A 98,569-nucleotide genomic window follows, 5' to 3' on the forward strand; every position below is an offset into this window, starting at 1 on the left:
CCTCCCCACCGGCCTCCCCATCGGCAGTCCCGAGGACTGCCTTACCTGCGCCGGCACCCTCTACCTCGGCAGCCCGGCCTGACCGGCCCAACCCCCCTCCACGAACTTTCGCGGTGCAGCACTAGGCTGACCGCATGACTGTGCTCGTGTACGAAGACTTCGGCACCGGACGCCACCGCGAGGCCTCCCTGATCCGCCACGCCCTGGGCAGCGCCCACGACGAGGAACTGGTCGCGGGCCTGGCCGGCGGGATCGGCTTCATGTACTTCGTCTTCGAGTACGCCGGCCGGACGCCGATCGCGACGATCGTCGCCCAGTCCCACCCCGAGCCCTGGGTGCAGGTCGCCCTCGGCCGCCTGGGCGTCCCGTACGACGCCACCCGGGCGATGAAGCCCCGTTGGGGCCGGGTCCGCGCCGCGCTCGACGAGGGGCAGCCCGCCTTCTGCGTCGTCGACCGCTCCTCGCTGCCCTGGCACGAGCCGGACCCCGAGGCCGAGATGACCGGCGCCGATCCGTACACCGTCGTCATCGCCGGGTACGACGGTGACGACCTGTTGATCGAGGACGGCGCCGAGGCCCCGCACCGGATCGACCGCGAGGAGTTCGGGGCGGCCTGGACCGCTCACCGCAAGGGCCGCCACCAGCTGATCGTGCCCACCGGCCCGCCGGAGGGGGAACCGGACGTCGACGGCGCGATCGCCGCCACCGTCACCCACCTGACCGGCCCGGTGCTGGGGAACCAGTTCGACGTCAACTTCGGCTTCACCGGCATGGAGAAGTTCGCGGCGCAGTTGCGCGACACGACCACGAAGACGGGCTGGGAGCGTCGGTTCGGCGCTTCCCCCGAGGCCTTCGCGGCGGGCACCGCCCGGCTCCACACCTGCCTGGAGCAGGAGTGGACCGCGCCGGGCGCCACCCGCCCGCTCTACGCGGACTTCCTCGACCTCGTCGGCCGGCCGGAGGCGGCGGAACTCTTCCGGGAGTCCGCCGGGCACTGGTCCGCCCTCGCCGACCTCGCGCGGGCCTGCGACCCGCGCTCCGACGCCGACGGGCGCCGGGCCCTGTTCGACGCCTGCGCGGAGCACGTGGACTCCTGCCTGGAGCTGGAGGGCCGGGCGGTCGAGGCGCTCCGCAAGTAGCGACCGACCCCGGCGGGCCGCGTGCCGACCCCGGCCGGCCGCGCACCGACCCCGGCCGGCGCGCGGGCCGGCCGGGGTCGGTGCGACCGGGGGCCGCGGGTCCCTGCCGGGACCCTCAGGAGTCCTCCAGGGAGATGGCCGACACCGGGCAGGCCCGTGCGGCCTCCCGGACGAGCGGGCTGCCGGCGCCGTCCTCCCGCCCGGCCAGTACCTCGCTCAAACCGTCGTCGTCCTGCGTGAACACCGTCGGCGCGGTCAGCGCGCACTGGCCCGCACCGATGCAGACACCCTGGTCGATGGAGATCCGCACGCCGCTCACCAGGCCACGGGCAGTTCGATCATGCCCTGGATGGTGTCCCCGGGCTTGAAGGGGATCCGGTCCGGATCGGCCGCCAGCCGCAGTCCGGGCAGCCGCCGGAACAGCGTGCCCAGCGCGATCTCCATCTCGGCACGGGCCAGGTTCTGCCCCAGGCACTGGTGGATGCCGAAACCGAACGCCAGGTGGTGCCGGGCGGCCCGATGCCAGTCCAGGTCGTCGGGCTGGTCGAACACCGCCTCGTCGCGGTTGATGACCGAGGTCGAGAAGATCACCCCGTCGCCGGGGCCGATCGTGACCCCGCCGACCTCGATGTCCTCGGTGGCCACCCGCAGCATGCCGTCGGCGATCGACAGGAACCGCATCAGCTCCTCCACCGCCTCCGAGATCAACGACGGATCCGCGCGCAGCTCCGCCAGTTGCCCGGGGTGCCGCAGCAGGGTGAACGTGCCGAGGGAGATCATGTTCGCGGTGGTCTCGTGACCCGCGACGAGCAGGATCACGGCCAGGGCCACCAGCTCCTCGACGTCCGTCTCGCCGGTCTCCAGCCTCCGGGCGATGAGTTCGTCCAACAGGCCGTCGCCGGGGGCGGCGCGCTTGCGGGCGATCAGGTCCGTCAGATAGCCGTCGAGTTGTCGGCGGGCCTCCTCGACATCGGCGACGCCCGGGCCCCGCAGCAGCCGTCGGGACTGCCCCTCGAAGAACTCGTGGTCCTCATAGGGGACTCCGAGCAGCGCGCAGATCACCATGGACGGCACCGGGAGGGCGAAGGCGCCGACCAGCTCCGCCTGCGAACCGGCCGCCGTCATCTCGTCGAGCAGCCGGTCCACGGTCTGCTGGATCGCGGGCCGCAGGGCCGCGGTCCGCTTCAGGGTGAAGCTCGGGATCAACATCCGGCGCTGGGTGTTGTGCTCCGGGTCGTCGACCCCGAGCAGGGCGGTGCGACGCCCCGTCAGGCCCTTGAAGCGCTCGGTCGGGGCGGGAAAGTCCGAGTTCAACCGGTCGGAGGAGAGCCGGGGATCGGACAGCAGGGCACGCGCCTCGGCGTGGCCGGTGACCACCCACACGGAGCGGCCGTCGAAGAGGGTGACCCGGGAGAGGGGCCGCCCCGCCCGCAGCGGCTCGTAGGCGGTCGGCGGGTGGTAGGGACAGGTTCGGTCCTGGGGGAAGGCAACGGTCTCTGACATGCAGCACCTCGCGAGCGATGGTTCCGTCTTGCCGGACTCCATTACATGCCTGAGGCACCTATCTCACCCATACCACTTTCGGCCAGACCGCCCGACGTCACCCGAACGGGCCCGGACGCCCCCGTCGCCGCTCAGACGTGGGCGTCCAGGAAGGCCTTGAGCTCCTCGCGCGCCATCGGCCCGGAGTGACTCGCCACCGCCAGGCCGTCCCGCACGAGGACGACGGTGGGGGCGCCGGTGACCTCGTGGCGCTTCGTGGCCTCGGGGCAGCGGGTGATGTCGGTCCGCACGACGGTCAGCCGCGTCCCGTACTCCTGCGCCACCTCGCCGACCAGCACGTCCATCGCCCGGCAGGCCTCGACGGCCTTGGGCCAGGTGCCGACGAAGTAGCCGAGGACCGCTCCGGGGGCCATGCCCAGGATGAAGTCGAACTCCTGGTCCTCGCGTGGCTGATGTACCAGACGTGCCATGTGCTGCGCTCCTGCGTCGCGATGGGCGGACGACCCGACGGGCCGGCGGAAACCCTACGGGACTCGGTGGTTCCGCCAAGGTCCGGGCCCTGGACGCGGGACTGGCCGCACTCGCCGCGGGCGGCGCCGTGCTCACCACGGCCGCCCGCCGAGAGCACGAAGGACGCCGGACGGCCCGGACCCGAGACGCGGACACCGTTCGACGGCCCCCCCAGGGATGACCCGCGGAGACGCCGGTCGAGGGGGAATCCGACACCGGGATCGCCCTCGGCGCCGGTCCGGCCGGGCTCACGGTCACCTTCGGATTCGGGCCGGAACTCTTCGAACGCCTCGGAGGGGGACGGCCCTCACCCGCTGGGTGATGTCCGGGTTCACCCGTCCCCCCGGGGCCGGCACGTCCGGCGGGACGCACCGCAACCTCATGGGCCGGCTCGACGGCACCGCAAACCCGGCGCCGGCCGGCGGCTTCGTGCCCGTCCCACACCGGCTCGCCCGGGGGGACGCCCTCGCCCGGTACCTCGTCCACGAGGCGTCGGCGCTGTTCGTGGTGCCCGCCGGCGCGGCGCCGGGGAGTACGTGGGGCAGGCCCTCCTGGAAGGCTGACCGGGCCCGTTGTCAGTGGGGCCTGTCAACCTGGGCGAATGGACGACAGGATGCTGCGGCGCCGGGTCTACGGCGCCGACCACGACGACCCCGACCCGGGCCCGCGCCCGGGGCACGTCTACGGCGAGCTCGTGGGCGGCCCCCTCGACGGGCTCCTCCTCGACATCACCGGCTGGAGCGGCCCCCGACTGGCCGAAGAGGCCCGACTCCCCACCGAGATAGGCCGCTACGGGGCCGGCGGGCGCGCCCACTACCGTCGCCGGCCGGCCGACCCGGACCACTGGGACTGGTCGGGCGACAGCCCCTGACCGGGCGAGCCCCCGATCCGCCGACGTTGACCGGGGGCTCTGTCGGGCACTTCCGTCGCCGGGCCCCGTTCGGATGCGCGCGTTCCGGGTGCCTTGCGACGGCGGCGTGTACGCGGCGTCGGTGCCCGCGGCGCAGGGCCGTCGGGGCGTTCGGGTTCAGGGCTGTGTCCGGGCGCCCGGCGTCAGCCGGTCGTGGCTCCGCGACCCACCTTGCGGGCCCACAGCACCAACGGCACCTGGAGCGGCAGCCGGGCCAGCGCCGCGGCCTGTACGGCGGGGGACCGGCGCCGGGCGTCGACGGCCATCTTGACGTTCGCGGGGAAGACACCGACGAAGAACGCTGCCGTGGCCATCGCCGCCACGCGCCGGGTGCGCGGGTGCGCGACCCCGGCCGCCAGTGCCAGCTCGACGACGCCGGACGCGTACGTCCACTGGCGCGGGCTGCCGGGCAGGGAGCGCGGGACCGTCGCGTCGAACTGCTTCGGCGCGACCGCGTGCGCCACGGCGGCGCCCGCCAGCAGACCGGCGAGCAGCAGGGGTGAGGAGGGCGTGCGCGGCATCGGGGATCCTCTCGGAGAAGGTGGGGTCCGCGATCCTACTCATGGGTAGCCGCCCTGCGTCCAGGCCCGCGGCCGGCCCGACTCGGACGGGAGCGGCCCCGCCTGCCGGCCCCGACCCGACGCGCCGGCGAGAATGCGGGTCGGGGCCGATCCCGAAACTTCTTGAAGAAAGTTTCCCGGAACCGTCGATTCGGGCGTCTCCCGTTCGACGCAGGGGTGAGAGGCAGGGAAGGCCCCCGCCTCCCGACCGAGGAGTCACCATGCCGCGCTTCCTTTCGCTGATCCGCATCGACGAGCAGAACGTGCCCACCGACGGCTTCACCCCCGAGTTCGAGCAGCGGATGGGCGCCCTCCTGGAGGAGATCACCAAGGCCGGGGTCATGCTCGACACCGCGGGCCTGCTCCCCACCGCCGAGGGCACCCGCGTCACCTGGTCCGGCGGCAAGCTCGGCTACACCGACGGCCCCTTCACCGAGACCAAGGAGGTCATCGGCGGCTACGCCCTCATGCAGTGCAAGGACAAGGCCGAGGCCCTGGAGTGGACCAGGCGGTTCCTGGAGCTGCACCCCACCCACTGGACGGTCGGCTCCGAGCTCCGCGAGATCGCCGAGGGCTGATCCGGCCGCGTTCGCGGCGTCCTGTTTGCCCTGCCTCGTCACGGCTGCTCTGATGGGTGGCCGTGACGGCAGTGAGTACGACCCGAGCGGTCGAAACGGTGTTCAGGATCGAGTCCGCGCGGATCATCGCCGGCGTGACGCGCATCGTGCGCGACGTCGGCATCGCCGAGGAGATCGCCCAGGACGCCCTGGTCGCCGCGCTGGAGCAGTGGCCCGTGGAGGGCGTGCCGGAGCGGCCGGGCGCCTGGTTGACGACCACCGCCAGGAACCGCGCGATCGATCTCGTCCGCCGCAAGGAGGCCTACGCCCGCAAACTCGCCGAGGTGGGCCGCGCCCTGGAGGACGTACCGCCCCCCGAGGAGCCGGCCGAGCCGGAGGACATCGACGACGACCTGCTGCGGCTGATCTTCACCGCCTGTCATCCGGTGCTGCGGACGGAGGGCCGGGTCGCGCTCACACTCCGTCTGATGGGCGGGCTGACCACGCAGGAGATCGCCCGCGCCTTCCTCACCTCCGAGTCCACCGTCGCCCAACGCATCGTCCGGGCGAAGCAGTCACTGGCCACGGCCGGCGTGCCGTTCGAGGTTCCGTACGGCGCCGACCGCGAGCAGCGGCTCGCCTCCGTGCTGGAGGTGATCTACCTCGTCTTCAACGAGGGATACTCGGCCACCGCCGGGGACGACCTGGTCCGCCCGGCGCTGTGTGAGGACGCACTCCGGCTGGCCCGGCTGCTGGCCGGCCTGATGCCCGAGGAGACCGAGACGCACGGGCTGGTGGCGCTCCTGGAGTTCCAGGCCTCCCGGATGGCCACCCGCACCGGGCCCGACGGCGAGCCGGTGCTGCTCGCCGACCAGAACCGGACCCGGTGGAACCGCATGCTCATCGGGCGCGGCGTCGAGGCGTTGCACCGCGCGGGAACCGGGCCGTACTCCGTCCAGGCCGCGATCGCCGGCTGTCACGCCGCGGCCGTCCGGTACGAGGACACCGACTGGGCGACGATCGTCGCGCTGTACGGGCGACTCGTCGTGCTGATCCCGTCCCCCGTGGTGGAACTGAACCGGGCCGTCGCCGTGTCCATGGCCGAGGGCCCCGAGGCCGCCCTGCCGCTGGTCGAGGCCCTGGCGGCCGAACCGGCCCTCGCCTCCTACCACTTGCTGCCGAGCGTGCGGGGCGACCTGTTGGAGCGCCTCGGTCGCGGGGAGGAGGCCCGGGTCGAGTTCGAGCGGGCCGCCTCCCTGACGCGCAACGCCCGCGAGCGCTCCCTCCTGCTGCGTCGGGCACGGGCCGCCGCCGGCCGCTGAGCCGACACCGGGCACGGGCCGCCGCCGGGCCGGGGGAGCTCAGGCCTGGACGCGCGGGCGGACCGGCAGACGGGGCGCGGTCAGGGCGATCGGACGCCGGAACCCGCCGGTCAGGGCGATGTCCCGCACCGTCTGACGCAGGGCCGCCTGGAAGTCGCCCATGGTGGTGCGGGCGGCCGCCGTGTCCACGTAGATGGAATTCATGTGCAGCCCGTCCGCGTCCCGTTGGAACCAGGAGCACGCGCCGTTCGCCCGCGCCGACCACACGTGGGAGGTCGGCCGCCACTCGTCGTGCCGCTCGGAGCCCCGACACTTGCGCATGTCGATGTACGAGAAGAAGTTCACCGGGTACGGCCACGAGCGTGCCGCGAACTCCTCGGGTGCCAACAACTCCCAGGCCCGGACGAACGGCACGTCGATGTGGCGGATCATCTCCCCGAAACCGGCCCGAACCTGCGTCATGACCTGGGTGAAGTCCCGCCCGGGAGAGGCGTCGAACTCGATGGGCATGGTGTTCACGAACCAGCCCACCGAGTTGGTCCAGGCGTCCCGACCGCGCTCGCTGACCGGCATGAACCCGCGGTACACACCGGGCCCGCCGGCCTCCCGCAGGCAGACGGCGACCGACGCGAGCACCCCCATGAACGGCTTGCCGCCCACCGCCAGACAGGACTTCTCGAACACCTCCGCCTCGGAGGCGTCCAGGAGCGGCGACGCCTCGTTGACGATCGGGTACATCCGGTCCGGCCGCACGCCGAGATCGAGCGGGAACCGCGGGAAGAACTCGCCGTTGCGCTCGATGAACGACTTCCAGTAACCCAGGCGTTCGTCGTCCGCGCCGATGGAGAGGTAGCGGCGGCGCTGCTCCTCGGCGAAGTCCAGATAACTCGGCGCGGTGGCCGGCAGACCGGAACTCTCGCCCCGACGCAGCGCCTCGTACTCCGTCTCCACCTCGTGCACCACGATCGGCATCGACATGCCGTCACACACGATGTGATCGAAGGCGAGGTACACCGTCGCGGAATCCTCGCGCAGCACGGCGCCCATGGTGAACAACGGCCAGGACAGGGTGTCGATGCTGCGCTTGAACCGTTCGACGAGGAAACCGCGCAGCAGCTCGGACGTCTCGAAGACGCCCACCTCGGCGGTGTCGAGGGCGAGTTCGTCGGCGGCCAGCGGCGCGCAGGCCAGCTCGCCGGCCAGCCGGCGGAACTCGCAGCGCAACACCTCGTGCCGGCCCACGAACGCCAACAACGCCCGACTGAGCGCCGTCTCGTCGAGCGGTCCCTCGACCTCGAAGGTCACCGCGATCCAGGACGCGACCGGATCGTCGGCGGCGCGGCTCTCCTCGGCGACGGTGAAGTGCTTGTCCTGGTTGAAGGACGCCCTCCTGCCCGACGGATCGCCCCGGTCGGCGTCCTGCGCCGCCGCCGTGGACCTCAAACGCCACTCGACCACCCTTCCGGGCGCCAAGGTGTGCATCTCCAGAGGAAACTGCCGCATTCCGTCATCCCTTCGCCCCCCGAGTCAACCCCGAGCGCCTAACGACACCCGGCCCACGGAAGTGACGCACGCACCCGCGGCGGCGTTCGGCGCGGGGCGCTTCAGTCGGTGTGCGGTACGTCCTCCGAGTCGTCGCGGCGGACCTCGATGTGGTCGGCGGCGAGGTCGACCGCGACGCGGTGCTCCATGCCCAGCGCCTCCAGGAACTTGTACGGGAGTTGCACCCGCCCGGTGCGGTCCAGCATCACGTACTCGCGTTCGCTCACGGACTCCGCGCCGTGCTCGTCGGTGACGGTGCGGCGCAGCACCTCGCTGCTGGTGCGACCATCGCGGATGGCCACCGTGCGGCGGACCTCTCCCGCGACCATCGGGTCGTGCGTCACGATCACCACGGTCGCCCCCAGCTCCCGGTTCACGGTACGGAAGGCCTCGAAGATCGCGGCGCCGGTCTCGGAGTCCAGCTCGCCGGTCGGCTCGTCCGCCAACAGGACCGCCGGGTCGTTGGCCATGGCCACGGCGATGGCCACGCGCTGCTGCTGCCCGCCGGACAGGGCGCTCGGCCGCCGCCCGGCCAGGTCGCCGATCTCCAGGGCCGCCAACAGCTCGGTGACGCGCGCGGTCTGCCGCTTGCGGGCCGCGCGCCCGTTCCCGTCCTTCAGCTGCATCGGCAGTGCCACGTTCTGGGCGGCCGTGAGGAACGGCAGCAGGTTGCGGGCGGTCTGCTGCCAGACGAACCCCACGGTTTCGCGCCGGTAGCGCAGCCGCTCCCGCGCCGACATCTCCAGCAGGTCGTGGCCGCCCACGGTGGCCTTGCCCGCCGTCGGCACGTCCAGGCCCGCCAGGATGTTCAACAGCGTCGACTTCCCGCTGCCGGACGCGCCGACCAGCGCGATCAGGTCCCCGCGGGTCACGGTCAGCTCCAACCCCTGCAGGGCCTGCACCTCCACCCCGTCGGAGCTGAAGATGCGGACCAGCCGGTCGCAGACGATGGCGTGGGCCGGATCGTGACCGCGGGGCTCGGCGGCGGCCAGCGCCCTGCGGCGCAGCTCCTCGAAGGTGGGGGCTTCGGTGTTCAACGTCGGTCTCCCGCTCTCAACTCGGTGGTGATCTGGCGCCGGCCGGACAGCGCCGCCTCGGCGAGCACGGTCAGGGCCACCAGCGCGGCCAGGCCCAGCGACTGCGCCAGCACGGGCCGGACGAGGACGCCCAGCCCGGTGGGGACCGACGAGCCGACCAGCGTCGTCAGGTCCACCGCCGGACCCAGCAGGGCGACCGCGGCGACCGTGATCAGACCGCCGCCGAGCGCGGCGGTGACCGTCTGCGGCAGTGATTCGACGAGGATCAGCGCCACGCCCTGCCGGGGCCGCAGGCCCATGGTGCGCAGTCGGGCCAGCAGCGCGGCGCGTTCGGGCGTGGCCCGGGCCAGGGTGAGCAGCACGGCCAGCGACGCGAAGCCCGCCGCGCCGGCCAAGGAGGCCCAGAACATGCGGCTCGCGGACCGCTGGAGGGGGTCGTCGGCGAGCTTCGCGACGGTGGCGGCGCTCGTGCGGACGAGGTAGCGGTCGGCCGCCGGGCCGGCGTGGGTGCGGACCACCTCGCGCAGGGCCGCGTCGTCGATGCTTCCCACCGCGAGCCAGTGGGTGGGCGGGGCGCCCTTGGGGATCATGGCGGTGGCCGTGCCCGCGGGCAGCACGATGACGCCCTTGCCGGAGCCTTGGAGGAGGGGCGTGCCGTCGATCCGGGCGACGGGTTTCGCGCGCAGTTCCTCACCGTTGGCGAACCGCACGCGGTGGGCCTCGCCGGCGACCTTCCCCACCAGGTCCTCGCTGAACAGTGCGGGGATGGCGTCGGGGGAGCCGCCGGCGAGCAGGGCGGGGTCGAACCGTCCGCGTCCGACGGTCCGCGAGATCTCCGCGTAGGCCACCGGGTCGGCGACGATCACCGTGACCTTGACGGGCCCCCGGTCGGTGTCGAAGGCGAACGCGTCGATGTCCGCCCACAGGGTGAGGGAGGCCCGTACACCGGGCAGTTCGCCGGCCGCCTCCGTGAGGGCCTTCGGGACGGGCACTCCCGCGGGCGAGGCGACCTGGGCGTCGCCGCCCACGTCGAGCCGGGCCACCCGCGCCCGGGCGGCCTCCACGCCGGACAGCACGGTGGCCCCGAAGCCGCCGGTGGTGACGGCGAGCAGCAGCGCGATCAGCGGCAGTACCGAGGGCCGTGCGCGATCCCCGGGACCGCGGGCCGCGCGGGTCGCCCCGAGGAAGCCCACCACGCCGCGCCGGCGACCCACCGCCCGTGCGAGCGCCCCGACGAGCGGCGGCTGGAGCCGGGCCAGCAGCAGCCCGCCCGAGAGCGCCAGCAGCAGCGGGGCTGCGACGAGCAGCGGGTCGACCCCCTGTCCGGCCGGGGCGACGCCTCGGTCACGGACCTCGAACACCGCCGCGCCGGTCGCGGCGACCACCAGCAGTTCCGCGACCAGTCGGCGGCGCGGGGCGGGCGGCCGCGGCGGCGACAGCAGCACGAACGCCCGTACGGGAAAGGCGGTCAGCAGCACGAGGGTGACGGCCGCCGCGGCGAGGAGGGCGGGCAGCAGGCGGGGAGTGGGCAGCAGCAGCACGGCGGTGGTCGTCGCGAGCGCCGCCGCGGGGAGCACCGGGACGGCGCCTTCCGCGAGCACCCGGCGGACGAGGGAGGAGCGTGAGCCACCCCGGGCGAGCAGCAGCCGCAACTCGGCGAGCCGCCGGTCGCCGCTCAGTCCGGCGGCGAGGAAGAACACCACGAGGGCGACGCCGACGACTCCGGCGGGACCGATCGCGGCGAGCGGCGCGGCGGCCTGCCGCCGGGCCTCCGCCCTGGCGAGCAGCTCGGGCAGCCGCGAGGAGATCCGCAGGTCGGGCCGGCCCGATGCGAGGGTCAGATCGGTGGCGGTGGGTCCGGCCACGTACGAGGCGACGGCCTCCCGGACGGCGGGCAGCCGGTCGGCGCGCAGGATGTCGGTGTCCACCGGCAACCGCCAGAAGTGCTCGGCGCGTTCGCCCCAGGACGCCAGCCGGTCGGCGCCGTCGGCCCCGACCACGGCGGACGTCTGCCAGTACTGCTTGCGGGTGCCGTTGAGGCAGGCGCGGGCCGCGCACAGCAGGTCGGTCCAGAACGGGTCGGCCTGGTCGTTCACGCCGTACACGCCGACGATCTCGGCGCTGAGCGGCCCCGCGATACCGGGGTTGGGGTCAAGGACGGTGCCGACCTTCACGCCGAGGGTGTCGGCGACTCCCTGGGACACGGAGATCGGGATCGGCCCGTCCGGCGTGCCGCCGTCGGGCCAGCGGCCGGCGAGGAGTCGGGTGTGCGCGGAGAGGTCGCGCAGGTACAGCAGGTTCATCTGCGGCGGTACTTCGTAGGGGCTCGGCAGTCCCGGGTTCGTCAGGGTGCGCGGCTTGACCGCGCGGGTACCCGACACGGGGCCGTCGGGCGCCACCGCGAAGTCCCCGCCGGTGCGGGACAGCAGGAGGGACCGTACCGAGTCCGGCTCCTCGGGCGTGCGGGTACCGGGCCGGGCCTCCGCGGTGGCGAGCAGGCTCGTGAAGCCGGGCCCCTGGTCCCGCAGGAAGGACCGCAGGGCCTGGTCGGAGCCGCGGTCCAGGGCGCGCGGCAGACCGGCGGCGAGCAACACCGCGACGAACGCCAGGACGGCGCCCAGCAGGGTGGTCAGTGGCGCGGCCCGCAACCGGGTCCGCACCCACGGCGCGGGGCGGGTGTGCGGCGACGGCGCGGGGGCCGGGCTGGTCACATGTCCTCCACGTGCCGCAGCCGGGCGGCTGCGCTCAGGGCGTTGCGGCCGCGGTGGCCGCCGAGCACGGTCGAGAGCAGCGGCACGGCGGCGATGCCCGCGACCAGCAGCAGCGTCGTGGTGACGGGCAGGTCCACCAGGACCTCCGGTACCGGCCGGCGCGCCCCCGGCGTCAGCACCACCAACGGCACGGTCAGGTGCACGATGGCGGCCCCCAGCACGAGGCCGACCCCCGCTCCGAGGGCGACCAGGACCCCGCTCTCGGCGGCCGCCGTCCGGGCCGGCGCCCGACGCGGCGCGCCCAGCGCCAGCAGCACGGCGAACTCCCCGGACCGTTCCCGCGCGTTCGCCGCGGCGGAGGCCGCGAAGCCGATCGCCGCCAGGACCGCGCAGGCCAGCGCGAGGGCGGCGAGCGCGGCCTGCGGTCCGGCGCTCAGCGGATCGTCGAGCAGTCCGGCGACGACCTCCTCGCGCAACCGCACCTCCTGGGCCCCCGCGCCCGCCCGCAGCGCCGCGGCGGCCCGGGCCGGCGCGGGGTCGTCGTCGGAGACGGCCGGCAGCCACCACTCGTCGGTCGGGGGGACCTGCTTGCCGCCCTGCGCGGCGAACAGTCGGCCCAGCGTGGCCAGGTCCACGGCCACGGCCGTGTCGCCGACCACGGGCAACGTGTCCACCGCGGCGGTGATCCGGACCGGCAGCGAGTCGCTGCCCAGGGGCACGGGGACCAGGTCGCCGACATCGGCGCCGAGGGCACGGAGGTACGCGTGCGTGGCGATACCGGGGATCCCGGCGGCGGGCGGGCCGCCCGCGGTAGCGGAGATCTGGAGCGGGGCGGTCGTATCGCGCGGGTCCCGGTAGCGGATGCGTACCAACGCGTCGCCCCCGTACCGGAGTTCACCGGTCGCAGTCTCGTTCGTCGTGGTCGGGGCCGTCAGGTGCCAGGCCGGTGCGGCAGCCCGCACCGGGACGGCCGGGCCGTCCCGGGTGTCCGAGACGGCGACGCCGCGCACCGTCACCTCCCCGCCGACCTGCCGGGGCGTGCCGTAGCGCCGGGCGTCGGGGGAGAACGTGATGACGAAGCCGACGATGCTCAGCGGGCCGGCGGCGGATCCGATCGGGGCGTCGGCCAGGGCGTCGACGTTGACCGACACGGTGGTGTCGCCGTTCGAGGGGAGTTGCCGCATCGGCGCCCGGTACGTCAGCCCGTGCCGGTCGCGCAGCAGCACGCCGATCCCCGGGCTGCCGGGGTCGTCGGCGGCCTCCAGGGACACGTCGACGTCGATGCGCCTCGGCTGGCCGGGCAGGGTGATCCCGTGCGCGGCGGGGGCGGACGGCGAGAGCGGTCCGAACAGTTCGCGCATCCCGCGGCCGTCCCGCAGGTCCTCCCGCAGCGGGACCCGCTCGGCGACGGCGGGGGCGTCCAGCGCGACCAGGGTGCCGGCCCGCCCGCCGGGCAGGGAGTGTTCGCCGCGGATCACCGGGATCATCCGGTCGCCGCCCGGCAGCGCGGAGTACCGGCCGGCCCGCCCCATCGCGGACAGGTCGCTGCCGGAGATCCGCAGCCCTCCCGCGGTGACGAAGTCGGCCTGGTCGTGCTGGGAGTCGGTCCAGGCGGTGTGCTGCCCCAGCGCGAGGACCCCGCTGGAGACGGCGAGGACCAGCAGCAGCACGGGCCCCGTGGCCCGCCTGGGGCGGCGGGCCAACTGCCAGCCGACGAGCGCGGGGCCGAGGCCGCGGCCCCGCGCGGCGATCCGGCCGCCCAGCCGCGCGCCGAACGGCAGCAGCCGCAGGACCAGCACGGTGCCCGCGCACAGCGCGAGCGTCGGCGCCGCGACCAGCACCGGGTCCACGCCCAGGCCCCCGGCCCGCGCCGCGAGACCCTCGTCGCCGCTGTACCGGGCGAGTTGGAGGTAGGCGAGGACGGCGAGGACGACCAGCGCGAGGTCACCGCCGGCGCGGGCGGTGCCGGCCACGACGGCCTGCCGGGAACCGCTGCGGCGCAGCACGGCCGCGGCCGCCCCGCGGAGCACGACGGGCAGGCTGGTCAGCAGGACGCAGAACAGCGCGCAGCCCAGCGCCACCGGCCAGAGCATCCAGGTGCCGGCGGAGTCGAGGGACAGCCGGGACAGCGGCCCGAACCGGCCGGACAGGCGCAGCAGCGGCGGGGTGAGGAGCGGCGCGAGCACGGCGGCGGGAAGGGCGAGCAGCAGCGACTCGGCGACGGTGAGCATCCCGAGCCGGCGGCGGGAGGCGCCCCGGGCGGTCAACAGGACCCGCTCGGTCTCCTTGCGGTCCGTCATCAGATGGGCGACCAGCAGCAGGGCCGCGGTGGCGAGCACCGCGAGCTGGAGGGCCCCGACCAGCAGGGTGGAACGGGCGACCCGCTGCGCCGACGTCAACTCAACCAGAAGATCCGGCAGTTCGGTCTTGGCCTTGAGTCCGGCGGCGGCGAGAGGGGCACCGATCGAAGATCGTGGGTCGATGCGGGTCGCGGCGGCCCGGACCGCCTCGAGGTCCGAGGGTCCGGCCGCGGTGAAGTCCGCGGTCAGCAGGGCGGCCCGGCTGTCCTGCGGGAGCCCGCCCGCGGTGAAGGCGGAGTCGTCGCCGAGCAGGGGGCCGTACGTGGTGAACGCGCCGACCTGGAGTTCCCGGCCGCCGAGCGGGTCGAGCCGCCAGTACGGGGCGTCCGGCTCGGCCGCCCGGTAGACACCGGTCACCCGGACCCTGAGCGGGCTCCCGCCGTAGCGGTCGTCGAGCCCGACCTCGGCGGGCAGCGCGCCGGCGGTCAACCCGAGCCGGTTCAACGCCGCCTGGGGCACGGCCACCTCGACGCGGGCGGAGGCGTTCGCGAGCGGCCGGGGCCACGTGCCGGACAGGAGTCGTACGCGATCCCGGTCGAGGGCCGCGAGCAGGGTCAGGTCCGCCTCCTTGCCGGGCGCCCGGGGTCCGGGAAGCCCGTAGGCGTGGCTGCGCGCCACGCTCCGCACGTCGACCGGCAGCCGGCCGAACAGGGCGGTGGCGAAGGCGCGTACGGCCTTGTCGTCCTCGGCGCGGCCGCTCGTCGGATGCTCGCCCGTGACGGTCACCGCGGTGCGGGCCCGCCCCGGACCGTGGATCGCCTGTCGCAGGCCGGCCTCGTCCACCCCTCGGGAGAAGGCGAGCAGGGCGCTGAGCGCGGTCGTCGCGATGAGTACGGTCAGCAGCACGGCGGCAGCGAGCGGCAGTCGCCCGCGCAGCCGGCGCACGACGAAGCCGATCATGTGCCTGTTCCTCCCCCGTCCGGACCACTGGCCCCGGATAGCGGACGATGTTGTCAGATTCGATCGTGTATCGGAAGGTACTTGCGCGAGGGATGTGACGGATGAGCAAATTCGGAAGGTAGTCGAAACGCGGCCGCCGGAAGCAGTCGCGCGCAGCTGAACGGCCATGACCCGGGCGGCGCCCACGGGCGAGCCCGGCCGGCCGAACCGAGGGGGATCCCACCATGACGCAGGACCAGGTCGACACCGCGGCACCCATGGTGGTGGTGCGTGACCTCCGGCGGAGCTTCGGAAGCGGTCAACAGGCCGTACACGCCCTGCGCGGCGTCACGTTCGACATCCGCAGAGGCGAACTGACCGCGCTCAAAGGCCGATCCGGATCCGGCAAGACGACCCTGCTGAACCTCGTCGGCGGACTGGACGCCCCGAGCGGCGGCAGCGTCGTCATCGACGGAACCGACCTGGCCACACTGGACGAGCCCGGGCGGCTCGCCCTGCGCCGCGACCGGATCGGCTTCGTCTTCCAGTCCTTCGGACTGATCCCGGTCCTGACCGCCGCCGAGAACATCGGCATCCCGATGCGGATGCGAAAGGTCCCGGCCCGGCAGCGCGAGGAACGCGTCCGCACCCTGCTGGCCCTGGTCGGGCTCTCCGACCACGCGGCGCAGCGCCCCGGCGAACTCTCCGGCGGCCAGCAGCAGCGCGTGGCCGTGGCCCGGGCGCTGGCCAACGAGCCCGCCCTGATCATCGCGGACGAGCCCACCGGCCAGCTGGACTCCGAGACGGGCCGCTCGATCATGGAACTGCTGCGCGCGGTGGTGCGTGGCGAGGGCGTCACCGCCCTCGTCGCCACCCACGACCCGGCCCTGGTGGAACTCGCGGACCGGGTGGTGGAACTGCACGACGGCCGAGTCGCCGAGCCCGATCCCGATGCCGCGACCGCGCGCACGGCGCGGGCGTAGGGTCGGCCGCGCATCCGGCCCGCGCGGGTCACCACGCCTCGGCGGGCGCCCCGCGAAAGGAGGAGCGGTAGGCCTGCGGGGTGATCCCCGCGACCCGCTTGAACCGCTCCCGGAACGCGGTCGGTGAGCCGAACCCGGCCTGCGCGGCGATGCGCTCGACGCCGTACTCGGTGGTCTCCAGCAGGAACTGGGCCCGACGGACCCGGGCGCGCAGCAGCCACTGCAAGGGCGTGGTGCCCGTCTGCTCCCGGAACCGGCGACTGAAGGTGCGCTCGCTCATGCCGGTCCGGGCGGCCATGGCGGCCAGGGTGAGGTCCCCGCCCAGGTTGTCCTCGATCCAGGCGAGCGCCGGCTCCAACAGCGACCCGCGGGGCACGGGAGGCTGGGCGTGCACGATGAACTGGGCCTGCCCGCCCTCCCGTTCCAGCGGCATCACCGACAGCCGCGCGGCGTCCGCCGCGACCGCCGACCCGAAGTCCCGCCGGATCATGTGCAGGCACAGGTCCAGCCCGGCCGCCGCCCCCGCCGAGGTGAGCAACTGCCCGTTGTCGACGTAGAGCACGTCGGGGCGTACGTCGACCAGCGGGAACTCCTCGGCCAGTCGCGCGGCCGCGATCCAGTGGGTCGTCGCTCCCAGCCCGTCCAGCAGCCCGGTCGCGGCGAGGACGAACGCGCCCGCGCAGATCGAGGCGATCCGGGTCCCGGCCGCCGCGGCGGAGCGCAACGCCTCCAGTACCGCCGGGTCGGGCGGCGGGGCGTCCTCCGCGCAGCCGGGCACGACGATGGTGTCAGCGTCGGCCAGGGCGTCCAGTCCGTACGGGGCACGGATCGTGAACGCGTTGCTCGCGGTCACCTCGCCACCGGTTCCGCACACCCGGACGCGGTAGGGGAGCCGTCCGTCGGCCAGTCGGGCCCGCCCGAACGCCTCGACGGGGGTCGCGATGTCGAAGGCCACCACATGGTCCAGCGCGAGGACCGCCACGGTATGCATGCGCTTCAGAGTAGGTCAGTTCCCGCCATGCCCGAACAGGCAGGTCACAGGTGTGTGGCGGAGGGGAGAGCCGGTGGAGGCGCCGGCGGGAATCCGTTGCCCTTTGTCGTTCCAGCCCATGGGAGGCGGCGCCCGAGCCGCCTAGCGTGGGTCGCGCACCCACCCCCTGAAGCGAAAGAGGCACGCGGACATGCACGTTCAGTTCGTCCTGTTCGACGGATTCGACCCCCTTGACGTCATCGCCCCCTACGAGGTCGCGCACGCGGCCGGGACACTCGGTGGCGGCGCCGTGACCGTCGAGCTGGTGAGCGCCGAAGGGCCCAGGGAGGTGCCCGCCGGTCTCCCGAACGTGTCCCTGCGGGCCGTCGCCGTCCTGGACCCGGCGCGCGCCGACGTGATCGTGCTGCCCGGCGCGGTCGGCGACCTGCCCACCGAGAGGGAGATCACCGAGGAGGAGCGGGCGCGCACCATCCCCGCGATCCTGGCCCGCACCCTGGAGACCGAGCTGCCGCGGCTGGTCAAGGAGGCGCTCGACCGGGAGGACACCGTCGTCGCCACGGTCTGCGGCGGCTCGATGATCCTGGCCACGGCCGGGCTGATCGGGGGACGCCACGCCACCGGTCACCCCATGGGCCGCGTCGTCCTCGAGACCGCGGGTGTCCACGCCGTCGACGCCCGGGTCGTGGACGACGGGGACCTCGTCACGGGCGCCGGGGTGACCTCCGGTCTGGACCTCGCCCTGTACCTCGTCGAGCGGGAGGTCGGCTCCCGGGTCGCCCACGCCGTGGAGGAGCTCTTCGCCCACGAGCGCCGGGGCACCGTCTGGACCGCCACGGGCGCCGAGCCCACCGTCGCGCGGTGACCGCGTTCCTGCTGGCCGTGCACGTGGTGGCGGCCATCCTCGCCGTGGGGCCGGTGACCGTCGCGGCGAGCATGTTCCCGGCGGCCGCCCGGCGCGTCCGATCCGGTGAGTCCTGCGAGCCTCCCGCCGGGTCCGGTGCGTCCGACGCGTCCGACGTGGGCGCGGTGCGACTGTTGCACCGCGTCTGTCGGGTGTACGCCGTGGTGGGCGTGGCGGTACCGGTGTTCGGCCTCGCCACCGCGTCCTCCCTCGGGGTGCTGACCGATGCCTGGTTGATCACCTCGATGGTCCTCACCGCTGCCGCCGCCGCGATCCTCGCGTTGCGGATCCTGCCGGGCCAGGAGGCCGTGTTGGTCGGACTGGACGAGGGCGCGGCGCCCGTGGAGAGGGCCGCCACGGCCCGACTGGCCATGTTCACGGGCGTGTTCAACCTGCTGTGGGTCACGGTGACCGTCCTCATGATCATCCGCCCCGGCTCCACGACGGGAGCCTGAGGTGATCGTGTCCCACCCCGGCCGGCCGTTGCGGGTGGCCTCCGTCATCGAACTCGGCTCGTTCGTCCTTCTGTTGGCGAACCTCGCCACCGTGCACCTGCCGGCGATCTCCTCGCTCGCGGGTCCCGTGCACGGCTGCGCCTACCTGTTCACCGTGGTCGCGGCGGCCCGCGACCCGAGACGGACCCCGCCGACCACCGGACTGGCCCTGCTGCCCGGGATCGGCGGTGTCCTCGCCCTGCGCCGGCTCACCCGCTCCGACGCCACCGCCACCGCCGGCTGAACCTCAGGGGACCAGCCGCTCCATGTCCTCGCGCGGCAGCGAGGGATTGCGTGCCGCCGCCTCGGCCAGGCCCTCGTCGGGTCCGGTGAGCAGGGAAGCGAGGAGGGAGGGCGACCGCGCCGGATGCGCGGCGGCGGCCTCGGCGGCCCTCGGGTCCCCCAGGCAGGGCGTCAGCGCGGCGGCCGTCGCGTTCGGATGCCCGGCGATCTCTCGCGCAGGGCCCGTCGTACCGGCGCCTGGTGGTGGGCCAGTTGCTCCAGCAGGGCCCCGGACGCACCCGGGTTGGCGGCCGCCCGCGTGTGCACCCCTACGCCGTGCGTGGCGACCATGGCGCGCAACAGCTCTTCGGTGAGGCCCGGGTGCGGGGCTCCTTTGCCGTGTCCCGCAGGGCGGCGGTCAGGGTGTCGAGGTACGGCCGTGCGTCCCGCCGGCGCGCGGTGGCCAGCCCGAGGTGTCGTACGGGGCGGGGCGGTTCGATGCGTACGGCGACGGGCGCCCCGGACGGGGCCGCGGGGCCCGGCCGGGGCGCGTCGAGCGGGGAGAGCAGGGCGACCTGGGGAACGAGCGAGACGCCGACGCCCGCCGCCACCAGGGACTGGGCGAAGAAGTAGTCGGTGGTGGAGGCCGAGATCCGGATCTCGAAGCCGGACCGCTGAGCGTAGCGCCGCAGGTAGGCCTCGGTGCGGAGGCAGCCGAGCACCCAGCGGGCGTCGGTCAGTTCGGCCAGGGCGATCGAGTCGCGCCCCGCGTGCGGGTGGTCGGGCGGGAGCACCACCCACAGGGGGTCGTCCATCAGCGGTGACCAGTCCACCCCGGGCAGTACGGGCAGGGGTTCGTCGAAGTGGTAGCCGAGCGCGAGGTCGGCCGCACCGTCGCGCACCATCGGCAGCGCGGCCTCCGGTTCGGCCTCCCGTACCGTCAGTTCGACCTCGGGGTGCGCCGCCACGAACCGGGGCAACGCCGCCGGCAGCAGATGCCGGCCCCCGCTGGTGAACGTGGCGACGGTCAGGCGGGGGCGGGGCGCGCTCAGGCGCTCGATCGCGTTCCGCACCCGGTCCAGTTCGGCGAAGATCGACTCAGCGGCCTCCGTCAGCAGCCGGCCCGGCTCGGTGAGGGTGATCCCGCGGCTGCCGCGCACGACCACCGGGTGACCGAGCCCGCGTTCCAGCGTCGCGATGTGTTGGGAGACGGCGGAGGGGGTCAGGAGCAGGGCGCCGGCCGCCTTGTTGAAGCTGCCGTGTTCGGCCACGGCGCGCAGGACGCGCAGCCGTTGCACATCGATCAACAGTTTTCCTTACGACAGGTTCAGCAAGACATCAGTACCGCGGGGGACGCTACAGCGGCAGAGTCGAACCCATGCGAAATTTCTTGGTCATCGGCGGGAGCCGGTACTTCGGCAGGCGTCTGGTCACCTCACTCCGTGACGCCGGCGACCGGGTCACCGTCCTCAACCGGGGTTCCGCCGCCCCGCCGCCCGGTGTCGGCCACCTCGTCGCCGACCGCGACGACGAGGCCCGGTTGCGCACGGCCCTGGGGCGGCGGAGCTTCGACGTCGTCGTCGACCAGGTCTGCTACACGCCGCGGCAGGCCACCCTCGCCCGCCGCGTCTTCGCGGGCTCCGCGGGGCGCTATGTGATGACCTCCACCATGGAGGTGTACGACCCGGCGCCCCCCACCCCCGAAGCGGCCGCCTACGCGCGGGGCAAGCGAGAGGCCGAGGCGGAACTGACCGACGCGGAGTTCCCGTTCGTCGCCGTACGCAGCGCCCATGTCCTCGGCGGCGGGCCCGCCGAGTTCACGGGGAGGCTCGCGCACTACGTCGAGCGGATCGGCGCCGGCGCCCCGGTGGACGTCCACGAGGCCCCGCACCCCACGTCCTTCATCCACCACCACGAGATCGCGGACTTCCTGCGCTGGACGGCAGAAGGGAGCTTCGCCGGCCCTGTCGACGCGGCCTCCGACGGCGCCCTGACCGTCACCGAACTCTGCGAGCTGATCGGCGCACGACTGGGACGGCGGCCCCGCTACCGGACGGTCGGGGCGGGCGCTCCCGCGTCACCGTTCTCCTTCGACCGGGACTACGCGCTCGACAACTCCCGCGCCACCGAACTCGGTTACCGCTTCACCCGGACCGCGGACTGGCTGCCGGCGGCGGTCACGGAAGCCGCGCGCCCGCCCTCCCGCGCTCATGTCTGACGATCGCCCGGGTGCCTCTCCAGGGGTGTCGCCATCGCCGAGTTGCTCACGCCGAACGTGACGCTGCCCGCCCGGTAGCGGTCGTCGGACCACTCGATCGGGCGGCCGGTACGGGTCGCGGAGACATGCCGTTGGCGGAGCAGCGCCCCGCCGCGCCTGATCCCCAGCAGCCGGGCGTCCTCGCTGCCCGCCGGCAGCGCGTCGATCAGGTGCTCGCCGTACTGGGCGACGATCCCCGAGTCGCGCGCCAGACTGTCCATCACGGAACGACAGTCCTCGGGCAGCGCCTCGACGGCCGCCGCGACCCAGTCCGCGTACGCGGTGCGCTCCACCATGGTCGGCTCACCGTCCAGCAGGCGCAGCCGCAGCACGGCCAGGATCTCCGTGCCCGGCGGCACCGCGAGCCGCCGCGCCTCCTCGGCGTCGGCGGGACGTCGGGTCCGCGAGAGGAACCGGCCGGCGGCCTCGTGGCCCACGCCCTCGGCCCACTGGGCGAAGCTGTTCAGCTCGCCGAAACTGTGCTTGCGCTCGTGACGCAGGACGATCCTGCGCGCGCCCTGCCGGGAGCCGACGAGCCCCTCGGCCGCCAGGGTGGCCACCGCCTGGCGGACCGTGCCGCGCGAGGCCGACCACCGGGCGGCCAGGTCGCTCTCCGAGGGGAGCCGCGCACCCACCCGGTACTCGCCGGACAGGATCGCCTGCCGCAGCGCCTCGGCGATCTCCAGATACCTGACCGTGCCCATGCCGTGCGCCCCTCGTCGAACCGACCGACCTCTTGCCCGCTACTCATGATCATCGAACCGCCCCTGTCACGGCTTCTTTCGGTCAATCTCCGCTCTTCCACAAGCCGTGCTCCGCGGTCCAGCCGCCGTTCACCGTCCGTACAGCGGGCCCGGGCGAACTGGAGCCAACTTGTTCAGACAAGTGGTCGGACAAGTGGTCGGACAAGAAACCCCCCCTTCGTCTCCGGGAGAGACCGTGCTCAGTTCCTCCGCCCGTCGTGGTGCGGCCGTACTGCTCGGCGTCGCCGTCCTCACCACGCTCAGCGCGTGTGGCGCCGCCCCCGACCAGCAGAACGCCGGTTCGACCGGTGACGCCAAGAAGGGCGTACAGCCGGGTGCCGCGGCCTCCCTGGCCGACTTCGGCGACCTGAAGGGCCTCGTCGCCGCGGCCGAGAAGGAGGGCCGGCTCAATGTGATCGCGCTCCCCGCCGACTGGGCGAACTACGGCGAGATCCTCAAGGCCTTCCAGGCGAAGTACCCCAAGATCCAGATCAACAGCGAGAACCCGGACGCCGCCAGCGCCGACGAGATCGCCGCCGTCAAGTCCCGCAAGGGCCAAATGCGCGCCCCCGACGTCCTCGACCTCGGCATCGCCTTCGCGCGCAGCGGAGCCGGCGAGAACCTCTTCGCCCCGTACAAGGTCACCGCCTGGGACAACATCCCCGCCGGTCAGAAGGACGCCGACGGCCGCTGGTACAACGACTACGGCGGCTACATCTCCATCGGCTGCGACGCCGCCCGCGTCCCGAACTGCCCGAAGACCTTCGCGGACCTCCTGAAGCCCGAGTACAAGGGCAAGGTCGCCCTCAACGGCAACCCGACCAAGTCCGGTTCCGCCTTCGGCGGCGTCTACGCGGCGGCCCTCGCCAACAAGGGCTCCTTCGGGGACATCCAGCCCGGCATCGACTTCTTCGGGCAGCTGAAGAAGAACGGAAACTTCATCCCCGTCGAGTCCACCCCGGCCACCGTCGAGAAGGGCGAGACGCCCATCTCCATCGACTGGGACTACCTGAACGCCGGCTACGCCGACCAGTTCAAGGGCAAGGGCGTCGACTGGAAGGTCGCCGTCCCCACCGACGGCGTCTACGCCCAGTACTACTCGCAGGCCGTCAACAAGGACGCCCCCAACCCGGCGGCCGCCCGCCTGTGGATGGAGTTCCTGTACAGCGCCGAGGGCCAGAACCTCTGGCTCAAGGGCTACGCCCGGCCCGTCCTGCTGCCCGTCATGACGCAGGACGGCAGCGCCGACAAGGCTGCCGTCGAGAAGCTGCCCAAGGTCCAGGGCACCCCGTCCTTCCCGGCCTCCGCCGAGCTCGACAAGGCCAAGGCCACCCTCGCCGAGAAGTGGGACAAGGCCCTCTCCTGATGTCAGCCACCTCCACCACCCCCCACCAGGGGACCGCCGGCGGCACCCGCCGCCGGCGGCGGGTGCCGCGCACCTGGCTCGCCACCCTGCCCCTGCTCGTCTTCACCGGGCTGTGCTTCGGCATCCCGCTCGGCGCCATCGCCTTCGGAGCCGTCACCACCACCGACCCGGCCCGCGGCACCACCGCCCTGACCGGCGAGCACCTCGCGCGCTCGCTCCAGGGCCCCTACCTCGACTCGCTCGTCGGCAGTGTCCGGCTCTCCGCCCTGACCGCGCTGCTCGGCGGCGTGCTCGGCGTACTGATCGCCCAGGCCGTGGTCACCTCCCGGTCGACCGCCCTGCGCAGCGCCACCCTCACCGCGTCGGGCGTGCTGGCCAACTTCGGCGGCGTCCCGCTGGCGTTCGCGTTCATCGCCACCGCCGGCATCTCCGGAGTCGTCACCCAACTCGCCGACCTCGGCGGCCTCGGCTGGAACCTGTACTCCTTCACCGGCCTCTCCGTGGTGTACCTGTACTTCCTCACCCCGCTGATGGTCCTGGTCATCGCGCCCGCACTCGACGGACTGCGCCCGCAATGGCGCGAGGCCGCCGAGAACAGCGGGGCCACCGGCCGACAGTTCTGGCGCCACGTCGGACTGCCGGTCCTCGCGCCCTCGCTGCTCGGCGGGTTCGTGCTGCTCTTCGGCACCGCCTTCGCCGCGCACGCCACGGCCGCCGCACTCGTCGGAGGCTCCGTGCCCCTGGTCACGCTGAAGATCGCGGACGCGCTGGCCGGGAACGTCCTCACCGGCCAGGAGAACGTGGCACTCGCCCTCGGCCTCGACATGATCCTGATCGCCGGCCTGGTCATGGCGGTCTACCTGCCCCTCCAGCGACGGAGCGCCCGATGGCTGCGATGACCCCGACGCCCACCCGGAACACCGTCGAGGCCCTGGAGGCCGCCGCCGCGGGGAAGCCGGCCGGCGCGCCGGCCCGGAGCCCGCGCACGTCCCGGCCACGCCCCCGGGTGTGGCGCGGCGCCGTACTCCTCCTGGCGGGCGCCTACTTCCTCGTACCGCTCGTCGCCTCCTTCGTGTTCACCGTGCACGTGCCGGGCCAAGGCATCACCTTCGCCGCCTACACCGAGCTCCTCGCCGCCGACGGCTTCACCGAGAGCCTGCTGCTCTCCCTGGGTCTCGCCGCCGCCACCATCGCGCTGTCGCTGCTCCTCGCGGTGCCCGCGCTGATCGGCGTGCGCATCGGCTCGCCCAGGCTGCGCCCCGTCGTCGAGGTCATGTGCATGCTGCCCCTGGTGGTGCCGCCCATCGCGCTGGTCACCGGCATCACCACCGTGCTGCGCTGGGGACCCGAACACCTCTCGCGGACCCCGCTCTACCAGACCTTCCTCGCGGTCCAGGACGAGCGGTTCCCCGTCGTCCTGGTCCTCGCCTACACCGTGCTGGCGCTGCCGTTCGTCTACCGCTCCCTCGACGCCGGCCTGCGCGCCGTGGACGTGCCCACCCTGGTCGAGGCGGCCCGCAGCTGCGGCGCGAGCTGGCCGTACGTCGTCCTGCGCGTCCTGCTGCCCAACCTGCGGGCCTCGCTCGCCGGAGCCGCCTTCCTCACCCTGGCCCTGGTCCTCGGCGAGTTCACCATCGCCTCGCTCCTGGGATTCCGTCCCTTCGCGGTGTGGATCGTCTCCATCTCCGGCGCCCAGGCCCGGATGTCGGTGGCCGTCTCCATCCTGAGCCTCCTGATCACCTGGCTGCTGCTGCTCGTCCTCTCGCGGGCCGGGACCACCCCGACCGCCGCGACCGGCGTCGCCCCCACCTCCCGCAAGGAGTCCTGACCCCCATGTCCACCACCCTTCCCGCGATCCGGAAGCCGGCGGATCCCGCCCCCGCGGGGGCGCGCGTCGAATTCCGCGGCCTGCGCCGGACGTTCGGCTCCACCGTGGCCCTGGACGGTCTCGACCTCACCATCGAACCGGGCGAACTCGTCGCGCTGCTCGGACCGTCGGGCTGCGGAAAGACCACCGCGCTGCGCGTCGTCGCCGGCTTCGAACAGCCCGACGCCGGCGAGGTCCTCGTCGACGGACAGGACATCACCGGCGTCCCGGCCAACCGCCGCGACGCCGGGATGGTCTTCCAGTCGTACAGCCTCTTCCCGAACCTCAACGCCCGCGACAACGTGGCCTTCGGCCTGCGCGTGCGCAAGGTGGACGCGGCACGGCGCCGCGAACGGGCCGCCGAACTCCTCGACCTCGTCGGCCTGCCCGACCACGGCGACCGCTACCCGCACCAGATGTCCGGCGGCCAGCAGCAACGCGTCGCACTGGCCCGCGCCCTCGCCCTGCGCCCGCGCGTCCTGCTCCTTGACGAACCGCTCTCCGCACTCGACGCCAAGGTGCGCTCGAACCTGCGCGACGAGATCCGCCGACTCCAACTGTCCCTCGGCATCACCACCGTGTTCGTCACGCACGACCAGGAGGAGGCCCTGTCGATGGCCGACCGCGTCGCCGTGCTGAACGCCGGGCGGCTGGAGCAGTGCGCCGCCCCCGCCGAGCTGTACGAGCGGCCGGCGACGCCCTTCGTCGCCGAGTTCGTCGGCACCATGAACCGGCTCCCGGGCCGGCTCACCGACTCCGGGCTGGTGGACGTGGCGGGCTCGCGGCTGCCCGTGGACGGCCCGGTCCCGACCGACAGGGACGTGGAGGTGCTGGTCCGCCCGGAGAACGTCACCGCGACCGCCGACACCGCGGGCACGGCCACCGTCGTCTCCGCCTCCTTCTTCGGATCCGTCACCCGACTCCACCTCGAACTGCCCGGCGGGGCGAGCGTCAAGGCCGACCTCCCGTCGCGGGACGCCGGGGAACTGCCGCCCGGCGCACGGGCGACCGTCGGCCTGACCGAACGGCCCGTCCTCGTCGTGGCGAGGGCCTCGTGAGCGGGCTCGCGGCGGTCCTGTTCGACATGGACGGCACCCTCGTCGACACCGAGGTGCTGTGGTGGCGGACCACCGAGGAGACCGCCGCGGCGATGGGCCACACCCTGACCGACGCGGACGCGCCCGAGGTCGTCGGCCGGGCGGTGGACGACACCGTCGCCCACCTCGTACGGGTCACGGGCGGGGGAGACCACGCCCGGGTGGGCGCCGCGCTCACCGAGGACTTCCTCCGACGGGTGCGCGCCGGGGCGCCGATGCGGCCCGGCGCCCAACGGCTGCTGACCGCCCTCACCACCGAAGGAGTGCCCTTCGCCCTGGTCAGTGCCTCACCGCGGGTGGTGGTCGACTCGGTGCTCGGCGGCACCCTCGCCCACGTCCCCTTCGCCCTCACGCTGTCCGCCGACGACACCGCGCGGACGAAGCCCCACCCGGACCCCTACCGGGCCGCCGCCGAACGGCTGGGCCTCGTACCGCAGGCGTGCGTGGCGGTGGAGGACTCCCCGGACGGCGCGGCCTCGGCGGAAGCCGCCGGCTGCGCGGTCCTGGTGGTGCCCTCCCTGCTGCCGGTGCCCGCCTCGTCGGCGCGCCGCTTCGCCCGGACGCTGGAGGAGGTCACCCCGGACGTCCTGCGCGCCTGCCTGGCCGCGCGTCTCCCGGCCTGACCGGATACCGCAGGGGCCGGGCCGGACGTCACACGGCGCGGAGGGTTCTCACGCGGCCGGCTCCGACGCCGGCCGCGGGCGCGATCCCTCGGAGGCCGGCGTCCGGGTCCGCAGCACCCCGGCCGCGCCCGCCGCGACGAGGCAGAGCGCGACGGGCAGCAGCAGCGCCAGATTGAGCGGCACCAGGTGGGTGAGCGGGCCGATCACGGCCGGCCCCGCCAGCATGCCGAGGTACCCCAGGCCGGCGACCCGGGACACATTGGTCCCCGAGCCGCCCCGGTCCTCGTGCCCGGCGGCGCTGAAGAACTGCGGGACGCAGCCGGACAGTCCCAGGCCGAACGCCGTCCAGCCGGCCAGCGCGACCGGGACGGAGCCGCCGAGCGCGGCCGCCGTCAGCCCCAGGGCCGCCAGCACGGCCCCGTACCGCACGACGAACACCGGACCGGTCCGGGCCACCACCCGGTCGGTGACCAGGCGTCCGGCGGTCATCGCGGTGGAGTAGGCCCCGTACGCCAGGGCGGCCGTCGCGGCGGGCGCGTCGAGGACGTCCCGCAGGTGCAGCGCGCTCCAGTCGTTCGCGACGCCCTCGCAGAGCATCAGCGCGAAGGCGAGAGCGGCCAGGGCCCAGATCCGCGCGGGCGTACGCCCTTTCACCCCCGACGCGGCCTCGCCACGCTCCTTCGCGTGCTCGGCGGGAGGCAGCAGCGCCGTGGAGGCCGGCACGGTGAGGACGAGCCCGAGCACGGCGACCGTCGTCAGCGTCGGGGTCGTGCTCCAGCCGAGCCCGAGCGTCAGCGCCCCTGTGAGCGCGGCGAGCACCCCGCCCAGGGAGAACACCGCGTGGAAGGCCGACATCACCGGCCGCCCGTAGGCCCGTTCCACCTGCACGGCATGGGTGTTCATGGCGACGTCGAGACAGCCGTTGCCGAAGCCCAACACGAACAGGGCCACGCCCAGGGACAGGACATCACCGGCCACCGCCGGCAACACCAGGGCGGCGCTGCACAGGACCGCCCCGGCCGGAACCGTGCGACGGCTCCCGAGCCGGTCCGTGAGCGGCCCGGCGATCTGCATGCCCAGGAACGCCCCTCCGCCCAGCAGCAGGAGCAGCGAGCCCAGGACGGCGTGGCTGATGCCGGTGCGGTGCTCCACGGCGGGAATGTGCACGATCCACATGCCCATGAGGAATCCGTTGAGCGCGAAGAAGGAAAAGGTGGCGAGGCGCGCGGCGCGCAACGATCTGCTCATGGAAAGCACCATAGAGAACAGAATCAGTGTTCACCAGCTTGAGTTTCGAACAAGAGAAATGTTCAATGAGGGCATGGCGAGTACATCGAGCACAGATCGACTGAAGCGGATCACCGAGGCCGTGCGCGACCGCGAGCAACTGAGCGTCGCGGAACTCGCCGAACTCACCGGCGCCTCGGAGATGACCATCCGCCGCGACCTGGAGGCACTGGCCGACCAGGGAGTGCTGGAACGCTTCCGCGGCGGCGCCCGCAGCCTGCTGCTGCGCGGCGAGGAGCCCCCGTTCGCCCTGCGCGCCCAGGAAGGCGAGGACGTCAAACGGAGGATCGCCGCAGAAGTGGCCTCCCTGATCGCGGACGGGGAATCGGTGGTCGTCGACAGCGGCACCACCTGCCTGGAAGTGGCCCGCGCGCTGAAGGAACGACGGATCACCGTCATGCCCCTGTCCCTGCACGCGGCCAACGCGCTGACCGGGGCACCCCACCTGACGCTCCTGCTGCCCGGCGGACAGCCGCGCCCGGGCGAGCTGGCCCTGACCGGCCCCCTCGCCGAGGCCTCGCTGGCCGCCCTGCGCTTCGACACCGCCGTCATCGGCTGCTGCGGCCTGGTCCCGACGGACGGCCTGACCGCCTACGACCTGGCCGACGCCGCGGTCAAACGCGCCGCCATCGCCTCGTCGCGCCGGGTCATCGCGGTCGCGGAGGCGGCCAAGCTGACGCGCACGGCGCTCGCCTTCGTCGCCCCCACCGCGAGCCTGCACGCGGTGGTCACCGACGCCTCCGCCCCGGAAGCCGCGATCGAGGCGCTGACCAGGGAGGGCGTCACGGTAAGAGCGGTGTGACGGGTGTGATGGGTATGTCGGGTGCGATGGCCGTGTTGGGTCGAGTGCGGCGCGGGCGAGGGCTCGGACCTGTCCTCATCGTCACGCGCCGGCCCGGCATCATCACGCGCAGGCCCGCCGTCATCACGCGCAGAGGGTCAGGATCTCGATGACCCCCTCCGCGTACGCGGCCGTCACCGAGTCCGGGCCACCGGCCGCCTCCCGGCGCAGCTCGGGCAGGGACCGGCGCACGAAGGCCGCGCACTGCCCGTACAACCCGGCCTCGTGCGAGGAGCCGTCGTCCTCCGTGCCCAGCAGGGCCAGCAGCGTGCGCAACAGCGCCTCGCGGGTCGCCTGGCGGGGCGGCCCGGCCGCCCAGATCGCCATCAGTACGCCGCAGGCCGCCGGGGCCGGCGCCTGGAGCTTCGACCAGGTGAAGGCATGACCGGCCAGCGCGTGGAACGCGGCCGGGTGCCCTTCGGCGGCGTCCCAGAGCGTGGGCACGAGATGCCCTGCGGAATGCCCGCATCCGCATTCGATGGCCTCCCAGTCGTGCCGTTCGATCTCCGTCTCCACGGCATCCGGCACCAGGGGGCTGCGCCGGGGATTGTCCGTCCGTTTCATGGGGCCAGTATGGGAGCCGCGGACCACCCCCGACCAGGGCCCATACGGCTGGCGGCACGAACGTTGACCTACCGTGTCCCGGCGGCCCCCGCGACGGCCGGCCGGCCCCACGGAACGGGGTCGACAGGCCACTTTCGGTCACTCCGGTGCCCGGGGCCCGGAGTCCGGTGCCCTGGGGCCGGTGCCCACGGTCGGCGACCGGGCGAACGACCGGGCGGTGGGCGGCGGCGGACCGGTGTCCGGAACCGGATCCCGCGACCGCTCGTCCCAGACCGCGTGTGGAACGCAACGAAGAGACGAAGAGTCCTGGCCGTCCTGTTCGCCCTGCTCGCGACGCAACTCGGGGGCCTCGTCAACCCCGCCTACGCCTGCGGTTGCGGGGCGATGGTCCCCGACGGGTTCTCCCGGATCGGGGTGGCCCGGGAGACCTCGGTCGTGCGTTGGGACGGCCGCACCGAACAGATCGTGATGCGGTTCACGGTCGGCGGTGACGCCAAACGCGCCGCCTGGATCATGCCCGTGCCCTCGCGGGCGGGCGTCGAACTCGGCGACCCGGACCTGATCCCCGAACTCGGCCGGCTGACCCGCCCCGAGCGCAAGACCCGCACCTACTTCTGGCCACGCGACCGCGACTGGCCCTTCTCCTCGGGCAGCCTCGACGGAGTCGGCGCCGCACAGCCCGGCGCCGGCGCCCCGTCTGTCGGTGTCGTCGGCCGTGAGCGACTCGGCGACTTCGACGTCGCCCGACTGACCGCCACCGACCCGAACGCCCTGGGCGACTGGCTGGAGAGCAACGACTTCAAACTGCCGGACCGGCTCGCCGCGGAACTGAAGCCGTACGTCGACCAGAAGTGGGAGTACGTCGCCGTCCGCCTCGCCCCCCGCGAACAGGGCGCGACGCTGGGCGGGGAGCTCGACCCGCTGCGGATCAGCTTCGCCAGCGACCGACTCGTCTACCCGATGCGACTGTCCCGACTCGCCAAGTCCGCCCAGGCACTGGGCCTGTACGTACTCGCCGACCACCGCATGGAACCCGCGTCCCCGATCGGCGGGGCCGACCCGGAGATCACCTTCGCCGGGACCGTCACGCCGGAAGGTTCCCTGGCCGAGTTCACCGGCAGCGCCGCGCCGGTGTTCCTGACCGCGATCGATCAGAGGTTCCCGGACCCGAGCCGCATCGACGGGGACCACGAACTGCGTGCCACCGCGAAGGACACCCCGTTCCGCCCCGTCGTGTACCGGGACGAACTCCTCACCGCGGGCGGCGTGCCCGTCTGGCTGCTGACGGTGGCGGGAGCCCTGATGGTCGTGGCGGGTACGGCCGTGACCCTGCTGTCCGTACGCCGGTCCCGACGCCGCCGCCACCCGTCGGCCACCACGGCCCCCCTGGCGGACTGACCGGGGCGGGGCGTGGGACGTGACGGTGTCCCACGCCCCGAACGGCGCTCGACCCGCTCGGCCGGCGGCCGGCGCTCGACCGTCGTGCTGCGTCCTGCCTGCTGCGTGCTGCGTGCTGAGTTCTGCGTTCTGCGTTCTGAACAGCGGTTACGGGCGCAGTCCGGCGATCAGGGCCGCGGTCCGGACGAAGTCCACGGGCCCGGTGTTCCAGTCGGCGCTCATCGGACTGACGGCGATCCTGCCCGCGCTGACGGCCTCCACGTCACCGCCCCGGGCGGCGGGTCTCAGGTCCACCTTGACGCTCGTCGTCCAAGTGCCGTCGCCGGCGTCGGTGAAGTCGGGCCGCAGCAGGGTCTGCGGGTCCTGGAAGGTCGACGAGACCCCGGCCGCGGTGCCCTTGCCGTCGGCGCCGACGATCGGATGGTTGACGTTCAGCCCGACGCCCGCGGGCAGGAGCGGACCGGACCGGGGCGCCCGGGCGCGCAGCCGGTCGATCAACTTGACCGCGAAATCCACCGTCGGGCCCATCGCGTTGACCGTGGTCACCGGATCGGGCGCCGTGACACCGCCCGTGCTCAGGACGATGGCCGGCACACCGGACTCGAGCGCCGCGACCGCGCCGCCCACCGTGCCGGAGTGGGTGGCCAGACCGGCCACGTTGGGACCGAAGTTGGTGCCCGACACCACCAGATCGGGGGCGCGCCCCTCGAAGACCTCGGACAGGCCGAAGGCCACCGAGTCACCGGGAGTGCCGTCCACCGCCCACACCTTGGGCGCGGGGTGCCGCACCGCGATCGACGGTGCGCTCGCCATCTTGGTTCCCGTGCCGCTCTGGTTGGTGAGCGGAGCCACGATGGTCACGTCGTGCCCGGCGGCGGTCAGTCGCTCGAACGCCTTGCGGATGCCGGGGACGTCGTAGCCGTCGTCATTGGTGAGCAGGATCCGCAACGGGGCGGCGGGCGTGGGGGCGGCTGCCGGTCGGGCCTGCGGCGCGGCGGCCGCAGGCGCCGTACCGGCCAGGGTCGGCGCACACAGCAGCAGGGCGGCCAAGGGCATGACGTGATGGCGTCGCACGGAAGGCTCCTTCGAGGGAGGGCGAAAGGAAAGAGAGGGGAAGGGAGGGGCGGGGAGGGGTGCCGAGCGTCGAGAGGCGACGCCGGTGGTGAACGACAGGTTGCTTACACGTGTCAACTAACGTGCTGGGACACTGTGTAGCACCCATCGAGGGCTCCCGCCAGGGGTGCGGACGCGCCCTCGCGCGGATCGTGACCCAACCGGAAACCCGCGGGCGGGCACGTGTAACCACCCCGAGGGGTCAGTGCCCTTGACCGTCACGTCCGACCGGCCCGCGAACCCGCTCTCCGGCTACCTGACGCGTGTAACCTTCACCAGGCCAAGCAGGCATACCAGGCAGGGTTCGATCATTCGCTCCACGGGAGCGTCGAGGGAGCACGTCATGGTGAAGGACACTCCCGCCCCCGCATCGATCACCAGTGCCGACGTCGCCCGGCTCGCCGGCGTGTCCCGTGCCACGGTCTCCTTCGTCCTCAACGACACCCGGGGCCACCGCGTCAGTGACGCCACCCGCGCCCGGGTCCTCGACGCCGCCCGGCAGCTCGGTTACGTACCCCACGCCGCCGCCCGCTCGCTGCGGGCCGGTCGCAGCAACCTCGTCCTCATGCCGGCGTCGATCTCCGCGATCGGCCGCCTCGTCAGCGACTGGGTCGACGAACTGCACAGCGAGCTCGACCGTCACGGCTACACCACCGTCCTCCACGCGGGCCGCTTCGGCGATCCCGTCGACGCGGCCCGGGCCTGGGCCGAGCTGCGCCCGGTCGCCGTCGTCGCCCTCGACGGCGACCGGTTCACCCCGCAGGCCGCCGAGTTGCTGCGCCGAGCCGGGGTCCGGGGGCTGCTCGCGTTCGCCTCCCACCCCGTACCGGGCGTCCACACCATCGGCTTCGACCATGCCCGCATCGGCGTCACCGCGACCGAGCACCTCATCGCACGCGGCCGGCGCAGGATCGGTGTCGTCATGCCCCGCGAACGCGGACTGGACGCCCTCGCCGCGCCCCGGCTCGCCGGAGCCCGATCGGTCGCCGCGCGGTCCGCGGCGACCGTGACCCCGGTGGAACTGGCCTACACCCGCGAGTCCGCCTCCGATCTCGCCCGGCGCTGGGCGAGCCTCGACCTCGACGCCGTCTTCGCCTACAACGACGAGTACGCCGCACTGCTCCTGCACGCGTTCCGGGCCGAGGGCCTGGTGGTGCCGGACGACGTCGCGATGGTGGGTTCCGACGACCTGGTCCTCTCCGCGCTCCAACGCCCCGCGCTCACCACGGTCCGCCTGGACCTCGTACCGGCCGCACGCATCGCGGACGCCGTCCACGAACTGATCGAGACGGGTACGACGTCGCCGATGCCCGAGGCGGAGCCGATCCTGATCCACCGCGAGACCTCCTGAAGGGCGCTCTGCCCAGGTGCGGGCGGTCGACGGAGCGTCAGTCGACGTATGGCCGTTACGCGTGACGGCAGTTGACGTGCCGGCGGTGAACGTGCGCATGGTGAACGTGCGCGTGGTGAACGTGCGGGTGGTCGACGTGCGGGTGGTCGACGTACTGGCGGTCCACGTACCGGCCGTGGCCGAACCGGCCGTGTGCCGCGTGCCGGAACTCCTGGTGAGCCTGATCCCGGTTCGGTAGGACCTCGGTCGGCACGCCCGGCGGGAGGTGTCTTCGACGCGGTGTTCGTTCCGAGTGGAAGTCAACGCGCGCTGTACTGGCGGAATTGGAAGCCGATCCGGGTGGCGGTGGGTCTGGCTTACCCCCTGTCCCGGCCGCCGGGCGAGTGTCGCGCCCGCTGCGCAGAGCGTGCTCACGCCACCGTGCGGCACAGACTCCGTCCCTGCCGCACGACGCTGCGGGTGGGCGGATGCGGTGCGTTCGTCGAGGGTCTCGGAGGCGACCTCGGCCGCTTTGTCCCGAGGTCCCCCGTGCACGGTACGCGGGCCACTCGGCCGTGAGCGTGTGGGTGGTCCCGGTCTGCCTCGTGCCGGTCACCGGTGCCGCCGAAGTGGCGCCCGCTGCCACGAAGAACACGATGATGCCGCGCGACGGCTCTGTGCCGGGGGAGTGCCGGGGCGGTCTCGCCCGCCCCAGGATCTCCGCAGGCGTGACGGAACCCCGTACGCGCCCGGGGCCGCCCCCCCCGGCGGCCCCGGCGTGTACGGGTTCCGTGTACGGGCTGTCGGGTGGGCGGGTGTGCCCGCAGCCACCCGGGACCCCGCCCTGGGCCTGCGGCCGGCGGGACCCGTGCCCGGGCCGCCGCCCAGGCTGCCCCCCCCCAGGCCGCCCCCCCAGGCCGCCCCCGCCCTGGGCCACCCGGGCCCCCCGCCCCGGCGGCTTCGCGTTCCGCCCGCTGCGATGGACCCAAGGTCAAAGCGGGGCCCCGTCCCTGGGCTCTGCGGGCTCGTCAGGCCTCGGGGCGGAGGTGGTGGGACAGGAACGCGACGCTCTCCGCGACGATCCGCGGGACGTCGGGGGAGCCGAGGAAGATGTGGTCGGCGCCCTCCACCGGCCGCAGGACGACCTCGCCGCCCGCGCTCTCCAGGGCGGCGGCGAGCAACTCGCTCTGGCTGAACGGGACCAGTCCGTCCAGGCGGCCGTGGACGAGCAGGAACGGCGGCGGGTTCGAGGCCACCGCCGCGTGCGTCACCGGGCTGGCGGCCTTCGCCAGTTCCGGTCGCGCGGCCACGCCCGCACCCAGGAGAGCCTCGTACGGGTCGGGGATCTCGACACCGGGCGGCATCGCCGGCATCGGGTGCTCGGAGAGGGAGATCAGGTCGGAGACCCCGTACCAGTCGACCACGGCCCGCACACCGGTGTCCCCGGAGCCCACGCCGTGCGCGCCCTCCAGCGCCGCTCCGTCCGCGCTGTCGGGGCCGACCAGGCCCGCGAGCGCGGCCAGGTGTCCACCCGCCGACTCGCCCCAGGCGGCGATCCGGTCGGCGTCGAGACCGAGGACACCGGCGTACGCGCGGACGTAGCGGATCGCGGCCTTCACGTCGTGCAGCTGCGCCGGGAAGGGGGCTTCGAGGCTGTGCCGGTAGTCGATGGAGACGAGGGCCAGTCCGGCCCCCAGGACCGCACCGTGCAGCAGCGCGGCCGGAACGGTCGGCGGCGGGTAGCGCCGGTCGCCGTCCAACCATCCGCCGCCGTGGATCCAGACGACCACGGGGAAGGGCCCCTCGCCCGCCGGTACCCGGACGTCCAGCAGTCGGGGCCGGTAGCCGGGGGTGGTGGCGTAGGTGATCCCGTCGTGGTGGCGGACCCCGTGTTCGTCCGTCACCGGGGGCTCGGGGGACCGGTAGGGCGGAGGGGGCCAGGTCGTGTCGGCCGGGTCGAAGGCGACGGGCGCGGAGGCGGCGGGAGGAGATGGCGTCATTGCGGCCCTTCCTGTGCGGCGCGGCCCGGAGGGCCGGCGGGTTCGGTGCGAGGCCAGGCGTGGTGATGCATGTCCGCAATGCGCGCGGCGGTCACCGGGGCGAGTGGTTCAGTTACACGTGTCATCACGACTCTAGCGACACGTTTCCGCCGGCCACAAGCCCCACCGGGGTCCCGGTCCCGCGGGCGCCGGTTCGCCCGTCCGGACTCCCTCGCCGGCGGTCACACGCGGAGCGCGGGACCCCGAGGCGCTGCCTACCGAACCCTCGACGACGGCCAAGGTGGCATCGGCCGACTTCACCGACCACGTGGCCGACGTGGTACGGCGGGCCCACCGGCTCGGTCCGGTGGTGCTCGTCGGTCAGAGCGTGGGCGGACTCACGCTGAACACCGTGGCCAACCGGGCCAACCGGGTCAACTGGCGCTCCGGCGAACCGGAGTTCCTGCGCGTAGTCCGGGAGGGGATGGCCGCCGACCGCTCGGACGACGAGGTCCGTACCCTGCTCAACATCCTGGAGCCCGACGAGTCGGCGCATGTCGGCGCCGCCGACACCCGGGGCCTGCCCGGGGCGTGGGGTCGGATCCCGGGCACCTACCTCCGGTTCACCGAGGACCGGACCATCCCGCCGGAGCTTCAGGACCTCATGATCGAGGAGGCGGACGAGCTGGCCCCGGAGAACCGTTTCCGCGTCCGGTCCCTGGCCGCTCCGCACATCAGCCCCCGCGATCCGGGGGAGCTCGCGGCGGAACTGGAACTGCTGGCCGGGCTCTGCCACCGAGGCTCCGGCCCCACGCCCGGAGGTATCGAGCCGTGAGCCCCGCCCCGGGGCCCCGTCACTCACTCCCGAGGCTCACAGCCCGTGGACGACCTCCACGAACCGTTCCACGCCGCCCGGGGCCATCGTCAGGAACAGGTTGGGCTCGATCAACTCCAGTTCCATCAGGACGGGGGTGCCGTCGTCGGCCGGCGCGAGGTCCACGCGCGCGTAGGCCAAGGGGCCGGCCGTCCGGGCGGCCACCGCGGCGAGCGCCGCGCCGGCCAGGGCGAGTTCGGCCTCCGAGGGCGTGTGCCCGGTCAGGTCGGGGTGCGCCACACGGGTGTTGTCGATGCGGCCGGTGTCCGTGAGCACGGGGCCCTTGCGGACCGCGTGACTGAACTCGCCGCCCAGGAACACCAGCGCCCGTTCCCCCTCCACGATCCGCTCCATGTACGGCTGGACCATCGCCGTCGCCCCGGCCCCGTGCAACATCCGGACGTGGGCCGAGGCGGCCTCCCGCTGGGCCGGGGTGTACCGGGCCGTGTCACGGGAGCCGGCCGACACCGACGGCTTGACGACGATCTCGCCGTCCGGCGGCAGCGTCACGGGATCGCCGGGCGCGACGAACCGCGTCGGGACCGTAGGGATGCCCCGGGCCGAGAGTTCCGCCAGATACACCTTGTCGCTGTTCCAGCGCACCAGCTCGGCCGGGCTGTGCAGTGCCGTCACCGCGTCCACGCCGTCGACCCAGGCGAGGAACTCGGGCAGCCGCTCGGAGTAGTCCCAGGTCGAGCGGATGACGACGACGTCCGGTGTGGCCCAGTCGTACCCCTCCTCGGCCCAGTCGACCGCGACGGCGTCGAGACCCCTCTCGCGCAACGCGGCCACCAGGACGGGCAGTTCCGCGTCCTCGGCGGCGCCGAAGCCGTCCGTGGCCAACACGATCCGTCGCGTCGCCGACTCGTCCGCATCCGCATCCGCATCCGTACCCACACCCGCACGCCTCACGCGGCACCCTTCCCCGACCTCGACCACACCCGGGGGAGTCCCGGAGCTGCCGCGAATCTACGCCCGCTGTTCGGGGGGCGTCGAGGCGAGACGGCCGCCCGTACCCGCGTCCACCCCAACTCCACCTGCCGTCATAGGCGAGAGGGCGGTCGGGAGACGAGACCCCGGCCCCGCCTGCACGGAACCCAGTCCCCGTCCCCGCGGAACCCCGGCCCCGCCTGCACGGAACCCAGTCCCCGCCCCGACGAGACCCCGGGGACCGACCCGCCCCGGCGGAACCTCCGACGGCGACCCTCAGGTGACCGTCGCGATGGTGACGACCGTGACCGCGGCCATCGCGGCCTGCATGTCGCGGATGGCCTTGCGGACCTGCTCGGTGGCCCACTGCCCGTCGGCCACCTCCGCCAGGCGTGCGGCGGTCTCCTTGCGGGGCGCGTCGGGGAAGACCAGGCGCCCCAGCTTCGCGGAATGGATCAGCGCGATCAGCCCCGCCGTCCGCTCGTCCGGTTCCGCGCCGGCCAGGACGACCGCGTCGAGCCGGTCCCGCAGTTCCCGTTCCACCGAGCCGTCGGCCTCGGGGTGGCGACGGGTCGGGAACACGCCCAGCACCTTGTGCCGGGTCTCCAGGACCACACCGCGATCGCGCAGGCTTTCCAGGGTGGCTCCGACCGCCTTGGCGTGGTCCTTGGTCAGCCAGTCCGTCACCCGGCGTCTGCTCTTGCCGCGCATCCACGTTTCGAGCAGCTGGAGGCGGGTGTCGAGCAGCGGCTGCCCGGTGGCGGTCGTGTCGGTCAGCTCCAGGTCCTTGCCCGTCACCGACACCCGCCCTGCCATGACCAGTTCGAGCAGGATCCCGCCCGCGACCGCCCACCCGGCGGCCTCTCGCTGCTTCGCCGCCCCGGACTCGTCGTCCAGAGAGAGCAGCATGATCTCCTCGGCCAGTGTGATCGTCATGTCCCGTCCCCCCGATGATCCGTCGTCAGATGTTCAGACGTCCGGCCGGCGCGGAGAGTTTCCGGCCGGGACACGGCGCCGTCCCCCGTCCGGCCCCGCGCACGGCGTTCCCGCGGGCCCCGCGTGCGAGGCCCCCGCAGCGCGGTGCGTCAGCCGTTCCCGCGGGCCCTGCGCACGGCCAGGGCGGCGAGTGCCTCGGGAGCCCCCGCCTGGCCGCGGATGCCGGGGAAGGCGTTGACGTCCACGATCAGCGGGGCGCCCTCGCCGGTGTCGATGACGTCCACCCCGTACACGTCCAGGCCGAAGACCTCGCCGACCCGCAGGGTCAGCTCCGCCAACTCCGGAAGCGGTTCGTCCGGTGCGTGCCCCGCGGCGCTTTCCTCGTCCGCGAGTTCGGAGCGGCGCAGCGCCGTGAAGACCCGGTTGCCGATGGCCCACAGTTTGTGGTCCCAGCCGTTGTTGGGGGCGAACGCCTGGACCACGACCGGCTCCTGGCCCCAGCCGCCGGCCAGCTTCCGCAGCCGCGCCGCGTCGTCGACCCGCGCCACCAGGTCGCCCTTGCGGCTTCGCCGGCTCTTGACCACCACCGGCCAGGGCATGCCGGGCAGTCCCGGTCCGGTGGAGTGCAGGGCCAGCTGACCCAGCGAGCCGAAGGTCCGCGTGGTGGCGAAGGGCAGCCCGGCGCGTCGGGCCAGCTCCGCCATCTCCGTGCGGTCCTGGCAGCGTTCCGTGGCATCGGCCGAGTTCACCACCCGGGCGCCCTGCCGCTCCAGTTCGCGCGCCAGTTCCAGCGCCCTCGGGGTCCGCGCCTTCAACAGGTACACGTCGGCCCGGTCGGCGGCCGCGCAGGCCGCCGCCCCGGGATCCGCCGGGTCCAGTACGCGGACCTCGTGGTCGCCGCCCAGCAGCTCCGCCGCCGTCGCCAGCAGCGGGTGCCCCGGGTCCGGTGTGATCAGACCGATCCTCATACGCCTTCTCCCGCTCGCGCCGAGGCCTGTGCCCCGATGGTCGCCGTCAGCGGCGCCGGTGCCGCGTACGGTCGCTGCTGCGGCCAGGAGGGTCCGGGTCCGGCGGGCTCCTCCACCCGGACACCGCCCACCCGCGCCAGGTCGAGCACCGCCCGCGCCACCCGGGCCGCCGCCTCCGGGACCTGACGGAAACTGGGGAAGTCGTTCACGTCGACCACCACCGGCCCCTCGGGACCCAGCAGTACGTCCAGCCCGTACAGATCCAGTCCGTAGACCGCGCCGACCTGCGCGGCGATGGCCGCGACCTCGGCCGACAGCGGCACCTGACGTTCGTGTACCGCACGGTCCGGGTGGAGGGGCGAGCAGCGTTCGGTGGCGAACATCTCCCCGCCGACGCAGTACACCTTGACGTCCGTACCCGAATTCGGCACGTACGGCTGGGCGATGAGCATGCCCTCGCCCGCCAGCTCGGGGAGCAGGGCCGCGAGCCCGTCCGGGGCGGACAGCAGGTGCACCGACCGTCCGGAACTCCCGTCGGCCGGTTTGACGACCAGGGGGTACTCCGAGGTCGGGATCTCCGCCAGCAGTTCGGGCCGTGCCACGGCGTACGTCGGGGGCAACGGAAGTCCCCGTACCCGCCCGATGGCCGCGGCGAGCGCCTTGTCCCGCACGCCCCGGATGGACCGGGCGTCGTTGACCGTCGTCATCCCCGCCGCCGCCGCGGCTTCGAGCAGGGTCAGCCCGGGGCCGCCGGACACGGTCTTGAGCACCCAGGCGTCATGGGCGCCCGCTTCCACCAGGTCCGTCATGCGCAGCAGCGAGCCGCCCGGCCGCAGGACGTCCACGTGGTGCCCCCAAGCCGTCAGTTGCCGGATCACCTCGTTCGGCATGCCGTCGTGGCGGTAGTGCTCCTCCACCAGGAAGCAGAGCCTCATGGACCTTCCCCATATTCCCCGGACGTCCGCCGCCGATCCCGCCCGGCGAGTTGTGACGTCACAGGATGCCATGGTCGCAATGTGATGATCGTCCCGCAGGGTGCCATTCTTCGGATCCGATGCGGGAACGAGTCGTCACGGTGCGCAGGCGCGCGGTCCACTGACGGTACGGGAGGGTCCGGCGCCGTGGCAGGAGAAGGGGAGCGGCGGCGCATCGCCGGGGGCGGTGCGGGGGCGTGGCGCCCGGGGGCTCGTTGCCCGAGGGGACGAATCGTGACCGAGAACAATCAGGGCGAAATCGCAACACAGGCGGATCTATCGCCTGTTACGCAGGGTGATAGTGGTCAAGGGCTATCCAAAGTGATCAACAGTTCTCCTATAGTTACGCCTAGTTGCCACAGGAACCCTCTCTTCCATTTTCGCCCCGGTTTGAGGCTTTGATTGATGACGGCGTCGCCTTCCCCCCTGCGCCCCTCCCTGCTCGCCCTCCTCGTCACCGTGGCGGCGTCGGGAACGCTCTGCACGGCGGCGGTGGCCGCGGCCCCCACCACCGTCCAGGTCCCCCTCGCCTGGTTCTCCGTCACCGGCGTGCTCCTGCTGGCGGTTTCGGCGTTCGCGGTGACCTGGTCCAGCCACACCGCGCGACTCCTGCGCGCCCGGCTCTCCGGGCTCAACGCCGAAGTCCTCGCCCGTGACGGCCACATCGCCCGGCTGACCGCCGACGCGAACCGCGACGCCGCCGCCCACACCGCCGAACGCGGCCGCGTCAACCGGGCCCACGCCGCGGAGTTGGAACGGCTGACGAGCGCGCACTCGGCCGAACTCGACAACGTCACCGCCGCCCAACTCGTCTCCCGCGAGAAGCTCGGCGCCGAGCTTCGGCGCGCCGAGTCCGGACGGGCCGCGGCCATGGCCGCGGCCGCCAACGCCGCCGGCCGCATGCAGGCCCTCGCCACCGGCATGCTGGCCGACCTGCGGGACATGGAGCACCGGCACGCCGACGAGGACGTCCTCGGCGACCTCCTCCACCTCGACCACCGCACGGCGCAGGCCGGTCGCCTCGCCGACTCGATCGCCGTCCTCACCGGAGCGCGCTCCGGACGCCGCTGGGCGAAGCCGATCGTCATGGAGTCGATCCTGCGCGGCGCCATGGGCCGGATCGGCGGCTACCAACGGGTCCGCCTGCACTCCACCAGCGACGCGGCCATCGCCGGACACGCCGCCGAGGGCGTCATGCACGCCCTCGCCGAACTCCTCGACAACGCCGCGAACTTCTCGCCGCCCACCGCCGAGGTCCACGTGTACGTGGAAGAGGTCCCCTCCGGGATCATCATCACCGTCGAGGACAGCGGTCTCGTCATGAGCGAGGTGCAGCTGCGCCGCGCCGAACAGGCCGTGACCGCCGAGTCGCTGGACCTGGCCGGGCTCTCCGGAACCCGCCTCGGCCTCGCCGTCGTCGGGCGCCTCGCCCGCAAGCACGGCCTGACGGTGTCCTTCCGGCCCTCCGCACGCGGCGGCACCGGCGCCCTGATGATGCTCCCCCAGGACCTGATCAGCAGCACCCGGAACGAGACCGCGCCCGCCACACCGGCCGCGACCACGACGTCCACCACCGAACCCGACGCGCACGACCGGCCCCCGGCCGACGCCGAAGCCACCGGGCCCACGGACGTCGGGCGCGCGAAGGACCGTACGGACGGAGACAGCGTCACCCCGGTCGCCGCGCGCACCGCCGATCCGCACGACGCCGCGCACGACCCCGCGCCCGCCGGGGAGTCCCCGAGCCCCGGTGACACCGCACTGCCCCGACGGCGACGCGGCAGGACGCTCGCCGCGGCCCACCCCGAAGGGCCCGACCCCGCGGCCCCTCCGGCCCCCGCCAAGGCGGCGCCCACCGGTGCCTCCCGGTCGGCCGCCCGCTTCGGCAGCTTCCGACAGGCCGTACGCGGCGCGTCGGCGGCGCCGTCGACCGCAGAGAACCCCCCGCACCCGGAAGGCAACACGGAATGACCGGCTCCACCACCGACGAGACGCTCAACTGGCTCCTGGAAGGTCTCCTGGAACGCACTCCGGGCGCCCGACACGCGCTCGTGCTCTCCCGCGACGGCCTGAAGCTGTGCCGCACCCCCGAGCTGTCCGTCGACCAGGCCGACCAGCTCGCCGCGATCTCCGCCGGCATCCAGAGCCTCTCGCACGGCGCGTCCATCGAGTTCGGCGACGGCACCGGCGGCGTCCGGTCCGCCATGACCGAGTTCTACGGCGGCATCCTCTTCATCGTCGAGGCCGGCGAGGGCGCCCACCTCGCGCTCGTCGCCGCCGAGGACGCGGATGCCGGACTCGTCGGTCACAACATGTCCGAGCTGGTGGAGCAGTTGAGCGAACATCTGATCGCCAGGCCCCGGGGATGAGCCGCGGCAGGCCGGGCCGGGACGACTCCCCGGACCGGCTCTACACCCTCACCGGTGGCCGCAGCCGCTCCGGTTCGGACGCCTTCGACCTGGTGACCCTGATCGTCGCCGAATGCGACCCGGTGCCCGGCATGCAGTCGGAGCACGTGGCCATCCTGAGGATGTGCCCGTACCCGACGGCCGTCGTGGAGATCGCCGCCGAGCTGGGCCTTCCGGTGTCCATCGTCCGGATCCTGCTCGCCGACCTGCTGGGCACCGGGCGGATCAGCGCCCGGCACCCCCGGTCGACGTACCGCCTTCCCGACCTCGACATCCTGGAGCAGGTGCTCGTTGGACTCCGCAATCTCTGACGCGTCCCCCGAACCGCGACAGCCTCGCCAGACCCTCGACAGCACCGCCGACAACGGCCTGAAGATCGTCATCGTCGGCGGTTTCGGCGTCGGCAAGACCACGATGGTCCGCTCGGTCAGCGAGATCCGTCCGCTGAACACCGAGGAGACGATGACCAAGGCCGGCGAGGCCGTCGACGACACCGCCGGCATCGCCGCCAAGACGGCCACCACCGTCGCCTTCGACTTCGGCCGCATCACCCTCGACGCGCGCAACGTGCTCTACCTGTTCGGCGCCCCCGGCCAGGAGCGGTTCTGGTTCCTGTGGGACCGGCTCTTCTCCGGCACCCTCGGCGCCGTCGTCCTCGTCGACACCCGACGGCTCGCGGACTCCTGGTACGCCATCGACCGACTCGAACACCACGGCACGCCCTTCGTGGTGGCCTGCAACGACTTCGGTGGCCCCGCCCACACCCCCGAGGACATCAGAGAGGCCCTCGACCTGCCGGACGAGGTGCCGCTCGTGTTCTGCGACGCCCGCTCCCGCGAGTCCAGCAAGCACGTCCTGATCTCCCTCGTACAACACCTTCAGACGGCCGTCATGGCCAAGACCCCGGAGCCCGCCCCGTGACCACCCCCGACGCCCGCGAGCCGCAGCCCGTCTACCTCGGCGGGCCCCGGTTCCAGACCGACCCCGTCGAGCTGTACCGCGAGATGCGGCGCGACCACGGCTCCGTGGCACCGGTCGTGCTCGACGGCGACGTACCGGCCTGGCTGGTCCTCGGCTACCGCGAGCTGCACCAGGTCACCAGTGACCCGCAGCTCTTCTCCCGGGACTCCGAGCTGTGGAACCAGTGGGACCGCATCCCCGCCGACTGGCCGCTGCTCCCGATGATCGGCCGCAAGCAGCCCTCCATCCTCTACACCGTGGGCGAACGCCACCGCGAGCGCGCGGCCGTGATCTCCGACGCCCTGGAGTCCGTCGACCCCTTCGAGCTCAAGGGCCACGCCGAACGGTTCGCCGACGAACTGATCGACCGGCTCTGCGGCAAGGGGTCGTGCGACATCGTCGGCGAGTACGCGATGCTGCTGCCCCTGCGCGTCCTCGCCCGCATCTACGGATTCTCCGACGCGCAGGGCCCCGGCCTCGTCACCGCCATGAACGACATGATCAACGGGCGGGAGGGCGCCCTGGAGGGCCAACGCCACCTGGGCGAGTCCATGTACGCGCTGCTCGCCGCGAAGTCCGCCGCGCCCGGCCCCGACGTGGCCTCCCGGATGCTCGCCAACCAGGCCGGCTTCACCCTGGACGAGATCGCCCAGGACCTGATGGTGATGATGGCCGCCGGCCACCAGCCCACCGCCGACTGGATCGGCAACACCCTGCGCCTGATGCTCACCGACGACCGGTTCGCCGCCTCCCTCACGGGCGGCCGGCACAGCGTCGGCGAAGCCATGAACGAGGTCCTCTGGGAGGACACCCCCACCCAGAACGTGGCCGGCCGCTGGGCCTCCAGGGACACCCACCTCGGAGGCCGGCGCATCGCGGCGGGCGACATGCTCCTGCTGGGCCTGGCCGCCGCCAACTCCGACCCGCACGTACGCACCGACGCGGGCGCCCTCACCGGCGGCAACAACGCCTTCTTCTCCTTCGGCCACGGGGAACACCGCTGCCCCTTCCCGGCCCAGGAGGTCGCCGAGGCCATCGCGCGGACCGGCATCGAGGTGCTCCTCGACCGGCTCCCCGACGTGGACCTCGCCGTGCCCGCGACCGATCTCGCCCGGCGTCCGTCGCCCTGGCTGCGCGGACTGTCCGCACTCCCCGTGACCTACACACCGACCCCCGCCCTTGGAGCCCTCCGATGACGTGCCCGATCGACCACGCCGGCCCCGCCGCCATCACGCTCGACCCCTTCGTCACCGACCTCGCCGCCGAGAGCGCCGCGCTGCGCGCCGCCGGCCCGCTCGTACGCGTCGTCCTGCCCGGCGGTGTCGGCGTATACGCGGTCACGCACCACGCCGAGGCCCGAAAACTCCTCACCGACGCCAGAGTGGTCAAGGACATCAACGTGTGGGGGGCCTGGCAGCGCGGGGAGATCCCCCTGGACTGGCCGCTGATCGGCCTCGCCAACCCCGGCCGTTCCATGCTCACCGTCGACGGCGACGAGCACCGGCGGCTGCGCACGCTGGTCGCCCAGGCACTCACGGTCCGCCGGGTGGAGAAGCTCCGCACCGGCATAGAGGCCCTCACCACGGGCATGCTCGACCGGCTGGCCGCACGGCCCGCGGGGGAGACGGTCGATCTGAAGGCGGAGTTCGCCTACCCGCTCCCGATGAACGTCATCAGCGAGCTGATGGGCGTCGAGGCCGCCGAACACCCGCGCCTCAAGGCGCTGTTCGAGAAGTTCTTCTCCACCCAGACGCTGCCCGAGGAAGTCCCCCAGATGATGGCGGACCTCGGCGCGCTCTTCTCCCGCATCGTCGAGTCCAAGCGCGAGAACCCCGGCGACGACCTCACCAGCGCCCTGATCGCCGCCTCGCAGGACGGCGACCACCTCAGCAACGAGGAGATCACCAACACCCTCCAGCTGATGGTCGCCGCCGGCCACGAGACCACGATCAGCCTGATCGTCAATGCGGTCGTCGCCCTGGAGACCCACCCCGAGCAGCGCGCCCTCGTCCTCAAGGGCGAGGTGCCGTGGGAGAACGTCATCGAGGAGACCCTGCGTTGGTCCACCCCCACCTCGCACGTCCTGATCCGCTTCGCGAGCGAGGACGTCGAGGTGGGCGACCGGATCCTGCCCAAGGGCGAGGGCCTGATCGTCTCCTTCGGCGCCCTCGGCCGTGACGAGGCCCAACACGGCGACACGGCAGGCCTGTTCGACATCACCCGCACCCCGAATCGGCACATCTCCTTCGGCCACGGGCCGCACGTCTGCCCCGGCGCCTCGCTCTCCCGGCTGGAGGCCCTGGTGGCACTCCCCGCCCTGTACGCCCGCTTCCCCGACCTGAGCCTGGCAGTCGCGGCCGGGGAACTGCGCAACAAGCCGATCCTCACCCAGAACGACCTCTTCGACCTCCCGGTCCGCCTGGCCTGACCGACGCCCCGACACGCCCCGACGCCCCGCCCCCGACCGCACGGGGGCGGGGAAACACGCGTGCGCCCGCGACGAGGCCGCTGCTAGGTTGATCACGTGCCGAAGCTGAATCAGATAATCGCCGTGGAAAAGGGCGTCAAGTCCAAGTCGCTCCAGGAACTGACGCAAGCCCACCAGGACGTCCAGAAGCCCGCCTTGATGGCCGGCATCTCGCGGACGTACCAGCCCAAGGACGAAGAGGGCGAGCAACTGCCCCCGGAGTCCACCCGCGTCCAGCTCAAGGCCGAGGACGTGCTGCGCGCGACCGCCGGTACCCTCACGCGACTGTTCGACGTGACGGCGACCAAGGACTGGGCGAACCGCACCGCGGCGGCGGACGTCGTCGTCGACGGCCAGGTCCTGCTGCCCCAGGTCCCCGTCCCGTACCTGCTGTTCCTGGAGAAGCAACTCACGGACCTGCACACCTTCGTGCGCAAACTGCCCGTGCTGGACGCGTCGGAATCCTGGAACCTGGACCCCTCGACGGACTCCTGGAAGACGGACCCGGTGCGCACCATCCGCACGAAGAAGGTCCCGCGCAACCACGTGAAGGCCGAGGCCACGGAGAAGCACCCGGCGCAGGTCGAGGTGTACTACGAGGACGTGCCGGTCGGCTACTGGACCACCGTGAAGTTCTCCGGAGCCCTTCCCGCGCGGCGCGTGAACGAGCTCCTCGACCGGGTCGAGAAGATCCAGCAGGCGGTCAAGTTCGCCCGCGAGGAGGCCAACAGCGCCGACGTCACGGACCAACGGGTCGGCGACGCGGTGTTCGGCTACCTCTTCAGGTAGCCTCGAAAACGCCCCCCGTGCGAGCGAGGGGGTGCGCTGAAGAGCGCAAGCTGAAACTGAATGTCGAAGCTGAACACGGGGTGTCAGTCGGGGGTTCGAATCCCTCTCCCCGCACCACGTGCGGGGGTGGCCCAAGCCGGTAGAGGCGGCCCCATGAATCTCAGATTCTCGCTCCAGTCTCAGTATTCGCCGCCGAACACCGGATCGACCGGGCGCGGGCGATCATCGACGGATGGGGGTTCAAGTCCCCTCGGCGCCTCTGCCGCGGCGCTGTAGTTCAAAGGCAGAACACGTCGATCTCAAAATGATCCGCGGCCCTTAAACGCCGCCGGTGTGCGCAAATGGGTGGCAAGCAGGAGCCCGGGAGCTGGATATGCTCCCGGGTTCCGTCACGCGCGCCCGTCCCCGCTACGCCTTCGCGGGCACGGGTACCGACACGTAGGCCTTGCCCGACTCGTTCTCGACCAGGATCTCCTTCACGTCCGCCGGGTCGACGGCCGCCGAGCCGTCCAACGCGGCCCCCTTGCCCTCGCCGTGCTCCGCCGAGCCCACCACCCAACCGCCCGCGATGGTCCGCTTGCCGTTCCGGGAGACCACGATCAACCGGCACCGCTCACCCGCCGGGATGTCCGCCACGGCCGCGTGCACCCGCACCCACTGGGGGGCCGGCGTGACCCGTACGGTCATCCGCGCACCCGTGAGCCGATCCGTCGCGGAAGCCACCCGGGTCCCGGGCGGCGGCGGTGACGGCGTCGCCGACACGGTCGGGGACGGCACCGGAGGCACCGCCTGCACCTGACCCGGGCCCGACTGGGTCCCGGCCCAGAACACGGCGGCCAGCGAGGCGGCCGCGGCCAGCCCGGCCAGTCCCACACGGCGCCGGGACGCCGAGGCCCGCTCGTTGCGCACCTGCCGCAGCGTGCGCTGCAGCAACAGATCGCCGCCCTGGGGCGGTCCCTCCAGGAACGCCTCCTCGGGCACCTCGCCGAGCGCGGCTTCCATCTCGCGCAACGCGGTCACCTCCTCCCGGCACTGCACGCAGTCGCCGATGTGCTCCTCGACGCGTCGCACGTCCTGTTCGTCCAGGACTCCGAGAACATAGGGGCCGAGCAGTTCCTCCTCGTGCCGCTGCCGGTTCATGCCACCACCTCCCGCAATCCGCCGGGCTGCTGGGGCGGCCTGCCCGATCTTCTGTCCCTGTTGCCGTCCCTGGTGCCGTCCATGAAGGCTTCGCGCAGCGCCTTGAGGGCGTAGTGCGCGCGTGATTTGACCGTTCCCGCCGGAATCCCGAGGCGATCGGCCGCCTCGGCGACGCTGAGCTGTCGGTAGTACAACTCCGTCAGCACGTCCCGGTGTTCCGGAGTCAGCTGGTCGAGGGCTCCCAGTACGGTCATCGCGTTCACGACCGAATCCGCGTGATCCGCCTCGACCGGGGGAGCGGCCGCCGATCCGGAGACCTCCGGCGGACGCGCCGCCTTGGCCCGGAACCGGTCGGTGACGATGTTGCGCGCCACCGTGAGCAGCCAGCCGCGCACCGATCCCTTCCCGTTGACCAGGACCTCGGAGTGCCGCCAGGCCCGTATCAGGGTCTCCTGGACCACGTCCTCGGCGGCCGCCCGGTCCCCGGTCAGCCGGGTGGCGTACGCGAGCAGGGCGTGGCCGTGCTCCTCGTACACCGACTTGATCAGTGCCTCATCGGTCGATCCCCGCCGAGTGCGGGGCCACAGTGGTCCGGCCATCTCACCCTCTCCGTCTTCCGTGCTTCGCGTGGTGCGGTCGGAACACGCCGCCCGGCGCGATCGGGTTCATGTGACCTGCGTCACCCATGCCGCCCCGTGGGTCACATCCGGCACGTGCGCCCCGTGTTCAGGCAGTCGACGACCGCCCGCATCCGGCCCTCGGTCATCACGTTCACGAACATCGCGTGGTCCGTCTTCGGGCTGTGCCGCTGTTCCGGGAAGGAGTCCAACGCGATCGGCGCGCCGGCCGGCACCTCGTAGGCGAGCGAGACGCGCAACTGCGGCACCGGGAAGGCGCCCTGCGGGCACACCCCGTTGTCCGCCGGGAACACCAGGTGCGAACGGTGCCCGGGGCTCTCGGTGTCCAGGCCGTTCCAGCAACTCGGGAAGACCAGCGTCCGGGTCAGCCGCTCGCCCGCCGGGCAGCGCGGATAGCGGGTGGTGGACCGGTCGGGCGAACCGGAGCAGCCCCAACGCGCCCGGACGTCGGCGTCGTCGGCCGCCGTGTACGCGACCGCGTCGCCGGTCACCGCGCGCAGGAACCGGGGCATCGGCACGACATCGCTCACGGGGTTGCCGCGGAACTCCACGCCCACCGTCGTCTCCGGCAGGATCTCACCGGCGTTCCCGTGGCCCGCGGAGCCCTCGTGGCCGTCCGTGCCCGCACGGGCCGTGCGGCGCAGCACGGGCCAGTAGTACGTCGACCGGTCGCCGCCGGTACAACTCGTGGGGGCCGCGGCCAGGGAGGCGTCGGTGGACATGGCGTCCGTGGACAGGTTTCCCACGTACGCGTGCGTGTGGTGCGCGCCCGCGCGCAAACCGGGCGAGACCACCAGGTTGTCCTCGTTGTAGTGGTGTTCCCGGTTGCGCCCGCAATCGACCACCACCGACCCGGTGGAGGCCCCGGGACCCGCCGCCGGCGGCGCCGGCGCGGGCGACACGTCGCGCATGTCGACGAAGTCCTCCGCGCCGACGCCCGCGTCCCGCGGCCCGGCGGCCCGTGAGACCCCGAGCGCGGCAGCGGTCAGCCCTCCGCCCAACACCAGGCAGACCAGCAGCACGAGCAGGCGGTTTTCGTTCCCCATGGCGGTCACCGTTGCCGCTGTCCACCGCCCCCGTCAACCTGGCGACCGTACCGTGGTCCCCCCGACGCCCCGGGAGCCCGGCCGGATCGAACCCCGGGTCCTTGCCGGGGCCGACCGGGACCGCGCAGAGTACCCCTCATGACTCCCACGGAACTCCTCCGGGCCCTCGCCCGCACCCGCGCCTCGCTCGACGGCGAGGAGGTCACCTTCTGGTGGACCGGCGACGTCCACGCGTGGGCCCCCGGGGAGCCGTACCGGCGACTCTTCGGCCTCGAGGGCGTCAACGTGGCCCGTCTCGTCGAGGAGGAAGGGGGCTACCAACTCCTGACCCGGGAGGCCGCCTTCTACCTCGACCCGCAGAGCCGCGAGATCCTGGACACCTGGCAGGGCAAACCGGTGGTCCACGTGTGGAACGATCCGGCCAATCAGAGGTGGCGTCCCTTCCCGGTCCCCCTGACCGAGCTCGGCGACCAGGTCTGCTTCAGCCTGGAGATCCCGCTGGCCTACCCGTCGCCGCTGCCCGTCGAGCAGTACCCCGCCCAGTCGGCCGACGACACCTACCGGGCGCTGGAGCTGTTCCAGTTCTTCGCCCCCGCGTCCGTCCTCACCACCGACGCGCCCGGCGTCCCCGCCACCATGTCCTGGACCCGCATGTCCCCGTGGCTGCCCTGGATGGAAGAGGGGCAGCGCCCCGGCGGCCTCACCTTCCACTGTCGCGGCCGGAAGCTCGCCTCCTACGCCGAGGTCCCCGAGCGCACCCGCGCCCACATCGCCGCCCACCACCCGGAATACGCCCACGCCCCGGAGAAGTGGACCGAGCCGAACGAGACGAGCTGGACCTACTTCCGCCGGCTCAACCCGCCCGCGTAGTCCGTCTCCGGGCCGTCCGCGCGACCCACCCGCATCACCCGTCCCCGTCGGGCCCCCGCGGGGCCCCCTCGGCCCCCTCGCAGGGGCCCGACAAGGGTTTTCCCCGTATCGCGTTCATCCCCGCGTTGCCTACTGTCTGCCCACCGGCGATCTTCCCCACCTCGAACTGCCTCCGCACCCACCCCACATGGTGCGAAGCCGTCCGCAGGCCGGGCCGATCGTCGGCGCACCGCCGTCGCCCTGCCCCGCCGTCGCGGCCGGGCGACGCGGCGCTGCGGTGTCCGGGACGGGTCTGACCAGCCCGTCCCCGATCCGCGGCCGCCGGTTCACCTCCCACACAGTTCAGACCGGCCGCTCCGGCCTGCCCGGAAACGGCCCGCGAAAGGGAACACCGTGCACGCAACCAGACGTCGGCTCATATCCGTGGTGGCCATGTCCGTCACCCTCCTGGCGGGCTCCGCCACCGCCTCGGTGGCCCTGACCGGCACCTCGGACCCCGCCGCCACCCTCCCGGCCGCCGCAGCCCCTGCCGGGGCCCCCGGCGCGGCGCCGGTCGAGAACCTCATCGTCGGATACAAGTCGACTGCCAGCGAGGCCAGTTCGAACTCCGCCGCCGCCGACGACGCCGCCGCCAAGGGGAAGAAGGCCGGCAAGAAGGCGACCTTCGACCGTCGCCTCGGCACCGGCGCCGCCCTCGTCAACCTCGGAGGCGCCACCGCGCCCACCGCGGCCGCCGACGTGATCGCCCAGTTCCGCGCCGACCCCGACGTCGCCTACGTCGAGCCGGACTCCCGCGCCTACGCGCTGGCCACCCCGAACGACACCGAGTACGCCAAGCAGTGGGACCTCTTCGAGCCCACCGCCGGCATGAACGTGCCCGCCGCCTGGGACAAGACCACCGGCTCCGGCGTCACCGTCGCCGTGATCGACACCGGTTACGTGGCCCACTCCGACGTCGCCTCGAACATCGTCGCCGGCTACGACTTCATCACCAGCTCCTCCGCCGCCCGCGACGGCAACGGCCGCGACAACAACCCCGCCGACCAGGGCGACTGGAGCGGGGCCGGCGAGTGCGGCACCGGTTCCAAGGCCAGTGACTCCTCCTGGCACGGCACCCACGTCGCGGGCACCATCGCCGCGGCCACCAACAACTCCAAGGGCGTCGCGGGCATCGCCCACAACGCCAAGATCCAGCCCGTCCGCGTGCTCGGCAAGTGCGGCGGCGCCACCTCGGACATCGTCGACGCCATCACCTGGGCCTCGGGCGGCTCCGTCCCCGGCGTCCCGGCGAACGCCACCCCCGCCAAGGTCATCAACATGAGCCTCGGCGGCTCGGGCACCTGCGGCACCAGCTACCAGAACGCCATCAACGCGGCCGTCAACCGCGGCACCGCCGTCGTGGTCGCCGCCGGCAACAGCAACGCGGACGCGGCCGGCTTCACGCCCGCCAGCTGCAACAACGTGATCAACGTGGCCGCCAGCAACCGCACCGGCGACCGCTCCTTCTACTCCAACTTCGGCACGATCATCGACATCGCCGCCCCGGGCGGTGAGACCCGTCGCGCCACCGACACGCCCGGCACCGTCACCACCCCCGAGAACGGCATCCTCTCCACGCTCAACGGTGGCACCACCACCCCGGGCGCCGAGATCTACAAGCCGTACCAGGGCACCAGCATGGCCGCCCCGCACGTCGCGGGTCTCGCCGCGCTGCTGGCCGCCGCCAAGCCCTCGCTGACCCCGGCGCAGATCGAGACGGCCATCAAGACCAACGCCCGCCCGCTCGCCGGCACCTGCACCGGTGGCTGCGGCGCAGGTCTCGCCGACGCGGCCGCGACCGTGAACGCCGTCACCTCCACGCCCACCACCCCGACCTTCGAGAACACCACCGACGTCGCGATCCCGGACAACGGCGGCGCCGTCTCGTCCTCGATCGCCGTCACGGGCCGCACCGGCAACGCCCCGGCCGCGCTCAAGGTCTCGGTCGACATCAAGCACACCTACCGCGGTGACCTCGTCATCGACCTGGTCGCCCCGAACGGCACCGTCAAGCGACTGAAGAGCTCCTCGAGCGACAGCACCGCCAACCTGGTCACCACCTACACCGTCGACGCCTCCGCCCTGCCCGCCAACGGCACCTGGCAGCTGAAGGTGCAGGACGTGGCCGCCTCCGACACCGGCTACATCAACTCCTGGAGCCTCGGCTTCTGAGCCCAGCCGGCACCCGGTCCCCCAGCCGGACGCCACCCGGTCCCCGAACCGGCCGACGCAGCGATCGGGAGCCCCCCAACTCCCGCCTGACGGGCCGATAGTACGGACCAACCGCACCCAGCGGACCTGCCGGTACCACTCGTACCGGCAGGTCCGCCGGGCTTTCCTGTCCACCGACTGAATTCTGCGTCACAAAAGGGGTCCGCCCGGCGGCTGACCTCGTATTGTCGCGTCTCACAGGAAAGGCACGGAGCAGGGGCGCGAAAGGCTGGTGGCTGTGCGTGGCGGCGACGGGGAACGCTGACACGACCGTCGGACACGGTGAACTCATCGAGGCCGTGGACCGCGCGCTGACCACGCACGGCCGCGCCATCCTCACCGGACCGGCGGGCGCGGGCAAGACGGAAGTGGTCCGGGCCGTCGTGGCCGCGGCGGAGGGCCGACGGGAGAGCGTGCTCCACCTCGCCCCGGACGCCGCCGACCAATGGATACCCGAGGCCTCGGCCGCCGCCCTGCTCGCCTCCGTGCCCCACGGCGTACTGGACCGGCTCGCCGGACCCCAGCGCGCCGCCATCGCCCTGCTCCGGCGCGAGACCGACGAGCCCGGCGCCGGCCGCGACCACGTCGCGCTGCGCCTCGCCGTCGTCGAGGTGCTGCGGACCCTGGCCGCCCCGGGGCCCGTCCTGCTCGTCCTCGACAACGCGCAGTGGCTCGACGACGAGAGCACCGACCTCCTCCGGTTCGCCCTGCGCCTCACCCCACCCGGCGTCCGGGTCCTCGTGGCCGAATGCGTGCAGGGCGGAGCGCCCGTCGCCGTGCCCCTGTGCGGCCCCGACACCCCCGCGATCCGCGTTCCCCCGCTCGGCGCGGAACAGGTCGCCGAACTCCTCTGCCGACACGGCCTGCCCGCCCGGCTGGCCGGCCGCATCCACCAGGCCAGCGGCGGCAACCCCCGCCTCGCCCTCGCCCTCGGCCACTCCCTCGCCGAAGCCGCCGGATCCCGCGACGGAGGCGCCCACCACGCCGACACCCTGCCCGTCTCCGGGCAGGCCCGCGAGGTCGCCCGCAGACTGCTCGCCGAAGCCCCCGCACGGGCCCGCCGCACCCTGCTGCTCGCCGCCCTCGCCACCCGACCCACCACCGCCCTGCTCCGTCGGGCCGGCCGGCCCGACGCGGACGCGGAACTGGCCGAGGCCGAACGCGCCGCGCTGGTCACCGTGGCCGAGGACGGCACGGTGCGGTTCACCGCGGGCGCCCTCCCGACCGCGCTCGCCGCCGACGCGGGCTGGCCCGAGCGGGCCGCCGGGCACGCCGCGCTGGCCACCGCCGTGGACGACCCCGTCCAGGCCGTACGGCACCGCGCGCTGGCCGTGGACACCCCCGACGCCCGCCTCGCCACCGAGATCACCGAGGCCGCCGCGTCCTGCCGGCGCCGGGGACAACGCGCCCTCGCCGCCGAACTCGGCCTGCTCGCCGCCGAACGCACCCCCGCCGACCTGCCCCGGGACGAACTGGCCCGGCTCGTCTGCGCCGCCGAGGACGCCGGATGGGCCGGCCGCGCCGACCTCGCCCGCCGCGCCACCCGCGCCGTGCTCGCCCGCGACGCCTCGCCCGCCGACCGGGTACGGGCCCGCCTCGCCGTGATCGACGCCGCCGGGCAGGCCCTCGCGGACCTCGACGAGACCTTCGCGTACGCCGTGGACGACGCCGCCGGCGACCCCTCGCTGCGCGCCGCCGTCCAACTGCGCATCGCCTGGAAGCACAACCTCAGCGACGGGGACCCCGTCCGCTCCCGCGACGCCGCCGCCGAGGCGGGGACCCTCGCCGCCCTCGGCGGCGACCAGGTCGCCGAAGCCATGGCCCTGACGGTGCGGGCCCGCATGGGCCGCATCCTCGGCGACCACGACGCCGAGGACATCCTGGCGGAGGCGCTGGCCCTGCCCGCCCCCGAGGTGCCGCTCGGCATGCGCAACGCGCCCCAGTACCTGGCCGTCCGGCACGCCCTCTTCGACGACCGGCTCGACGACGCCCGCGACCGGCTCCTCGTCCTGCTGCCCGCCGTCCAACGCACCGGCTCCGCCGAGGACGTCTTCGAGGTGCTGCGCAGCCTCTCCGAGGTCGAGCTGCGCCGGGGGCACTGCGCCGCGGGCGCCGCGCACGCCCGCCACGCCCTGGAACTCACCATCGAGGCCGGCCTGTCACCCGGCCCCGCCTGGTACGTCGCGGCGATGGCCGAGGCCACCGCCGGCAGCTTCGCCCGCGCCGCCGGCTACGCCCGCCGGGGCGTGCAGGCCTCCGAGGAGGAGCAGGACCAGGTCTTCCTGTCCCGGGGCCTGTACGCCCTCGGGCTGGTCGAACTCGCCACCGGGGAAGCCTCGAAGGCGGTGGCCACCCTGCGCAGGGTGGCCGAGCTGGAGGAGGCCCAGCAGGTCGTCGACCCCTCCGTCCTGCGCTGGCACGCGGAACTCGCGGAGGCCCTGGTCGCCGCCGACGCCCCCGAGGAGGCCGCCGCCCTGCTGGAGTCGACCCGTACGGTGGCCGACGCGCTCGGCCGTACCGGTGTGCTCGCCGCCCTGGACCGGGCTCGGGGCCTGTGCCTGTCCGCGCAGGGCGAGGCGGAGCCCGCCGTGGCCCTGCTGGAGGCCACGGCCCGGCGGTTCGCCGCCCTCGGACTCCCGCTGGAACGGGCCAGGACCCTGCTCGCGCTGGCCCGCGTCGAACGGCGCCGTCGGCGGCGCGCTCCCGCCCGCGCCGCCCTCGGGGAGGCGGCGGACGTGTTCGACCGGGCGGGCGCGAAACCCTGGCTCGACCTGGCCAGGGAGGCCGCCCCCGACCCGGCCGCCGGCCGGAACCCGGGACCGGCGGCCCTGACCGAGGCCGAGACCCGACTGGCCCTGCTCGTCGGCCAGGGCGCCAGCAACCAGGAGGCGGCCGCCAAACTGTTCCTCAGCGTCAAGACGGTGGAGGCCCGGCTGACCCGGATCTACCAGAAGCTCGACGTGCGCTCCCGTGCGCAACTGGCCACCGCTCTGAGGACGGGACGCCTCAGCAGCTGAGGTTGTTCCCCGGCGTCACACCGAGCAGCTGGGTGAAGCTCTGGTACTTGCTCACCCGGCTCTGGACCTGCCCCGGGTTGCCGCCGTTGCACTCCAGGGCCCCGTTGATGGAGCGGATCGTCTCGCCGAAGCCCGCACCGTTGACCATCGCGGCGTGCGCGGTCATCGTGCCCGGCCCGTTCTGGGTGTTCCAGTACCAGAGGGCCGTCTTCATGGCCACCGCCGGATCCTGCTCCACGAGGTACGGATTGGCGAGGAGGTTGATGCCCAGGGCGTCACCGGCCGCCTTGTAGTTGAAGTTCCAGCTGAGCTGGATGGGGCCGCGCCCGTAGTACGCGGCCTGGCCCGCCGGACATCCGTAGGGCTGCGTGGCGTCGCAGTAGTGCGGGTAGTTGGCCGTGTTCTGCTCGACGATGTAGAAGAGCCCGCCCGTCTCGTGCGAGACGTTGGCGAGGAAGGCGGCCGCCTCGCGCCGCTTGACCGTGTCGTCGCCGGTGTTGGCGAAGGCGGGGTACGCGGAGAGCGCCGCGACCAGCCCGTTGTAGGTGTAGAAGGGGTTCCGGTTCGGGAACATCTGGTTGAACTGGGCCTCGCTGACGACGAATCCGCTCCCGTTCCCCGGGTCGGGGTCCTGGCCACCGCCGCCACCGCAGGCGCCCTGGTCGGACCAGACCCCCCACTGCCCGGTGGTGCCGGGCGTCTCGCCCTGCGTCCACCACTTGGCCTGCCAGTTGTGTCCGTTGTACGAGGCGTTCATGCCGCCCGTGTACACCGCCGAGGCGGCCCAGGAACCGGCGCAGGCGGGGGCGGCCGCGGCGGGGGAGGCGGGCAGGGCCACGGCGAGACCGAGGGTCACGGCGGCGGCCGCGGCCAGTGAGAGGGCACGACGACGAAGCGTCCGTATCACGTAACTGCTCCTAGAGTGGGGGGAATTGCCGGGTGGGGACGACAACTACCGCCACTGAACCGAAGGTGGTCTGGACCTGTCAAGGTCTAGACCAAACCTTTCGGTGAATGCGCAGGGGTGAGCGCGCCGGAAACGCCGAACCGGCGTGACGAGCGAGTCGTCACGCCGGTTCGGGTCGACCGGGTCAGCTGCCGGCGGAGAGGTTCCCGGAGAGGACCGGGATGTTGTCCACGATGCGCGACAGGGACTCGTCGCCCTTCGCCTGGGTGGAGTTCTCCGCGCACTGCTGGTTCTGCGGGTTCGACAGGACGTTGATGTCCTGGACGCCCACGTTGACCGCGGCGAGGATCGACTGGGCGTTGATCTTCGCGGGCAGGCCCACGCAGAGCTTGTTCAGCGAACCCTGGACGGCGCTGAGCTGCGGGCTCATGGCGCCTTCGGTCTCCTGATTGCCGTAGATCTGCGAGGCGTTGTTGCCGTTGACCGTGTTCACGCCGTTGTCGTTGCCGATCGCCATAGCCGGGGTGGCTGCAACGGCGCCTGCGCCGATGACCGAGGCGGTGACTGCGGCGGTGGCCATGAACTTCTTGAGCATTGAGGATCCTTCTGTCGCATGAGCTGTCCCCGGCGGGACGCCCTGATCAACTGTCCTCACGGCATGTGGTTATCGCCCGTCACCCATGCGGCCCAACGATCCGTTTCCGCGCCCCGCGGCGACCCGCCCCCGCGGTCGGCGCGGTCGCCGCCCACGCCGCCGGGTGGAGCCTCCCGGCGGGGCAGCGGTCGGTTCGTGGTCAGCCGGTCTTGCGACGGACCTTCTTGTTCTTGCCGCCGGGGCCGCTGCTGGAACCCTGCACCTTCGCCCGGCTCTGGTGTGACTGCTGGGACTGGGCGTTCGAGGCGTTGCGCTCCAGGGCCTCCCGGAACTTGCGCTTGGCCTCGTCGGCCGGGGACTCGTTCTGCGGGGTGTCGGTTTCGTCTGCCATCTTGTCCTCCTGGGGTGATCGAGCCGTTTCAGTCTGTCAGGTGGCCGTCCCCCTGACCAGCGAGTTCGCTCTGAGAGGCATCCGAGGAGGCGGGGTGGCTCGACCGAAGGCCCCGGGGCCGACGGCCCGGGGCGCCCCGAGGCCCCCGCAGTCGCCGCGGCCCCGGGCTCCCCGCCCAGGTCACCGCCCCTGAGGCGTCCGCCGACCCTCGGGGCGGGCGGCGCCGCAGGCTGCCGGGAGGGCTCAGACGGACGGGGCCTCGGCCCCGCCGCCGGCGCGGACGGCCGCGAGGGCCGCGAGGTGGAGGGCGTGCGCGTCCCCGTGGGGAAGGGGGCTGCCCGTGAGCGTGTACCACTCGTCGGCGTCCAGGTACTGGATCTCGAACCGGATCTTGCCGTCGGCTCCGGCGACCGTGCGCAGGGTCAGCTCTCCGGTGATCACGCCGACCTCGTCGGTCATGGCGCCGCCCGGGCCGGCCACGACCGTGTCCGTCCATTCGAGCACGGTGTCGTGCCGCTCCGTCCCGGTCATGAGCCCGCGCAGGTGTCGATCATGGTGGTGAGCATGGCTTTCTCCGGTTCGGTGACGGTCAGCTCGTAATGGGACTTCACGGTGGTCCAGGCGCGTCCGTACTGGCACCAGCTCGTCTTGTCCGGCGGCTGCCACAGGTCCGGGCTCTGGTCGCCCTTGGAGCGGTTCGACGCGGCCGACACCGCCAGCAGCTGGGGGCGGGTCAGGTCGTTCGCGAACGCCTTGCGCCGGGCCGCGTCCCAGTCGGCGGCGCCGGAGCGCCAGCCCTCGGCGAGCGGAACCATGTGGTCGATGTCCAGCTTCGACGCCTCGTTGAACTCCAGCCCGTCGTACAGGCTCTTCCAGGCGCCGAACGAGGCACGGCACTCGGAGTCCTGGGCGACGTCCTTGCCGTCGCGCTTGAGGACGACCTCGCGGGTGTCGCACTTGTTGCCCTGCTCGGCCCAGTGCGTGAACTTGGCCCGGCTGTAGCCGGCCATCGTGCCGGGCTTGCCGATCTTCAACGCGGCCAGTTGCGTCCGGGCGACGGCCGCGCTGACCATGCCGGGCAGTACGTCGCCGGCGGTCGGTTTCGCGTCGTCCCCGGACGGCGCGGAGGGCGAGGCGGAGGTGCGCGGCGCCCGCGTGTCGCCCTTCCCGTCGGCGTTCCCGCCGGCGCCGGTCTGGCTGCATCCGGTCACTCCGAGCAGCAGCGCGGCGGCCACCACGAGGCCGCGCGAACCTGTCTGACGTTCCATGAAGCCATCCCGAGTCGAACTCCCGCACGCTGTCCCGGGGGAGCCTACCCATACCGGGACATCCGATCCGCGCGTGTCGCGCCGAGTGTCACGGGCCGTCAGGGAGGTGCCCCCGGGCGGTCGGTCGAGCGGGGCGCGGACGAACGGGGCAACCGCGCGCCCACCGGGTTCGGTTGTATCGATACCGGCGAGTTCGACACCCTTCGTTACCTTCCGTGACCCGCCGTCGGGTGTGTCCGATCTCGCACGACCGGCGCGCTCCGATGCCTCCCGCGCCGGCGGAGCCCGCGCGGGAGACGCCGGCTCAGGACCAGGAAGCCGCCACCAACGAGCGTTCCGCCGCGCCGAGGTGCGTGGCCGAGGCGAGCCAGGCCCAGGCGTAGCGGTCGGCCGAGGCGTTGGTGAGGCGGCCGAAGGCGTCCCGGGGGCGCCGGTCCGCCTCGACGGCCAGGGCGGTGGCCAGATCCGCCGCCGCCCCGAAGCCCGAACGACGCAGTGGACCGCGCAGGCCGAGCGGCTCCGGCCCCCTGGCGGCCTCCGCCACGGCCCGGCGACCGCCCGCCACCCCGGTCTCCAGGAGCCGGCGCACCCGCCACAACGGGGACTCGGCCAACGGATCCGCGTCGCCCCCGGCCGGACCGGCGAGCGGCCCGCGGTCACCCTCCGCGGGCTCGGGCGTCCCTTCCGGAAGATGGGAACCCTGGAGGCGGTCGTAGCCGAGGTCGGCCCGGCCGAGCCACTCCTCGGGCAACCGCAACGTGTACGGCGCCCCCGGCACCGGCCCGACGGCCAGCGCACCCAGGGTGGCCGCCCGGTCCGGATCCGGACGGCCCAGCACCCGGATCGCCAGGCCCGGACAGCCTGCCAGCCGGCGCAGGTTGGCCGTGTGCGGCAACTCGGGGTGCGGATGCGCCGGGCGCAACCGGAGCACCGGCGCGTCCGCCCGCACGGTCCCGTCGGACGACAGCTCCCGTACCAGCAGGTGCTCACCGGCCCCGCCGACGACGCGGACGTCGCAGCCCAGCAGCCCGGGTTCGCCCTCGGGGTCGGCGAGCAGGCCGGCCACGGCCTCCGCCGCAGGGCGGGCGAACAGCGCGGCCGCGGGCTCGTCGGTCCAGGCGATCCCGCGCAGCGGAGTCGCCTGGACCCCGCGCCCCGCACCCAGACGCCCGTCGGCGGACACCGTCGCGCCGACGACCCGCAGACCCCCGCGCGCCAGCCCGGCGTGGTCGAGGGCGGCCCCGCCCAGGGCCACGGACGCGGATCCGGCGCCCCGGGCGCGGGCGAGCCCGCCGGGACGGACGTCCGACACGGAGTAGCGGGAGCCGTCCGCGCCCACCAGATGGGTGACCACACCGCCGTAGCCGGTGGCGGACAACACGGGCTCGCGGCACAGGCCGTGCACCCGCAGGCTCCCGCCCGCCTCGTAGGCGCGGCGGCCCGTGCCCGTCAGCGCGGGCCCGCCGGCTCCGGAAGCCGTCAGTCCCGCGACGTGCAGCAGTTCGCGGAAGGCCTCCGTGAGGGCACCCAGCCGCTGGGCGGCGCTGCGCTCCCGCGCCGCCCGCAGCCCCCGCACCACGCGCAGGGCGGCGGCCTCGCCGCGCGGCAGTCCGGCGAGGCGGGCACTGTGCGCGGCCCGCAGCAGCTCGGCCTGCACCACCGCGCCGCCGGCCGCGACCCCGGCGGCCAGTGCGGCGGCGGCCGCCTCCCACAGCGCGGCCGAGGCCCGCAGTTGTGTGGCGGTCAGCGGTTCGGGCGCCGGCGGAGCCCCGGCGGAGGTTCCGGGCGTCGTTGCCCCGCGCGGCGCGGGCGCCTGTGAACCGGCCCCCACCACCCCACTGCTCTCCGGCGCCGCCCCCTCGTGGGCCGGATCCGTCGCCGTGTCGGCCGCCGGCTCCGCGGGGGCGAGCTGCTCCGGATCGGCGAGCGGCGCCGCCCCCAGCACGGCCGCCCGATGCAGGCAGCGCGGTGCCAGCAGGCAGCCGCAGACGGCCTCGTCGGCCGCCGTGACCACTCCCGAGGGGCCCGGGCGCAAGGTCACCACGGCATCCTCGCCGAAGCGGACGGTCACGCTCCCGTCGGGCCCGGCGACCGCCCCAGAGGCGCACGCCTCGATCGCCGCGTCCAACTTCTTGCGCAGCCGCGCGGTGAGGGTCTCCACCGCCTCCGCGAGGACCTCGGGGGCGACGGGCGGCAACAGATCGGTACTCAACGGACATCTCCACGGAGGCGTTCGCCCACCCAGCGGGCGAGAGCGAGGGGACTGAGTGCGGCCACCGGCATGCCGGCCGCGACGAGTTGCCGTGCGATCGCCACCGAGTACCGGGGCGTGCCCGCGTCGTCGAGCGCGGCGCAACCCAACAGGTGGGCGCCGGAAGCGGCCAGCGCGCGCACCTCGCCGAGCAGCCCGCCGAGCGGCGCCCCCTCCTCGAAGTCGCTCACCACGACGACCAGGGTGCGGCTCGGAACGGTGATCAGGGACCGGGCGTGCGCGAGCCCGGCGGCGATGTGCGTACCGCCACCGACCCGTACCTCGAGCAACAACGACAGCGGATCGTCGACGCGGTCCGTGAGGTCGACGACCTGGGTCGAGAACGCCAGGAAGTGGGTGGACAGGGTGGGAACCCCGCCCAGCACGGCCGCCGTCAACGCCGACCAGACCACCGAGGCCTCCATCGAACCGGAGACGTCGACCACCAGGATCAGCCGCCAGTCGGCCTCCCGGCTCGCCCGCGTACTGAACACGGGCCGCTCCGGTACGACCACCACCCGCCCGTCGGCCGACCGGCGGGTGTGCGCCAGGTTGGCGCGCAGCGTCCTGGCCAGGTCCAGCTTCCCGCCGGGGCGGCGGGTCGGACGCGGTGTCGCCAGCCCCGAGAGCGTCGGGCGCAGCCGGGTCGCCAGCTCCCGGGCCAGCTCGTCGACCAGACGTCGCACCAGGGGCCGCAGCCGTGCCAGCTGCTGTTCGGGCATTCCGCCGGCCAGCGAGAGCACCGAGGTCAACAGCTCCATCGAGGGACGCACCGAGGTGGGGTCCAACTGGGCCAGCACGTCGACCCGGCCCGCGTCCGCGGCGTCGGCCAACACCTCCTCCCGGACGTCGGCGCCGAACAGGGCCTCCAACTCCTCGGACCACTCCCGGGCGGTCGGGAACGAGGCGTCGGTCCCCCCGCCCGCGCCGCGGCCGTCGTCCAGATCGGCGGAGCCCTCGCCGCGCCCGGCGCCGTACAGCTCGTCGAGCGCCCGCGCGTAGCCCCGCGCACCGGACGGCAGCCGGTCGCGCTGCCGTCCGAGCAGCAGCCGCCACCGGTCGGCGGCGGACAGGCGCCGCGTCCCGGGGTCGACGGGCCGCGGGGCGGACGTCGCGTCCGGGACGGCGGGCGCGTCGGTGTCCGCGGCGGGCAGCGGCAGGTCCTTGAGGGCGGCCAGGCCCGCCGCGTCCGCCGCCGCCCAGAGGGCGAGCAGCCCGGGCGGCGCGTCGAGCGAGAGGTCCGGGCGGTCCCCGAGCCGCTCGGTGACGGTGTCCAGCAGCCGGCCGCGGGCGGCGGGGGAGAGCGCGTCGAAGCCGCCGCGCAGCGCCGGCAGCCGGTCCAGGAACCGATCGTCCGCGAGGCCGTCCACCCGGTCCAGCAAGGGGATGAGGGCGGTCGGGGAGGAGCCGAGCAGCGGACCGGCGGCCGTGAGCAGACCGGTCAGCCGGCGGGTCAGGGCACGCCGGGCCTCCGGAGTGCCGGCGCCGTCGACCCAGCCCGCCGCGCGGTCGCCGAGCCCGTGCGCCGGATCCAGGTCCAGCAGGACCCGTACGGCCAGGGCCGCGCCCTGCATCAACGGGGTGGCGGAGGCGGCCAGGTCCGCCAGGGCGGAGTCCAGCCGCAGTCCCAGGTGCCGCCCGGCGGCCCGGTCCGCGAGCGCCACCAGGGCGCCCGCGTCGGCGGGGTCCTCGCTGCCGGCGAGCCCGGGCAGGGACCGTACGGAGGCCTCCACCAACTCCTCCGAGAGCGCCTCCGCGCGCCTCCGCGCCCCCTGCGACGCCCCGGGGAGGTGGCCCCGGCCCAGGACCTCCAACAGGTCGAGGGCTTCCAGGAGTTCCGGCAGTCCGGCGGTCTCCGGGAGGAACGCGGCGGCCTCCTCCAGCCGTACGTCGACCAGCGCGGGCAGGTCGCACCGCGCGGCCGCGCGCAGGCCGGTCAGGATCTGCGCCGGGGTCGGGCCCCCCTCCTCGGCCGCACGGCGCGCGACGTCCCGCAGCGTCCCGGCCGCCGCCTGGGCGGCGCTCACGCCGCGGACGCCGACCAGGTCGAGCCGGGCGGGCACGGACGGGGTCCAGGACAGCCGCCACTTGCTGCCGAGCGCGGTGCCGTCGCCGGTGGCGGCCACCGCGACGGGCTCCCCGTACCCGGCGCCGCACACCAGCAGCCGTTGCAGCACGACCTCCCGCCGGCCGTCCAACTCGGAACGCAACGGATCCAGCCGGACCTCCCGGGGAGCGGGATCGCGCGGCGACGGCAGCCGCAGCGCCGCCAACTCCTCCTCGACGGCGGGACCGAGCCCCGATCGGGGGGCGTGCGGGGTGATCCTGCCGCGCCCCGCCCCGATCAGCACGGCCTCCAGGGCGCGGGCCAAGGCCCGCCCCCGACCCAGGGGTTCGCCCTGCCCGAGGACGGTCATGACCGCCTCCAGCAGTTCCCCGCGCCCGGGGGCGGGCAGCCCGCGCAGCACCGCCAGGTCGCAGGCGAGCCGCAGCGTCTCCGCCGCCTCCCCGGTCCCCGCGGTGTGCCCGACCCGGCGCAGCTCCCGGCAGACCCCGGTCACCGCGACCGAGGCCGCGTCCCGGACCCGCACCGGGTCCCCGCCGGCCTCGAACACGGCCTGCTGCCAGAGCGGGTCCCGGATGCCGGCCGGATAGCCGGAGCGGGAGTCGAGCAGGTCGAAGGAGTACGGCACGAACGAGGCCACCACGGCGTCGTCGCCGGGGCGCGCGCCGGAGCCCGTCCTCGACCCGCCCGAGTCCTTGACCGCCGCGCCTGTGTCCTTGCCGGCGGCCACCGCGACGTCGGTCGTCGGGGCTTCGCCCACCGCGGCGTCGGTCGGGAGGAGGGCCGGGGCGTGGAAGGCGCCGATCAGCGCGGCCACCCGGCGGCCCCCGGCGGAGGCGGCGGCGATCACGGCCCGCATGTGCGCCTCGCGGGCCAGGTCCCGCGCGGGCACGTCGGCGTCCGCGCGCAGCGCCCAGCCCACGCCGAGCGCCGCCCGACGCACGGCCTCGGGGGAGCAGCCCGGGGCCTGCACCTCGACCGCGCGGTCCCAGAGGTCGTCGCCCTCGCGCCCGGTGCCGGACGCGGAGAGCGCCTCGGCGAAGGAACGACGGCCCGCGGCCGAAGGTCCGTCGCCGGACGGGATCGCGGCGGCCGGTGCCGGCCCGTCGGGCGTGCCCGACTCCGGTGCCGGCCGGTCCGGGCCCACCGGCAGCAGGCCCGCCGGCGCGTCCGGAAGGGACCAGCCGCCGTCGGCCAACGGCAGGTCACAGCAGACCACCTCGACGCCGCGCTCCCGCGCCCAGCGGATCGCCGCCAGTTCGGGGGAGAAGTCGGCGAACGGGTAGAACGCCAGGCGCCCGTCCCGCCCCTGGCCGGCCAGCGCGACCGGGGCCACCGTCTCGGGATCCGCCACGTACTCCCACCACGACTGGAACTCGGCGGGCAGCTCCACGCAGAGCACCTCCGCGCCCGCCGCGTCCAGCAGCGCCGGCACCATCGCCGCGAGGGCCGGGCTGTGATGCCGGACCCCCAACAGGTACGGCTCCCGGCACGCGGCGAGCGCCTCCACGGCGTCCCTCGGATCGACCATCGTCACCGCAGGCTCCCGCGCAGGTCCCACAGCCGACGCCACATCGCCGAACCGTCCTCGGCGCGGCGGCGGACCGGGCCGTCCCAGTACCCCAGCAACCGGCCGTGGTCGGCGGGGTCGTCCTTGCGCACGACGCCCAGCAGGTGCCCCGGCAGCAGATCGAGGACGTCACCGCCCGGCAGGTAGGCGGCGGCCACCCCCAGCGAGGCCGCCACCTGCACGGCCTCGGCGGTGGACATGACCGTGCCGGGCCGCTCCACGTCCCAGCCCTCGGCGCTGCGCCCCGAGCGCAGGTCCCGGAAGACGGTGACGAGGGCGTCCAGCACCGCGTCGTCCACGCCGAACGCGGCTCCGGCGCGCTGCACCGCGGCGACGGCCTGGCGCCGGATCAACGCGGCCTCGGCATCGGCGTCCGCGATCGGCGCGACCGTCTCGAAGTTGAACCGTCGCTTCAGCGCGGCCGACATCTCCGAGACACCGCGGTCGCGGAGGTTGGCGGTGGCGATGACCGTGAAGCCGGGCGCGGCGGACACCACCGCGTCCTCGGTCGAGGTCAGTTCGGGCACGCTCACCCGACGGTCGGACAGGATCGACACCAGGGCGTCCTGTACCTCCGGCAGGCAGCGGGTGATCTCCTCGACCCGCACCACCCGGCCCGAGCGCATCGCGGCGAGCACGGGGGAGTCGACCAGGGCTTGCGAGGTGGGGCCCTGGGCCAGCAGCAGGGCGTAGTTCCACCCGTACCGGAAGGCGTCCTCGGTGGTGCCCGCCGTGCCCTGCACGGTCAGGGCGCTGGTACCGGACACGGCGGCGGCGAGCAGCTCCGACAGCATCGACTTGGCGGTGCCGGGCTCGCCGGTGAGCAGCAGGCCCCGCTCGCCGGCGAGGGTGACCACGCAGCGTTCGACGAGGGCGCGTTCGCCGACGAACTTCGGCGCGATCGCCAGCTTGGTCGGCAGACCGGCGCGCCGCTTGGGCAGTGCCAGTTCGGCGCCTTCGCTGCCGCAGACGAACGTGACGACGGCGCGCGGGGTGAGGGCCCAGCCGGGCGGGCGGGGCCCGGTGTCGTGTGCGGCCAGGAAGGCGAGTTCGGCGGCGTGGCGCTCCTCCGCGGGCATGACCTGCCGGGCGGGGGCGGACGGTTCGGTGACGGTCATCGGGGGTCCTTCGGGTGGTGCGGGAAAGAAGCAGGGGGGTGTGGGGTGCCTCATGGCGACCCGGCGCGGGCCGGGCCGCCATGCGGCACGGGCGGGCGGCTCCGGGGCGGTTGGGCCCGGACGCGGCCGCGGTGGGCCGGCCCGGACCGGGGCGAAGGGCCCCGGCCCGGACCGGTTCAGGAGGGCGTCACCGCCGGCGTCGCGTCGTGCGCTTCACCTTCAGTTCCTCGAAGCGCGGAGTGTCGCCCTCGCGGACCCGCTCCCACGCGCGCCGGTACAGGTCCGCGGCCGGTTCGGTGGGCACCAGCACGCCCAGGACCGGGTTCCGTCCCGACGCCGTCGCGTACATCGGCAGCTTCCACAGCTCCACCGGCAGCGTCGGCGAGGGGATGTCCGCCCACCCGCCCGGCAGGAACAGGGAGCGTCCGGCGCGGCTGCGGCTCGCCGTCACCACCAGGTCGGTGGCGCCCAGCTCCGCGCGGGCCGCCGTCAACCGGGCCGGCTTCCAGCCCGTCCAGCGTGCCGTGTTGCGGTCGGTGGGGTCCGGCATGGCGAGCAGCGCGAGGTAGAGGACGGCGGCGTCCGCACCCAGGCCGTACATGGCGCTCGCCTCCGCCACCAGGTCCGGCGCCGAACGGCCCGCGTCCTGCGGCCACCAGGTCCCGTCCTTGTCCACCGAACCCGCGGCGGGCGCCCCCGGATCGGCGAGGAGCCGCGCGAAGCCCGGGTCCTGCGCGAGCCGCAGCGCCGTCTCCACGGCGAACGGCTGCTGCTCGGTGCCGCGCAGCGCCGGCAGGTACGGGTCGGAACCGGTGGAGTCCAGTAGCGCCGGCCGCAGGGCCGGGTACGACCAGTGCGTGCCCGTGCCGGGCAGCACGACCGCGCCGTAGCGCTCGTACCCCTCGCCCGTCTCGGTCGGCGTGCCCGCCGCCTTACGGAACTCGGCGGGGTTGTGGTAGGCGTCGATCCCGAGCAGCAACTCGGGCGCGGACAGCCGCTGTCGCAACGCCGTCAGCGCGGGTGGCAGCACGGCCCGTACCGGGTCGCCCGCCGGCAGCCGGTGCGCCAGCCACCCCGAGAGGGCGATCGCCCGGGTCAGCACCGCGGAGGTGAACGGGGCCGCCGCGGGCTCGCGGGGCGCGATCTGGTTCTCCCGCACCTCCCACGCCACATCGGTGTTCAGCTCCGGTGCCACCGTCGGATCGAGGAGCGCGGGCAGCGCCTTGTGCACCGACCACCGGTGGGCGTGGCTCGACCCGGCGCCGACGGCGCGGGTCGCCTCCACGAGCAGCCAGTCCGGTACGGGCGTGCGTCGGCCCACGCGCCGGTTCCACACCTCGGCGGCGGCCGCCACGTCCGGGCCCTCGCTCCACAGCCGCGCCGGCTCGGCGGGCAGCAGCGCGGCCACCAGCTCCCGCCGGACCTCGACGTCGAGGTTGCGCAGGTCGTCGCGGGCGTACGCCGAGTCCGCGGCCTTGACCCCGATGGCCGCCCGGAGTTCGGCCGGCAGGAAGTTCCGGTCCCAGGTGTCGATGTCGGGGAGACCGGCGAGCACCAGCCGGGCCGCGGGCCCGGAGACCCCGGTCAGGCGGGCGAACTCCTCGGCGGCCTCCGTGAACCACGGCGCCGCGCCGTGCTCGGCCGCCGCGGCGAGGAACGCGGCGAGCCAACCGGCCCCGCGCCCCCGGTCCCCGAGCGGGGCCTTCCCGCGCGCGGTGTACGGCTGCGGCACCGCGAGTCGACCGCTGGGGTCGTGCAGCAGCGCCGTGAACTCGCGGCCCTCGTCCGTGGAGTCGCCGTGCTCGCCGGTGATGGCGAGCAGGGCCCCGCCACCGCACGGCAGCACGCTCGCGTGCCACTTCCCGCGCTCGCGGCCGTCGGGCTGCGTCGTGTGGTTGCGGCCGAGGTGGACCACGACGCGCAGCCACCGGCCGGCGGACGCCTCGGTGGAGTCCAGGCCCAGCGCGACCACCTCTTCGAGCATCGCGCACAGCGCCGCACGCTGTGCGTCGTCCGCGCCGGTGACCACCGCGCGGTAGGCGACGGCGGCGGCCCCGTCGAGGAACAGTTCCGTCCAGGGCAGCGTCGTCCGCGCGAGCCCCGGCACGTCGAAGTGCAGCCGTCCGGGCACCTCCCGCGCGTCCGTGTCGGCGGAGACGGAGGCCAGCTCCCGCAGGAACCGGTACGCGGCGTCGGAGTCCCCGCCGTACCGCCGGTGCCCGCCGGCGACGAGCCCCTCCAGCGCCTCGGCCACCAGCTTGTCGGACGGGCCCCGTACGACCTGCGGCGCGGGCTCGCGCGCCGTGGTCGGGTTCAGGGCGGCGGCCACCTTGTCGAGCGCCGCCCGCTGCCGCAGGGCGTCCCGGAGCTTGTCGACCACGCCCCCGATCAGCTCGGGCGAGGTGATCCGGGGCAGGGCCGCGCTTACCAAGGTGGGCAGTTCGTCCCGGTCGGCGACGGCGCCGGCCGCCTTCAACAGCGCACCGCAGGTCTCCGCGTCGGCGGTCCGCAGCGCGGCCGATCCCTCGGTGTCCCGGGCCCGCAGGCAGTACCAGTAGGGGAGCGGCGGGAGGTCCACGGTGGCCGTGGAGTAGGCCGGGTTGTCGTGGTCGGAGCTGACCTGGGAGGTGACGACCCCGTCGTGGTCGCTGAGCGTCAGCGTGCGCCATTCGCTGGACAGCACGCGCAGTCGGTCGTCACCGGGCAGGCTGAGCGCCCCCTGGGGCATGCGGTCGCCGGCCGCGGTCACCGAGCGACCGGCGGTGTCCGAGCCGTGCCAGCCCCGATCGGGGACGTGTACGACACGCCAGCCGAGCAGGCCGTCCACGGGGGCGCCGAACACCGAGCCCTCCACGGTGGGCGTCGGCCGCAGCCAGTTGGCGCCCGCGTGCTGCGGCAGGCTGCTGCCCTCCGGGTGCCCGCGCAGCGCGTCGGCGAGGAAGGCGGGCTGCGAACGCCGTCCCAGGGCGCCGCTCGCGGGGTCGTACTCGTGCCATCCCGCCGCGTCGGGCTCGCTTCCCGAGTCCCACACCCAGTACGAGGTCCCGTCGGACAGGACCGGGCGTTCGGTCGGGAGCTCGGTGTCGCCCGCGTGCAGGACGCCGTGGCCGGTGAACCGGCCGCCACCGGGCAGCGGCAGGGTGACCTGCTCGTTGCGGATCGACCAGTAGGACCCCGGGTGGTCGAGGGTGAGGACGTCGTTCGGGGCGCTCAACCAGTAGCCCTCCACGGCGCCGCCGTACGAGACCCAGAACACCAGCAGGTCGCCGTCCACGTGGTGGAAGCCGAGGCGGTAGTGGTCGCCGCGCGGGACCCGCAGGTCGTGGGTGAGCACCGTCGAGTCGGCGTCGACGACGCGGACCTGCGTGGAGTTGGCCACGATCAGGCGGGGCCAGGCGTCCATGACGACGAGCCCGCGGTCGCGCCGGCCCCCGCGCGCCTTGGCGCTCGGCCGCAGTTCGGACACCGCCGTCTCCCAGGCGGGCCAGGTCAGTTCCTCGAACAGTCCGCCGCGCAGCGTCCGCGCGAGGATCCCGCCCACGTCGAGCGCCGCCGCCCTCGCGATGTCCTCGGGGGCCAAGGCCAGCGCCTCGGCCGGCAGCCAGGTCAGCCAGCGGATCGCCGCGGGCAGCGCCGGCAGCGCGGCCGCCGTGGAGGAGGCGGCCACCTCGCGGACCCAGTCGGCGAGCAGCGCGCTGCTCCCGGGGGACAGGGCAAGGGCGCGGACGGCCCCCCGTCCGGTCGCGCGGCTTCCCAGCTCGTTCAGGGAACGGAACATCACCGGGCGGAAACGCTCGTCGGCGCACAGCGCGCGCAGTTCCCGCCGGGCGGTGTGGTCACCCCAGGCCTGGAGCCCCAGCGTCCGGTTGTTCTCGGGGTCCGGGTCGGCCAGCGGCAGGTCCAGGGACAGCACCAGATCGAGGAGGTCCACGTCCTCGAAGCCGAGGCGCAGCCCCGTCTCGCGCTCCGGCGCGGCGAGTTCCGCGCGCAGCCGGTCCGCGGACCGCTCGACGAGTTCGAGCAGGTTCGCCAGTGCGGGCGGAGTGCCCCACCCGCTGTACCGGGCGGTCTGGAAGCGCTCCAGCCAGCCGGCCGCGCCGTCGGAGCAGCGCTCCTCGTCCGGAGCGTCGGCCGCGGACAGTCCGGCGGTGGCGCCCGAGTCGACCAGCAGCTCCAGCCACATCGCGGCCATGGCGCCCGCGTCGCCGCCGCTGGGCGGGGTCAGTCCGAGCAGGGTGCCCCGTACGGAGGGCACGCGCCGGGCGAGCGCGAGCAACGCCGGGCGGTGGGCCTTCCACCAGCCGGCGGCGGCCCGCAGGGTGGCGGGCAGCGGCAACAGCTCGGCGAGGTAGTCCTGCTCGGGTTCGGTGCCGGTGAGACCGGCGGCGCGGGCCAGTCGGCGCAGCTCCACGGCGACCTGCGCGGACGGCGGCAGCCCGCCCGCGGTGCGGCGCACGCACAGCCGGCGGAACCGGTCGAAGGCCTCGGTGGGGGAGACCCGCAGCGCCAGCGCCTTGCCGTACCCGGTCAGCACCTTCACCGGCAGGGCGCCGGCGAGGGCGAATTCGAGGAAGACGGCGTCCAGCCGGTCCTCGTCCACGAGCAGGCCGAACTCGGCCTCGCTCGCGCGGGCCTTGCCGAACAACTGCGCGGCGTACGTGGTGTTCTCGACGGCCAGGAAGATCCGTGCGGCCTGCTCGTGGAAGACCGGCAGGAAGTGCGGAACGGAGGCCGCGAGCCGGCCGGCCAGCTCCAGGCAGGCGTCGAGGGCGGCCTTCGGCTTCGTCTTCGCCTGGCGGGCGGCCCGGTCCAGTTCCGGTACGACGGCCAGCGCGTGGTGCCCGTCCTCGGGGTGGTGCACCAGCACCCACTCGGGGAAGCCGAGGGCCTGACGCCGGCCGAGGCCCACCACGGCCGGTTCGCCGTCGGGTTCGAGGCCCAGGAAACCGGCGGCGAGGTCCTCCGCGGCGCCCAGTTCGGCCGCGGCGAGCCGGATCACGACCCGGTCGTCGCCGAGGGCCGGGTGGCGGTAGGCCCGCGCGGTCAGTTCGACGGCGGAGTCGCCCGCCCCGGTGGTGTCGGCGGGCAGCACGGCGCCCGCGTCGAGCAGCGCCCGGGCCCCGCCGGTGTCGGTGGTCTCGGTGTTCACGCGTTCCCGCCCTCCTCGATCTTGCGCCCGGCGTACAGCGCCGCGGCCATCCGCATCCCCTCGGACCAGGCCACCGGTCCGACCTCGTCGAGCCGCACGGCGCGACCCTCGGCGTCGTGCCAGTTCAGCCCGCCGGTGCTCGACTCGTCCTCCCAGTACGGTTCGCCGATCCAGACGGCCGCCTCCACGGCCCCGCCGGCGTCGCGCACCTTGCAGGTGGCGTAGCCGCCGGAGACCCGGTAGCCGAGACCGGTGGCCCGTGCCGCGAGACTGAAGCGGGAGGGGAACACCCCGCCCGCGTAGTCCCGTACCTCGGTCGCGTTGGCGGCGAGCCCCGCCGGCTTCTGCCAGGTCGCGCGGTGGATCTGCTCGACCTGCTGGGTGATGCCGAGTTCGGCGGCGAAGTCCCGTACGTCGTCCAGGTCGGGCAGCAGCACCGGGTGCGGCAGGGTCACCGTGCGCGGGGAGAGTCGCACGGTCTCGCCGTCGAGGTTGACCACCTTCAACTCGCCCGTCTCGGTGGCGTCGCGCAGGAAGCCCACCTCGTCGGGGCCGTCGTCGGCGACGATCGCCAGGTCGCGCAGGGCGCCCTGCCAGGCCTCGTCGGGCCAGACCCGGGCCAGCAGCGTGGTCGGCACCGGCAGCGAGGACACCATCCAGGCGTCCACCTGGGCGACACACGCGACCACGTGTCGATCGAGCCATTCCGAGAGCCGGCGCAGCCGGTCCACCTCGGGGTGCTCCCGCAGCGCCTTGGGCAGAGTCTTCAACTGCCGTTTCGTCGATCCCCGGGCCACGACCCGCCCCTCCACGAGGGCGATCTCGTAGCCCTCACCCGCCGCCAGCCAAGCCATCAGCCGTGCCTGCCCCTCTGCATGTCCCGTCGGATTCCGCGCAGCCCGAAAGACGGCGCCAACGCCCTGTGAGCTGCGGTATGTCGGGAGACTAGCGAGGCCCACTGACAACGCGGCGGTCAGGACCGGTGGGTGAGCGGACCCTCCTGGATATTCGAGACAGTTGGCCTGAATTCGATGTTGTGGCGAGCCGGATGCCGGTCCGGGAGGACGGCCGCGGCGCCCCCGGGACACGAAGAACCGCCCCCGGTCGCGAAGGACCGGAGGCGGTGGGGGTGGAGCGGGCGGGGGGTCAGACGGCGTCGGCCGTCTCCACCGCCTTCAGCAGGGGTGCCTCGTTCGACGCGACCGGCTCCTCCACCCGGGGGCCGTGGCCCGACCGCAGGCCGAGCCAACTGATCAGCGCGACCAGGGCGAAGGCGACGGCCCCGATCCCGAAGGTGAGGGTGAAACCGGACTCGGCGGGCAGTGCGGGAACGCCGGCCGGAAGGTGCTCGATGGTCTTCGAGGCCAGGATGGTGGTGACGATGGCGCTGCCGATCGCACTGCCGGTGGAGCGGGAGATCGAGTTGATGCCGTTGGCGATGCCGCTCTGGTGGTGCGGAACGCTGGACATGATCACGGCCGGCATGGCCGCGTACCCGAAGCTGACGGCCGCGCCGACGACGAGACCGGCGCCGATCACCGAGAAGGTGTGGGCGTGGTCCAGCGCCAGCCAGCCGAAGCCGACGGCGCCCAACACGGCGGCCAGACCCAGGGCGACGCGGGGCCCGCGATGGCGCACCAGTTGTCCGCCGACGGGGGAGGCCAGCAGCGAGACGATCGCGCCGGGGAGCAGGAACTGGACGGAGGCGCGCAGGATGGACGCGTCGAAGCCGTACCCGGTCAGGGCCTTCGGCATCTGGACCAGATAGGAGACGCCCAGGAAGTTCGCGAACATGCCGAAGCCCACGAGGATGCCGGCCAGGTTGGCCATCAGGACGGGGCGGTGGACGAACATCCGCATGTCCACCAGGGGTTCGCGCACCTTGCGCTCCACCAGGACCCACACGGCCGTCATGACGGCGGCGCCGGCGAAGCTCCCCAGCGTCCGGGCGGAGGCCCAACCCCACTCGTGGCCCTGCGAGATGGGCAGCAGGAGCAGCAGGAGGGCGATGCCCAGGGTCAGCGCGCCGAGGAAGTCCGTACGGCCTCCGGTCTTGTGGCGGGTGGCCGGGACCAGGAAGACGACGGCCAGCAGGGCCAGGGTCGCGAAGCCGGTCGCCATCCAGAAGGCGTTGCGGTAGTCGGCGTCGGAGCCGGAGGTGAGCAGGCCGGTGGCGACGAGCGCGAGGCCGCTGCCGAACGCGAGCGTGCCGCTGACCAGGGCCATGGCACCCGGCAGTTTCTGGGGCCGGACCTCTTCGCGCAGGACGGACAGGGCCAGCGGGAAGATCGCGGTGGCCGCGCCCTGGAGGACCCGGCCGAGGATCAGCAGCGGAAGCGACGTCGCGAGCGCGGCGATGACGGATCCCGCGACCATGACGCCGAGGACGGCCACCAGCGTGGGCTTCTTGCCGTGCTGGTCGCCGAAGCGGCCGAGCAGCGGGGTGAAGACGGCGGCGGACAGCAGGGTCGCGGTGGTGACCCAGCTGACGTTGGCGGTCGAGGTGCCGAGGTCGGTGCGGATCAGACCCAGGATCGGAACGGGCAGGGTCTGCATCATCGACACGACCATGGCGGCGAGGCTGAGGGCGAAGACGATGACCGTCTCGTTCCGGGGCCCGGCGGCGGGGGTGGATGCGGCGGTGCTCATGGTGGGCGGGACCTTCTTAGTGCTTCAGATCGCAGATGTTTGATGTCCTCAAGTACGTGGATGAAGGTAGACAGCAATAGTTAAGATGGTCAAGTAAAAGGTTGATAATATGAAGCTTCTCGGCGTACGCTCTCGTCATGAGCGCCACCGCCGCGGCCACCTCGCAGGGCCCCACCAAACTGCAACTGCTGGAACTGTTGGCTGCCATCGGCACCGCCCAATGGCGCGACTTCGCCACCGCCGCCGCCCGGCACGGACTCACGTCCACGCAGGCCAAGGTCCTGGCCCAGCTGGAGGGTCCGGTGCCGATGCGCGGGCTGGCCACCCTGCTCGCCTGCGACGCGTCCAACGTCACCGGCATCGTGGACCGGCTGGAGGCGCGGGAGCTGGTGCGACGCGAGCCGTCCCCGGCGGACCGCCGGGTGAAGCACGTGGTGGCGACCGACGCGGGTCGCGAGACCATCCGCCGCGTGCGCGAGGAGATGCAGGCCACGCACGGAGCGCTGGACGCGCTGGACCAGGCGGAGAGCGCGACGCTCTACGCCCTGCTGGAGCGCCTGCGCCCCACGCTGGAGAAGGACGCCTGATCGAAGGGGCCCGGCCGGACGGCCGGACCCGAACCGCCGCCCCGGGTGCTCACGCGCCCGGGGCGTCCGTGCCTCCGCCGGCTCCGCCATTCGCGGTGTCCATGGTGCCCCCCGCCCCCGGGTCCGCGCCGTCGGCGATCGCGCCGTGCGCGGCCGCGGTGTCGAGGGCCTCGGTCAGTCGGCTCAGTCGCGCCTGGAGGTCGCGGATCTCGCCGAGCTCGAAGCCGGTGGCGGCGGCGATCCGGCGGGGTACCGCCACCGCCCGGGCGCGCAGCGCGGCGCCCTCGTCGGTGAGTACCGCGTGTACGGAGCGCTCGTCCTCGGTGCTCCGCTCGCGTTGGATCAGGCCGGCCGCCTCCAGCCGCTTGAGCAGCGGCGACAGGGTGCCGGAGTCGAGCCGCAGGTGTTCCCCGAGCTGCTTGACGGGCGTCGTGCCGTGCTCCCAGAGGACGAGCATCACCAGGTACTGCGGGTAGGTCAGGCCCAGGTCCTTCAGGACGACCCGGTACAGGCCGCCGAACGCGCGGCTCGCGGCGTTGAGCGCGAAGCAGATCTGCCCGTCCAGGCGGAGGAAGTCCGGCTCGGTGAGGCTCTCAGGCTGCTGCTCGGTCATGTCGGCCAGTGTACCCGGGAACCCTTGTCAGCGATTCAGTTGTGCACAATCAATTTGCACACAACTCAAGTGTGTGCTTTATTGATGGAGCGGTCGGACAACGGCCGCACCGATCCACCCCTCCGAGAGGACCCCCGATGGACGCGCTGTACACCGCTGTCGCCACCGCCAACGGCCGCGAGGGCCGCGCCGTCAGCTCCGACGGCCAGATCGACCTCGCGCTGGCCATGCCCCCGGCGCTCGGTGGCAACGGCCAGGGCACCAACCCCGAGCAGCTCTTCGCCGCCGGCTATGCCGCCTGCTTCGCCAGCGCGCTCGGCCTCGTCGGCCGCCAGGCCAAGGTCGACACCAGTGAGGTGTCCGTGACCGCGGAGACCTCCATCGGCAAGGACACCGACGGCGGCTTCGCACTCGCCGTCACCCTGCGCGTCGAACTCCCCGAGTCCCTCGCCGGCGCCACCGGCGCCCAGCTGGTCGAGCAGGCCCACCAGGTCTGCCCCTACTCCAAGGCCACCCGCGGCAACATCCCCGTCGAGCTCGTCGTCGAATAGCCCGACCGGCGGCGCCGCACGCGCCGCCCCACCGTTTCCGGCGCCCCTCCCGAGGGGCGCCGCAGGTGTGTGCACCCACACCCCCTGCGTGACGCCCACGCGCGACGCCCACGCACGTCCCCACGCGCGACGCCCACGCACGTCCCCACGCGCGACGCCGACACGTTCCCGCGCGCGACGCCCCCGCGCACGTCCCCACTCACGCCGGCCGCCGAACCGCCACGACCGCGCAGACCGCGGCCAGCGGCAGTTCCGCCACCGCGGCGAGCGCCAGTGCCATCCCCTGGCCGCTCGTGCCGGCCGAGGTGGTGACGTCGAACCACGCGTCCATCACCAACAGGGCCGCCGTCGCCCCCGCCACCGCCGACACCCGGGGGTCGCCCCTGCGCAGCAGCGCACCCGTACCGGCCAGGCCGGCCACCAGCATCGCGTCCAGACCGATCCACGCGGTGGACCAGTACGACACCTCGGTCATGTGCGGCACCGTCTTCGCCAGCACCACCATCCACGGGACCAGCGCCAGCCCGGCGCCCGAGAGCACCGTCGAGAGGCGCGGGACGCGGACGTCGGACCGGCGGAGCCGACCGGCCGCCGCCCGTCGGGTCGGGGACCGGTGCGCGACGCGCTGCGGGGAGACGAGGGCCATGGGTGCGGAACTCCTTCCGACCCGACGGTCCGTCCGCCGGGCACTCCACGACTCTCGTGCCCGGGGCGCGGAAGATCAGTAGCTCCACCGTCCGAACCGGGGGTGGTGCCAGGTACACCCCGGGGCGGGCACCAGGGTGGTCGAACATCCCCTGACGTGCGATTAACGTACGACGCATGGCATTTCGCGGTGCGTTGAGGCGTACGTACACCTGGATCGCCGCGCACACCCCGTGGTCGGCGTGGGCCCGGGGCAACACCGCCTTCTGCGCGGCCGCGATCCCACCCGCCCTGCCCGTCCTGCTCGGCGTGGTCTTCCTGTGGGTGTGGCCCCGCAGTCCCGTCCCGCTCCTCCTCGCCCTCGCCTGCGGTCCCCTCCTCACCCGGCTCCAACGCAGCCGCTTCCGGGCGCTGTTGGACCGCGACGTGCCGGAGGTCGCCCGCGCACACCCCTGGCGCACGGTGCGCGGCCTCGCCGAACGACTGACCGCCGAGTCGACCTGGCGCCAGTACGGCTACCACCTGCTGGTCAGCCCGGCCGCGGCCCTCGGGGGAGCCGTGCTGGTCCTCCTCTGGATCGGCGGCCTCGCCGGCGCCTCCGTGTACGCCTGGTCCTGGATGCTGCCCACCGACGACCCGGAGTTCGGGCAGGGCGTGACGCGTTCGTACGACACCCTCACGGTCGCGGGCGCCCTGCTGCTGCTCGCCGCCCCGTGGTGGGCGGCGCTCCTCACCCGACTGGACACGCTCGCGGGCGCCGCCCTGCTCGGGCCCAGCCGCGCGGGGGAGTTGCTGCGCCGGGTCGAGGACCTGGCCGAGAGCCGGGCGGGCGTCCTGGACGCCGCCGACCTCGAACGTCGGCGCATCGAAAGGGACCTGCACGACGGAGCCCAACAGCGCCTGGTGTCCCTCGCCATGAACCTCGGCATCGCCCGCGCCACCCTGACCGACCTGCCGCCCGAGGTCAGGGCCGTCATCGACGAGGCGCACCGCGAGGCGAAGGAAGCCATCGAGGAACTCAACAACCTGGTACGGGGCCTGCACCCGGCCGTCCTGGAGGACCGCGGGCTCGACGCCGCGCTCTCCGGGATCGCGGCCCGAGCCCCGCTCCCCGTCGAACTGTCGGTGGACATCGCCGTGCGCCCCGGCTCGACCATCGAGGCCGTCGCCTACTTCGTGGTGTCGGAGGCGCTCGCCAATGTCGCCAAGCACGCCCGCGCCAGCCGCTGTTCCGTGCGGATCGGCCGGATCCCGGGGCGACGGGGGGACCTGCTGCGCGTCGTCGTCACCGACGACGGTGTGGGCGGCGCCGACCCGGCGGGCGGGACCGGCCTGACCGGACTGCGCAAACGCATAGGGTCCGTCGAGGGAACCATCATGATCGAAAGCCCTCTCGGGGGCCCGACCGTCGTCACCGTGGAGCTGCCGTGCGTGCTGTGATCGCCGAGGACTCCGTTCTCCTTCGCATAGGACTCGTCAAACTCCTCGACATGGCCGGATTCGAGGTCGCGGCCGAGGTCGACGACGGCGAGGCCCTGCTCGCGGCGGTCGAGGAACACAAGCCGGACCTCGCCCTGGTCGACGTGCGGATGCCGCCCGACTTCACCGACGAAGGCGTCCGGGCCGCCCTCGTGATCCGCCGCCGACACCCCGACACGGCCGTGCTGCTCCTCTCCCAGTACGTCGAGGAACGCTACGCGGCCGAACTGCTGACCACCCAGGGCGGTGCGGGCCTCGGCTACCTCCTCAAACAACGCGTCGCCGACGTCGAGGAGTTCGTCGCCGCACTGCGCCGGGTCGCGGCGGGCGGCACGGCACTCGACCCGCAGGTCGTCGCCCAACTCCTGCTCCGCCGCGGCGGCGGCAAGGACCCGCTGGAGCGACTCACCCCCCGCGAACGGGACGTACTGGCCCTGATGGCGGAGGGGAAGTCCAACGCCGGGATCGCCGCCGAACTCGTGGTGAGCGAGAGCGCGGTGGCCAAACACATCAACAACATCTTCGCCAAGCTCGACCTGCCGCCGGCCGACGGCGCCCACCGCCGGGTCCTCGCCGTCCTGCGCTTCCTGGACGGCGCGTCGTGACCGGCACCGCCGCGACCGGGACCGCCGAGAGGGGGACGGCCCCGCAGCGGGCGGGCCGGCGCACGGCATGGCTCGCCGCCGCGTGGCTCGGCGCCGTGCTCGTGGTGATTCCCGTCGCCTGGCAGGCGTGGACGTACGGAAACACCCGGCAGGGGAGCGTCGCCGGGGGCGACGACGGCCGACCGGTGACCGCTCTGGAGATCGTGGCGGGCGGTTCCGACGTCACCGTCACCCCACGCGCGGACCGGCAGGTCTCCTACCGGGCGGACCTCGGCTGGTCGTTCCGAAGGCCCACCATCGAGGAGAGCCGGCTCGGGGACACCCTGCGGCTCACCCCGCACTGTCCCGGCGGCGCCGGCGACTCGGGCCTTCCCGGTCTCCGCTGCTCCGTGCGGCTGTTCGTGACCATACCCGCCGACATCCCGATCAAGGTGACCGCGGGCTCCGGCCGGGTGGACATCCGCGGCCTGGGCGGCGCCGTGGACGCGGACGTCGACTCCGGCGCCCTCCACCTCACCGGGCTGCGCGGCCCGGTGCGCGCCCGCGTCGGATCCGGGCAGCTGGAGGCCACCGCCCTCACCTCCCCCCAGGCCGAGCTCCGGGTGGGCTCCGGCCGCGCCGCGGCCGCCTTCCTGACCCCGCCGGGGCAGGTGACCGCCCGCGCCGGCTCCGGCCGGCTGGACCTCACCTTCCCGACCGCCACCCGCTTCCGGGTCGACTGCGAGGCGGGCGCGGGCCGCTGCGAGGTGGACGGGGCCCTGCGCGATCCGGCCGCCCCCGGCACCCTGACGCTGTCGGCCGCCTCGGGCCGGGCCCAGGCCGGGTACGCCACCCCCTCGACCCCTTGGAAACCGGAGCACCCTTCGACCCCGGCCCGGTGACCAAGTACGGCTCCGCCGGTGCTCCGTTGACGGCCTTCCGACGTCTCAGGCAGAGGCGCGGCGCACGAGGACCGTCGGGGTGATCACCGGGCGTGGTGGTCGGGGAGCCGTCTCGGCCCGGTGCAGGGTGTCCAGCAACAGACGGGCCATCAGCCGCCCCATCCCCTCCACGTCCTGGCGCACCGTGGTCAGCGGCGGATCGGCCGCCTCCGCCACCAGTTCGGTGTCGTCGAAGCCCACGAGCGCCACGTCGCCGGGGACCGACCGGCCGTGCTCGCGCAGCACGGCGAGCGCCCCCGTGGCCATCAGGTCGTTCGCCGCGAACACCGCGTCGAGCGCCGGTCGGCGGTCCAACAGCTGGCGCATCGCACGGGCCCCGCCCGCCGAGGTGAAGTCCCCCTCGGCGGTCAGCGCGGGATCGGCGTCGCGCAGTACGTCCCGATAGCCGTCGAGCCGGTCGGCCGCCGAAGTCTGGTCGAGGGGGCCCGCGATGTGCGCGATGTGGCGCCGACCCTGGGTGAGCAGGTGGCGTACGGCCTCCCGCGCGCCCCCGCGGTTGTCGGCGTCGACGTACACCACGCCGAGGTCCCCGGATCCGGCCGTCCAGCCCGGCCGGCCACCGTAGACCGTGGGCATGCCGATGCGTCGGGTGATCTCGGGGAGCGGGTCGTCGGTGTGCAGGGAGAAGGCCAGGGCGCCGTCGACGTGCCCGCCGGCCAGGTACCGCTCGATCCGGTCGTAGTCCCCGCGGTCCTCGACCAGGAGCAGGACCAACTGCTGGTCCTGCTCGGTGAGTTCCTTGCTGATCCCGCGCACCTGGCGGGAGAAGAAGGGGTCGGAGAAGATCCGGACCTCGGGTTCGGCGATGATCACGGCCACCGCTCCGGTCCGGCGGGTGACCAGGGTGCGTGCCGCCGGGTTGGGGACGTAGCCCAGTTCCAGGACGGCCTTGCGGACCCGGTCCACCAGGTGTGAGCGGACGCCGTCCCCGCCGTTGACGACGCGTGACGCGGTGGCTCTGGACACCCCCGCTCGCGCGGCCACGACCTCCAGGGTCGGTCGGTTGACGGGAACGCGATGCTGTTCGGGCACGTACGCTCCCTCATGCGTGACCGCGGGCGGTTGCCTCGCCGGGCAGCAGGCTAACCCGTACCGCCGGGAGCGCGAGGGCGCTCCCGGCGAATTCCGGTCGTACGGGGCGGTGCCGAGGAGGCGTCGCAGGAGGGATGGGTGTCCGGCCGTCGGGACCGCGGTCCCGGATCGCCGGGCACGGCGCGGGGGCGCTGATGCCCCGGGCTCCACTAGGTGCGGAGTGTCGCCGCTACTTGCAGAACTTCGAATTCAGCGCGGCCGTCACGCCCGCGTTGAAGCCCTTCTCGAAGTTCGGGTCGACAGCCTGGAGGTTCTTGTTCGCGTTCGGCTTCTTGCACAGTTCCTTCGTGTCCTCGAAGCCCTGCCTGAAGCCCTTGCGGAACTGGTCCTGGGTGTCCTTCTGTTCGGCCTGCTTGACGGTGCCGCACTGGGTCCTGCCCTTGTTGCCTTCCTTCACGGAGAACGAGCTGCCGGCCTTCTGGCCGACCAGCTTGAACGTGCCGTCCGCGCTGGTTCGAACCTGCTGGTTGCCGCTCTTGGACAACACGAGGACGTCGACGGCCGGTTTGAACCCGTTTCCCTTGACGTCCACCCGCTTGTCATCGACGGTGTTGGCCGTCACGGTACAGGTGGCGGAAGGCACCGCCGCCTGCGCCGGGGCGGCCACCAGCGCCGCCGACCCCAACGCCAGCAAGGACACCCCCACCGGGGCGACCACGGCCATTCGCATACGCCGATTCATCGTTTCTCCTCTCGTCGAGGAGATCACGGGCAGCCCGGCAGCCGAATGTCGCCGAGCCCGGAGAGGCGGGCCCGCCGAGCGGAACCCTTCGAGCGGGATCCTGGCCCCGACCCGCACCCTCGCACGGCCTGCACCTCACCGGCGCCGACCCGGGTGATCTCACGAGATGCCTCCATCGTCCCGCCGTCGGCCCCCCGTGTCGACCGGAGCGACCGCCGGCCGAAGCGACCGGTGCGCCCGGGTGGAAGAGGCACCCCGGGCACCGGCCTCCCGGCCCCCGACAAGGTCGCCGTCCTCGTTCAGGCGCGGTAGAGCGCCCGCGCCCGTTCGAGGTCCACCGACCCGTCCCCGGGCAGCGCGAGGAAGTGCTCCAGCTGCCAGGACCGGGTGCGTTCGGCCTGTCGAGCGGTCGGCGACGCCCACGGCGGATAGACGCGAAAGCCCCGCTTCCCGCCGACGACGTCCCGGGACACGACGTCCCGCGCGCAGAGCACGGCGGACGGGAAGACGAACTGCCCGTGGTCCGCCCCGTCCCGGCAGTCGATGACGAACAGCTCGACGCCGTCGCCCGTGTCGAACGGCCGGATCGGGCCCTCCGGGGACCGCTGCCACACCGTGACGAACTGGCCCACCTTGGTCGGTGTCGTCCTGGCGACCCGGAACCTGACCGGACGACCGTTCACGGACAGCGCGTACGCCCCGTAGTCCGCGCTCTCCTCCTCGGCGACGGGCGCCGGGCAGTCGTACCCGCAAGGGTCGTAGACGAGGGACTTCGCCGCGACGAGCCCCTCGGGTACGGGGCCGGTGGTCGGGTCGCCCCAGGGCTGTGCGGGTGTTGCGTGGTGCGCGGTCATGCCCCGATCCTTCCAGCCGTCGGTGACAAGAGCCCGGGGGACCCCGCCCCGCAGGTCGGGCGTTACCGCGTGGCCGCGCCCCGGGAGAACTTCTCCCACTGGGCGGTGACGATCTCCCCGGGCACCCCGCCGAAGTCGTCCACGCCGAGCATGTCGGAACGGAAGGACAGGGTGACCGCGTCGGACCGCACCAGCGTCAGATACGTGTACAGCGAGGCGCCCTTGTCCTTCACGTCCTGCACCACGATCCGGTAGGCCAGCGCCTCGTCTCCCAGCTTCGGCGCCGGCACCGGCTCCACCCGGAGCACCTTCGCGTCGACCAGGGTGCGCTCCTCCGTGTAGCCGGCCGCGCACCGCTTGCCCGCGACGGCCAGCGACTTCATGACCGAACCGGCCGCGCCCGCGTCCTTGTACGAGCGCAACAGCACGTCGGTGTCGACCCCGAACACCTCGTCCGGGACGCTGACCGGCGCGTAGGCCTGCGCCGTGTGGCCCGCCCGGCCCAGGCCCGTGAGGGGTTGGCAGACCGCCGGAGCGGCGTCATAGATCTCGTCGAAGGGCTCGTCGAGCAGTGCCGGGCCGCTCTCGTACGGACCGGCCTTCTCTCCCGACGCCAGCACCAGGCGGCCCAGGCGCTCCGCTTCCGGTCCGGAGGTACCGGCCGGGGTCGGGGTGCCGCTCGCCGCGGTCGCGGTGGCGGCGCCCGCCGCGGGCCGCGTGTCGCCGGTCGCCCGCGGGGTGGCGCCCGAGGCGGCGGCCTTCGCCTTCCGGTCCGTCCCGTTCTCGTCCGTCTCGCCGGATCCACCGCACGCGGCGCTCCCGAACAGCAGGGCCGCCCCCATCACGACGGCCGTCGCGCGACCGACCCCGTTGTTCTTCCCCACCCCGTGCATGTGCTGTTTCCCCCCGAAGGTTCGTACCGGAGCCCTGATTGTGCAGGACGTCGGGCGGTCCTCCCACACGGGCCCACCCTCAGGTCCCAAGGACCCCCTGAAGGTGGCTGACCAGCGCCTTCCCGGCCGGCAGGGCGATGCGGGCCCCCAGGTAGCCGTCCGGCCGCACCACGAACAGCGTCGACCCGCGTGCCCCGTAGAGCCGGGCGAACTCGCCCCGGTCGTCGCGGTAGACCGGCACGGGGGCGCCGTCGGCCGGGACGCCGTCCGCGACCACGGCACAGACATCCGCCCCACCCGCCGGGAAGTTCCCGGCGAGGGTGGCGAGTTCGGTCATCGCGTCGGTGTCCGGGCCCGTCAGGTACAGCACGCACACGTGGTCCCGATCCCTCAGCAGGTCGTACAGACGCAACGGGTGGGCGGCGATGGGCGTGGTGAGGCCGCCGCAGTCCGGAGCCCGGTCACCGGGCTGCGGGCCGTCCGTCCCGTCGTCCTCCGCTCGTCCCACGATCGGGCTGCCGCGGTAGCCGACGAGCAGTTGGGCCTCGCGCATCATCACCGTCGCCGGGTCACCGGGATCGGCCTGCACACCCTCGGCGGCGTGCCGCACCGTCCGGCCGACGACCTCCTCGCCGATCGGGCGCCGCTCCGCGTCGAAACTGTCCAACAGCAGCGGAGGGGCGGCGCCCCCGACGGCCAGGGCGAGCTTCCACGCCAGGTTCCACGCGTCCTGGATGCCGGTGTTCATGCCCTGCGCGCCGGTCGGCGGATGAATGTGCGCGGCGTCTCCGGCGACGAAGACCCGCCCCTCGCGGTACCGGTCGACGATCCGGTGGCTGATGCGGAACACCGACGACCAGCGCATGGTCGAGGCCACGGTCGGCCGCGGCGACATGCGGTCCAACACCGCCTGGATGTGGGAGAGTTCAGGGGCCCGGCCGCCGTCCAGCCCGTGCGCGATCCCATCCCCGGTCCGCTCCGCCGCGGACGACAGCTCGTCGGGGACCGACATCGACACGCGGTAGCGGCGGACCCCGGGGAGCGGGATGCACACCAGGACGTCGTCCACGACGCCCCCGTCGTCGCGGTGCATGGCCCGCACCCCGTAGCCGTACGGCAGGTCCCAGTCGACCTCGATGTCGGCCAGCATGTACTCCTCGGGGAACGCGCCCCCCGCGAAGTCGAGCCCGAGCCCCTTGCGGACGGCGCTGTGCGCGCCGTCGCAGCCCACCAGGAACCGGGAGCGGACCTCTTCCTCGGCGCCGGTCACGACGTCCACCAGTCGACTGGTCACCCCGTCGGCGTCCTGGGTGAACGACACCAGCTCCTTGCTCCGCTCGATGCCGGTCCCGAACCGGTCGAGGAACTCCTCGAGGATCCGCTCGGTCTCGTTCTGCGGGAGGGCGGCGAACCCGTACGGCACCTCCGGCGGCAGCTTCAGGTCGAGGCGGGGCTGCTCGACGCCGTTGACGTACGTGAGCTGCCCGCGCATCGGGACGGCCGCCTCCAGCACGGCGCGGACGAGGCCCGCCCGGTCCCAGAGTTCCAGGGTGCGGGGCTGGATGCCGACCGCCTTCGCGTACGGCAGCCTCGCCGGGAGCCGGTCCACGAGACGACACCCCACCCCGCGCCGCCGCAGCTCCGCGGCCGCGGTCAGACCCACCGGGCCCGCGCCCGCGACCAGTACGTCCGTGTGTCCGTCGGTGTGCGCCACTGGTCACTCCCCGGCCGAGCCCCCCGTACGGAAGCAGCAGGTCCCCTCCATGGTGGCCCGACGACCGGACCCCGGCCACCGCTCCCCGGGCGGGGCGGTGGCCGGGGTCCGGAGACCGCCACCCGCTCGCGGCCGGACGCGCATTCCGGTGGGGCGCTCCCGCCCGTCAGTCGGTGCCCGTACCGGCGGCCGCCTGGCGCTGGCGCTTGCTCAAGGGGGCCAGGGTCATGTCCTGGGCGTGGGTCCTGAAGTGCTTGAAGGCGTACCCGCGCTCGGACAGCCAGGCCTCGGCGGCCAGCTCGGCGCGTGCGGTCGCGTCATGGATGTCCTCCTCGGTCTCGCCCGACTCCAGGAAGCGGAACGTGTAGGAGTCCCGCGCCGTGATCTCGTACGTGAGGTGCCCCTCGGGGGTGAAGCCCGCGCGCAGCAGGTCGTGCTCCGGGGCGGCGGCCAGCAGCGTCGCGCGCTGCTCGTCGGTGAGCCGGACGAAGGAGCCGCGGACGGTGATGCGGAAGGTTCGGGTGGTCATCGCGTCAGCCTAGGCGGGGGACGTGGCGGACGCACGGGTGTTTCGGATCCGGAGGCGACCGTCCGAGGGCGGGGCACCCGGGGTTTCCCGGGGGCGGGGGCCGCGTGGAGGGGCCACTGCACCAATCGAGTGGCCGATATCTCACGGTTTAACGATTCTGCGGGGCGCCGCGCCGTGCAACCGGGTGAGGCCGCGTGCCCTTCCGGGCCCCCGGTCGTCCGGAGCGCTATCCATGGCAGCGTGATCAAGTCACTGCGCACCACACTCACCGCAGCCCTCGTGACCGGAACCCTCGTCACGCTCGCCCCGGGCGCCGGGGCCACCCCCGCCGCGCCGACCGACCGCGTCACCGTGGACGTCGCCTCGGTCAACGGGTCGGGCTGCAAGCCCGGTACCGCGACCGTCGACGTGGCCTCGGACAACTCGGCGTTCACCGTCGCCTACAGCGAATACCTGGCCCAGGCCGGCGGGGGAGTCCCCGTCACGGAAGGCCGCAAGAACTGTCAGCTCGCCCTGACCGTGCACGTACCGCAGGGCTTCACCTACGCGGTGTCCAAGGTGGACTACCGCGGCTACGGCAACCTGGAGCAGGGGGCCACCGGCACCCAGAAGGCCAGCTACTACTTCCAGGGCATGAGCCAGACCGCCTCCCGCACCCACACGTTCCACGGGAGGCTGAACAACAACTGGCAGGTGACGGACACCACGGACATCGAGGCGCTCGTCTTCGCGCCCTGTGGCGCGCAGCGCAACTTCAACATCAACACCGAGCTGCGCACCACCGCCGGGACCGACACCTCGAAGACGAGCTACATGGCGGTCGACTCCACGGACGGCACCATCAACAGCGTCTACCACTTCTCCTGGAAGAGCTGCCCGGACCGCTGACCCGCCCCGGCCACCGACCCGCCCCCGGTCCCCGTTCGCGCGATGTCCGCGTTGCGTTCCGCCCGCGCAGTGCCGTTTCGGCAGTGAACTCCGCCACTCGATCAGGTGAGTTCGGGTGTGGCGCCGTGTCGTGCGCGGGCACCGGGGGACTAGACCCATGGGTGATCACCTTCCCGCGAGCACCCGGGGCGACATCCCCGAGTGCCCGTGCTTTCCCCTGTTTCCGACCATGAGAAGGCCCTCGTGAACACCACCCTGCGCCGCATCGCCGGCACGTTCGCCGCGACCGCCGCCCTCGCGTTCCTGACCGCCGCACCTTCCGACGCCGCCGCCCGACGGGTCGATACGCAGTGCGGCACCTACATCTGTGTCCACACCGCCCACCACAACCGGTTCGTGCAGGACATCACCGTGCAGACCAAGGACGGGGTGTCCGGCACCCTGCGCGCCTACTGGGGCAACTTCCACAGCGGCCGGGTGAACGCCGCCTCCCGGCGGTGGGAGGTCGGCTACGAGCAGGACGGTGCGAGCCTCGTGTGCGGCGGCCTCGAACGCGACGGGCGCAGCATCGAGGACGGCATCTGCGTGACCATCTGAGCGACGCGCGGTCGAACCGGCTCCGGGAACGATCCCGCCGTACCGTCCTGGCGGCGGGATCGCACCCGACCCGACCTGAAGCGAGCCGAACCGGACCGACCGCGCCGTCACGCCGGCGCCGCGCCGTGCTCCCGGTAGCGGCCCGGAGTCGTGCCGAACTCCCGGTTGAAGGCGTGCGAGAAGGCGTACGGAGTCCCGTACCCCACCCGGCGCGCGATGGCCGCCAGCGGGTCCGGGGTGTCGCGGAGCAGGGCCGCGGCGGCGGTCAGCCGCCACGAGGTCAGGTAGGCCATCGGAGGCCGCCCCACCAGGGCGGTGAACCTGCGGGCCAGCGTCGGGCGCGAGACCCCGACCTCGGCGGCCAGGCTCTCGTTGGTCCACGGCGCGGCCGGGTCCGCGTGCAGGGCCCGCAGCGCGGTGGCCGTCACCGGGTCGCCGAGCGCCGCCGACCACACGCCGGTACCGTCCTCGGCCATCCACGAGCGGATCATGTAGACGAGCAGCAGGTCGAGCAGACTGGGCACGGCGATCCCCGCGCCCGGCCGCAGGCCCCCCAGCTCGCCCCCCAGCAAGTCGATGGCGGAGCGGAGTTCGGGATGACGGCCCACACGGTTCGGCAGGTGCGCCACGGTCGGCAGCTCCCGCATGAGGGGGTGGGCACGGCTGCGGTCCAACCGGTACTTGCCGCAGAGCAACTCCACCGCCCCGGCCTCGGACGCCGGGTGGTGCGCCGGCCCGTCCGGCCGCCAGTCCTCGAAGGGCACCGCCCGCTCCAGGCTCGCGGCGTCGGCCCGGACGTCGGCGAGCAGGTGACCCGTGCCGTGCGGCAGCAGTACCGCGTCGCCCGTCCCCAGCCGGACCGGTCCCCCGCCCTCCGGGAGCAGCAGGCACGCGCCCTCCAGGACGACGTGGAAGCCGGCGCCCTCGTACGGGTCCAGACGCGTTGCCCAACCACCGCTCACCCGGACCCGGTTGGAGGAGGGCCGTCCCGTGCGGACGGTCGAGATCGCGTCGCTCACCACATCCATGACGTCAGCGTAGTCCGCGCGTCAGCGGTGAGAGCCTCGCGTATTCACATGAGCAGGAAGAGCATTGAGGGGCTCACCGGACCCCCCTAGCATCGTGATCATGAAGAGTGACAGCGAGCAGGGCATCGTACTGGGCGACGTCGAGGTCATCCGGGTCGTCGAATGGCAAGGGGCCTTCGCGTCCGCCCTCGACGTCGTCCCGGATTCCGGGACCGAGGTGTGGAAGGACAACGCGGACTGGCTGTCCCCGGACCACTGGGACCCGGGGACCGACCGCGTGACGGTCGCGCTCCAGACCTGGGTCCTGCGCAGCGCCGGACGGACCATCCTGGTCGACACCGGCGTGGGAAGCATGCGCGAGCGACCCGGCGCGCCCGCGTTCCACCACCGACAGGACGACTTCCTCGGCGCACTGGCCCACGCCGGTGTCCGGCCGCAGGACGTGGACCTCGTCGTCAACACCCACGTCCACGCCGATCACGTGGGCGGCAACACCGTCGACGCCGCGGGGGAGTGGGTCCCGGCCTTCCCCAACGCCCGGTACCTCGTGCCGGCGGCCGACGACTTCCACTTCGGCCCCGACAACGGGTACGCCCGGGGTCTGCGGGCGGACGACCGGCTGATCTACGAGGACAGCATCGCGCCCCTCCACCGGTCGGGCCAGGCCGTTCTCTGGGAAGGTTCCCACCGCATCGACGAGAACCTCGTGCTGGAGCCCGCTCCCGGCCACACCCCCGGCTCCTCCGTCCTGCGGCTGGCCTCGGGACGGGACCGGGCGGTCTTCGTCGGGGACCTCCTGCACAGCCCGGTGCAGATACTGGAGCCCGCCTGGAACAGCTGCTTCTGCATGGACGCCGGGCAGGCTGCGGCCAGCCGCCGCCGGATCCTCGAACAGGCCGCCGATCTGCACGAGTTGGTGGTGCCCGCGCACTTCGGCGGTGGCGGCGCGGTGGAGGTGCGACGCCGGGGAACCGGGTTCGCCCTGGGGGTGTGGGCGGACTTCGAGTGACGCCGCCGGGGGAGCGTTGTCAGTCCCCGGACCTGGCGTTTCGCCCATGACCCTCCCGATGAACGACGTCCTCGACGCGGTGCGCGCAGGTCGCACCGAGCGCCTCCCTGCACTGCTGGGTCCCCTCACCCCGGCCGAGCGCCGCGCTGTCCTCGGTGAACTCACCGCGTTGCGCCGGGAGGTCCGGGGATGGGGCTGGGACCGCGGCTCCGAACACGACCGGATGCGCGGCGCACTGCTCGTCGCGGGGGCCGGCTGCCACACCGGAGCCGCCGCCGCGGCCTCCTGGATCGGCTCCCGTGAGCTGCGCGACTGGCGGGAGCCGCCCGCCGCGGCCCGGCGGGCCCCGTACTGCACCTGGCCGTGGCCACCGGGCTCGGCTCCCGTCATGCCGAGGACCGGCCCGGGGCGGTCGACGCCCTGCTGGTGCTCGCGGGGCGGGGCGAGCTGGACGCGCCGCTGATCGGCCGGGACCTGGCCGAACTCGTCGGCCTGGGGACCGTGAAGGCGAACCGGCTCGCCGACTCCGCGCGCACGGCCGCCGCGACCGGTGCGTACGCCACCACCTGGACCCTGCTCGCGGGGGCGATCCCCGCCCTCCTGGCGCGGGATGCGGCGCCGCCGCCCGGCACCGGTGAGCTGCCGGCCGCCCCGGACCCCGAGGGCCTGGCCGTGCAGGCGTCCCGCCCCGGCTCCTCCCGGCTGGTCGCCCAGCCCCGTCGCCTGCGCATCCCTGGCCGTGGCCGCCGCGTAGGGGCTCTCCGTCACCCAGGCACGGGAAACCTCATCGACCGATGAGCAAGATGAAGCTATCGTCATTGGCACCATGTTGCTGAGGCTGAACATCTCCGACAGTCGCCCCCTGCACGAACAGGTGGCGGGCGCGATCCGGCGGGCCGTCGCCGAGGGCGAGTGCGCCCCGGGCGATCGACTCCCGCCGGCGCGCGACCTCGCGCAGGCCCTCGGGGTCAACGCGAACACCGTCCTGCGCGGCCTGCGATCCCTGCGAGACGAAGGGGTGCTGGAGTTCCGGCGCGGCCGCGGGGTGACCGTGGCCGCCGGCGCGGACCAACGCTCCGCGTTGGTGGAGCGGGTCCGTGAACTCGTCCAGGAGGCGGCCCGGTTGGGGTACGGCAAGGCCGAGCTCACCCAGATGATCAGGGAGGTCCCGTGAAGGACCGCGCAGACCACAAGGAACACCAAGGCCGCGAGGACCGGGAGGATCACGCGGCGGGCAGGGCCACCGGCCGGGGTGTCGCCGTCTGGGCCTCGGGCGTCGGAATCCTGCTGGTCGCCATGCCGCAGGCCGCGCGGGGGCGGCTGCCGGACCGGCTCGCCACGCACTGGGGCGTCGGCGGGGCGCCCGACGGCTCGCTGCCGCTGTGGGCGGCGGCCTCGTTACCGGCGCTTGCCTGGGTGTTGCTCGTGTCGGTCGTGGCACTCGCCGCCCGGCGGGGAGCGGGGGTACGGGGATGGGCCGGAGCGACCCTGCTCTCGGTGGGCGTGGGCCTGATCGGCGCGCAGGCGGTGATCGTACGGGCGAACCTGGACCGGTCGGACTGGCATCAGGCGCGGTTCGCGACGCTCTGGTTCGGCGTCCTGATCGCGGGGATCGTGGCGGCGGCTCTCCTCGGGGTGCTGCTCGACCGTCGAGCGACGGCCTCGGCGCCGCCCGTGCCGGTGATACCCGGTGACCCCGCTCCGGAGATCCCCGAGGGGGAACGTTTCGTCTGGCTCTCGCGGGCGACGAACCCCTGGTTCCAACTCCTCGCCGCCGCCGGCGGCCTGGTGGCCGTCGCGGGTGCGCTCGCCGGCGCGGCGGGACTCATCGGCGCCCCGTGGCCGCTGATCGCGCCGTTCGCCTTCGTCTCGGTCGTGATGTCGGCCTGCTCGTCCGTCCAGGCCCGGGCCACCGAGAAGGGGCTGGAGGTCGGCTTCGGTCCGCTCGGGTGGCCGACGCGACGGTGGGCCGCCGGCGACATCGAATCCGCCCGCGTCGAACGACGCACCCCCGCCCAGGTGGGCGGATGGGGGTACCGGCTCAGCGGGCTGGGCACGACGGTGATGCTGCGCCGCGGCGACTGCCTCGTCATCCGGGCCCGCGGCAAGGACTTCGCGGTCAGCGTCGACGACGCCGCCCGCGCCGCCGCCCTCCTGAACTCATGCCGCGCACGCACCTGACCGGCCCGACCGGCCTACCGCGCGTCGGTGGCGGGTAGGTCCTCGGGGTGGTGTGACTTCCGCTCCCCGGTGTCCGTCAGGGCGTGGGAGGCGAGCCGGCACACGGTTCGTTGCTCGTCGGGGGCCACTCCGAGGCGGTTGAACAGCAGGTGCAGGTGCGAGGCCCACAGCGAGGCGCGCACCGCGGTCCACACCGAGGCCTGACCCGCCGCCCACACGGCCGAGCGGTCCGCGCCGTCGTCCGCCGCCGCGCGCCCGGCCACCTCCTCCAGACGGGCGTCCGCGTCCCGCAGCCCCGCCGCCCAACGGGCCACCGGCCCGACGCCGATGCCGTTCGCCACCCCGTGCCGGACGGCGTCGGCGCGTCGCATCAGTTCCTCACGCGCGGGCCCGCCGTCGGGTTCGGCGCGCGGGGCGGGCACGGGGGCCGGGGTGTGCAGGACGTCCTCGGACCAACGCCATCCCGTCGTCTGCCAGCGCAGCCAGCGGGCGGCCTCGTAACGGTCCATCCCGAGCGCCGCCGCCGTGGCCTGCGCGAGGTCCCCCGCCAGGGCGAGTCGCTCGCCGCCGTGCCCGGTGCGCGCGAGCCCGTCCAGGGCCACCCGGGTGGACAGGGCGAAGACGTCCTCCGTCACGGGCAGGGCGGCGGGCCCGCCGAAACGTTCCGTCTCGGGGATGTACGGCGCCTCATGGACCTCCGCTCCCTCGCCGAGCCGCTCCTTCACGAGGAGCGTCGCCTCGGCGTGCAGCGCGGCCACGCCGGCCGGGGTGAGGTCGCGCACCCGGACGCGCAGGTGGGGGCCGTCCACGTCGACGTGACGGACGTAGAACCATGAGGTCGCCCTGCGGTCCGACACCAGCCCGTCCAGCAGGGGAGCGAGGTCCTCGACGAGGAAGGCGTCGGTGTCCTCACCGGTCGCGCGGGCGAAGCGGGGGAAGAGGTGCAGGCTGAACCAGCGTCCGCCGGTCGCGTCGATTGCCTCGGTCACTTCGGCTCCTCTGGGGAAGAAGGGGCGGGGGCGGGGCGGGAGTTCGTCATGGGGGCGGGCTCGCGTGGGGGTTCGGGTGGGGGCCGATCCGGTGGGGGGCGGATCGCGGTGCGCCGGGTGCGGTCGAACGGCGTGATCACCACCGTAACCGCATGCCGTGGCACGGCCGAGAGGGCGGTGTCCGGAAGTCAGTCACACTCCGCCGCGGATCGAGGGAGCCGGTGGGACCGGTGCGGTCGAAGGTACCCGGGCCCGCGACACGCTCCCGTGCCGGCGCGGACGCGCGGGGGCCGGGGAGGGGCGGGCCGGCGGGGGTGCGCGCCGGGTGTCGCACCGATGCCGGCGGTGGGCATCGGCGCCGGTGTCGAGGGTGTCGCCGTCGCCCCCGTCGGCCGCACGCGCGGGCCCACGGGGCCGGACCGGTGCCCGAGGCGGTGTCCGCCACCGGCGCACACGCGCCGGGCCGGCTCGGCGGAGGGTACGGCGGGCCCCTCGGGCGCTCGATCACCGGGAGCCGGCGCACGATTGGCGCGGTCCCGGCTCGTCCGCCACGGCGCGGTCACGTGGCGATCCCGCCCGGGTGCGGTCGTCGTGGCGGGCCCTCGTCCGACCGCCCGCGCCCGATTGGCCCTCAGCGGGATCCGGGGTTTCGCGGAGCCGCCCCGATCCGCCGGGGTGTGCGCCCGCCGGCGGCTATCGCCTGCGCGTTCCCGCGCCGCCGCTCACGACGAGGGCGTCGGTGATGAGGCGGACCCCGCGGGCGAGGCGGCCCAACTGTTCGAGTTCGACGGCGTACATCCGGATCGTGTTCTCGATGACGGACTCCGCCACACCCATCGCGGGCAGTTCGGCGCGACTCGTCTCGAGCGCCACCCGCACCGCGCGCATCTCGTGCTGGAGCTGGAGCTGGGCGTGCCGGGTGAGGAGTACCGGATGACGTGTCAGCGTCGAGTAACCCGCGTACCGGGCCGGGAGCAGGTCGCGCAGCCAGCGCGTCGCGGTGCGTTCCCAGTCGTGGCTCCCGGGGGCCTTGACCTGACAGGGCCAGTCCGGGCTGAGGGCGGTGGAGGCCAGTTGAGGCATTCTCGTCGCTTCCGAGTGGGTGTCGAACTCTGATCGAGAGGTTGCTGGGCGGCCTCGACCCAGGGGTTGATCGAGGCCGCCATGGCGGTCTTCGGGATCCGAAAGCCCGGATCGAACACCCGGAAGCGGACTGAGGAGGCAGCGCGCGCGGCTGAGTGTTCGTTCTGGGACGGCGTGGGGACGCCCTCCTTGGCATCTGGTGGATCCCGGCCGTGCCTCAGTAAACATATATACCGTTGAGTAAGCAAGCGTATGAAAAATTACATGCGCCCCGAGGGTATGGGGAGGCCCCGCCGACCGTCGTGCGGCAGCGGGGCTAGAGGAAGAATCCGTGCAGGTCGGCGACCTGTTCGTACCCTTCGAGGCGGGCCTGCGTCCGCTCGGGGTCGGCATCCGCCATGGCCTGCAACAGGGCTGCGGACAGGACGTTCGGGGCCGCGTAGGAGTCGAACACGAGCCGTGACCCGGTGCCTGCGGTCAGCGCCACGTCGGCCTCGTCCACCAGGGGCCCCAGCGTGGGATCGGTGATCAGCGCGATCCGCAGCCCGGCGCTGCGGGCCGCTCGCATCGCGGCGAGGGTCTCCTTGGCGTGCCGGGGCATGGCGAAGGCCAGTACCCACGTCCCACCGGCGGCCCGGGACTGGAGCAGCGCGTCGTAGGCGACGCTGCCGCCGCCGGTCACCAGGCGCACGTCGGGGTGGATCCGCCGGGCCGCGTACGCGAAGTACTCCGCCAGCGACACCGAGATCCGCAGGCCGAGGACCGTCAGGGGGACCGAGAGGGCCAGGTCGCGGCCGATGGTCAGCACCTGATCCGTGTCGGCGAGCAGCCGCCGCACGTTCTCCAGGTTCTCGATCTCCGCGTCGACTGCCGCCTGCAACTCGTTCTGCCGTATCTGCTCGCGGCTCTCGGGGAAGCCGGCGACCGCGCTCAGGGCGATCGGCTGGAGGATGTCCCGCAGCGCCGGATAGCCGCTGTACCCCAGGGAGGTCGCGAAACGGGTCACGGACGGCTGGCTGACGCCGACGCGCTCCGCCAGTTCGGTGATCGACAGGAACGCGGCCTCGGTCAGGTGGTCGATCAGGTACTGGGCGATCCGCCGCTGGCCGGGGGAGAGCCGGCGCCCGTCGAAGAGCGCGCGCACCCGCTCGCCGGGGACGCGCTCGTGGTCCGAGGGCTGTCCGCTCGGCGTGATCGCGGCCGCCTGTGCGCGTGCCTGCTGCCCCGATGACACCGGCGGGCCTCCTTCTCATGTCACTCTTGATCAAACATAGCTCACTCATGGTGGTGGACCGGTCGGTGGTCCGCCGACGGACGGGCCCCGCGATTCCATGGTGGCGCGCCGGCGTCCCGTCGTGGACCGTACCCGGCGGTCACTTCCCGTGGTCACCTCACCAGGGGCTTCTGGGCGAAGCAGACCGAGGCGGGGCAGGAACTCGTGGCCGTACCGAGTCCCACGGTCCCGGGGTTCAGCCGGGCCCGCAGACCACTCGGCGAGATCAGCTCTCCCGCCCCCATCGCCCGTGCGGAGCGTGCCAGGTCGCACACGTTCGTGGTGAGGACCGCGCCGCGCGCCGTCGTCCAGGACGGGTTCCAGAACGTGGATTCCTCGTACTTCCCCCGCTCCGCGTCGAAGGAGTGCAGGACGGGGGCGGGGATCGCGGCCGTGAAGGCGTTGGCGGTGTTCCGCATCCCGAGCGGGCCCATGACGCGCTCCTGGAGGAGTCGGTCGAGCGGAGTCCCGGTGATCTTCTCCAGGGCGGACCCGAGGATCACGAAGTTGGCGTGCGAGTAACTCCAGTTGGTCCCCGGTTCGTACAGCAGCGGTCGGTCGGTGGACAGGGCGATCAGTTCGCGCGGGGTCCACTGTCGGAACGGGTTCGCGTACAGCTCGGCGACGAACTTCGGATCGGGCACGTAGTCGCGCAGGCCGGAGGTGGAGGCGCCCAGCATGCGCAAGGTGGTCTCGTCGGCGTGCGGGAGGTCCGGCAGCCAACGCGAGACGGGGTCGTCGAGGCCCACCTTCCCCTCGTCGACGAGTTGGAGCAGCACGTTCCCGAGATAGGCGATGGCGACCGCGCCGGAGCGGAAGTGCATGTCCGCGGTGGCGGGCACGCCGGTCATGGACTCGCCCGCGGCGCCGGTGACCACCTCCCGCCCGTCGCGTTCGACCCGCAGGACGACGGCGTTGAGGTGCAGCTCCCGCACGGCTTGACGTGCGATGTCGAGGATCTGGCGCGACTGCCCCGCATCGGGCCGCGCGGAGGCGACGCAGGGCTGCCCGGCGGGTTCCGGGGCGCCGGTCGCCCCTGCGGTCGTGGGCAGCGCCGCGGTGACCAGGGCGGCGGCGTCGGGCGGGTACGTCGATGCGTGCGGGGCTCACCCCTCGATGGAACCCCCCGTCCGGCGAACCGGCCATTCGGCGCCGGAACGCGGCGTTCTGGGGCGCGTCGAGGGGTGGCCTTCGGCCGGACCGCCGGGGATCATGAAGGGGCGCCGGCCCGCCGGGTCCGCGCCCGCCTCGACTCCAGGGGGAATGTGTGTCCGTCGTGCCGAGCCACGCGTCCGGGTCCGCCGAAGTGCCCTTGCTGGACGACACGATCCGGGAGAACCTCGACCGCGCCGTGCGGTCCTTCCCCGAGCGTGACGCCCTCGTCGACATGGCCGCCGGACGCAGATGGACGTACGCCGAACTGGCCGCCGACGTCGACGCCCTCGCGCTGGGCCTCCTCGACCAGGGGATCGTCAAGGGCGACCGGGTCGGGATCTGGGCCCCGAACCGGGCCGAGTGGACCCTGGTGCAGTACGCCACGGCCACGATGGGGGCGGTCCTCGTCACCGTCAACCCGGCCTACCGGGCGCACGAGCTGGAGTACGTGCTCGGCCAGTCCGGGATCCGCATGCTGGTCGCGGCCGAGCGCTTCAAGGCCTCCGACTACGCCGGGATGATCGAGGAAGTCCGGCCGCGCTGCCCCGACCTGGAGTTCGTGGTCCTGTTGGACGGCCCGCGGTGGACCTCCCTGCTGGAGCGCGGACGTCAAGCCGATGGCGCAGAACTCGCGCGTGCACAGGTCGAGTTGAGCCCGGACGATCCGGTCAACATCCAGTACACCTCGGGGACCACCGGCTTCCCCAAGGGGGCGACGCTCTCCCACCGCAACATCCTCAACAACGGCTTCTTCGTAGGCGAGACCTGTCACTACACCGAGCTGGACCGGGTCTGCATCCCGGTGCCGTTCTACCACTGCTTCGGGATGGTGATGGGAAACCTGGCCTGCACGAGTCACGGAGCCGCGATGATCATTCCCGCGCCGTCCTTCGAACCCGGCGCGACTCTCGCAGCGGTCGAGGCGGAGTCGTGCACCTCCCTGTACGGCGTCCCCACCATGTTCATCGCCGAACTGGCCCATCCCGACTTCGACTCCTACGACCTCTCCAGTCTGCGGACCGGCATCATGGCGGGTTCGCCCTGCCCGGTCGAGGTGATGAAGGAGGTCATCGACCGGATGGGCATGACCGAGGTGTCGATCTGCTACGGGATGACCGAGACCTCCCCGGTCTCCACCCAGACCCGCGTGGACGACTCCATCGCACATAGGGTCTCCACCGTGGGCCGGGTCGGCCCGCACCTGGAGGTCAAGGTGGTCGACCCGGACGGCGGTGGGACCGTGCCGCGCGGGGAACAGGGGGAACTGTGCACCCGCGGTTACTCGGTGATGCTCGGCTACTGGGCGCAGCCGGACCGGACCGCCGAGGTCGTCGACGAGGCGGGCTGGATGCACACGGGCGACCTCGCGGTCATGGACGACGACGGCTACCTGGCCATCACGGGCCGCATCAAGGACATGGTGATCCGGGGCGGCGAGAACCTCTACCCCCGCGAGATCGAGGAGTTCCTCCACGCCCACCCGGACATCCTGGACGTCCAGGTCATCGGCGTGCCCGACCCGAAGTACGGCGAGGAGCTGATGGCGTGGGTACGGATGCGCGAGGGAGCCGAGCCGCTCACCGCCGACGCCGTCCGCGCGTACTGTGACGGCCGGTTGGCCCGGTTCAAGATCCCGCGCTACGTCCACGTGGTGGAGGAGTTCCCCATGACGGTCACCGGGAAGATCCGGAAGATCGAGATGCGGGAGATGGCCGTGCACCTGCTGGCCCCGCCGCCGGACGCGCGAGCCTAGCGATCCGGTCGACGGGGTGAGGCCGCAGGCCGTCCCTGTGGGAGTGTCAGTGGCGTTCCGGCGCATGCCCGTCGGCGAACACGGGCGTGAGCCGCGGGCGTTTCGCGGCGCGGCCGTCGCCCGATGAGCGGCCGCGCAGCCGGCGGGCCGTCCAGGGGCCGAGGAAGGACGCGGCCCAGCGCAACTCGCCCGTCGCCTGCCGCCATCCGACCGGCACCGCCGGCCGGGGGTCGGACAGGGGATGCGTCCAGGAGTCGTCCGTTCCCGGCACGGCGAGCGCGTGGGCGACGGCCGCGGCGATCCGGGCGTGCCCCAGCGGGCTCGCGTGCAGCCGGTCCGGGCTCCACATCCGCGGGTCCCCGACCACGGGGTGCGCGGCGGTCTCCGCGACGACCACCCCGTGCCGCCGCGCCGCCGACCGGATCCGGTCGTTGAGGGCGGTGACGCGGGCGCCCACGGGGCGCGCGATCGGGATCAGCGTGGCCACGTCCGGGAAGGTGACCGTGGCGACGCGCGCCCCCTGTGCGGTCAGTGCGGCGAACATCGACTCCACCCGGCCGGCGACCTCGTCCGCGTCGAAGCGGGGGCGCAGCAGGTCGTTGACCCCGGCGACGACGGTGGCCAGATCGGGCCGCAGGGCGAGGGCGGGGGCCAGTTGCTCGTCGAGGACCTGCCCGGCGAGGCGGCCCCGGACGGCCAGGTTGGCGTACCGCAGACCGGGGTGGTGCGGGGCCAGGGTCTCGGCGAGCCGGTCCGCCCATCCGCGCAGTCCGGTGAGGTCGTCGCCGTCGCCCACGCCCTCCGTCTGGCTGTCGCCCAGCGCCACGTACCGCAGGTACTCATCGTTCGGCACGGTCGGCCCGCCTCTCCCGCACGATCGTGATCGTCCGCTGGTACCAGTCGAGGTTGGCCCGTTCGAAGGCCAGGCCGCGCAGGCAGGTCAGGTAGGGGCCGACGCGCGCACCGCGGCGGAGGAACTCCTCCTCGTCCGAAGCGCCCCGCATCCTGGCCAACAGCGCCTCGAACAGCTCGATCCTGGTCCGCGCCCAGGTCGAACGCTCCGAGAGCCGCTCGATCAGCACCTCGGCGTCGAGGTGATCGGCGGCCTGCACCTTGACGAGCAGGTCGTCCCGGATGAAGGACGGTTTGCCGGGGGACTGCGCGAACCGCTCCAGCTCGGCCGCGCCGGCGTCGGTGACCCGGAAGAGCCGCTTGTTCGGACGGGTGTCCTGGAGCACCTCCCGGCCCTGGACCAGACCCGCCTCCTCCAACCTGGTCAGCTCGGCGTAGAGCTGCTGGGGCAGCGCGTGCCAGAAGTTCGCCACTCCCATGTCGAACGCCTTGGCCAGCTGGTATCCGCTCAATTCCTCGTCGAGCAGTGCCGCCAGTACGGCGTGCCGCAGAGCCACCCGATCACCCCTCCTCGCCCGGTCGCCTCTGTTCAGCGACCCGACATCCATGATAGTCAAGAATATGAGTAATCGCATTCATGAGTAACAAGGGGGAGACATGAGCACTGCGGACCGATTCCGCGCCGCCGTCGACAACCGTGACCTCGGCGCGATCGACGACCTGCTCACCGAGGACGTCCGGCTCTACAGCCCGGTGAAGTTCGGCCCGTTCGAGGGCAAGGCGATGGTGATGGGCCTCTTCGGCGTCCTGCTGCGCACGTTCGAGGAAATCCGCTACATCGGGCGGCTCGACGGTGCGGCGGAGACCGGCGTGGACGGCGAGCCGGCGCCGGCGGTGATGCTGCCCTTCCGGGCCACCGTCAACGGGAGGCAGATCCACGGCATGGATCTGCTGCACCTGGACGGGGGGGAGCGGATCAGGGAGATCACGGTGATGGTGCGCCCGCAGACCGCGGTGCAGGCACTGGGCGAGGCGGTACTGGTGGGACTGGTCGCCGACGGCCTCGTCGACGGCTGAGCGGGTCGACGGCCGAGCGCGTCATCGGCCGGGCGCGGCACCCGGCACGGACATCGGCAGCGCGGGCCCCGGGCGCCATCGGCCACGGGCGGGCCCGGCGGGTGCGGCCGACGTCGCCGGTCACCGGCCGCAGGCGGGGTCGGGGCGTGGGCCCCCCCCCCCCCCCCCCCCCGCGCGCCCCCC

General features: G+C 73.6%; 92 protein-coding genes. 44 read left to right on the forward strand and 48 right to left on the reverse strand.

Features of this window, described 5'->3' with window-relative positions:
- The first annotated feature begins 134 nt into the window (after positions 1 to 134).
- Complete coding sequence (locus OTB19_RS12575; RefSeq protein WP_267798167.1) at positions 135 to 1,139, forward strand: BtrH N-terminal domain-containing protein; 1,005 nt, start codon at positions 135 to 137, stop codon at positions 1,137 to 1,139.
- Between the two features lie 115 nt (positions 1,140 to 1,254).
- Here OTB19_RS12575 and OTB19_RS12580 read toward each other — a convergent pair whose 3' ends face one another.
- From OTB19_RS12580 to OTB19_RS12590, 3 genes are all read right to left on the reverse strand, one after another.
- On the reverse strand, positions 1,255 to 1,449 hold the full coding sequence (locus OTB19_RS12580; protein WP_267798168.1) for a ferredoxin: 195 nt from the start codon (positions 1,447 to 1,449) through the stop codon (positions 1,255 to 1,257).
- A 5-nt stretch (positions 1,450 to 1,454) separates the two neighbouring features.
- Positions 1,455 to 2,642, reverse strand: coding sequence for a cytochrome P450 (locus OTB19_RS12585; RefSeq protein ID WP_267798169.1), 1,188 nt, complete (start codon positions 2,640 to 2,642; stop codon positions 1,455 to 1,457).
- Between the two features lie 131 nt (positions 2,643 to 2,773).
- On the reverse strand, positions 2,774 to 3,112 hold the full coding sequence (locus OTB19_RS12590; RefSeq protein ID WP_267798171.1) for a thioredoxin family protein: 339 nt from the start codon (positions 3,110 to 3,112) through the stop codon (positions 2,774 to 2,776).
- Positions 3,113 to 3,372: 260 nt separating this feature from the next.
- Here OTB19_RS12590 and OTB19_RS12595 point away from each other — a divergent pair, with 260 nt between their 5' ends.
- A complete protein-coding gene (locus OTB19_RS12595; protein ID WP_267798296.1) occupies positions 3,373 to 3,474 on the forward strand; it encodes a Dyp-type peroxidase domain-containing protein in 102 nt (33 codons plus the stop codon).
- Between the two features lie 279 nt (positions 3,475 to 3,753).
- Positions 3,754 to 4,023, forward strand: coding sequence for a hypothetical protein (locus OTB19_RS12605; RefSeq protein WP_053682117.1), 270 nt, complete (start codon positions 3,754 to 3,756; stop codon positions 4,021 to 4,023).
- A 182-nt stretch (positions 4,024 to 4,205) separates the two neighbouring features.
- Here OTB19_RS12605 and OTB19_RS12610 read toward each other — a convergent pair whose 3' ends face one another.
- On the reverse strand, positions 4,206 to 4,583 hold the full coding sequence (locus OTB19_RS12610; RefSeq protein WP_267798173.1) for a hypothetical protein: 378 nt from the start codon (positions 4,581 to 4,583) through the stop codon (positions 4,206 to 4,208).
- A gap of 260 nt (positions 4,584 to 4,843) precedes the next feature.
- Here OTB19_RS12610 and OTB19_RS12615 point away from each other — a divergent pair, with 260 nt between their 5' ends.
- Together OTB19_RS12615 and OTB19_RS12620 are read left to right on the forward strand one after the other, a co-directional pair.
- Positions 4,844 to 5,200 carry a YciI family protein gene (locus tag OTB19_RS12615; protein ID WP_267798174.1) on the forward strand — a complete coding sequence of 119 codons (357 nt, stop codon included), beginning with the start codon at positions 4,844 to 4,846 and terminating at the stop codon, positions 5,198 to 5,200.
- Positions 5,201 to 5,271: 71 nt separating this feature from the next.
- Entirely contained in the window at positions 5,272 to 6,501 is a 1,230-nt protein-coding gene (locus tag OTB19_RS12620; protein ID WP_267798175.1) for an RNA polymerase sigma factor, read from the forward strand.
- 39 nt (positions 6,502 to 6,540) lie between these two features.
- On the opposite strand, the gene OTB19_RS12625 is transcribed toward OTB19_RS12620, so the two are convergent.
- The 4 genes from OTB19_RS12625 to OTB19_RS12640 form a co-directional block, all read right to left on the reverse strand.
- A complete protein-coding gene (locus OTB19_RS12625; protein WP_267798176.1) occupies positions 6,541 to 8,004 on the reverse strand; it encodes a condensation domain-containing protein in 1,464 nt (487 codons plus the stop codon).
- Between the two features lie 101 nt (positions 8,005 to 8,105).
- A complete protein-coding gene (locus OTB19_RS12630; protein ID WP_267798177.1) occupies positions 8,106 to 9,080 on the reverse strand; it encodes an ABC transporter ATP-binding protein in 975 nt (324 codons plus the stop codon).
- Positions 9,077 to 11,791: a hypothetical protein gene (locus OTB19_RS12635; protein WP_267798178.1), complete on the reverse strand. Its 2,715-nt coding sequence runs from the start codon at positions 11,789 to 11,791 to the stop codon at positions 9,077 to 9,079. Before OTB19_RS12635 ends, OTB19_RS12630 begins: the two co-directional genes overlap by 4 nt.
- Complete coding sequence (locus OTB19_RS12640; protein ID WP_267798179.1) at positions 11,788 to 15,051, reverse strand: FtsX-like permease family protein; 3,264 nt, start codon at positions 15,049 to 15,051, stop codon at positions 11,788 to 11,790. The genes OTB19_RS12635 and OTB19_RS12640 overlap by 4 nt, the downstream gene beginning before the upstream one ends.
- 224 nt (positions 15,052 to 15,275) lie before the next feature.
- Between OTB19_RS12640 and OTB19_RS12645 the strand changes: the two genes are divergently transcribed.
- Complete coding sequence (locus tag OTB19_RS12645; RefSeq protein WP_267798181.1) at positions 15,276 to 16,013, forward strand: ABC transporter ATP-binding protein; 738 nt, start codon at positions 15,276 to 15,278, stop codon at positions 16,011 to 16,013.
- Between the two features lie 28 nt (positions 16,014 to 16,041).
- Here the strand turns inward: OTB19_RS12645 and OTB19_RS12650 are convergent, their stop codons facing one another.
- Complete coding sequence (locus OTB19_RS12650; RefSeq protein WP_267798183.1) at positions 16,042 to 17,004, reverse strand: GlxA family transcriptional regulator; 963 nt, start codon at positions 17,002 to 17,004, stop codon at positions 16,042 to 16,044.
- A gap of 190 nt (positions 17,005 to 17,194) precedes the next feature.
- Here OTB19_RS12650 and OTB19_RS12655 point away from each other — a divergent pair, with 190 nt between their 5' ends.
- The 3 genes from OTB19_RS12655 to OTB19_RS12665 are packed head-to-tail and all read left to right on the forward strand — an operon-like array spanning position 17,195 to position 18,643.
- The gene (locus OTB19_RS12655) at positions 17,195 to 17,866 is read left to right on the forward strand and encodes a DJ-1/PfpI family protein (RefSeq protein WP_267798185.1); all 672 of its coding nucleotides are present in this window, start codon (positions 17,195 to 17,197) and stop codon (positions 17,864 to 17,866) included.
- Positions 17,863 to 18,360, forward strand: coding sequence for a hypothetical protein (locus OTB19_RS12660; RefSeq protein WP_267798187.1), 498 nt, complete (start codon positions 17,863 to 17,865; stop codon positions 18,358 to 18,360). The genes OTB19_RS12655 and OTB19_RS12660 overlap by 4 nt, the downstream gene beginning before the upstream one ends.
- Position 18,361: 1 nt before the next feature.
- Positions 18,362 to 18,643 carry a DUF3817 domain-containing protein gene (locus OTB19_RS12665; protein ID WP_267798189.1) on the forward strand — a complete coding sequence of 94 codons (282 nt, stop codon included), beginning with the start codon at positions 18,362 to 18,364 and terminating at the stop codon, positions 18,641 to 18,643.
- A gap of 307 nt (positions 18,644 to 18,950) precedes the next feature.
- On the opposite strand, the gene OTB19_RS12670 is transcribed toward OTB19_RS12665, so the two are convergent.
- Entirely contained in the window at positions 18,951 to 19,928 is a 978-nt protein-coding gene (locus tag OTB19_RS12670; protein WP_267798191.1) for a LysR family transcriptional regulator, read from the reverse strand.
- A gap of 71 nt (positions 19,929 to 19,999) precedes the next feature.
- On the opposite strand from OTB19_RS12670, the gene OTB19_RS12675 reads away from it, so the two are divergent.
- Positions 20,000 to 20,839 carry an NAD-dependent epimerase/dehydratase family protein gene (locus OTB19_RS12675; RefSeq protein ID WP_267798192.1) on the forward strand — a complete coding sequence of 280 codons (840 nt, stop codon included), beginning with the start codon at positions 20,000 to 20,002 and terminating at the stop codon, positions 20,837 to 20,839.
- Here OTB19_RS12675 and OTB19_RS12680 read toward each other — a convergent pair.
- The gene (locus OTB19_RS12680) at positions 20,830 to 21,582 is read right to left on the reverse strand and encodes a GntR family transcriptional regulator (protein ID WP_267798194.1); all 753 of its coding nucleotides are present in this window, start codon (positions 21,580 to 21,582) and stop codon (positions 20,830 to 20,832) included. The two genes, OTB19_RS12675 and OTB19_RS12680, sit on opposite strands and share 10 nt — an antisense overlap.
- Positions 21,583 to 21,817: 235 nt before the next feature.
- On the opposite strand from OTB19_RS12680, the gene OTB19_RS12685 reads away from it, so the two are divergent.
- From OTB19_RS12685 to OTB19_RS12705, 5 genes are read left to right on the forward strand one after another with little or no spacing between them, the layout of a single operon-like run.
- Entirely contained in the window at positions 21,818 to 22,987 is a 1,170-nt protein-coding gene (locus OTB19_RS12685; RefSeq protein WP_420716831.1) for an ABC transporter substrate-binding protein, read from the forward strand.
- The gene (locus OTB19_RS12690) at positions 22,987 to 23,886 is read left to right on the forward strand and encodes an ABC transporter permease (protein WP_267798196.1); all 900 of its coding nucleotides are present in this window, start codon (positions 22,987 to 22,989) and stop codon (positions 23,884 to 23,886) included. The genes OTB19_RS12685 and OTB19_RS12690 overlap by 1 nt, the downstream gene beginning before the upstream one ends.
- Positions 23,874 to 24,815: an ABC transporter permease gene (locus OTB19_RS12695; RefSeq protein ID WP_267798197.1), complete on the forward strand. Its 942-nt coding sequence runs from the start codon at positions 23,874 to 23,876 to the stop codon at positions 24,813 to 24,815. The genes OTB19_RS12690 and OTB19_RS12695 overlap by 13 nt, the downstream gene beginning before the upstream one ends.
- 5 nt (positions 24,816 to 24,820) lie before the next feature.
- A complete protein-coding gene (locus OTB19_RS12700) occupies positions 24,821 to 25,912 on the forward strand; it encodes an ABC transporter ATP-binding protein (RefSeq protein WP_267798198.1) in 1,092 nt (363 codons plus the stop codon).
- 26 nt (positions 25,913 to 25,938) lie between these two features.
- Positions 25,939 to 26,574: an HAD family hydrolase gene (locus tag OTB19_RS12705; RefSeq protein ID WP_420716832.1), complete on the forward strand. Its 636-nt coding sequence runs from the start codon at positions 25,939 to 25,941 to the stop codon at positions 26,572 to 26,574.
- A gap of 48 nt (positions 26,575 to 26,622) precedes the next feature.
- Here the strand turns inward: OTB19_RS12705 and OTB19_RS12710 are convergent, their stop codons facing one another.
- Positions 26,623 to 27,822, reverse strand: a complete 1,200-nt coding sequence (locus OTB19_RS12710) for an MFS transporter (RefSeq protein WP_267798202.1) — start codon at positions 27,820 to 27,822, stop codon at positions 26,623 to 26,625.
- Between the two features lie 73 nt (positions 27,823 to 27,895).
- On the opposite strand from OTB19_RS12710, the gene OTB19_RS12715 reads away from it, so the two are divergent.
- Entirely contained in the window at positions 27,896 to 28,663 is a 768-nt protein-coding gene (locus tag OTB19_RS12715) for a DeoR/GlpR family DNA-binding transcription regulator (protein WP_267798204.1), read from the forward strand.
- Between the two features lie 123 nt (positions 28,664 to 28,786).
- On the opposite strand, the gene OTB19_RS12720 is transcribed toward OTB19_RS12715, so the two are convergent.
- A complete protein-coding gene (locus OTB19_RS12720) occupies positions 28,787 to 29,266 on the reverse strand; it encodes a hypothetical protein (RefSeq protein WP_267798205.1) in 480 nt (159 codons plus the stop codon).
- A gap of 276 nt (positions 29,267 to 29,542) precedes the next feature.
- Here OTB19_RS12720 and OTB19_RS12725 point away from each other — a divergent pair, with 276 nt between their 5' ends.
- Positions 29,543 to 30,664, forward strand: coding sequence for a DUF2330 domain-containing protein (locus OTB19_RS12725; protein WP_267798206.1), 1,122 nt, complete (start codon positions 29,543 to 29,545; stop codon positions 30,662 to 30,664).
- 147 nt (positions 30,665 to 30,811) lie between these two features.
- Here the strand turns inward: OTB19_RS12725 and surE are convergent, their stop codons facing one another.
- Complete coding sequence (gene surE, locus OTB19_RS12730; RefSeq protein ID WP_267798208.1) at positions 30,812 to 31,738, reverse strand: 5'/3'-nucleotidase SurE; 927 nt, start codon at positions 31,736 to 31,738, stop codon at positions 30,812 to 30,814.
- 382 nt (positions 31,739 to 32,120) lie between these two features.
- On the opposite strand from surE, the gene OTB19_RS12735 reads away from it, so the two are divergent.
- Positions 32,121 to 33,128: a LacI family DNA-binding transcriptional regulator gene (locus OTB19_RS12735; protein ID WP_267798209.1), complete on the forward strand. Its 1,008-nt coding sequence runs from the start codon at positions 32,121 to 32,123 to the stop codon at positions 33,126 to 33,128.
- Between the two features lie 61 nt (positions 33,129 to 33,189).
- Positions 33,190 to 33,366 (forward strand): hypothetical protein, encoded by a 177-nt coding sequence (locus tag OTB19_RS12740; RefSeq protein WP_267798210.1) that lies wholly within the window; start codon positions 33,190 to 33,192, stop codon positions 33,364 to 33,366.
- A gap of 769 nt (positions 33,367 to 34,135) precedes the next feature.
- On the opposite strand, the gene OTB19_RS12745 is transcribed toward OTB19_RS12740, so the two are convergent.
- Positions 34,136 to 35,107, reverse strand: a complete 972-nt coding sequence (locus OTB19_RS12745) for an alpha/beta hydrolase (protein ID WP_267798212.1) — start codon at positions 35,105 to 35,107, stop codon at positions 34,136 to 34,138.
- Between the two features lie 280 nt (positions 35,108 to 35,387).
- On the opposite strand from OTB19_RS12745, the gene OTB19_RS12750 reads away from it, so the two are divergent.
- A complete protein-coding gene (locus OTB19_RS12750) occupies positions 35,388 to 35,921 on the forward strand; it encodes a hypothetical protein (protein ID WP_267798214.1) in 534 nt (177 codons plus the stop codon).
- 36 nt (positions 35,922 to 35,957) lie between these two features.
- Here OTB19_RS12750 and OTB19_RS12755 read toward each other — a convergent pair whose 3' ends face one another.
- From OTB19_RS12755 to OTB19_RS12770, 4 genes are all read right to left on the reverse strand, one after another.
- Entirely contained in the window at positions 35,958 to 36,857 is a 900-nt protein-coding gene (locus OTB19_RS12755) for an ATP-grasp domain-containing protein (RefSeq protein ID WP_267798215.1), read from the reverse strand.
- A 309-nt stretch (positions 36,858 to 37,166) separates the two neighbouring features.
- A complete protein-coding gene (locus OTB19_RS12760; protein WP_267798217.1) occupies positions 37,167 to 37,826 on the reverse strand; it encodes a GOLPH3/VPS74 family protein in 660 nt (219 codons plus the stop codon).
- A 149-nt stretch (positions 37,827 to 37,975) separates the two neighbouring features.
- Positions 37,976 to 38,794, reverse strand: coding sequence for an ATP-grasp domain-containing protein (locus tag OTB19_RS12765; RefSeq protein WP_267798218.1), 819 nt, complete (start codon positions 38,792 to 38,794; stop codon positions 37,976 to 37,978).
- On the reverse strand, positions 38,791 to 39,729 hold the full coding sequence (locus OTB19_RS12770; protein ID WP_267798219.1) for an ATP-grasp domain-containing protein: 939 nt from the start codon (positions 39,727 to 39,729) through the stop codon (positions 38,791 to 38,793). Before OTB19_RS12770 ends, OTB19_RS12765 begins: the two co-directional genes overlap by 4 nt.
- 444 nt (positions 39,730 to 40,173) lie before the next feature.
- Here OTB19_RS12770 and OTB19_RS12775 point away from each other — a divergent pair, with 444 nt between their 5' ends.
- From OTB19_RS12775 to OTB19_RS12805, 7 genes are all read left to right on the forward strand, one after another.
- Complete coding sequence (locus OTB19_RS12775) at positions 40,174 to 41,739, forward strand: sensor histidine kinase (RefSeq protein ID WP_267798221.1); 1,566 nt, start codon at positions 40,174 to 40,176, stop codon at positions 41,737 to 41,739.
- Positions 41,736 to 42,137: a roadblock/LC7 domain-containing protein gene (locus OTB19_RS12780; protein ID WP_053680690.1), complete on the forward strand. Its 402-nt coding sequence runs from the start codon at positions 41,736 to 41,738 to the stop codon at positions 42,135 to 42,137. Before OTB19_RS12775 ends, OTB19_RS12780 begins: the two co-directional genes overlap by 4 nt.
- Positions 42,134 to 42,487, forward strand: coding sequence for a DUF742 domain-containing protein (locus OTB19_RS12785; RefSeq protein ID WP_267798223.1), 354 nt, complete (start codon positions 42,134 to 42,136; stop codon positions 42,485 to 42,487). Before OTB19_RS12780 ends, OTB19_RS12785 begins: the two co-directional genes overlap by 4 nt.
- Positions 42,468 to 43,097: a GTP-binding protein gene (locus OTB19_RS12790; RefSeq protein ID WP_267798224.1), complete on the forward strand. Its 630-nt coding sequence runs from the start codon at positions 42,468 to 42,470 to the stop codon at positions 43,095 to 43,097. The genes OTB19_RS12785 and OTB19_RS12790 overlap by 20 nt, the downstream gene beginning before the upstream one ends.
- The gene (locus tag OTB19_RS12795) at positions 43,094 to 44,332 is read left to right on the forward strand and encodes a cytochrome P450 (RefSeq protein ID WP_267798226.1); all 1,239 of its coding nucleotides are present in this window, start codon (positions 43,094 to 43,096) and stop codon (positions 44,330 to 44,332) included. The genes OTB19_RS12790 and OTB19_RS12795 overlap by 4 nt, the downstream gene beginning before the upstream one ends.
- Positions 44,329 to 45,564, forward strand: coding sequence for a cytochrome P450 family protein (locus OTB19_RS12800; protein ID WP_267798228.1), 1,236 nt, complete (start codon positions 44,329 to 44,331; stop codon positions 45,562 to 45,564). The genes OTB19_RS12795 and OTB19_RS12800 overlap by 4 nt, the downstream gene beginning before the upstream one ends.
- Positions 45,565 to 45,660: 96 nt before the next feature.
- Positions 45,661 to 46,392 carry a hypothetical protein gene (locus tag OTB19_RS12805; protein ID WP_267798230.1) on the forward strand — a complete coding sequence of 244 codons (732 nt, stop codon included), beginning with the start codon at positions 45,661 to 45,663 and terminating at the stop codon, positions 46,390 to 46,392.
- A gap of 408 nt (positions 46,393 to 46,800) precedes the next feature.
- On the opposite strand, the gene OTB19_RS12810 is transcribed toward OTB19_RS12805, so the two are convergent.
- From OTB19_RS12810 to OTB19_RS12820, 3 genes are all read right to left on the reverse strand, one after another.
- On the reverse strand, positions 46,801 to 47,532 hold the full coding sequence (locus OTB19_RS12810; RefSeq protein ID WP_267798232.1) for an anti-sigma factor family protein: 732 nt from the start codon (positions 47,530 to 47,532) through the stop codon (positions 46,801 to 46,803).
- Positions 47,529 to 48,131, reverse strand: coding sequence for a sigma-70 family RNA polymerase sigma factor (locus tag OTB19_RS12815; protein ID WP_053680675.1), 603 nt, complete (start codon positions 48,129 to 48,131; stop codon positions 47,529 to 47,531). The genes OTB19_RS12810 and OTB19_RS12815 overlap by 4 nt, the downstream gene beginning before the upstream one ends.
- Positions 48,132 to 48,232: 101 nt before the next feature.
- A complete protein-coding gene (locus tag OTB19_RS12820; RefSeq protein ID WP_267798234.1) occupies positions 48,233 to 49,216 on the reverse strand; it encodes a DUF1996 domain-containing protein in 984 nt (327 codons plus the stop codon).
- A gap of 138 nt (positions 49,217 to 49,354) precedes the next feature.
- Between OTB19_RS12820 and OTB19_RS12825 the strand changes: the two genes are divergently transcribed.
- The 3 genes from OTB19_RS12825 (at position 49,355) to OTB19_RS12835 (ending at position 55,353) form a co-directional block, all read left to right on the forward strand.
- Positions 49,355 to 50,086, forward strand: a complete 732-nt coding sequence (locus tag OTB19_RS12825) for a DUF1838 family protein (RefSeq protein WP_267798236.1) — start codon at positions 49,355 to 49,357, stop codon at positions 50,084 to 50,086.
- A 432-nt stretch (positions 50,087 to 50,518) separates the two neighbouring features.
- Positions 50,519 to 52,297 carry a S8 family peptidase gene (locus OTB19_RS12830; RefSeq protein ID WP_267798298.1) on the forward strand — a complete coding sequence of 593 codons (1,779 nt, stop codon included), beginning with the start codon at positions 50,519 to 50,521 and terminating at the stop codon, positions 52,295 to 52,297.
- Positions 52,298 to 52,578: 281 nt separating this feature from the next.
- A complete protein-coding gene (locus OTB19_RS12835; RefSeq protein ID WP_267798238.1) occupies positions 52,579 to 55,353 on the forward strand; it encodes a helix-turn-helix transcriptional regulator in 2,775 nt (924 codons plus the stop codon).
- Here the strand turns inward: OTB19_RS12835 and OTB19_RS12840 are convergent.
- The 11 genes from OTB19_RS12840 to OTB19_RS12890 form a co-directional block, all read right to left on the reverse strand.
- Complete coding sequence (locus OTB19_RS12840; RefSeq protein ID WP_392894655.1) at positions 55,343 to 56,260, reverse strand: glycoside hydrolase family 19 protein; 918 nt, start codon at positions 56,258 to 56,260, stop codon at positions 55,343 to 55,345. The genes OTB19_RS12835 and OTB19_RS12840 overlap by 11 nt on opposite strands.
- A 184-nt stretch (positions 56,261 to 56,444) precedes the next feature.
- Positions 56,445 to 56,855 (reverse strand): rodlin, encoded by a 411-nt coding sequence (locus OTB19_RS12845; protein WP_267798239.1) that lies wholly within the window; start codon positions 56,853 to 56,855, stop codon positions 56,445 to 56,447.
- A 199-nt stretch (positions 56,856 to 57,054) separates the two neighbouring features.
- Complete coding sequence (locus tag OTB19_RS12850; RefSeq protein ID WP_267798241.1) at positions 57,055 to 57,246, reverse strand: DUF5302 domain-containing protein; 192 nt, start codon at positions 57,244 to 57,246, stop codon at positions 57,055 to 57,057.
- 243 nt (positions 57,247 to 57,489) lie between these two features.
- The gene (locus tag OTB19_RS12855) at positions 57,490 to 57,777 is read right to left on the reverse strand and encodes a hypothetical protein (RefSeq protein WP_267798242.1); all 288 of its coding nucleotides are present in this window, start codon (positions 57,775 to 57,777) and stop codon (positions 57,490 to 57,492) included.
- Complete coding sequence (locus OTB19_RS12860; protein WP_267798244.1) at positions 57,774 to 58,514, reverse strand: GmrSD restriction endonuclease domain-containing protein; 741 nt, start codon at positions 58,512 to 58,514, stop codon at positions 57,774 to 57,776. Before OTB19_RS12860 ends, OTB19_RS12855 begins: the two co-directional genes overlap by 4 nt.
- 304 nt (positions 58,515 to 58,818) lie before the next feature.
- Positions 58,819 to 60,726, reverse strand: a complete 1,908-nt coding sequence (locus OTB19_RS12865) for a hypothetical protein (protein WP_267798246.1) — start codon at positions 60,724 to 60,726, stop codon at positions 58,819 to 58,821.
- Positions 60,723 to 64,361, reverse strand: coding sequence for a vWA domain-containing protein (locus OTB19_RS12870; RefSeq protein WP_267798300.1), 3,639 nt, complete (start codon positions 64,359 to 64,361; stop codon positions 60,723 to 60,725). The genes OTB19_RS12865 and OTB19_RS12870 overlap by 4 nt, the downstream gene beginning before the upstream one ends.
- A 2-nt stretch (positions 64,362 to 64,363) precedes the next feature.
- Entirely contained in the window at positions 64,364 to 65,518 is a 1,155-nt protein-coding gene (locus tag OTB19_RS12875; protein ID WP_267798248.1) for an ATP-binding protein, read from the reverse strand.
- A 187-nt stretch (positions 65,519 to 65,705) separates the two neighbouring features.
- Positions 65,706 to 70,667 (reverse strand): DNA-binding protein, encoded by a 4,962-nt coding sequence (locus tag OTB19_RS12880; RefSeq protein ID WP_267798250.1) that lies wholly within the window; start codon positions 70,665 to 70,667, stop codon positions 65,706 to 65,708.
- Positions 70,664 to 71,521, reverse strand: coding sequence for a DUF4132 domain-containing protein (locus tag OTB19_RS12885; protein ID WP_267798251.1), 858 nt, complete (start codon positions 71,519 to 71,521; stop codon positions 70,664 to 70,666). The genes OTB19_RS12880 and OTB19_RS12885 overlap by 4 nt, the downstream gene beginning before the upstream one ends.
- Positions 71,522 to 71,813: 292 nt before the next feature.
- Entirely contained in the window at positions 71,814 to 73,316 is a 1,503-nt protein-coding gene (locus OTB19_RS12890; protein ID WP_267798253.1) for an MFS transporter, read from the reverse strand.
- Between the two features lie 137 nt (positions 73,317 to 73,453).
- Here OTB19_RS12890 and OTB19_RS12895 point away from each other — a divergent pair, with 137 nt between their 5' ends.
- A complete protein-coding gene (locus OTB19_RS12895; protein WP_267798254.1) occupies positions 73,454 to 73,903 on the forward strand; it encodes a MarR family winged helix-turn-helix transcriptional regulator in 450 nt (149 codons plus the stop codon).
- Positions 73,904 to 73,952: 49 nt separating this feature from the next.
- Here OTB19_RS12895 and OTB19_RS12900 read toward each other — a convergent pair whose 3' ends face one another.
- Positions 73,953 to 74,516: a MarR family winged helix-turn-helix transcriptional regulator gene (locus tag OTB19_RS12900; RefSeq protein ID WP_267798255.1), complete on the reverse strand. Its 564-nt coding sequence runs from the start codon at positions 74,514 to 74,516 to the stop codon at positions 73,953 to 73,955.
- Between the two features lie 137 nt (positions 74,517 to 74,653).
- Between OTB19_RS12900 and OTB19_RS12905 the strand changes: the two genes are divergently transcribed.
- A complete protein-coding gene (locus OTB19_RS12905) occupies positions 74,654 to 75,067 on the forward strand; it encodes an organic hydroperoxide resistance protein (RefSeq protein WP_267798256.1) in 414 nt (137 codons plus the stop codon).
- Between the two features lie 199 nt (positions 75,068 to 75,266).
- On the opposite strand, the gene OTB19_RS12910 is transcribed toward OTB19_RS12905, so the two are convergent.
- Entirely contained in the window at positions 75,267 to 75,713 is a 447-nt protein-coding gene (locus OTB19_RS12910; RefSeq protein ID WP_267798257.1) for a hypothetical protein, read from the reverse strand.
- A 176-nt stretch (positions 75,714 to 75,889) separates the two neighbouring features.
- Here OTB19_RS12910 and OTB19_RS12915 point away from each other — a divergent pair, with 176 nt between their 5' ends.
- The 3 genes from OTB19_RS12915 to OTB19_RS12925 are packed head-to-tail and all read left to right on the forward strand — an operon-like array spanning position 75,890 to position 78,677.
- Positions 75,890 to 77,152: a sensor histidine kinase gene (locus OTB19_RS12915; RefSeq protein ID WP_267798258.1), complete on the forward strand. Its 1,263-nt coding sequence runs from the start codon at positions 75,890 to 75,892 to the stop codon at positions 77,150 to 77,152.
- Positions 77,140 to 77,796, forward strand: coding sequence for a response regulator (locus OTB19_RS12920; protein ID WP_267798259.1), 657 nt, complete (start codon positions 77,140 to 77,142; stop codon positions 77,794 to 77,796). The genes OTB19_RS12915 and OTB19_RS12920 overlap by 13 nt, the downstream gene beginning before the upstream one ends.
- Positions 77,793 to 78,677 carry a hypothetical protein gene (locus OTB19_RS12925; protein ID WP_267798260.1) on the forward strand — a complete coding sequence of 295 codons (885 nt, stop codon included), beginning with the start codon at positions 77,793 to 77,795 and terminating at the stop codon, positions 78,675 to 78,677. Before OTB19_RS12920 ends, OTB19_RS12925 begins: the two co-directional genes overlap by 4 nt.
- A 45-nt stretch (positions 78,678 to 78,722) precedes the next feature.
- Here OTB19_RS12925 and OTB19_RS12930 read toward each other — a convergent pair whose 3' ends face one another.
- The 6 genes from OTB19_RS12930 to OTB19_RS12955 form a co-directional block, all read right to left on the reverse strand.
- Entirely contained in the window at positions 78,723 to 79,769 is a 1,047-nt protein-coding gene (locus tag OTB19_RS12930) for a LacI family DNA-binding transcriptional regulator (protein ID WP_267798261.1), read from the reverse strand.
- Positions 79,770 to 79,998: 229 nt separating this feature from the next.
- Positions 79,999 to 80,511, reverse strand: a complete 513-nt coding sequence (locus OTB19_RS12935; protein WP_267798262.1) for a hypothetical protein — start codon at positions 80,509 to 80,511, stop codon at positions 79,999 to 80,001.
- Positions 80,512 to 80,810: 299 nt separating this feature from the next.
- Positions 80,811 to 81,365 (reverse strand): MepB family protein, encoded by a 555-nt coding sequence (locus OTB19_RS12940; RefSeq protein WP_267798263.1) that lies wholly within the window; start codon positions 81,363 to 81,365, stop codon positions 80,811 to 80,813.
- Positions 81,366 to 81,427: 62 nt separating this feature from the next.
- Positions 81,428 to 82,258 carry a hypothetical protein gene (locus OTB19_RS12945; protein WP_267798264.1) on the reverse strand — a complete coding sequence of 277 codons (831 nt, stop codon included), beginning with the start codon at positions 82,256 to 82,258 and terminating at the stop codon, positions 81,428 to 81,430.
- A 79-nt stretch (positions 82,259 to 82,337) separates the two neighbouring features.
- Entirely contained in the window at positions 82,338 to 83,972 is a 1,635-nt protein-coding gene (locus OTB19_RS12950; RefSeq protein WP_267798265.1) for an FAD-dependent monooxygenase, read from the reverse strand.
- A gap of 166 nt (positions 83,973 to 84,138) precedes the next feature.
- A complete protein-coding gene (locus tag OTB19_RS12955) occupies positions 84,139 to 84,501 on the reverse strand; it encodes a DUF6204 family protein (RefSeq protein WP_267798266.1) in 363 nt (120 codons plus the stop codon).
- Positions 84,502 to 84,741: 240 nt separating this feature from the next.
- Here OTB19_RS12955 and OTB19_RS12960 point away from each other — a divergent pair, with 240 nt between their 5' ends.
- Both OTB19_RS12960 and OTB19_RS12965 read left to right on the forward strand, forming a co-directional pair.
- A complete protein-coding gene (locus OTB19_RS12960; protein WP_267798267.1) occupies positions 84,742 to 85,389 on the forward strand; it encodes a DUF4360 domain-containing protein in 648 nt (215 codons plus the stop codon).
- A gap of 243 nt (positions 85,390 to 85,632) precedes the next feature.
- Complete coding sequence (locus OTB19_RS12965; RefSeq protein WP_267798268.1) at positions 85,633 to 85,986, forward strand: hypothetical protein; 354 nt, start codon at positions 85,633 to 85,635, stop codon at positions 85,984 to 85,986.
- A 107-nt stretch (positions 85,987 to 86,093) separates the two neighbouring features.
- Here OTB19_RS12965 and OTB19_RS12970 read toward each other — a convergent pair whose 3' ends face one another.
- Positions 86,094 to 87,014 carry an AraC family transcriptional regulator gene (locus OTB19_RS12970; protein ID WP_267798269.1) on the reverse strand — a complete coding sequence of 307 codons (921 nt, stop codon included), beginning with the start codon at positions 87,012 to 87,014 and terminating at the stop codon, positions 86,094 to 86,096.
- Between the two features lie 100 nt (positions 87,015 to 87,114).
- Here OTB19_RS12970 and OTB19_RS12975 point away from each other — a divergent pair, with 100 nt between their 5' ends.
- The 5 genes from OTB19_RS12975 to OTB19_RS12995 are packed head-to-tail and all read left to right on the forward strand — an operon-like array spanning position 87,115 to position 90,204.
- Positions 87,115 to 88,023, forward strand: a complete 909-nt coding sequence (locus OTB19_RS12975) for an MBL fold metallo-hydrolase (protein WP_267798270.1) — start codon at positions 87,115 to 87,117, stop codon at positions 88,021 to 88,023.
- 46 nt (positions 88,024 to 88,069) lie between these two features.
- Entirely contained in the window at positions 88,070 to 88,486 is a 417-nt protein-coding gene (locus tag OTB19_RS12980; RefSeq protein ID WP_267798271.1) for a hypothetical protein, read from the forward strand.
- Complete coding sequence (locus tag OTB19_RS12985; RefSeq protein ID WP_267798272.1) at positions 88,387 to 88,821, forward strand: hypothetical protein; 435 nt, start codon at positions 88,387 to 88,389, stop codon at positions 88,819 to 88,821. The genes OTB19_RS12980 and OTB19_RS12985 overlap by 100 nt, the downstream gene beginning before the upstream one ends.
- A 28-nt stretch (positions 88,822 to 88,849) precedes the next feature.
- Positions 88,850 to 89,197, forward strand: a complete 348-nt coding sequence (locus OTB19_RS12990) for a GntR family transcriptional regulator (RefSeq protein WP_267798273.1) — start codon at positions 88,850 to 88,852, stop codon at positions 89,195 to 89,197.
- The gene (locus OTB19_RS12995) at positions 89,194 to 90,204 is read left to right on the forward strand and encodes a DUF1648 domain-containing protein (protein WP_267798274.1); all 1,011 of its coding nucleotides are present in this window, start codon (positions 89,194 to 89,196) and stop codon (positions 90,202 to 90,204) included. Before OTB19_RS12990 ends, OTB19_RS12995 begins: the two co-directional genes overlap by 4 nt.
- Positions 90,205 to 90,218: 14 nt before the next feature.
- On the opposite strand, the gene OTB19_RS13000 is transcribed toward OTB19_RS12995, so the two are convergent.
- From OTB19_RS13000 to OTB19_RS13015, 4 genes are all read right to left on the reverse strand, one after another.
- Positions 90,219 to 91,193 (reverse strand): thiopeptide-type bacteriocin biosynthesis protein, encoded by a 975-nt coding sequence (locus OTB19_RS13000; protein ID WP_267798275.1) that lies wholly within the window; start codon positions 91,191 to 91,193, stop codon positions 90,219 to 90,221.
- Between the two features lie 693 nt (positions 91,194 to 91,886).
- Complete coding sequence (locus OTB19_RS13005; RefSeq protein WP_267798276.1) at positions 91,887 to 92,276, reverse strand: hypothetical protein; 390 nt, start codon at positions 92,274 to 92,276, stop codon at positions 91,887 to 91,889.
- A gap of 316 nt (positions 92,277 to 92,592) precedes the next feature.
- Complete coding sequence (locus tag OTB19_RS13010; protein WP_267798277.1) at positions 92,593 to 93,510, reverse strand: MurR/RpiR family transcriptional regulator; 918 nt, start codon at positions 93,508 to 93,510, stop codon at positions 92,593 to 92,595.
- A gap of 152 nt (positions 93,511 to 93,662) precedes the next feature.
- Entirely contained in the window at positions 93,663 to 94,484 is an 822-nt protein-coding gene (locus OTB19_RS13015; RefSeq protein WP_324290516.1) for a serine hydrolase domain-containing protein, read from the reverse strand.
- Positions 94,485 to 94,825: 341 nt separating this feature from the next.
- Between OTB19_RS13015 and OTB19_RS13020 the strand changes: the two genes are divergently transcribed.
- Positions 94,826 to 96,457, forward strand: a complete 1,632-nt coding sequence (locus OTB19_RS13020) for an AMP-binding protein (RefSeq protein WP_324290517.1) — start codon at positions 94,826 to 94,828, stop codon at positions 96,455 to 96,457.
- 46 nt (positions 96,458 to 96,503) lie between these two features.
- Here OTB19_RS13020 and OTB19_RS13025 read toward each other — a convergent pair whose 3' ends face one another.
- Positions 96,504 to 97,310 (reverse strand): SGNH/GDSL hydrolase family protein, encoded by an 807-nt coding sequence (locus OTB19_RS13025; protein WP_267798279.1) that lies wholly within the window; start codon positions 97,308 to 97,310, stop codon positions 96,504 to 96,506.
- Positions 97,297 to 97,866: a PadR family transcriptional regulator gene (locus OTB19_RS13030; RefSeq protein ID WP_267798280.1), complete on the reverse strand. Its 570-nt coding sequence runs from the start codon at positions 97,864 to 97,866 to the stop codon at positions 97,297 to 97,299. Before OTB19_RS13030 ends, OTB19_RS13025 begins: the two co-directional genes overlap by 14 nt.
- Before the next feature lie 100 nt (positions 97,867 to 97,966).
- Here OTB19_RS13030 and OTB19_RS13035 point away from each other — a divergent pair, with 100 nt between their 5' ends.
- Positions 97,967 to 98,386, forward strand: a complete 420-nt coding sequence (locus OTB19_RS13035; protein ID WP_267798281.1) for a nuclear transport factor 2 family protein — start codon at positions 97,967 to 97,969, stop codon at positions 98,384 to 98,386.
- Positions 98,387 to 98,569: the final 183 nt, after the last annotated feature.

The organism is Streptomyces sp. H27-H5 (assembly GCF_026627505.1).
GTDB lineage: Bacteria > Actinomycetota > Actinomycetes > Streptomycetales > Streptomycetaceae > Streptomyces.

Coding starts and splice junctions, on each gene's coding strand:
- OTB19_RS12885 (WP_267798251.1), bottom strand. CDS start 71,521: ATGGCTTGGCTGGCGGCGGGTGAGGGCTACGAGATCGCCCTCGTGGAG.
- OTB19_RS12905 (WP_267798256.1), top strand. CDS start 74,654: ATGGACGCGCTGTACACCGCTGTCGCCACCGCCAACGGCCGCGAGGGC.
- OTB19_RS12975 (WP_267798270.1), top strand. CDS start 87,115: ATGAAGAGTGACAGCGAGCAGGGCATCGTACTGGGCGACGTCGAGGTC.
- OTB19_RS12575 (WP_267798167.1), top strand. CDS start 135: ATGACTGTGCTCGTGTACGAAGACTTCGGCACCGGACGCCACCGCGAG.
- OTB19_RS12980 (WP_267798271.1), top strand. CDS start 88,070: ATGACCCTCCCGATGAACGACGTCCTCGACGCGGTGCGCGCAGGTCGC.
- OTB19_RS12815 (WP_053680675.1), bottom strand. CDS start 48,131: ATGGCCGGACCACTGTGGCCCCGCACTCGGCGGGGATCGACCGATGAG.
- OTB19_RS12680 (WP_267798194.1), bottom strand. CDS start 21,582: ATGGGCACGGTCAGGTATCTGGAGATCGCCGAGGCGCTGCGGCAGGCG.
- OTB19_RS12700 (WP_267798198.1), top strand. CDS start 24,821: ATGTCCACCACCCTTCCCGCGATCCGGAAGCCGGCGGATCCCGCCCCC.
- OTB19_RS12735 (WP_267798209.1), top strand. CDS start 32,121: ATGGTGAAGGACACTCCCGCCCCCGCATCGATCACCAGTGCCGACGTC.
- OTB19_RS12820 (WP_267798234.1), bottom strand. CDS start 49,216: ATGGGGAACGAAAACCGCCTGCTCGTGCTGCTGGTCTGCCTGGTGTTG.
- OTB19_RS12940 (WP_267798263.1), bottom strand. CDS start 81,365: ATGACCGCGCACCACGCAACACCCGCACAGCCCTGGGGCGACCCGACC.
- OTB19_RS12990 (WP_267798273.1), top strand. CDS start 88,850: ATGTTGCTGAGGCTGAACATCTCCGACAGTCGCCCCCTGCACGAACAG.
- OTB19_RS12645 (WP_267798181.1), top strand. CDS start 15,276: ATGACGCAGGACCAGGTCGACACCGCGGCACCCATGGTGGTGGTGCGT.
- OTB19_RS12640 (WP_267798179.1), bottom strand. CDS start 15,051: ATGATCGGCTTCGTCGTGCGCCGGCTGCGCGGGCGACTGCCGCTCGCT.
- OTB19_RS13005 (WP_267798276.1), bottom strand. CDS start 92,276: ATGCCTCAACTGGCCTCCACCGCCCTCAGCCCGGACTGGCCCTGTCAG.
- OTB19_RS12850 (WP_267798241.1), bottom strand. CDS start 57,246: ATGGCAGACGAAACCGACACCCCGCAGAACGAGTCCCCGGCCGACGAG.
- OTB19_RS12810 (WP_267798232.1), bottom strand. CDS start 47,532: ATGAACCGGCAGCGGCACGAGGAGGAACTGCTCGGCCCCTATGTTCTC.
- OTB19_RS12775 (WP_267798221.1), top strand. CDS start 40,174: ATGACGGCGTCGCCTTCCCCCCTGCGCCCCTCCCTGCTCGCCCTCCTC.
- OTB19_RS12935 (WP_267798262.1), bottom strand. CDS start 80,511: ATGAATCGGCGTATGCGAATGGCCGTGGTCGCCCCGGTGGGGGTGTCC.
- OTB19_RS12760 (WP_267798217.1), bottom strand. CDS start 37,826: ATGACGATCACACTGGCCGAGGAGATCATGCTGCTCTCTCTGGACGAC.
- OTB19_RS12610 (WP_267798173.1), bottom strand. CDS start 4,583: ATGCCGCGCACGCCCTCCTCACCCCTGCTGCTCGCCGGTCTGCTGGCG.
- OTB19_RS12715 (WP_267798204.1), top strand. CDS start 27,896: ATGGCGAGTACATCGAGCACAGATCGACTGAAGCGGATCACCGAGGCC.
- OTB19_RS12710 (WP_267798202.1), bottom strand. CDS start 27,822: ATGAGCAGATCGTTGCGCGCCGCGCGCCTCGCCACCTTTTCCTTCTTC.
- OTB19_RS12875 (WP_267798248.1), bottom strand. CDS start 65,518: ATGACCGTCACCGAACCGTCCGCCCCCGCCCGGCAGGTCATGCCCGCG.
- OTB19_RS13035 (WP_267798281.1), top strand. CDS start 97,967: ATGAGCACTGCGGACCGATTCCGCGCCGCCGTCGACAACCGTGACCTC.
- OTB19_RS12625 (WP_267798176.1), bottom strand. CDS start 8,004: ATGCGGCAGTTTCCTCTGGAGATGCACACCTTGGCGCCCGGAAGGGTG.
- OTB19_RS12650 (WP_267798183.1), bottom strand. CDS start 17,004: ATGCATACCGTGGCGGTCCTCGCGCTGGACCATGTGGTGGCCTTCGAC.
- OTB19_RS12970 (WP_267798269.1), bottom strand. CDS start 87,014: ATGGATGTGGTGAGCGACGCGATCTCGACCGTCCGCACGGGACGGCCC.
- OTB19_RS12590 (WP_267798171.1), bottom strand. CDS start 3,112: ATGGCACGTCTGGTACATCAGCCACGCGAGGACCAGGAGTTCGACTTC.
- OTB19_RS12695 (WP_267798197.1), top strand. CDS start 23,874: ATGGCTGCGATGACCCCGACGCCCACCCGGAACACCGTCGAGGCCCTG.
- OTB19_RS12830 (WP_267798298.1), top strand. CDS start 50,519: ATGTCCGTCACCCTCCTGGCGGGCTCCGCCACCGCCTCGGTGGCCCTG.
- OTB19_RS12945 (WP_267798264.1), bottom strand. CDS start 82,258: ATGCACGGGGTGGGGAAGAACAACGGGGTCGGTCGCGCGACGGCCGTC.
- OTB19_RS12615 (WP_267798174.1), top strand. CDS start 4,844: ATGCCGCGCTTCCTTTCGCTGATCCGCATCGACGAGCAGAACGTGCCC.
- OTB19_RS12900 (WP_267798255.1), bottom strand. CDS start 74,516: ATGACCGAGCAGCAGCCTGAGAGCCTCACCGAGCCGGACTTCCTCCGC.
- OTB19_RS12690 (WP_267798196.1), top strand. CDS start 22,987: ATGTCAGCCACCTCCACCACCCCCCACCAGGGGACCGCCGGCGGCACC.
- OTB19_RS12845 (WP_267798239.1), bottom strand. CDS start 56,855: ATGCTCAAGAAGTTCATGGCCACCGCCGCAGTCACCGCCTCGGTCATC.
- OTB19_RS12705 (WP_420716832.1), top strand. CDS start 25,939: ATGGACGGCACCCTCGTCGACACCGAGGTGCTGTGGTGGCGGACCACC.
- OTB19_RS12860 (WP_267798244.1), bottom strand. CDS start 58,514: ATGGAACGTCAGACAGGTTCGCGCGGCCTCGTGGTGGCCGCCGCGCTG.
- OTB19_RS12855 (WP_267798242.1), bottom strand. CDS start 57,777: ATGACCGGGACGGAGCGGCACGACACCGTGCTCGAATGGACGGACACG.
- OTB19_RS12785 (WP_267798223.1), top strand. CDS start 42,134: ATGAGCCGCGGCAGGCCGGGCCGGGACGACTCCCCGGACCGGCTCTAC.
- OTB19_RS12745 (WP_267798212.1), bottom strand. CDS start 35,107: ATGACGCCATCTCCTCCCGCCGCCTCCGCGCCCGTCGCCTTCGACCCG.
- OTB19_RS12800 (WP_267798228.1), top strand. CDS start 44,329: ATGACGTGCCCGATCGACCACGCCGGCCCCGCCGCCATCACGCTCGAC.
- OTB19_RS12955 (WP_267798266.1), bottom strand. CDS start 84,501: ATGACCACCCGAACCTTCCGCATCACCGTCCGCGGCTCCTTCGTCCGG.
- OTB19_RS12870 (WP_267798300.1), bottom strand. CDS start 64,361: ATGGTCGATCCGAGGGACGCCGTGGAGGCGCTCGCCGCGTGCCGGGAG.
- OTB19_RS12605 (WP_053682117.1), top strand. CDS start 3,754: ATGGACGACAGGATGCTGCGGCGCCGGGTCTACGGCGCCGACCACGAC.
- OTB19_RS12890 (WP_267798253.1), bottom strand. CDS start 73,316: ATGAGCACCGCCGCATCCACCCCCGCCGCCGGGCCCCGGAACGAGACG.
- OTB19_RS12585 (WP_267798169.1), bottom strand. CDS start 2,642: ATGTCAGAGACCGTTGCCTTCCCCCAGGACCGAACCTGTCCCTACCAC.
- OTB19_RS12675 (WP_267798192.1), top strand. CDS start 20,000: ATGCGAAATTTCTTGGTCATCGGCGGGAGCCGGTACTTCGGCAGGCGT.
- OTB19_RS12655 (WP_267798185.1), top strand. CDS start 17,195: ATGCACGTTCAGTTCGTCCTGTTCGACGGATTCGACCCCCTTGACGTC.
- OTB19_RS12910 (WP_267798257.1), bottom strand. CDS start 75,713: ATGGCCCTCGTCTCCCCGCAGCGCGTCGCGCACCGGTCCCCGACCCGA.
- OTB19_RS12895 (WP_267798254.1), top strand. CDS start 73,454: ATGAGCGCCACCGCCGCGGCCACCTCGCAGGGCCCCACCAAACTGCAA.
- OTB19_RS12915 (WP_267798258.1), top strand. CDS start 75,890: ATGGCATTTCGCGGTGCGTTGAGGCGTACGTACACCTGGATCGCCGCG.
- OTB19_RS12720 (WP_267798205.1), bottom strand. CDS start 29,266: ATGAAACGGACGGACAATCCCCGGCGCAGCCCCCTGGTGCCGGATGCC.
- OTB19_RS12765 (WP_267798218.1), bottom strand. CDS start 38,794: ATGAGGATCGGTCTGATCACACCGGACCCGGGGCACCCGCTGCTGGCG.
- OTB19_RS12780 (WP_053680690.1), top strand. CDS start 41,736: ATGACCGGCTCCACCACCGACGAGACGCTCAACTGGCTCCTGGAAGGT.
- OTB19_RS12825 (WP_267798236.1), top strand. CDS start 49,355: ATGACTCCCACGGAACTCCTCCGGGCCCTCGCCCGCACCCGCGCCTCG.
- OTB19_RS12770 (WP_267798219.1), bottom strand. CDS start 39,729: ATGAGGCTCTGCTTCCTGGTGGAGGAGCACTACCGCCACGACGGCATG.